General features: G+C 62.4%; 113 protein-coding genes, 1 other RNA gene and 1 pseudogene (1 of these 115 only partly in view). 67 read left to right on the forward strand and 48 right to left on the reverse strand.

Annotation, left to right across the window (positions count from 1 at the left end; genetic code table 11):
- Window positions 1-115: 115 nt before the first annotated feature.
- Window positions 116-1,108 (reverse strand): M23 family metallopeptidase, encoded by a 993-nt coding sequence (locus FP2506_RS18190; protein ID WP_148227609.1) that lies wholly within the window; start codon window positions 1,106-1,108, stop codon window positions 116-118.
- A gap of 174 nt (window positions 1,109-1,282) precedes the next feature.
- Here FP2506_RS18190 and leuB point away from each other — a divergent pair, with 174 nt between their 5' ends.
- Entirely contained in the window at window positions 1,283-2,395 is a 1,113-nt protein-coding gene (gene leuB / locus FP2506_RS16510; protein WP_007068736.1) for a 3-isopropylmalate dehydrogenase, read from the forward strand.
- Window positions 2,396-2,408: 13 nt separating this feature from the next.
- Here leuB and FP2506_RS16515 read toward each other — a convergent pair whose 3' ends face one another.
- The 3 genes from FP2506_RS16515 to FP2506_RS16525 are packed head-to-tail and all read right to left on the reverse strand — an operon-like array spanning window position 2,409 to window position 5,263.
- Window positions 2,409-3,749: a FliI/YscN family ATPase gene (locus FP2506_RS16515; RefSeq protein ID WP_007068737.1), complete on the reverse strand. Its 1,341-nt coding sequence runs from the start codon at window positions 3,747-3,749 to the stop codon at window positions 2,409-2,411.
- On the reverse strand, window positions 3,749-4,471 hold the full coding sequence (flgF, locus tag FP2506_RS16520) for a flagellar basal-body rod protein FlgF (RefSeq protein ID WP_007068738.1): 723 nt from the start codon (window positions 4,469-4,471) through the stop codon (window positions 3,749-3,751). Before flgF ends, FP2506_RS16515 begins: the two co-directional genes overlap by 1 nt.
- 9 nt (window positions 4,472-4,480) lie before the next feature.
- Window positions 4,481-5,263, reverse strand: coding sequence for a DUF1217 domain-containing protein (locus FP2506_RS16525; RefSeq protein WP_007068739.1), 783 nt, complete (start codon window positions 5,261-5,263; stop codon window positions 4,481-4,483).
- Between the two features lie 198 nt (window positions 5,264-5,461).
- Here FP2506_RS16525 and motA point away from each other — a divergent pair, with 198 nt between their 5' ends.
- The 16 genes from motA to flgH all read left to right on the forward strand — a co-directional run bounded on the left by motA (window position 5,462) and on the right by flgH (window position 16,820).
- A complete protein-coding gene (gene motA / locus FP2506_RS16530; RefSeq protein ID WP_007068740.1) occupies window positions 5,462-6,325 on the forward strand; it encodes a flagellar motor stator protein MotA in 864 nt (287 codons plus the stop codon).
- A 52-nt stretch (window positions 6,326-6,377) separates the two neighbouring features.
- On the forward strand, window positions 6,378-7,343 hold the full coding sequence (locus tag FP2506_RS16535) for a FliM/FliN family flagellar motor switch protein (RefSeq protein ID WP_007068741.1): 966 nt from the start codon (window positions 6,378-6,380) through the stop codon (window positions 7,341-7,343).
- Window positions 7,324-7,659, forward strand: coding sequence for a hypothetical protein (locus FP2506_RS16540; protein WP_007068742.1), 336 nt, complete (start codon window positions 7,324-7,326; stop codon window positions 7,657-7,659). The genes FP2506_RS16535 and FP2506_RS16540 overlap by 20 nt, the downstream gene beginning before the upstream one ends.
- 168 nt (window positions 7,660-7,827) lie before the next feature.
- Window positions 7,828-8,166, forward strand: a complete 339-nt coding sequence (gene fliN / locus FP2506_RS16545; protein WP_050765174.1) for a flagellar motor switch protein FliN — start codon at window positions 7,828-7,830, stop codon at window positions 8,164-8,166.
- A gap of 7 nt (window positions 8,167-8,173) precedes the next feature.
- On the forward strand, window positions 8,174-9,220 hold the full coding sequence (locus FP2506_RS16550) for a FliG C-terminal domain-containing protein (protein ID WP_007068744.1): 1,047 nt from the start codon (window positions 8,174-8,176) through the stop codon (window positions 9,218-9,220).
- A 79-nt stretch (window positions 9,221-9,299) separates the two neighbouring features.
- Window positions 9,300-10,388, forward strand: a complete 1,089-nt coding sequence (gene flhB / locus FP2506_RS16555) for a flagellar biosynthesis protein FlhB (protein WP_007068745.1) — start codon at window positions 9,300-9,302, stop codon at window positions 10,386-10,388.
- Between the two features lie 149 nt (window positions 10,389-10,537).
- Window positions 10,538-10,975, forward strand: coding sequence for a hypothetical protein (locus FP2506_RS16560; RefSeq protein WP_040490176.1), 438 nt, complete (start codon window positions 10,538-10,540; stop codon window positions 10,973-10,975).
- Between the two features lie 111 nt (window positions 10,976-11,086).
- Entirely contained in the window at window positions 11,087-11,692 is a 606-nt protein-coding gene (locus FP2506_RS16565; protein WP_007068747.1) for a glutathione S-transferase N-terminal domain-containing protein, read from the forward strand.
- Window positions 11,693-11,797: 105 nt separating this feature from the next.
- Complete coding sequence (gene flgB / locus FP2506_RS16570) at window positions 11,798-12,181, forward strand: flagellar basal body rod protein FlgB (RefSeq protein WP_341871892.1); 384 nt, start codon at window positions 11,798-11,800, stop codon at window positions 12,179-12,181.
- A 5-nt stretch (window positions 12,182-12,186) separates the two neighbouring features.
- On the forward strand, window positions 12,187-12,603 hold the full coding sequence (gene flgC, locus FP2506_RS16575) for a flagellar basal body rod protein FlgC (protein ID WP_007068749.1): 417 nt from the start codon (window positions 12,187-12,189) through the stop codon (window positions 12,601-12,603).
- A 5-nt stretch (window positions 12,604-12,608) separates the two neighbouring features.
- Window positions 12,609-12,935: a flagellar hook-basal body complex protein FliE gene (gene fliE / locus FP2506_RS16580; RefSeq protein WP_007068750.1), complete on the forward strand. Its 327-nt coding sequence runs from the start codon at window positions 12,609-12,611 to the stop codon at window positions 12,933-12,935.
- A gap of 122 nt (window positions 12,936-13,057) precedes the next feature.
- Window positions 13,058-13,840: a flagellar basal-body rod protein FlgG gene (flgG, locus tag FP2506_RS16585; protein WP_007068751.1), complete on the forward strand. Its 783-nt coding sequence runs from the start codon at window positions 13,058-13,060 to the stop codon at window positions 13,838-13,840.
- A 1-nt stretch (window position 13,841) separates the two neighbouring features.
- The gene (gene flgA / locus FP2506_RS16590) at window positions 13,842-14,303 is read left to right on the forward strand and encodes a flagellar basal body P-ring formation chaperone FlgA (RefSeq protein ID WP_007068752.1); all 462 of its coding nucleotides are present in this window, start codon (window positions 13,842-13,844) and stop codon (window positions 14,301-14,303) included.
- Complete coding sequence (gene flgI / locus FP2506_RS16595) at window positions 14,300-15,499, forward strand: flagellar basal body P-ring protein FlgI (RefSeq protein ID WP_007068753.1); 1,200 nt, start codon at window positions 14,300-14,302, stop codon at window positions 15,497-15,499. The genes flgA and flgI overlap by 4 nt, the downstream gene beginning before the upstream one ends.
- Entirely contained in the window at window positions 15,496-16,116 is a 621-nt protein-coding gene (locus FP2506_RS16600; protein ID WP_007068754.1) for a MotE family protein, read from the forward strand. Before flgI ends, FP2506_RS16600 begins: the two co-directional genes overlap by 4 nt.
- Complete coding sequence (gene flgH, locus FP2506_RS16605; RefSeq protein ID WP_007068755.1) at window positions 16,113-16,820, forward strand: flagellar basal body L-ring protein FlgH; 708 nt, start codon at window positions 16,113-16,115, stop codon at window positions 16,818-16,820. The genes FP2506_RS16600 and flgH overlap by 4 nt, the downstream gene beginning before the upstream one ends.
- A gap of 42 nt (window positions 16,821-16,862) precedes the next feature.
- On the opposite strand, the gene FP2506_RS16610 is transcribed toward flgH, so the two are convergent.
- Window positions 16,863-17,426 carry a TadE/TadG family type IV pilus assembly protein gene (locus FP2506_RS16610; protein WP_007068756.1) on the reverse strand — a complete coding sequence of 188 codons (564 nt, stop codon included), beginning with the start codon at window positions 17,424-17,426 and terminating at the stop codon, window positions 16,863-16,865.
- Window positions 17,426-17,962 (reverse strand): TadE/TadG family type IV pilus assembly protein, encoded by a 537-nt coding sequence (locus FP2506_RS16615; RefSeq protein ID WP_007068757.1) that lies wholly within the window; start codon window positions 17,960-17,962, stop codon window positions 17,426-17,428. The genes FP2506_RS16610 and FP2506_RS16615 overlap by 1 nt, the downstream gene beginning before the upstream one ends.
- A gap of 205 nt (window positions 17,963-18,167) precedes the next feature.
- Between FP2506_RS16615 and FP2506_RS16620 the strand changes: the two genes are divergently transcribed.
- The 13 genes and pseudogenes from FP2506_RS16620 (at window position 18,168) to FP2506_RS16680 (ending at window position 29,825) form a co-directional block, all read left to right on the forward strand.
- A complete protein-coding gene (locus FP2506_RS16620; RefSeq protein ID WP_148227719.1) occupies window positions 18,168-19,109 on the forward strand; it encodes an NUDIX hydrolase in 942 nt (313 codons plus the stop codon).
- Window positions 19,110-19,287: 178 nt separating this feature from the next.
- Window positions 19,288-20,289: a quinolinate synthase NadA gene (gene nadA, locus FP2506_RS16625; protein ID WP_007068759.1), complete on the forward strand. Its 1,002-nt coding sequence runs from the start codon at window positions 19,288-19,290 to the stop codon at window positions 20,287-20,289.
- A gap of 74 nt (window positions 20,290-20,363) precedes the next feature.
- On the forward strand, window positions 20,364-21,980 hold the full coding sequence (locus FP2506_RS16630) for an L-aspartate oxidase (protein WP_081448382.1): 1,617 nt from the start codon (window positions 20,364-20,366) through the stop codon (window positions 21,978-21,980).
- 30 nt (window positions 21,981-22,010) lie between these two features.
- Window positions 22,011-22,883: a carboxylating nicotinate-nucleotide diphosphorylase gene (gene nadC / locus FP2506_RS16635; RefSeq protein ID WP_007068761.1), complete on the forward strand. Its 873-nt coding sequence runs from the start codon at window positions 22,011-22,013 to the stop codon at window positions 22,881-22,883.
- Between the two features lie 219 nt (window positions 22,884-23,102).
- Window positions 23,103-23,393: pseudogene (rplU, locus tag FP2506_RS16640) on the forward strand (50S ribosomal protein L21); the annotation flags it as partial.
- Window positions 23,394-23,518: 125 nt separating this feature from the next.
- Window positions 23,519-23,788 (forward strand): 50S ribosomal protein L27, encoded by a 270-nt coding sequence (gene rpmA, locus FP2506_RS16645; RefSeq protein WP_007068763.1) that lies wholly within the window; start codon window positions 23,519-23,521, stop codon window positions 23,786-23,788.
- 133 nt (window positions 23,789-23,921) lie between these two features.
- On the forward strand, window positions 23,922-24,494 hold the full coding sequence (locus FP2506_RS16650) for a GNAT family N-acetyltransferase (protein WP_007068764.1): 573 nt from the start codon (window positions 23,922-23,924) through the stop codon (window positions 24,492-24,494).
- Window positions 24,464-25,054 carry a DUF3833 family protein gene (locus FP2506_RS16655; RefSeq protein WP_007068765.1) on the forward strand — a complete coding sequence of 197 codons (591 nt, stop codon included), beginning with the start codon at window positions 24,464-24,466 and terminating at the stop codon, window positions 25,052-25,054. The genes FP2506_RS16650 and FP2506_RS16655 overlap by 31 nt, the downstream gene beginning before the upstream one ends.
- Window positions 25,055-25,098: 44 nt before the next feature.
- On the forward strand, window positions 25,099-26,154 hold the full coding sequence (gene obgE / locus FP2506_RS16660; RefSeq protein WP_007068766.1) for a GTPase ObgE: 1,056 nt from the start codon (window positions 25,099-25,101) through the stop codon (window positions 26,152-26,154).
- Window positions 26,151-27,305: a glutamate 5-kinase gene (gene proB / locus FP2506_RS16665; protein WP_007068767.1), complete on the forward strand. Its 1,155-nt coding sequence runs from the start codon at window positions 26,151-26,153 to the stop codon at window positions 27,303-27,305. The genes obgE and proB overlap by 4 nt, the downstream gene beginning before the upstream one ends.
- A complete protein-coding gene (locus tag FP2506_RS16670; RefSeq protein ID WP_007068768.1) occupies window positions 27,305-27,811 on the forward strand; it encodes a DUF6653 family protein in 507 nt (168 codons plus the stop codon). The genes proB and FP2506_RS16670 overlap by 1 nt, the downstream gene beginning before the upstream one ends.
- Before the next feature lie 68 nt (window positions 27,812-27,879).
- The gene (locus tag FP2506_RS16675) at window positions 27,880-29,172 is read left to right on the forward strand and encodes a glutamate-5-semialdehyde dehydrogenase (RefSeq protein WP_007068769.1); all 1,293 of its coding nucleotides are present in this window, start codon (window positions 27,880-27,882) and stop codon (window positions 29,170-29,172) included.
- Window positions 29,173-29,249: 77 nt separating this feature from the next.
- Entirely contained in the window at window positions 29,250-29,825 is a 576-nt protein-coding gene (locus FP2506_RS16680) for a nicotinate-nucleotide adenylyltransferase (protein WP_007068770.1), read from the forward strand.
- Window positions 29,826-29,831: 6 nt separating this feature from the next.
- Here FP2506_RS16680 and FP2506_RS16685 read toward each other — a convergent pair whose 3' ends face one another.
- From FP2506_RS16685 to tolQ, 11 genes are all read right to left on the reverse strand, one after another.
- Window positions 29,832-31,376, reverse strand: coding sequence for a tripartite tricarboxylate transporter permease (locus FP2506_RS16685; protein WP_007068771.1), 1,545 nt, complete (start codon window positions 31,374-31,376; stop codon window positions 29,832-29,834).
- A gap of 12 nt (window positions 31,377-31,388) precedes the next feature.
- Window positions 31,389-31,820: a tripartite tricarboxylate transporter TctB family protein gene (locus FP2506_RS16690; protein WP_007068772.1), complete on the reverse strand. Its 432-nt coding sequence runs from the start codon at window positions 31,818-31,820 to the stop codon at window positions 31,389-31,391.
- A gap of 61 nt (window positions 31,821-31,881) precedes the next feature.
- Window positions 31,882-32,871 carry a Bug family tripartite tricarboxylate transporter substrate binding protein gene (locus tag FP2506_RS16695; protein WP_007068773.1) on the reverse strand — a complete coding sequence of 330 codons (990 nt, stop codon included), beginning with the start codon at window positions 32,869-32,871 and terminating at the stop codon, window positions 31,882-31,884.
- Window positions 32,872-32,962: 91 nt separating this feature from the next.
- Window positions 32,963-34,339 (reverse strand): tRNA lysidine(34) synthetase TilS, encoded by a 1,377-nt coding sequence (tilS, locus tag FP2506_RS16700; protein ID WP_007068774.1) that lies wholly within the window; start codon window positions 34,337-34,339, stop codon window positions 32,963-32,965.
- Between the two features lie 13 nt (window positions 34,340-34,352).
- Window positions 34,353-35,267: a tol-pal system protein YbgF gene (gene ybgF, locus FP2506_RS16705; protein WP_007068775.1), complete on the reverse strand. Its 915-nt coding sequence runs from the start codon at window positions 35,265-35,267 to the stop codon at window positions 34,353-34,355.
- Window positions 35,268-35,644: 377 nt separating this feature from the next.
- The gene (locus FP2506_RS19030; protein WP_156414008.1) at window positions 35,645-36,112 is read right to left on the reverse strand and encodes a hypothetical protein; all 468 of its coding nucleotides are present in this window, start codon (window positions 36,110-36,112) and stop codon (window positions 35,645-35,647) included.
- A 527-nt stretch (window positions 36,113-36,639) separates the two neighbouring features.
- Window positions 36,640-37,170, reverse strand: a complete 531-nt coding sequence (gene pal, locus FP2506_RS16715) for a peptidoglycan-associated lipoprotein Pal (protein WP_007068777.1) — start codon at window positions 37,168-37,170, stop codon at window positions 36,640-36,642.
- Window positions 37,171-37,503: 333 nt separating this feature from the next.
- Entirely contained in the window at window positions 37,504-38,769 is a 1,266-nt protein-coding gene (tolB, locus tag FP2506_RS16720) for a Tol-Pal system beta propeller repeat protein TolB (protein WP_425277094.1), read from the reverse strand.
- 116 nt (window positions 38,770-38,885) lie between these two features.
- A complete protein-coding gene (locus FP2506_RS19035) occupies window positions 38,886-39,971 on the reverse strand; it encodes a hypothetical protein (protein ID WP_007068779.1) in 1,086 nt (361 codons plus the stop codon).
- A 70-nt stretch (window positions 39,972-40,041) separates the two neighbouring features.
- On the reverse strand, window positions 40,042-40,497 hold the full coding sequence (gene tolR, locus FP2506_RS16730) for a protein TolR (protein ID WP_007068780.1): 456 nt from the start codon (window positions 40,495-40,497) through the stop codon (window positions 40,042-40,044).
- A 36-nt stretch (window positions 40,498-40,533) separates the two neighbouring features.
- The gene (gene tolQ / locus FP2506_RS16735; RefSeq protein ID WP_007068781.1) at window positions 40,534-41,259 is read right to left on the reverse strand and encodes a protein TolQ; all 726 of its coding nucleotides are present in this window, start codon (window positions 41,257-41,259) and stop codon (window positions 40,534-40,536) included.
- A 587-nt stretch (window positions 41,260-41,846) separates the two neighbouring features.
- On the opposite strand from tolQ, the gene FP2506_RS16740 reads away from it, so the two are divergent.
- From FP2506_RS16740 to FP2506_RS16785, 9 genes are all read left to right on the forward strand, one after another.
- Window positions 41,847-44,099: a PBP1A family penicillin-binding protein gene (locus FP2506_RS16740; protein ID WP_081448384.1), complete on the forward strand. Its 2,253-nt coding sequence runs from the start codon at window positions 41,847-41,849 to the stop codon at window positions 44,097-44,099.
- A gap of 600 nt (window positions 44,100-44,699) precedes the next feature.
- Complete coding sequence (locus FP2506_RS16750; protein WP_148227613.1) at window positions 44,700-44,954, forward strand: hypothetical protein; 255 nt, start codon at window positions 44,700-44,702, stop codon at window positions 44,952-44,954.
- A 296-nt stretch (window positions 44,955-45,250) separates the two neighbouring features.
- Window positions 45,251-47,185 (forward strand): ATP-dependent zinc metalloprotease FtsH, encoded by a 1,935-nt coding sequence (ftsH, locus tag FP2506_RS16755; RefSeq protein ID WP_007068785.1) that lies wholly within the window; start codon window positions 45,251-45,253, stop codon window positions 47,183-47,185.
- Window positions 47,186-47,303: 118 nt separating this feature from the next.
- Complete coding sequence (locus FP2506_RS16760) at window positions 47,304-48,230, forward strand: histone deacetylase family protein (RefSeq protein WP_007068786.1); 927 nt, start codon at window positions 47,304-47,306, stop codon at window positions 48,228-48,230.
- Between the two features lie 34 nt (window positions 48,231-48,264).
- Window positions 48,265-48,537 (forward strand): exodeoxyribonuclease VII small subunit, encoded by a 273-nt coding sequence (locus tag FP2506_RS16765; protein WP_007068787.1) that lies wholly within the window; start codon window positions 48,265-48,267, stop codon window positions 48,535-48,537.
- 197 nt (window positions 48,538-48,734) lie between these two features.
- Complete coding sequence (gene dxs / locus FP2506_RS16770; protein ID WP_007068788.1) at window positions 48,735-50,642, forward strand: 1-deoxy-D-xylulose-5-phosphate synthase; 1,908 nt, start codon at window positions 48,735-48,737, stop codon at window positions 50,640-50,642.
- A 95-nt stretch (window positions 50,643-50,737) separates the two neighbouring features.
- Complete coding sequence (locus FP2506_RS16775; protein WP_007068789.1) at window positions 50,738-51,538, forward strand: TlyA family RNA methyltransferase; 801 nt, start codon at window positions 50,738-50,740, stop codon at window positions 51,536-51,538.
- Window positions 51,535-52,773 carry a class I SAM-dependent RNA methyltransferase gene (locus tag FP2506_RS16780; protein ID WP_007068790.1) on the forward strand — a complete coding sequence of 413 codons (1,239 nt, stop codon included), beginning with the start codon at window positions 51,535-51,537 and terminating at the stop codon, window positions 52,771-52,773. The genes FP2506_RS16775 and FP2506_RS16780 overlap by 4 nt, the downstream gene beginning before the upstream one ends.
- Window positions 52,770-53,411, forward strand: coding sequence for a DedA family protein (locus FP2506_RS16785; protein ID WP_007068791.1), 642 nt, complete (start codon window positions 52,770-52,772; stop codon window positions 53,409-53,411). Before FP2506_RS16780 ends, FP2506_RS16785 begins: the two co-directional genes overlap by 4 nt.
- Before the next feature lie 8 nt (window positions 53,412-53,419).
- Here FP2506_RS16785 and trmD read toward each other — a convergent pair whose 3' ends face one another.
- Window positions 53,420-54,115 (reverse strand): tRNA (guanosine(37)-N1)-methyltransferase TrmD, encoded by a 696-nt coding sequence (trmD, locus tag FP2506_RS16790; protein WP_007068792.1) that lies wholly within the window; start codon window positions 54,113-54,115, stop codon window positions 53,420-53,422.
- Between the two features lie 268 nt (window positions 54,116-54,383).
- On the opposite strand from trmD, the gene FP2506_RS16795 reads away from it, so the two are divergent.
- A complete protein-coding gene (locus FP2506_RS16795) occupies window positions 54,384-55,973 on the forward strand; it encodes a solute:sodium symporter family transporter (RefSeq protein ID WP_007068793.1) in 1,590 nt (529 codons plus the stop codon).
- Between the two features lie 94 nt (window positions 55,974-56,067).
- On the opposite strand, the gene FP2506_RS19400 is transcribed toward FP2506_RS16795, so the two are convergent.
- A complete protein-coding gene (locus FP2506_RS19400; protein WP_007068794.1) occupies window positions 56,068-56,202 on the reverse strand; it encodes a hypothetical protein in 135 nt (44 codons plus the stop codon).
- A 672-nt stretch (window positions 56,203-56,874) separates the two neighbouring features.
- Window positions 56,875-57,816, reverse strand: a complete 942-nt coding sequence (locus FP2506_RS16800) for an aldo/keto reductase (RefSeq protein ID WP_007068796.1) — start codon at window positions 57,814-57,816, stop codon at window positions 56,875-56,877.
- 282 nt (window positions 57,817-58,098) lie between these two features.
- Between FP2506_RS16800 and FP2506_RS16805 the strand changes: the two genes are divergently transcribed.
- From FP2506_RS16805 to FP2506_RS16820, 4 genes are all read left to right on the forward strand, one after another.
- Window positions 58,099-59,226, forward strand: a complete 1,128-nt coding sequence (locus tag FP2506_RS16805) for an iron-containing alcohol dehydrogenase (RefSeq protein WP_007068797.1) — start codon at window positions 58,099-58,101, stop codon at window positions 59,224-59,226.
- Complete coding sequence (locus tag FP2506_RS16810; RefSeq protein ID WP_007068798.1) at window positions 59,226-60,365, forward strand: fumarylacetoacetate hydrolase family protein; 1,140 nt, start codon at window positions 59,226-59,228, stop codon at window positions 60,363-60,365. The genes FP2506_RS16805 and FP2506_RS16810 overlap by 1 nt, the downstream gene beginning before the upstream one ends.
- A 320-nt stretch (window positions 60,366-60,685) precedes the next feature.
- On the forward strand, window positions 60,686-61,597 hold the full coding sequence (locus tag FP2506_RS16815) for an aldo/keto reductase (protein ID WP_007068800.1): 912 nt from the start codon (window positions 60,686-60,688) through the stop codon (window positions 61,595-61,597).
- 3 nt (window positions 61,598-61,600) lie between these two features.
- Window positions 61,601-62,278: a DUF6064 family protein gene (locus tag FP2506_RS16820; protein ID WP_007068801.1), complete on the forward strand. Its 678-nt coding sequence runs from the start codon at window positions 61,601-61,603 to the stop codon at window positions 62,276-62,278.
- Here the strand turns inward: FP2506_RS16820 and truA are convergent.
- Window positions 62,275-63,060 (reverse strand): tRNA pseudouridine(38-40) synthase TruA, encoded by a 786-nt coding sequence (gene truA, locus FP2506_RS16825; protein ID WP_007068802.1) that lies wholly within the window; start codon window positions 63,058-63,060, stop codon window positions 62,275-62,277. The two genes, FP2506_RS16820 and truA, sit on opposite strands and share 4 nt — an antisense overlap.
- 18 nt (window positions 63,061-63,078) lie before the next feature.
- Here truA and FP2506_RS19100 point away from each other — a divergent pair, with 18 nt between their 5' ends.
- Window positions 63,079-63,309: a hypothetical protein gene (locus FP2506_RS19100; protein ID WP_040489210.1), complete on the forward strand. Its 231-nt coding sequence runs from the start codon at window positions 63,079-63,081 to the stop codon at window positions 63,307-63,309.
- Here the strand turns inward: FP2506_RS19100 and fmt are convergent.
- The 6 genes from fmt to rpmH all read right to left on the reverse strand — a co-directional run bounded on the left by fmt (window position 63,306) and on the right by rpmH (window position 68,387).
- Window positions 63,306-64,259, reverse strand: a complete 954-nt coding sequence (gene fmt, locus FP2506_RS16835) for a methionyl-tRNA formyltransferase (protein ID WP_007068804.1) — start codon at window positions 64,257-64,259, stop codon at window positions 63,306-63,308. The genes FP2506_RS19100 and fmt overlap by 4 nt on opposite strands.
- 188 nt (window positions 64,260-64,447) lie before the next feature.
- On the reverse strand, window positions 64,448-65,101 hold the full coding sequence (gene yihA, locus FP2506_RS16840) for a ribosome biogenesis GTP-binding protein YihA/YsxC (protein WP_007068805.1): 654 nt from the start codon (window positions 65,099-65,101) through the stop codon (window positions 64,448-64,450).
- Window positions 65,098-65,757 carry a CatB-related O-acetyltransferase gene (locus tag FP2506_RS16845; protein WP_007068806.1) on the reverse strand — a complete coding sequence of 220 codons (660 nt, stop codon included), beginning with the start codon at window positions 65,755-65,757 and terminating at the stop codon, window positions 65,098-65,100. The genes yihA and FP2506_RS16845 overlap by 4 nt, the downstream gene beginning before the upstream one ends.
- Before the next feature lie 221 nt (window positions 65,758-65,978).
- Window positions 65,979-67,790 (reverse strand): membrane protein insertase YidC, encoded by a 1,812-nt coding sequence (gene yidC / locus FP2506_RS16850; RefSeq protein ID WP_007068807.1) that lies wholly within the window; start codon window positions 67,788-67,790, stop codon window positions 65,979-65,981.
- A 4-nt stretch (window positions 67,791-67,794) separates the two neighbouring features.
- Window positions 67,795-68,181: a ribonuclease P protein component gene (rnpA, locus tag FP2506_RS16855; RefSeq protein WP_007068808.1), complete on the reverse strand. Its 387-nt coding sequence runs from the start codon at window positions 68,179-68,181 to the stop codon at window positions 67,795-67,797.
- 71 nt (window positions 68,182-68,252) lie between these two features.
- Entirely contained in the window at window positions 68,253-68,387 is a 135-nt protein-coding gene (gene rpmH, locus FP2506_RS16860; RefSeq protein WP_007068809.1) for a 50S ribosomal protein L34, read from the reverse strand.
- A gap of 267 nt (window positions 68,388-68,654) precedes the next feature.
- Between rpmH and FP2506_RS16865 the strand changes: the two genes are divergently transcribed.
- The 3 genes from FP2506_RS16865 (at window position 68,655) to FP2506_RS16875 (ending at window position 72,496) form a co-directional block, all read left to right on the forward strand.
- On the forward strand, window positions 68,655-69,419 hold the full coding sequence (locus FP2506_RS16865) for a TVP38/TMEM64 family protein (protein ID WP_040489211.1): 765 nt from the start codon (window positions 68,655-68,657) through the stop codon (window positions 69,417-69,419).
- A gap of 14 nt (window positions 69,420-69,433) precedes the next feature.
- Window positions 69,434-70,861: a dihydrolipoyl dehydrogenase family protein gene (locus FP2506_RS16870; protein WP_007068812.1), complete on the forward strand. Its 1,428-nt coding sequence runs from the start codon at window positions 69,434-69,436 to the stop codon at window positions 70,859-70,861.
- Between the two features lie 90 nt (window positions 70,862-70,951).
- Window positions 70,952-72,496 (forward strand): sensor histidine kinase, encoded by a 1,545-nt coding sequence (locus tag FP2506_RS16875; protein WP_050765102.1) that lies wholly within the window; start codon window positions 70,952-70,954, stop codon window positions 72,494-72,496.
- Between the two features lie 23 nt (window positions 72,497-72,519).
- Here the strand turns inward: FP2506_RS16875 and hemH are convergent, their stop codons facing one another.
- The 7 genes from hemH to FP2506_RS16910 all read right to left on the reverse strand — a co-directional run bounded on the left by hemH (window position 72,520) and on the right by FP2506_RS16910 (window position 80,272).
- Window positions 72,520-73,581 carry a ferrochelatase gene (gene hemH / locus FP2506_RS16880; protein WP_007068814.1) on the reverse strand — a complete coding sequence of 354 codons (1,062 nt, stop codon included), beginning with the start codon at window positions 73,579-73,581 and terminating at the stop codon, window positions 72,520-72,522.
- A gap of 281 nt (window positions 73,582-73,862) precedes the next feature.
- Window positions 73,863-74,228, reverse strand: a complete 366-nt coding sequence (locus FP2506_RS16885; RefSeq protein WP_007068815.1) for an Omp10 family outer membrane lipoprotein — start codon at window positions 74,226-74,228, stop codon at window positions 73,863-73,865.
- Window positions 74,229-74,390: 162 nt separating this feature from the next.
- A complete protein-coding gene (locus tag FP2506_RS16890; protein WP_007068816.1) occupies window positions 74,391-74,843 on the reverse strand; it encodes a nuclear transport factor 2 family protein in 453 nt (150 codons plus the stop codon).
- 108 nt (window positions 74,844-74,951) lie between these two features.
- Window positions 74,952-76,397: a homospermidine synthase gene (locus FP2506_RS16895; RefSeq protein ID WP_007068817.1), complete on the reverse strand. Its 1,446-nt coding sequence runs from the start codon at window positions 76,395-76,397 to the stop codon at window positions 74,952-74,954.
- A gap of 404 nt (window positions 76,398-76,801) precedes the next feature.
- Window positions 76,802-77,011 (reverse strand): hypothetical protein, encoded by a 210-nt coding sequence (locus tag FP2506_RS16900; protein ID WP_007068818.1) that lies wholly within the window; start codon window positions 77,009-77,011, stop codon window positions 76,802-76,804.
- Window positions 77,012-77,025: 14 nt separating this feature from the next.
- The gene (locus FP2506_RS16905; RefSeq protein WP_210160429.1) at window positions 77,026-78,228 is read right to left on the reverse strand and encodes a S8 family peptidase; all 1,203 of its coding nucleotides are present in this window, start codon (window positions 78,226-78,228) and stop codon (window positions 77,026-77,028) included.
- 214 nt (window positions 78,229-78,442) lie between these two features.
- A complete protein-coding gene (locus FP2506_RS16910; RefSeq protein ID WP_007068820.1) occupies window positions 78,443-80,272 on the reverse strand; it encodes a M3 family oligoendopeptidase in 1,830 nt (609 codons plus the stop codon).
- Between the two features lie 231 nt (window positions 80,273-80,503).
- On the opposite strand from FP2506_RS16910, the gene FP2506_RS16915 reads away from it, so the two are divergent.
- Window positions 80,504-81,934, forward strand: a complete 1,431-nt coding sequence (locus tag FP2506_RS16915; RefSeq protein ID WP_007068821.1) for a sigma-54-dependent transcriptional regulator — start codon at window positions 80,504-80,506, stop codon at window positions 81,932-81,934.
- Between the two features lie 417 nt (window positions 81,935-82,351).
- Window positions 82,352-83,902, forward strand: coding sequence for a peptidoglycan L,D-endopeptidase MepK (locus FP2506_RS16920; protein WP_050765103.1), 1,551 nt, complete (start codon window positions 82,352-82,354; stop codon window positions 83,900-83,902).
- 122 nt (window positions 83,903-84,024) lie between these two features.
- Here FP2506_RS16920 and FP2506_RS16925 read toward each other — a convergent pair whose 3' ends face one another.
- From FP2506_RS16925 to ssrA, 4 genes are all read right to left on the reverse strand, one after another.
- Window positions 84,025-84,273, reverse strand: coding sequence for a ribbon-helix-helix domain-containing protein (locus tag FP2506_RS16925; RefSeq protein ID WP_007068824.1), 249 nt, complete (start codon window positions 84,271-84,273; stop codon window positions 84,025-84,027).
- A complete protein-coding gene (locus FP2506_RS16930) occupies window positions 84,270-84,494 on the reverse strand; it encodes a DUF4169 family protein (RefSeq protein WP_007068825.1) in 225 nt (74 codons plus the stop codon). The genes FP2506_RS16925 and FP2506_RS16930 overlap by 4 nt, the downstream gene beginning before the upstream one ends.
- 20 nt (window positions 84,495-84,514) lie before the next feature.
- Window positions 84,515-85,087 carry an SspB family protein gene (locus FP2506_RS16935; RefSeq protein WP_007068826.1) on the reverse strand — a complete coding sequence of 191 codons (573 nt, stop codon included), beginning with the start codon at window positions 85,085-85,087 and terminating at the stop codon, window positions 84,515-84,517.
- A 56-nt stretch (window positions 85,088-85,143) separates the two neighbouring features.
- Window positions 85,144-85,514, reverse strand: a transfer-messenger RNA (tmRNA) gene (ssrA, locus tag FP2506_RS18575).
- A gap of 282 nt (window positions 85,515-85,796) precedes the next feature.
- Here ssrA and FP2506_RS16940 point away from each other — a divergent pair.
- From FP2506_RS16940 to FP2506_RS16970, 7 genes are all read left to right on the forward strand, one after another.
- Window positions 85,797-86,591: a thymidylate synthase gene (locus tag FP2506_RS16940; RefSeq protein ID WP_007068827.1), complete on the forward strand. Its 795-nt coding sequence runs from the start codon at window positions 85,797-85,799 to the stop codon at window positions 86,589-86,591.
- The gene (locus FP2506_RS16945; RefSeq protein WP_007068828.1) at window positions 86,588-87,124 is read left to right on the forward strand and encodes a dihydrofolate reductase; all 537 of its coding nucleotides are present in this window, start codon (window positions 86,588-86,590) and stop codon (window positions 87,122-87,124) included. Before FP2506_RS16940 ends, FP2506_RS16945 begins: the two co-directional genes overlap by 4 nt.
- A gap of 223 nt (window positions 87,125-87,347) precedes the next feature.
- Complete coding sequence (gene hflK, locus FP2506_RS16950) at window positions 87,348-88,544, forward strand: FtsH protease activity modulator HflK (RefSeq protein WP_007068830.1); 1,197 nt, start codon at window positions 87,348-87,350, stop codon at window positions 88,542-88,544.
- Entirely contained in the window at window positions 88,544-89,722 is a 1,179-nt protein-coding gene (locus FP2506_RS16955; protein ID WP_007068831.1) for an SPFH domain-containing protein, read from the forward strand. Before hflK ends, FP2506_RS16955 begins: the two co-directional genes overlap by 1 nt.
- A complete protein-coding gene (locus FP2506_RS16960; RefSeq protein WP_007068832.1) occupies window positions 89,719-89,904 on the forward strand; it encodes a DUF2065 domain-containing protein in 186 nt (61 codons plus the stop codon). The genes FP2506_RS16955 and FP2506_RS16960 overlap by 4 nt, the downstream gene beginning before the upstream one ends.
- Window positions 89,905-90,112: 208 nt before the next feature.
- A complete protein-coding gene (locus FP2506_RS16965; RefSeq protein WP_007068833.1) occupies window positions 90,113-91,984 on the forward strand; it encodes a Do family serine endopeptidase in 1,872 nt (623 codons plus the stop codon).
- A 482-nt stretch (window positions 91,985-92,466) separates the two neighbouring features.
- The gene (locus FP2506_RS16970; RefSeq protein ID WP_007068837.1) at window positions 92,467-93,351 is read left to right on the forward strand and encodes an SMP-30/gluconolactonase/LRE family protein; all 885 of its coding nucleotides are present in this window, start codon (window positions 92,467-92,469) and stop codon (window positions 93,349-93,351) included.
- Between the two features lie 51 nt (window positions 93,352-93,402).
- On the opposite strand, the gene FP2506_RS16975 is transcribed toward FP2506_RS16970, so the two are convergent.
- Together FP2506_RS16975 and FP2506_RS16980 are read right to left on the reverse strand one after the other, a co-directional pair.
- Entirely contained in the window at window positions 93,403-93,867 is a 465-nt protein-coding gene (locus FP2506_RS16975) for a rhodanese-like domain-containing protein (RefSeq protein WP_007068838.1), read from the reverse strand.
- Window positions 93,868-93,994: 127 nt separating this feature from the next.
- A complete protein-coding gene (locus tag FP2506_RS16980; protein WP_007068839.1) occupies window positions 93,995-94,852 on the reverse strand; it encodes an MBL fold metallo-hydrolase in 858 nt (285 codons plus the stop codon).
- Between the two features lie 251 nt (window positions 94,853-95,103).
- On the opposite strand from FP2506_RS16980, the gene FP2506_RS18195 reads away from it, so the two are divergent.
- Complete coding sequence (locus FP2506_RS18195) at window positions 95,104-95,541, forward strand: BLUF domain-containing protein (protein WP_007068840.1); 438 nt, start codon at window positions 95,104-95,106, stop codon at window positions 95,539-95,541.
- Window positions 95,542-95,687: 146 nt separating this feature from the next.
- On the opposite strand, the gene FP2506_RS16995 is transcribed toward FP2506_RS18195, so the two are convergent.
- On the reverse strand, window positions 95,688-96,158 hold the full coding sequence (locus tag FP2506_RS16995; protein ID WP_040489213.1) for a GFA family protein: 471 nt from the start codon (window positions 96,156-96,158) through the stop codon (window positions 95,688-95,690).
- A 155-nt stretch (window positions 96,159-96,313) separates the two neighbouring features.
- Here FP2506_RS16995 and FP2506_RS17000 point away from each other — a divergent pair, with 155 nt between their 5' ends.
- On the forward strand, window positions 96,314-97,063 hold the full coding sequence (locus FP2506_RS17000) for a YebC/PmpR family DNA-binding transcriptional regulator (RefSeq protein WP_007068843.1): 750 nt from the start codon (window positions 96,314-96,316) through the stop codon (window positions 97,061-97,063).
- Between the two features lie 125 nt (window positions 97,064-97,188).
- Window positions 97,189-97,731 carry a cell wall hydrolase gene (locus tag FP2506_RS17005; RefSeq protein ID WP_007068844.1) on the forward strand — a complete coding sequence of 181 codons (543 nt, stop codon included), beginning with the start codon at window positions 97,189-97,191 and terminating at the stop codon, window positions 97,729-97,731.
- Between the two features lie 109 nt (window positions 97,732-97,840).
- Here the strand turns inward: FP2506_RS17005 and FP2506_RS17010 are convergent, their stop codons facing one another.
- Complete coding sequence (locus FP2506_RS17010) at window positions 97,841-98,173, reverse strand: response regulator (RefSeq protein ID WP_040490211.1); 333 nt, start codon at window positions 98,171-98,173, stop codon at window positions 97,841-97,843.
- Between the two features lie 160 nt (window positions 98,174-98,333).
- Window positions 98,334-98,675, reverse strand: a complete 342-nt coding sequence (locus FP2506_RS17015) for a hypothetical protein (RefSeq protein ID WP_007068846.1) — start codon at window positions 98,673-98,675, stop codon at window positions 98,334-98,336.
- Between the two features lie 174 nt (window positions 98,676-98,849).
- Here FP2506_RS17015 and FP2506_RS17020 point away from each other — a divergent pair, with 174 nt between their 5' ends.
- A complete protein-coding gene (locus tag FP2506_RS17020) occupies window positions 98,850-99,347 on the forward strand; it encodes a hypothetical protein (RefSeq protein ID WP_007068847.1) in 498 nt (165 codons plus the stop codon).
- Window positions 99,348-99,375: 28 nt separating this feature from the next.
- On the opposite strand, the gene FP2506_RS17025 is transcribed toward FP2506_RS17020, so the two are convergent.
- The 4 genes from FP2506_RS17025 to FP2506_RS17040 form a co-directional block, all read right to left on the reverse strand.
- On the reverse strand, window positions 99,376-99,687 hold the full coding sequence (locus FP2506_RS17025) for a polyhydroxyalkanoic acid system family protein (protein WP_007068848.1): 312 nt from the start codon (window positions 99,685-99,687) through the stop codon (window positions 99,376-99,378).
- Between the two features lie 157 nt (window positions 99,688-99,844).
- Window positions 99,845-101,218 carry a DEAD/DEAH box helicase gene (locus tag FP2506_RS17030; protein WP_007068849.1) on the reverse strand — a complete coding sequence of 458 codons (1,374 nt, stop codon included), beginning with the start codon at window positions 101,216-101,218 and terminating at the stop codon, window positions 99,845-99,847.
- Window positions 101,219-101,463: 245 nt separating this feature from the next.
- Window positions 101,464-102,627, reverse strand: a complete 1,164-nt coding sequence (locus FP2506_RS17035; RefSeq protein WP_007068850.1) for a D-alanyl-D-alanine carboxypeptidase family protein — start codon at window positions 102,625-102,627, stop codon at window positions 101,464-101,466.
- 183 nt (window positions 102,628-102,810) lie between these two features.
- A complete protein-coding gene (locus FP2506_RS17040; protein ID WP_007068851.1) occupies window positions 102,811-103,908 on the reverse strand; it encodes a TraB/GumN family protein in 1,098 nt (365 codons plus the stop codon).
- A 350-nt stretch (window positions 103,909-104,258) separates the two neighbouring features.
- Between FP2506_RS17040 and FP2506_RS17045 the strand changes: the two genes are divergently transcribed.
- The 4 genes from FP2506_RS17045 to FP2506_RS17060 all read left to right on the forward strand — a co-directional run bounded on the left by FP2506_RS17045 (window position 104,259) and on the right by FP2506_RS17060 (window position 111,311).
- Window positions 104,259-105,782 (forward strand): Do family serine endopeptidase, encoded by a 1,524-nt coding sequence (locus FP2506_RS17045; protein WP_007068852.1) that lies wholly within the window; start codon window positions 104,259-104,261, stop codon window positions 105,780-105,782.
- A gap of 424 nt (window positions 105,783-106,206) precedes the next feature.
- Window positions 106,207-106,884, forward strand: coding sequence for a response regulator transcription factor (locus FP2506_RS17050; RefSeq protein ID WP_007068853.1), 678 nt, complete (start codon window positions 106,207-106,209; stop codon window positions 106,882-106,884).
- Window positions 106,885-106,891: 7 nt separating this feature from the next.
- A complete protein-coding gene (locus FP2506_RS17055; protein ID WP_007068854.1) occupies window positions 106,892-108,307 on the forward strand; it encodes a sensor histidine kinase in 1,416 nt (471 codons plus the stop codon).
- Window positions 108,288-111,311, forward strand: coding sequence for a bifunctional [glutamine synthetase] adenylyltransferase/[glutamine synthetase]-adenylyl-L-tyrosine phosphorylase (locus FP2506_RS17060; RefSeq protein WP_007068855.1), 3,024 nt, complete (start codon window positions 108,288-108,290; stop codon window positions 111,309-111,311). The genes FP2506_RS17055 and FP2506_RS17060 overlap by 20 nt, the downstream gene beginning before the upstream one ends.
- A gap of 9 nt (window positions 111,312-111,320) precedes the next feature.
- On the opposite strand, the gene FP2506_RS17065 is transcribed toward FP2506_RS17060, so the two are convergent.
- Complete coding sequence (locus FP2506_RS17065; RefSeq protein WP_007068856.1) at window positions 111,321-111,743, reverse strand: NUDIX hydrolase; 423 nt, start codon at window positions 111,741-111,743, stop codon at window positions 111,321-111,323.
- 244 nt (window positions 111,744-111,987) lie between these two features.
- Between FP2506_RS17065 and FP2506_RS17070 the strand changes: the two genes are divergently transcribed.
- Window positions 111,988-112,605, forward strand: coding sequence for a LysE/ArgO family amino acid transporter (locus FP2506_RS17070; protein WP_007068857.1), 618 nt, complete (start codon window positions 111,988-111,990; stop codon window positions 112,603-112,605).
- Between the two features lie 18 nt (window positions 112,606-112,623).
- A protein-coding gene (locus FP2506_RS17075) for an aldose 1-epimerase family protein (RefSeq protein WP_040489215.1) crosses the window boundary here: on the forward strand, window positions 112,624-112,874 show its beginning. 634 nt of this gene lie beyond the right edge of the window; 251 of the gene's 885 nt are visible here — the first part of the coding sequence; its start codon is at window positions 112,624-112,626; its stop codon lies beyond the right edge, outside the window.

The raw sequence follows: 112,874 nt of genomic DNA on the forward strand, positions 1-112,874 counted from the left end.
CGACCTCCAACCGATACGTGCGGGCAGATCGCCCTTCGGATCGTAGCAGCGAAAGGTCGTGGTAGCGCGAGCGTCTACTTCATGGCGGATATGCACATGATCCGAAGGTCTCGAACTAACGAACGGCGACCATTCTGGATTTCGTCTCGACAACCTCGCCGTCCCGCTTAAGCCCAACCTCGAGCGTCCAGTCTCCCGGTTCCGGCGAACGCCCTCGGCCAACGAACTGCATATAGGCCGCCTTGCGGTGCCCGAGCGGCTTCGTTTCGGTCTCGATGTAGGTCGATCCATCCGGCGCGGTGATCTTGAACTGCAGGCGGTCACCCTTGCGAAGGTTGAGGAACCAGCCCCAGCCGATGGTCGCCCGGTCGCGGGCCGTCAGATTGGGCGGAGGTCCGTCGGTCATCAGGCTTTTGTAGTCCGGCGGTCGGCCGGCCATCCCGAAAGCCATCACGTGGACGTCCGCCTGCTGGAAAAAGTCCTGCGCAGAGGCGGACCAGAGTGAGTCCCGAACGACCCCATTGCAGCCGGTACCGACGGGTTTCCCGCTGAACGGATCGATATCCTGGTCACCGCGCCGGATCGTGAGATGCAGATGGGGGAAGGCGGCCATACCCGATGCGCCGACCGCGCCGATCACCGCTCCCCGCGCCGCCTTGTCTCCGCGGGCGACCCGCACCGAGCCTTTGCGTAGATGGCAATATTGAGATTTCAGGCCGTCGCGATGATCGACGATGGCGCCATTGCCGCATTCCTTGCCCTTGTGAAGCGGCCATTCGGACTCGTCGCGCACCGGCGCGTCGGGCTCACGATCTCGCGTCGCCACGACCGTCCCTTCTGCGACCGCGAGCACCGGAACGAAGGCTTCGACGTCGAGCATGGAAGACACCCGTACATCTGTGCCGCCGTGCCCGTCATAGGCTACGTCGCCGCAGAACGGATCTGCGATACCCTGTCCGCCATCCATGTCGGCATATTGCTGAAGGAAGCAGGTTTCGCCCGGAATGCAGTCCAGCGGAACGCCGAGGCCTTTCTCTTCTGCGGCACCCGGGCTCGCCGCCTCGACGAGCGCGAGGATACCAGCGACCATTGCCTTGCGGCGAAGCAAATTCTAATCCTCCCGGCTGAACGACACGAACGGTCGCGCTTCAGGTCGACAGGGTTTCGGCTGCAAAGGAAGTCCTTTGCATGCCGGGTCCTCTACGCGTCGAAGTGAAGCATTTCGGACATCGAGATTCCAGCCCGGCGAACGACCGGGGCGGAACGAAAACGGGTAAATTCAATGGCCTCTCGCAAGCTTCTTCTACTACCGGGAGACGGTATCGGCCCAGAAATCGCAACGGAAGCGCAAAAGCTCATCACGGTTCTGAATGAGGCTACGGAGGGGGGTTTCGAGATCGAGAGCGGCCTTGTGGGCGGCGCAGCTTACGATGACTGCGGCGAGGCGATCAGCGATACCACCATGGAACTCGCGCAGGCATCTGACGCGGTCCTGTTCGGTTCGGTCGGCGGACCCCGTTGGGACGGTGTGCCATACGAAAAGCGCCCGGAGGCCGGGCTCCTGCGCCTGCGCAAGGAGATGGGCCTCTTCGCCAATCTGAGGCCGGCGATCTGCTATCCGGCCCTCGCCGACGCTTCGTCGCTCAAGCGGCACATCATCGAAGGGCTCGACATTCTGATCCTGCGCGAGCTCACCGGCGGCGTCTACTTCGGCGAACCGAAGGAAATCGTCGATCTTGGCAACGGCCAGAAACGCGCAGTCGATACGCAGGTCTACGAGACCTACGAGATCGAGCGAATCGCGCGGGCTGCGTTCGAGCTGGCACGCACCCGCCGCGGCAAGGTCACCTCGATGGAAAAGCGCAACGTCATGAAGACCGGCGTCTTCTGGAACGAGGTGGTCAGCCGCGTTCACCGTGAGGAGTTTTCCGATCTTACCCTAGAGCACGAACTCGCCGATGCCGGCGGCATGAAGCTGGTGCGCGAGCCCAAGCAGTTCGACGTGATCGTTACCGACAACCTCTTCGGCGATATGCTGTCCGATATCGCGGCCATGCTGACGGGGTCGCTTGGCATGCTGCCGTCCGCCTCCCTCGGCAAACCCGATGATGCGAGCGGCCGGCGGAAGGCGCTCTACGAACCGGTGCACGGCTCGGCGCCTGACATCGCAGGGCAGGGCATCGCCAATCCGATCGCCATGATCGCCTCGCTCGCGATGTGCCTGCGCTATTCCTTCGCGATGACCAGAGAGGCGGAGGCGCTGGAAGCAGCGATTGCCGACACGCTCAATGACGGCATCCGCACAGGCGACATCATGGCCGAAGGCTGCCGAAAGGTCGGCACGAGCGAGATGGGCGACGCCGTCGCCGAGCGTTTCCGAACCGGTTTGGCCTGAAGCACGACGGATCCTATTTCTTGGCAGGCTCCGGTTTCGGCGTCATCGCCTGCTTTAAGGCGGCGCTGAGGGCGTCAAAGGGCTTCTCATGCCATCCTTCGCCGGGCCGCTGGGTCAGGAAGTCGTAGATGTGCGGCACGAGATCCACGGCCTGATCCAGTGTCTGGTCCGAGCCGCGTTGATAACCACCGAGGAGGCGCAGGTCGCGGGTGTCTTCGAAACGCGAGGTCATGGCGCGCAGGCGCGTCACGAGCTCGCGCTCGCTGCCGTGCCAGGCCTTTTCGGCAAGGCGCGAGATCGACTTCAGATAGTCGACCGCAGGGAAGCGGCCCTGTTCGGCGATCTCGCGGTCGAGCACGATATGCCCGTCGAGCGTGCCCCGGATGGCATCGGCGATAGGATCGTTGTGGTCGTCGCCGTCGACGAGGACCGCGTAAATGCCGGTAATCGTGCCGGACCCTTCGATGCCTGTGCCGGCGCGCTCCAGAAGCTGTGGCAGTTCGGAGAAGATGCTCGGCGGATAGCCGCGCGAGACTGGTGGCTCGCCGGCCGAAAGCGCGACGTCGCGGGCGGCATGGGCATAACGCGTCACCGAATCGACGATGAGGAGGACGTCGTCGCCCCGGTCGCGGAAATGTTCGGCGACGGCCGTCGCCGTGCGCGGCGCGAGCCGGCGCATCATCGGGCTTTCGTCGCCGGTCGCGACGATGGTGACCACCTTGTCGAGCTGGCCGGCCATGACTTCTTCGAGGAATTCGCGAACCTCGCGGCCGCGCTCGCCGACGAGGGCGACGATGACCGTGTCGAAGCCTTTGGACTGGGAGAGCATGCCCATCAGCGTCGACTTGCCGACGCCGGACCCCGCGAAGACGCCGATGCGCTGGCCCTTGACCAGCGGCGTGAAGATATCGACGACAGAGACGCCGGTCGGAACGCCCTCGGACAGCCTCGCACGCTTCAGCGCCGAAAGCGGCTGGGCATCGACTGGGCGGATTGCTTCGCCCTGGCGCACCGGTCCTTTGTCGTCCTGTGGCCGGCAGAAGGCGTCGAGCACCCGCCCGCGCCAGCTGGCGTCCGGCGTGATGGAGAACGGACCGACCTTGATGGCGGGCGACCCGACACCGCGGTTGAAGCGCGTGGTATAGGGTTTGACAGTCAGACTGTCGGCGTCGATGCGCACGACTTCACCGAGCTCGTCGCGGTCCTCGCCCGGACAGGAAATGCAGTCACCGAGCCGCACGAAGGGGGACAGGCCCGCGACGCGGAAGGATTGCGGCCCGACATCGACGATCCGTCCGGAAATGTCGAGGCGCGGCGCCGAGAGCGTGGAGAGGGCGTCGGTCTGCTGGTGCATCAGCTCGATCCCAGCGCCTTGATGGCTTCGGAAAGCGACCGGTCATTGGTCTGGACGACGTTGGCGGCGCTCTCGAAGGCGCGCTGCAGCGCGATGAGCCGGGTCATTTCCTGGACAGGATTGACGTTGGCCTCTTCGACATAGCCCTGCACCACGTTGTCGGTGAGGAATTCGACCACCGGCGTCGCCGGAACGTCGCTGACGACGCCCGACGTATCGGCCCGCGTGACGTTTGCCCCTTGCGGAATGCGGAAGAGGCCGACGGCCGCGACCTCCTGGCCGTTCTGGTGGATCATGCCGTTCCCGCCGATGGTCAGCGGCCCACCCGCCGGATCGACCTGCAGCGCCTGGCCGCCGGCATCGAGGAGCGGGCGTCCTGTCAGCGTCTGAACCATGCCTTCGGGCGAGACCTGCATACGCCCATCGCGAGTGTAGACGATGCCGTTGTCTCCCTGGATGGCGAAGAAGGCTTCGCCACGCACGGCGAGATCAAGCGGGTTGCCGGTCTGTGTGAGGGCGCCGCTCTTGTTGGACAGATAGGTTTCGCCCTTCGACACGAAGGCCACCGGATCGGGTGCGGTATGCGAAAGCAGCTCCTCGAAGCGCACCTCCTCGGCGCGAAATCCCACCGTCCGCGCGTTCGCGATGTTGTGCGCCAGCGTTTCGAGACGCTTTTCCATGGCGATCTGGCCGGACAGGGCGACGGGAAGGGAGGTTTCCATGCGGTCTCTTTAAAATGCGGTGTTTCGATAGGTCTGAAGCGTCAGGAGAAGGTCGCCGCTGACACCACTTCCGTTTCCGAACAACTGCAGCAGCGGGCTCGTCGGCGCGGCCTGCACATTGTTGACGTCCCAGAGCGTGGTGAAGCGCTGGAGCAGTTCGCTCACCTTCTGCGGGTCCTTGAGATCTTCGATATTCGGGAGCGCCTTGCGGAAGAGGTCGGCCTGCTTGTCGATATCGAGCGTACCGGTCTCGGCGGGTATGGAGAAGGCCGTCTGCATCACCTTCAGGATCGCCGGATCGGCGAGGAGCCCGTAATAGCTGGTAACGGTCGAGGCCTTGCGCTCGAAATAGAGCGCCAGGCGTGCCCCTTCGCTCTCGGTTCCCGTGTTCTCTTCCAGAGTTTGCCGGACATATTTGTCGACGATCCCCTGCTGGGTGCGTTCGAAGGCGAGAGCGGCCTCGCCGTATCGGTTGAAGTTGAAGGTTTCGGCGAAGTCCTTGTAGCGACTGTCGGTCAGTTTGTTGGCGAAGGCTTCCCTGTCGTCGATGCCCTCTTCCATCACCTTGCGCATGAAGGCCTTCGCGTAGGTCATGTCCTCGAGCCCCATCGCCTTCATCGCGTAGCGATAGACCCGGTCGTTGGCGAGGAACTCGTCGATCGAGGAAATCTTGCCGATCTCCTCCAGATAGCGCTGACTGGCCCGCTCGACGGTCGGGTCCTGCGCGGTCCGCTCCAGCGAGGCGGGAAGATCGCGGCTGATCAGGCGATAGCTGAGGGATGCATCCAGCATGTTCGTCGGGTCCAATGAGGCTGGCCGGAGCGGCCTTTCAACCCCCACAATGCGCTGGAAACCCTTGCCTCAGCCTTTCAGGTACCGTCACATTTCTCCTTAATCGCGGATGCCGGCGGATCCGGCTCTGCCTTCAAGCTCCACACAAGCGCTTACGCCTACCGCTTTTCCCGTCGACATGATGGGGACTGAGACGCAATGGGTATTCTGCTTGGTATGGTCGTCGTGCTTGGCTGCCTCTTGGGCGGCTTTGTCGCGATGGGCGGCCATCTCGGGGTCCTCGTCCAGCCCTTCGAATACGTCATCATCTGCGGGTCGTCCTTCGGGACGTTCCTTGTCGCCAACCCGCCCAAGGTCATCAAGGACTGCGGCAAGGCGATCGGCGAAGCGTTCAAGAACGCGGTGCCCAAGCAGAAGGATTACCTGGAGATCCTCGGCCTCCTGCACGCAATGATGCGCGAGATGCGCTCGAAGTCCCGCTCCGAGGTCGAGGCGCATGTCGATGCGCCCGAGGAATCGACGATCTTCCAGGCCTATCCGACGATCCTCAAGGACAAGCAGAAGGTGAACTTCATCTGCGACTACGTCCGGCTCATCATCGTCGGGTCGGCACGCAGTCACGAGATCGAGGCGCTCATGGAAGAAGAGATCGAGACAATCACGCATGACGCGATGAAGCCCAAAGCCGCCCTGCAGGACGTTGCCGACGGATTGCCGGCACTCGGCATCGTCGCCGCCGTGCTCGGTGTCATCAAGGCGATGGGCGCGCTCGACCAGTCGCCGGAAATCCTCGGCGGCCTCATCGCCGCCGCCCTCGTCGGCACCTTCGCCGGCGTCTTCTTCTCCTATGGTGTCATGGGGCCGATCGCCTCCAAGGTGAAGAGCGTTCGCGAGAAGAAATGCCGGACCTATGTCGTCATCAAGTCGACCCTGATCGCCTACATGAACGGCGCCATGCCGCAGGTCGCCATCGAATACGGTCGCAAGACGATTTCCGCCTACGACCGCCCGACGATCGATCAGGTCGAGGCCGAGACGATCGGCGGCGGAGCGACCGCATGACCGCCGCCAGGACCCGCGCTTTCACAGGCATGAAGCCGAGGGAATTTGAGTGATGTCCGACGGACGCAACGGAACGGCTCCGAGCGATATCGGCAAACGCCTGAAGTCGGCCTCGGAGCTCGAACCCTCCAAACTTCATCGGCTGGCCGCGATAGTCGAGGAGACCGCTGAGGAACTGACGCTCGCGCTCAATCGCCTGTCGATCGACAAGGTCGCCGTGACCTTCCGCGACTTCGAGATGGGGCAGGGTGCAGACGGTATCGGCGACGCAGGTGACGACGTCCTCTTCGCCACTTTGACGTCCAAGCGTTTTGGCCGTCCGGCCTATCTCGCCGCGCCGGAAACTCTCGCTGATGTCTGCATCTCCGCCTATTTCGGCGCCAAGCCTGCCGAGAGGGCCGGTAAGCGCGCTCTGACGGATCTCGACCGCGCCCTCGTCAAAACGACCTTCAAGACTTTCGTCGAGACATTCGCATCCGCCTTCGCGCCGATCGACGAGGCCGGTCTTGCGGCCGGCGGCTTCGTCGAGTGCGAAGAGCTCGATGAATTGCTCGGTGGTCCGAATGCCGGCCGCTATGTCTCGATGACCTTCGGTCTGTCCAAGGCAGGCGACCGCTCGGCCACTGCCGAGGAGGAGCCGCTCTCGACGCTGACGCTCGCGCTCCCATCGTCGTACCTGTCTCTCCACCGCCGCGTCCTCTCAGAGCCGTTGCCGCTGCCGCAGCCCTCACCGGACGAGACCTGGTCCGAAGCGATGGTGCGGAATTTCGAGAAATCCGGGTTGCATCTCGAGGCTGTTCTTGCGCGCAAGCAGGTTCCGCTTGCCGAGGTCGCACACTTTCGCGTCGGCCAGACACTCGCCCTGGACGTCATGGTCAGCGAACTGATCACGCTCGAGTGCGAAGGTAAGCCCATCTTCAAGTCTCAGGTCGGCTTCTCGCGCGGCTCCTATGTCGCCCGGTTCGAGGAGGCGGTCGATCCGACCCAGGAATTCATCAATGGCATCCTATCTGATTGATCTCGTCCTGATGGTCGCGCTCGTCGTGACCGCGCTCAGAAGCGGGCGGATGTACAACGAATTGAAATCGCTGCGCGAGTCGGAGCGAGGGCTCGCCGCTGCGCTCGAACAGTCCGAGGCTTCTCTCAACAAAGCCGCCGAAGCCGTCATCGCACTCAAATACGAGGGCGTTTCGACCCTCAGAGCGCTCGAAGCCGAACGGCTGAAGGCGGCCGAAGCCGGTGTAAGGCTCGCCGATCTCGTTCAGCGCGCGGATTTTCACGCGGGCAAAGCAGTGTCGGCCGGAACCTCCACGGCATTCAGCCGGAAAAATTGACGTTCCGGCCCCCGCGGCAGTTTCGGATAAGTTCGCGTCATTACAGATCGGAGAACGCGCCGGAATGACGTCCGCGCAATGCCAGCCATGCCAGACGGAGAATGATACTCCATGATCGATCCGAACGACCCCCACGGCAGCGAAATCGAGCACAGCGGCCAGCCCTACATGGATGAAGAAGGCGGTGAGGAAGACGATCGCCGGCCGGACTTCCGCGGGGCGGACAAGATGGACCTCGATCTCGTCCTCGACGTTTCGGTCACCATGCAGGTGGTTCTCGGTTCGGCCCGGATGAGTGTTTCCGAACTCCTCAAGCTCAATCGGGGTTCGATCGTGAAGCTCGACACGAAGGTCGGCGATCCGATCGACGTCGTCGTCAACGGCCGGGTCATCGCCCGGGGCGAGATCGTCGTCCTCGATCAGGACGACCAGCAGTTCGGCGTGACGCTGACCGAAGTCGCGACTCCCGGATCCAAACTGACCGCGAAGAAGGCGAAGGCGGCCTGATCGCATCATGAACAGCCTGGCGAGTTATTCCGAAGAGCTGCATGCAGCTCCCCTGCGCGGAGGAGCACGGGCGGCCGTCCTGCTCCTGGCGCTGGGGCCGGAAGGCGCTTCGCGGCTCCTCAAGCATATGGCGCCGGACGAGATCGTTTCGCTCAAGGCAGCGGCGGCGAAGCTCGAGAACGTCTCGCCGGACCAGATCGACGAGGTCGTCGAAGACTTCGCCTCGACCTTCAAGCGCGGGCCGATCTTCCCCGGACCCGGCCAGCAGATGGCGGATCTCCTTCGCAACGCCCTCAGCGAAAACGAATACGAGGCGCTTTTCCCGGACGAGAAGAGCCGCGCGATCCAGACCATGCTCGCCCAGGACAAGCGCAACGTCTGGGAAGCGGTCGCCGACATCGAAGGCGAGGTCCTTGCGAAGAAACTGTCCGGAGAGCATCCGCATATCATCGCGATTCTTCTGTCCAAGGTGCCGAGCGATGCTGCCGTCCTGATCGTCCGCGCTTTCGAGCCCGACCTCAGGAACGACGTCCTGAAGCGCATGCTACAAATCAAGCCGCTTGCGGGCCCGATCCAGAGCCTCTTCGAGTCCCACGTGCGCCAGACTTATCTAGTCACAGGCGACGACCAGGCCGGTGAGGGGCGACACACGATCCTTGCCAATGTCGTGAACCGCCTTGCGAAGGACGAGAGCACCGAACTGATCGACTTCATCGAGGTCGACCAGCCGGAAGAGGCGATGGAGTTGCGCAAGCTCCTCTTCGCCTTCGAGGACATTCCCGGAATGCCGCAGAAAGCGCGGCTCACCCTTTTCGACGGCATCGGCGCCGAGACGATCATTCTCGCCCTTCAGGGCGCACCGGACGATATCCGCGAGTCGATACTCTCTGCTCAGGGAGCACGGGCGCGTCGTATGATCGAAGCGGAACTCTCACAGGAATCGAACGCCACCAAGGACGCTATCGAGGCGGCCCGACGCGACATAGCGGGCCGGGCGCTCGAACTGGCCGGTGAAGGCACGATCATCCTGCGTGAGAGCGAGGACGAGGATTAGGCGGACTGGGACGAGCGGTCAGAGCCGCTTAACCATGCCGTTTCATTTAAACGAAACGAAAATTGCGGACTAATCGGCTGTGGCGGAGAGCGAAGATCGTTCCCAAAAGACGGAACAGCCGACCGAAAAGAAGATTCGCGACACGATCGAGAAGGGCAACCTTCCCAATTCTCGCGAAGCTCCGGTCCTGGCGTCTTTTCTGGCGATATCGCTGTTCATCGCCCTGCAGGCTCGCGAGTCCGGTTACCGCCTTCTCACGACCCTGCAGACGACGTTCGACAATCCTCTCCAGTGGGAATTGGAGACAAGCCGGGACGCCCTGCATGTTCTCAGTGTGCTCAGCACGGAAGCGGCGATCTTTCTCGTACCGGTGGCGATCTTCCTGTGTATCGGCGGCATTCTCGCCTCCGTCCTGCAGAACCCACCCCAGGTCAATTTCGAACGGATCAAGCCGAAGGCATCGAACATCTCGCCGGCCTCCGGTCTCAAGCGCATTTTCGGCCCGCGCGGTCTGACGGAGTTCGCCAAGGCCGTGTTCAAGTTCCTCATGATAGGCGTCGTCGTCGGCACTCTCATCGTCTCCAATCTCGGAACGATGATCCAGACGATGCTGGCCGATCCGGTTCAGGTTCCCGAACTGGTGCTCGACCTTGCCATGAAGCTTCTGTCGGGCGTTTCGATCGCGACGATCGTCCTCGTCGCGGCCGATATCGCCATGACGCGCATTCATTGGCGCCGCGACATCATGATGTCGAAGCAGGAGATCAAGGACGAGCACAAGCAGACCGACGGCGATCCGATGGTCAAACAACGGCAGAAGCAGATTGCCCGCGAGCGCTCGAGGAAGCGCATGATCGCAGCGGTGCCCAACGCCACGCTGGTCATCGCCAACCCGACCCACTATGCCATCGCCTTGCGTTACAAGCGGGAGGAGGGCGGCGCGCCGATGGTGGTCGCGAAAGGCACCGATCTCGTCGCGCTGAAGATCCGCGAAGTCGCAGAAGAAAAAGAAATCCCGGTGATCGAGGACAAGCTCCTCGCAAGATCGATGTATGATCATGTTCACATCGATCAGATGATTCCACCTGAATTCTTCAAGGCGGTGGCGGAAATCATCTATTATCTTCACACCCGGGAGGGCTCGAAGGTCAGCGTCGCGACCGCGTGATGATGCGGCACCGGCCCCACCGACGCGCTTGACGGGCCGCCCGAGAGAGGCACCACGGATGCCGGCATTCACCTCCGATCGTCTAAGACGAGACCGGACGCCAGATCTCTGGCATGACGCCGTTCGCCCGACGGGAGCCATCCGCCACCATGCTTGACGTGAAAAAGCGGGCCTCTCTCACCCGCGAGAAGCTGCTCGCTGACGCAATCCGCGAATTCGTCGCCGAATTGCGTCTCGTCGACGTCGCCGACTACGTCGCCTATCTGCGCTTCGAGAAATACGCCAATATCGAGGACATCGTCTCGTCGAGCGCTGAACTCACACTCAAGCCTGGCGTCCTGCGCTTTGCCAATTCCGGCGACGTCGCCGTGTCCTGGGGTACCAAACCCATCGTCGCGCTTGCGCTGGAATTCCAGCACGATGGCGTAACCGCTCATTTCCGGCTGGAGCTCAGCGCCTCGACGGCTGCCGTCGACATCACTTATGTCGACCTCTCCGGCCCATCGGGCGGCGAAGCCTCCGATACGGAACGCTTTCAACGCGCGCTGAGCGACGCGCGTCTCATGAAAACGGGAGATGAGGCCTGATCATCAGGCTGATAGTCAGCCCTCGCTCCGAGCATGCGGCGCAAGCTTCCGCATTGCCTTCGACGTTGATGCCCTATCTGACCTCGCGCGCCCCAGCAAGGATCGGATGCCATGAAGCTCTTCAAGAATGCGACGTCGCCTTTCGCCCGCGTGGCTCACGCCATGCTGATGGAGGCGGGCGCGCATCCCGAGATCGACGTGGTGAACCAGTGGGAGAGCCCGGATCGACTCGTGGATCGTAATCCCGCCCAACGTATCCCGACACTCGAACTCGACGATGGGTCGATCCTCACAGAAGCGCTGATCATTGCGCGACATGCCGCCGACATCGCGCCGGACGGCTCGCATCTGAAAACCATGACGGTCACGGATTACGAAATCTCAGGGTTCGCCTTCGGCGTTTTCGACTCGGCGGTCTATACGCTGAACGGGCGCAAGATTGTGTCTGGCGAATTTGGCGATTCCGCCTTCGACGGCTCCGAGATGGGCCAGCGTCGTCGCCGTTCCATGGTGAACGGGTTGCAGAGACTTGAGGGTATGACGGACAAGCTTTCGACGAGCGATATCGGACTTGCCGAGATCAGCACCGTAACGGCCCTTCACTATGTAAAGCTGCGCTTCCCGGATGCCGACTGGATGCCCGCGACGCCGAACCTCGACGCCTTCGCCGAAAGAGTCAGCGAACGCCCATCGATCGGCAAGACGATGCCGAACTAACGGCCATCGATCCGTCCTGCTTTAACTCTTCCTTCACACCTTCAGCTTCGGACAAGCGCTTCGGCCTACACCCGGTACAACTTGAAATCCCGTTAATGGGAGGCCGTGTTGGATCAGGTCTATCTCTTTTCGCTGACATCGAAGCAGGCGGACTGGCTCTCTCATCGCCAGGCGCTGGTGGCTGAGAACGTCGCCAATGTGAACACGCCGGGCTACACCGCGAAGGACATCACCCCCTTCGAACAGGTGCTGGACAATACCGCGCTTGCCCAAACGGCATCCAATCCAAAGCATCTGGTCGGATTCGGTGGCGGAACGGCCGAGGCCGAAGCCACCGAGGCCGTGACCTGGGACGTCAAGCATTCCGGCAACTCCGTCGCCGTCGAGCAGGAAATGATGAAGGCCGGTGAGGTCAGTCGTGACTATTCGCTGAACACCTCGATCGTCAAAAGCTTCCACCGCATGTTCATGACGACGATCAGGGGGTAAGCGCCATGGCCGATCCGCTCGTCTCCTCGCTCAAGATCGCCGCTTCCGGCATGGAGGCCCAGTCGACGCGCCTGCGCGTCGTCTCCGAGAATGTCGCCAATGCCGAGACTACGGGCGATACGCCCGGCGCTGATCCTTACGTTCGTAAGACCGTCACCTTCGGCGCGACGCTCGACGAGGTCACCGGCGCCAACCTCGTGCGCGTCACCGACATTGGCACCGACAAGGCCGACTTTGAGTCCACCTACGATCCCGGCAATCCGGCGGCCGATGAGAACGGCTACGTCAAGCGCCCGAACGTCAACATGCTCACCGAGATGATGGACATGCGCGAGGCCAACCGATCCTACGAAGCCAACATACAGGTGATCAAGCAGGCGCGCGAGATCATCAACATGACCATAGACCTCCTGAGGAGCTGACCACCATGATCCCAGCGATCGGATCCTCCCTGTTCGATTCCACCGTCACACAGACCCAGGCGCCCTCAGCTTCCGAGGGCATGGCCCAGGTCTCGCGGACCCAGCCGACCCAGTTCAACGAGTTCTCCGAAGTCCTGTCGCGGGTCATGGTCGACGCCGCCGACACGGTTAAGACCGCCGAGGCAACCTCGATCCAGGGCGTCAACGGCAAGGCTTCCACCCAGGCCGTGGTCGAGGCCGTGATGAGCGCCGAGCGTACGCTCCAGACCGCCGTCGCCGTTCGGGACAAGGCGGTCGCCGCTTACATGGAACTGTCGCGCATGCAGATCTGAGGGGCGAGGAATCCCCCTTCGGTCAGCCCCACGTGATCCTCGCCTGAGAGAATTGCGGCCTGGCAGGAAGCACCACGACGAAGGACGCCCGGCGTCCGGTTCCCAACCCAAGGAGAGACGCCATGCGCGCACTTGCGATCGCGGCAACGGGCATGAACGCCCAGGAAACCAACGTCGAGGTCATCGCCAACAACATCGCCAACGTGAACACGACCGGCTTCAAGAGGGCACGGGCGGAATTCACCGACCTTCTCTACCAGGTGGAGCGCGCCAAGGGCGTCGCCGCGGCAGGCGCGGAAGGCGTTGTGCCCGAGGGAGCCCAGCTCGGCCTCGGCGTCCGGCTCGCGGCGATCCGCAACGTTCACCTTCAGGGCGCCCTGAAGGAAACCGGCAACAAGCTCGATCTCGCGCTCAACGGCGAGGGCTGGTTTCAAATCCAGGGTCCGGGCGGCGCGATCCGCTATACCCGCGACGGCGCCTTCAACACCAACGCCGAAGGCCAGATCGTGACCCTCGACGGCTATCTCGTCGATCCGGAACTGACTGTTCCTGCCAACACCTCCGAAATCGTCGTCAACGAGGCTGGGCAGGTCTATGCCCGGGTCGAGGGCGAATTGCAGGATGTCGGGCAGCTGACGCTCGCCACCTTCGCGAACAATGCCGGCCTCCACGCCGAGGGTGGAAACCTCTTTTCCGAGACCGTCGCCTCCGGTGCACCGGTCGTCGGTGTGCCCGGCGATCCCGGCTACGGCGTCGTGCATCAGGGCTATCTAGAAGACTCCAACGTCGACCCGGTGAAGGAGATCTCCGAACTGATCTCCGCCCAGCGCGCCTACGAGATGAACTCGAAGATCATCAGTGCCGCCGACGAAATGGCGAGCGTCGTCTCCAAGGGCATTCGCTGATATGGCCGGGCGCCTCCTCAAGACCGCGCTCGCGCTGAGCCTCGGCCTATCGGGCGCCACCGGATCGCTCGCCGCCGAGCTCGACATGCCGGTTCCCGGCGTCGTCATCTATCCCGGACAGGACATCGTCGCGGCGGGCCTTTCGACCCGCACCTTCATCGTCAAGGACGAGAAGGTCGGCCTCTTCGTCGTCGACAGGGAAGATCTTTACGGCCATGTCGCGCGCCGCACGCTACTGCCCGGCAAGGCGATCCGACGCGCCGACCTGACGACGCCGGACGCCGTCAAGGCGGGCACGAACGTCACGTTGATCTATGCGGAGGAGGGGCTGGTCATCACCGGCCTCGGCATGGCGCTCGAGTCGGGCCAGGAAGGCGAGACGATCCGCGTCCGCAATACCGATAGCGGCATCACCATCTCGGGCCGAATATCGCCCGACGGGACGATCGCCGTCGAAGGATGATGCCAGTGCCCCGCCGCATTCTCACAGCACTTGCAAGCCTTGCGATCTCACTCGCGCCCTCGGCAATGGCGGCCGACTATCCCGGCACCGACTATGCCGGCTACGCCCCGGCCTCGCCCGGCTACGTGACCGGCGACCCCGGCGGCGCGGCCGGAACCGTTCGCATCAAGGACATCACCAACGTGCGCGGCGTGCGCGGCAATCAGCTCGTCGGCTATGGCCTCGTCATCGGCCTTCAGGGCACCGGTGATTCCATGCGCAACTCGCCCTATACCGAGCAGTCGCTGCAATCCATGCTCGACCGCATGGGCGTCAACATCCGCTCCGACCGGGCAGGTGGCAAGAACGTCGCGGCCGTCACGGTCACCGCCGAACTGCCTGCGTTCATCGGCACCGGCTCGCGCATCGACGTCAACGTCGCCTCTCTCGGCGATGCGACCTCGCTGATGGGCGGAACGCTCGTCATGACGCCGCTGTACGGTGCCGATGGCGAGATCTACGCGGTGGCGCAGGGCCCCGTCGCCGTTTCCGGCTTCACTTCCGAGGGCGCGAGCGAGCGTCTGACGCAGGGTGTGCCCACGGCAGGCCGCGTGCCGAACGGCGCCTTCGTCGAGCGCGAGGTTCCGGGCCATTTCTACGACGACGGCCAGCTCTCGATGGAGCTCTCCAATCCCGACTTCAAGACGATGGTCCGCACCGTCGACCTGATCAACGCCTATGCGCGCAACCGCTGGGGCCGTCCGGTCGCTCGGGAAGAGGACTTCCGGACCCTCCATCTCGACCGGCCGGCCAATGTCTCAGCCGTCCGTTTTCTCGCCGAGATCGGCGATCTGCGCGTCGATCCCGATCAGGTCGCCAAGGTCGTGATCGACGAGCGAACCGGCACGATCGTCATCGGCCAGAACGTTCAGATCTCCACCGTGGCGCTCACGCATGGCAATCTCACCGTCCGCGTGTCGGAACTTCCCGCCGTCTCCCAGCCCGCGCCTTTCTCCGACGGCGAGACGGTCGTGACCTCCGAAACGATCGTCGACACCAATGAGACGGGCGGAAATTTCGCCTTCGTCGGCGGCACAGATCTCGAAACCGTGGTGCGCGGCCTTAACCGCATCGGTCTCAAACCCTCAGGGATCATCGCGATCCTGCAGGCGATCAAGACCGCCGGCGCCCTTCAAGCCGAACTGGTGGTGCAATGACAGCCCGACCGACAACACGTTTCACGCTCTTTCTCGCGCTCGTCGCGACGGCCGCGGTCAGCCTCCCTCACGCCGCCTTTGCGGCCGGCGCCGAGACACCGGCCGCGCCGCCTGAGATCCCACCCCAGGAGGTGCGTATCATCGACGAGGCGACCGGGGAGCCGAAGGCTGCCGAGGAGAAGCCGATGTCGGAGGTCGAACGCTACTGCCTCAACATCGCCGACAAGGCCCAGGACGCGCGCCACGCCCTTCAGGCAAAGCAGCTGAGGGACATTGAGTCCGAGATAACGGCCAAAATCGACGAGCTTGAAACCCGGCGTGCGGACTATCAGGAGTGGATCAAGGAGCGTAAAGCCTTCCTCGACAACGCCTCCACGATCGTCGTCGACATCTACGCCCAGATGAAGCCGGACATGGCCGCGCCGCAGCTTGCCAAGCTCGGCACGGAGAACGCGGCGATGATCCTCGTGCGCCTCAAATCGCGCCAGGCGAGCAGCGTGCTGGCCGAGATGGAGCCGGACAAGGCTGCCGAGATCGCCAGGCTCATCGTCGAGAAGACCTCGACCGACACCGGCCAAGACACCGAAAGCCAGACCGTCGCGGAGAACGCATCGTGACCCTCAGATACGCGGCTCCACTCGTCCTCGTACTCCTTGCCGGATGTTCGACCAACAGCCAAGACGCCTTTCGCGAGCCGGCGCTTTCGCCGGTCGGCGCGGGCATCTACCAGTATCCGAACCTTGTCACGCCGGCTTCCTTCCCGAAAGGCGGGACGGGCGCGAAGAACTCGCTCTGGACGGATTCGCGCGCCGACTTCTATCAGGATCCGCGCGCGCTCTCGATGGGCGACATCGTGACGGTGAAGATCAACATTTCGGACAAGGCCTCCCTCGCCAATCTCTCCGAGCGCGAGCGCGAGTCCGGTATCTCCGGCGGTGCTGATATCTCCGGCAGCTTCGGCAGCTGGGCGCTGCCGACCGTCGGCGCGACGCTCGGCCTCGACGGGGGATCGGACGCCAAAGGCAGCGGCCGGGTTAAACGCTCGGAGGACATCGAGCTCTCGGTCGCAGCGGTCGTCACCCAGGAACTGCCGAACGGCAACCTGTTCATCTCCGGCCAGCAGGAGGTGCGCGTCAACTTCGAGGTGCGCGTTCTCTCGATCGCCGGCATCATCCGCCCGCGCGACATCCTGCCGAACAATACGATCGACTACGATAAGATCGCCGAAGCCCGCATTTCCTACGGCGGACGGGGCCGGATCACCGAGGTCCAGCAGCCCGGCTGGGGGCACCAGGTCTACGACACCGTCTCGCCCTACTGACGGGACCGTGGTGCTGGTCGACCCGGTTCGGACAATGCCTGCTCAGCAGTCGCCGCACGGAATGTTTTCGGACAACCGCGGAACGGACGCGAACTGCCTGTCGATTTCGAGGCTGGACGCGATCACTGTGTTGATCAGAGGCGATTCGTACGTGTATCGCGTGTCGACGATGATCAGAAACTTGCTCGGGTTCTGCTTCAATTCGTCAGACAGCGGATAGCTGGACCCCTTGGCGAATCCCGCGCCGCTGTCCTTCTTCGACCAGGCGACCTTGCCTTTACCCTCGTCGTCGATCTCGATGGCGGAGATTGTTACAGCAAGTTTGCTGGCGTTCAGCGGGTACATGATCGCCTCTGAGATCTCGAAGATGCTGTTAATCTCACTCGACGAGATCGAGCGTGTGCGAGAGACGAGATCGCCTATGGTCTCAGCGGCCGTGTTCGCCTTGCTGGCGCCTTCGTAGATCTTGGAGCCCTCGAACATGCCGAGATAGAGAACGACGAACAACGGCAGGATCATCACGCATTCGATTGCGGCGACACCGGTATTGGCGGCGGCGAAACTGCGACGGGCGGAGCGGAATCGTCTCGAAATCGTGGCGATCATCAGAAGGGCTCGTTACGGAATGCGGCGACGGAGGCAAAGGTCAGCTTGCCGTTATCGTCCCCGGATAGGGCGTGAAGCATCGAAGTCTGCCATTCCCACTCGTAGAAGACCCGAAGCACGTTGATGTCCTCGCTGCCGCCCAGATCGTATCCGAACCCATCCGGATCGTAGCTCAGATCGATGGCGGAGTAATCGTCGAAGGTCTTGAGGTCGACCTGGATCTTGTCACAGGCGAGGAAGTAGTCGATGCGGTCGCAGACGAGCTGCTTGAACTCCTCCTTGGTCGGAGCTTCGTCGCCCGCACTCTGCAGCTGGCCGGTCAGGATCTGTCGCGCCACGCCCTGGACCCCGCTTTCGAGGACGATCCCGGCCGTGAAAAGAATGGCGGTCTCGATAATTGCAAGAAAGAGCGCGAAGAATGGGAATGCACACAGCACGAATTCAATCGCAGCGACGCCCCCGCGATCCTTCCGCAGACGCTTGAAGAGGCTACCGAGTGTCCTGGCGTTCGAGTTGTGAAAAGCGGTCTCTCGCATGGACCCCTCCTTGATCTTACTTCGTTAGACGACGGAAGAGTTCAACGAGGGGTGAATCCGGACATCAGGCCAGGCGCCAAGATGGATTCGTCGTTACCGTTAGGTGAACGAGCGAGCCTTCTAAGGCTTCCTTAAGCGGCCCGATCGTTGCTATCTGGAGGAACCGAGCAGCGCTTTAGGGATGGGCGAGCGAAATCCGATGAGCATGGCCGAGCGAGCGGACGGTGCTGTGGAGCTCCACGCCCACCAGGGGCAAACCGTCGGGGTGGGCCTCAACGCGGTCGTCGTTGCCTTCGACGATGCCGGCCCGCGGGTGCTCCTCGCCAATTCCGGTGAGGAGGGAATGCCTGCGCTGCCCTCCGGCCCGCTCGAAGCGGAGCACCGCACCCTCGAGGCCGGTGTCCGCAGCTGGGTGGAGCGTCAGACAGGCCAACCCCTCGGTTTCGTCGAACAGCTCTACACCTTCGGCGACAAAAGCCGGCCCGGCACGAGGCGCTTTGTCTCTATCGCCTATCTGGCGCTGGTGCGCGGCGCGGCCGACGAACGCCCCGCCGCCGGCTGGGCCGATCTCTATGCCCATTTCCCCTACGAGGACTGGCGCGACGGCGCACCAGGCTCGATCGCGCTTCTGCGGGAGGATTTGCAGGATTGGGCGGAAGACGCCGGCTCCGGAACGAAACGCGGCCGTCTCGCCCGGATCGCGTCCGCGTTCGGGGAGGACGGCCAGCGATGGAACGAGGAGCGCGTGCTCGAACGCTACGAGCTTCTTTACGAGGCCGGTCTTGTCGCCGAGGCGGGGCGCGATCGCGGCTGCGCGGTTCGCGCACGGGCCGATACCGGGGTGCCGCTAGCCCTCGATCATCGGCGCATGCTGGCGACGGCGATCGGCCGGCTGCGCGCCAAGATCAAGTATCGTCCGGTTCTCTTCGAGCTGATGCCGGACGAATTCACCCTGTTCGATCTCCAGCGCATCGCCGAAGCGCTGTCGGGCGTTCGCCTGCACAAGCCGAACTTCCGGCGTTTGATGGAAAGCCAGGGGCTGATCGAGGAGACCGGCCGCCTCTCGACCCAGACCGGCGGCCGGCCGGCCAAGCTTTTCCGCTATCGTCCGGAGATCACAATGGAACGTCCCGGCGAAACCGCCTGAAATCAAGCTCTTCGTCTCAGATGACGAAATCGTCACTGCGCCACTTCGCACAAGATTTGACCTCCCGACTTGCATTCCCGTACTTATGCTCATATCTAGCATAAGCCGGCTCGGGAAGGGCCGAATGACAACCCGCGTCTTCAGGCTTCGGCCCGGTCGCGGATGGAGGTGACCCGCGATGACCGAACTCGTTCTCGAACGCCCAAAACTCCGGACGACCGACGCGCTTTACGACAAGGTGAGCCGTTTCATTCCGAAGCCCGAATGGGCGACGATGGAGGATGACGTTCAGGCCATCCTCGATCTGAAGCGCGAGACGAACGCCGTCATCCTCGCCCACAACTACCAGACGCCGGAAATCTTCCACACCGTCTCCGACATCGTCGGCGACTCGCTGGCGCTTGCCCGCGAGGCCGTGACGACCGATGCCGACGTCATTGTCATGGCCGGCGTCCACTTCATGGCCGAGACGGCGAAGCTCCTCAACCCGGATAAGACCGTCCTCATCCCGGACATGCGCGCCGGCTGCTCGCTCGCCGACTCGATCACGGCTGAAGACATCGCACTGCTCCGCCAGAAATATCCCGGCGTTCCGGTGGTGACCTACGTCAACACCTCGGCCGAGGTGAAAGCGGCCTCGGACATCTGCTGCACCTCGGGCAACGCACATGCCGTCATCCGTTCGCTCGGCGTGCCGCGCGTCCTGATGCTGCCCGACGAATATCTCGCCCAGAATGTCCAGCGCGACATTCCCGAGGTCGAGATCCTCACCTGGGCCGGCCACTGCGAAGTCCACGAGCAGTTCACCCCGCAGGACATACGCGACATGCGTGAGGCCTATCCGGGTGTGACGATCCTCGCCCATCCGGAATGCCCGCCGGAGGTGGTGGCCGAAGCAGACTATGCCGGCTCGACGGCAAACATGTCGGACTTCGTGGCGAACAAGAAGCCCGCGCGCGTCGCGCTTATCACCGAATGCTCGATGAGCGACAACGTGGCGGCTGCGAACCCGGAGACGGAATTCGTCAAGCCGTGCAATCTCTGCCCGCACATGAAGCGGATCAACCTCAAGAACATCCGCTCGGCGCTGGAGAACATGGAACACGAGGTGATCGTGCCGAAGCATCTTATGGCTCCGGCGCGCCGGGCCGTTGAACGGATGCTCGAAGTCAGGAACTGAGCGAACGGCTCTCGTGGCGGCGTCCTTCAGATGCCGCCATCCCTTCCTTGTCCAGCCTCGAGAAGGCAAGCGGCATGACCTTTCATCACATCCCGGACCACTTCGACGCCGTGAGACCGTCGGTCGAAACGCCTGCTCTTGTCATCGGAGCGGGGGTCGCCGGCCTGACGACTGCGCTGAAGCTTGCCGAGCATGGGCCGGTGACACTCGTCACCGCCGCGCCGCTCGGCCTTGAGGCGGCGACCGACTGGGCGCAGGGCGGCATCGCCGCAGCGCTTGGCCCAAGCGACGGACCCGAGGCCCATGCGCGCGATACCGTCGCGGCCGGCGCCGGTCTGACCGAGCCGGAGGTCGCCCTCCTGGTCGCGACCGAGGTCCGTGATGCGGTCCGCTGGCTTGATGGTCTCGACGTTCCATTCGATCGCGAGAACGGGGGCGAACTGTCTCTCGGTTTGGAAGCGGCTCATTCGGCCCGCCGTATCGTCAAGGCCGGCGGCGACGGTACCGGCCACGCCGTTCTGAAGGCACTGGTCGGAGCCGCGCGTGCCAATCCGCGTATCACTGTCCTCGAACGCGTTGCAGCCACGGCGCTTCTGAAGGACGGGGAGGGGCGTGTGGCTGGCGCGCTCTGCCGTGCGATCGGCGGCGAGGCGTTCGCCATCGCTGCAGGCGCTACCGTCCTCGCCACAGGCGGGCTCGGCGCCCTCTACGCCCAGACGACGAACCCTTCCAGCGCAACCGGATCCGGCCTCGCGCTCGCCGCCCGCGCCGGTGCGTTCCTGCGCGACATGGAGTTCGTGCAGTTCCACCCGACCGCGATCGATATCGCCGCGATGCCCGGCGCGCCGCTGCCGCTCGCAACCGAAGCCCTGCGCGGGGAGGGTGCGATTCTCCTTAACGGCAGGGGCGAACGCTTCATGGCGGATATACCGGGCCGCGAACTCGCCCCGCGCGACGTCGTCGCCCGCGCGATCTTCGCCGAGCGGGCGAGAGGCGACGCCGTCACCCTCGACGCCACCCATCTCGGCGCGGCGATCGCGAAGCGCTTCCCAACGGTCACTGGCCTATGCCGCGCAAACGGCATCGATCCGGCGATGCAGGCAATCCCGGTCACGCCCGCCGCGCACTACCACATGGGCGGCATCGAGACCGACGCGCTCGGACGCTCCTCCGTGCCCGGCCTTTGGGCGGCCGGCGAATGCGCCTCGACAGGCCTCCACGGCGCGAACCGTCTCGCCTCGAATTCGCTCGCCGAAGCGCTCGTCTTCGGACGCCGGATCGCCGAGGACATCGCCGCCTCGGGTCCACAAGCGGGATCGGCTCGCCTGGCGCTCGCAGGCGCGCCGTTGCGGTCTCCGAAGGAGCGCGAGGCCCGCGACGCCCTGTTCGCGACCCGCGCGATCATGGCCCGCAATGTCGGGGTCTCGCGCGATGTTGAGGGTCTCGATCAGGCAATCGACGATCTCTCGCCTCTGGCGGCCCGCGGCTTTGCCGCCGCCGAAATCGGTCTCGTGATCGCGCGGGCCGCGTTGGCCCGCGAGGAAAGCCGCGGCGCGCACTTCCGGACCGATCATCCACAGGAGGACGCGCCCGTGCACAGCCGCATGCGGCTCCACGACCTCGTCGCAACCCACGATCCGCATCCCGCCGCCTTTCGGAGCGAGGCGACAAGCCCGGCGCTCGCCGGCTGACCCTTGCCCATCGAGAAGAGATCAGACCCCATGTCCGCCCTGCGTGCCGCGGCCCTCGCCGGCCCCTCCCGCTTTTTGATCGAGCCGATCGTCCGCGCCGCTCTCCACGAGGATCTCGGCCGCCGTGGCGACGTCACGTCCGAAGCCGTTGTTCCCGCGGATGCGCGGATGCGCGGTCAGATTGCCGCCCGCGAGCCTGGCACGCTCGCCGGCATCCAAGCAGCACGTCTCGCGTTCGAACTGGTCGATCCCTCGGTCAGCCTCGAAATCGTCGCGGCGGATGGGGCGTTCTTCGAGCCCGGCGATGCGGTGCTGCGGATGGAAGGTCCCGCGCGCTCGATCCTTACGGCCGAGCGTGTCGCTCTCAACCTCCTCTGCCATCTCTCCGGCATCGCGACGGCGACCGCCGATCTCGTCGCGGTCGCCAAGGCGCACGGCAAGGCCGACATCGTCTGCACCCGCAAGACGACGCCCGGCCTGCGCAACCTCGAGAAGCATGCCGTGAAGGCCGGTGGGGGCGGCAATCACCGATACGGCCTCGACGACGCGATCCTCATCAAGGACAACCACATTGCCGTCGCCGGCTCGGTCTCGGAGGCGATGAAGCGCGCGAAAGCCTATGCCGGCCATATGCTGATGATCGAGGTCGAGGTCGACACGCTCGAACAGCTCGAAGAGGCGATGGCCCACAGGCCGGGCGCGGTCCTCCTCGACAATATGAGCCCGGAGTTGCTTGCGGAGGCCGTCCGCATCGTCGACGGACGCGCGATCACCGAGGCCTCGGGCAGCATGACAAAGGAAACCATCGGCCCGGTCTCCGCTGCTGGCGTCGACCTCATTTCTGTCGGCTGGCTCACCCACTCCGCCCCGATCGTCGATCTCGGTTTGGACGAGATAGGCTAGAACAGACCGACACACGGCAACACCGGTCCGTGACCGCCCGCGTGCTTGACGACCCGGCAGTCCGCGCTTATACGAGCCCTCGAACGAAAGGCTGGAACGCATCCATGCGTGATCCAGCCTTTTGGTGTCTTAAACGTCAACCGACTGAACAAGAAGACGGCCCGGCGAACCTGCCTCCGCAGGATCAGCACGAGAGCCGATCAGACGAACGGAGATAAAATGTTCGCAGTCATCAAGACCGGAGGCAAGCAGTATCGCGTTGCCGCCGATGATCAGTTCACCATCGAACGCATTCCGGGTGAAGCCGGCGACAAGGTGGAACTGGCCGAAGTCCTCATGGTCGGCTCCAAGATCGGAACGCCGTTCGTGAATGGCGCCAAGGTCACCCTGGAAATCGTCGAGCAGACGCGCGGAAAGAAGGTCATCTCCTTCAAGAAGCGCCGTCGCCAGAATTCCAAGCGCACACGCGGGCATCGCCAGGACCTCACCCGGGTCCGCGTCGCCGACATCGCCGGCGCGTAACCGGGAATTTCGTCGAAGCGACCTAAAAAACGGGTCGCATGAACCGATCAAACGCATAGTCTGGGCTGAACACGAGCCCATCGGCCCCGCAAGCGGGGTAAGGAGAGTTCGAAATGGCACATAAGAAAGCTGGCGGTTCCTCGCGCAACGGACGCGACTCGGAATCCAAGCGCCTCGGCGTGAAGAAGTTCGGCGACGAGCAGGTCATCGCCGGCAACATTCTCGTGCGTCAGCGCGGCACGCGATGGCATCCGGGCGTGAACGTCGGAATGGGCAAAGACCATACGCTGTTCGCCAAGGCAGACGGCAAGGTCGTCTTCCAGAAGAAAGCGAACAAGCGCACGTATATTTCCGTACTCCCGGCGGCCGCCGCCGCTGAATGACCGGTGTCCTGAGTAGCGCCGGCGTCTCATAGCCCCGGCGTTTCAGGAAGCCCCGCATCGAAGGTTTCCGGCAAAGAACGAAAGGGGAGATGGGCCGCCATCTCCCCTGATTTCGTTTCTGCCGGAGGCCAAGATGAGAGACGAACTGATATGCGCAGGTGACGACGACGAAGAGTTGAGAACGCGGCGGCTCGCCTTGCGAACGCCTACGGTAGCGGACGCGCCGGTGATCGCCCGGCACCTTTCTGACTACGACGTCGTCTCAATGCTCTCGCGAGTGCCTTGGCCTTACGAGATGGAGGACGCAGAAGACTTCCTCCGCGAGATCGCAAGTCGTCCGGAGAACGCGATTTTCGCCATCACCCTCCGCGAGACCGGCGACCTCATCGGCATCTGCGGCCTGCACCGGGCTCAGAATGGCCGCGCCGAACTTGGCTACTGGCTCGCGCAGGACTTCTGGGGTGCGGGCTACGGGACGGAGGCTGTGCAGAAGCTGATCGACTACGGCTTCGAGATCCTGAAGCTCGGCCGCATCGATGTTTCCTGCCGTGTGGTCAACGATGCTTCAAGGCACCTCATCCGCAAGTGCGGCTTTGCCTTCGTCGGACCCGGCATGATCGAATCGCTCGCCTCAGGCCGTGTCGCCAGCGAGCATTACATGCTCGACAAGTGCTCATGGCGCTCGATCCGAATGTGGGGACGCTGATGCGGAACATCGCCAACACGCTTCCGATCCTCGCCGGCGCGGTGACCCTCGTGCTGCTGACGCCGGTTTCGCTTGGAGGCGCGACGGCCCGCCCGGACGTGAAGGCGACAGCACCGCTCGCCTTCTTCGACGGGGCCTCGAAGTCGCGAGGCACGATCACCACGCTTTTCATCTGGACGGAGGCGTTCACGGCCGGCTTCGAGGGCACATACGACCAAGGGGAACTCAAGCTCGACGAGCGTTTCAACTTCGCCGACGGCGAGGCCCTGCAGCGCTGGGATCTCTTCGCCCATCGCGACGGCTCGATCTCTGGTACGGTCTCGACCGAGATCGATGGAGGCACGATGACCGAACCCCAGCCGGTCTCAGGCACCTACGACGAGACGAGCCTCGACCTCGACTACGACGGCTACGCGCCCAACGGCTCGCAGACGTTGTTCCACTTCAACCACGCCATGCGTCTGCTTGGCGATGGCACGATGACCAACGACGTGACTGTCTCGAAATACTATCTGCCGCTCGCAAGTTCGAACGTCACCTTCTATAAGCCAAGCAACTGAACGACGCCGACCGAACCCGAACAACGAAACATCGAAAGGCCGCCATGAAATTTCTCGACCAGGCCAAGGTCTACGTCCGTTCGGGCGATGGCGGGGCGGGGTCCGTCTCGTTCCGGCGCGAGGCGCACGTTGAGTTCGGCGGGCCGGACGGCGGCGACGGCGGCCGCGGCGGCGATGTCTGGGTGGAGGCCGTCGAAGGCCTTAACACCCTCATCGACTATCGCTACCAGCAGCATTTCAAGGCCGAGACCGGCGTCCATGGGATGGGCCGCAACCGTCATGGCCGCAACGGCGAGGACATCACGCTGAAAGTGCCGGCTGGCACGCAGGTCTTCGCCGAGGACAACGAGACTCTGATCTGCGACCTCCAGAAGGTCGGCGAGAAGAAGAAGATCGCCGCCGGCGGCAATGGCGGCTTCGGCAACGATCGGTTCAAGTCCTCCGTAAATCAGGCGCCGCGCCACGCCAATCCCGGCCAGCCCGGCCAGGACCTGACGATCTGGCTGCGCCTGAAACTCATTGCCGATGCCGGCCTCGTCGGCCTGCCCAATGCCGGCAAGTCGACCTTCCTTTCGACCGTCACCCGAGCTCGCCCGAAGATCGCGGATTATCCCTTCACGACGCTCCACCCCGGCCTCGGCGTTGCCAAGATCAATGCCAGCGAGTTCGTCATCGCCGATATTCCGGGACTTATCGAAGGCGCCCATCGCGGCGTCGGGATCGGCGACCGTTTCCTCGGCCATGTGGAGCGCACCAGCGTCCTCCTCCATCTCGTTTCCGGCAATGAGGAAGACGTCGCACATGCCTACCGCACCGTGCGAGGCGAACTCGAAGCCTACGGCCACGGTCTGACCGACAAGCCCGAAATCCTCTGCCTCAGCCAGGTCGATACGCTCGACGCCGAAGCTCGCGCCGAAAAGCTCGCGGCCCTCAAGGAGGCTTCCGGCAAGACTGCGCTCCAGCTCTCGGCCGTCAGCCGGGAGGGGCTGACGGAGGCATTGCGCAGGCTCGCGTCCGAGATAGCCGCCGGCCGCGAGACACCTGAAGAAGAACCCGGCGAATGGCGCCCCGACCTTGCCTATGGGGACCCCGACCGATGAGTTTTCCGCTTTCCAAATATAAGCGGATCACCATCAAGATCGGCTCCGCTCTCCTCGTCGACCGCGGGCGCGGCCTGCGTCGCGTCTGGCTGGAATCCCTCTGCGAGGACATCGCCCGGCTCGCGGGCCGAGGGCACGAAATACTCGTCGTCTCCTCCGGCGCCATCGCCATGGGCCGCACGCTCCTGAAGATCGCGCCCGGACCGCTAAAACTAGAGGAAAGCCAGGCCGCGGCAGCGGTCGGCCAGATCGCGCTGTCACGCACCTATTCGGAAATGCTCGCCCGGCACAATTTCGAGGCGGGGCAGATTCTGCTCACCTTCAACGATACCGAGCACCGCCGCTCCTATCTCAACGCGCGGGCAACGATCGGCACGCTTCTGTCCATGCGCGCGATTCCGGTGATCAATGAGAACGACACGGTCGCGACCGGCGAGATCCGCTACGGCGACAACGATCGTCTCGCCGCTCGCGTCGCGACCATGGTGGACGCCGATCTCCTGATCCTCCTCTCCGATGTCGACGGCCTCTATACGGCGCCCCCCGCGAACGATCCGAGCGCAACGCATATTCCTGTCGTCGAGAAGGTGACGCCGGAGATCGACGCCATGGCTGGTGCCGCCGGTTCGGAGCTTTCGCGCGGTGGCATGAAGACCAAGATCGACGCCGCCCGCATCGCTACGGCCTCCGGCACGGACATGGTGATTACCCTCGGCAAGCGGCTCTATCCCCTGTCGGCGATCGAGGACGGTGAACGGCTCACCCACTTCAAGGCGATCGACACGCCGACGAACGCCCGCAAGCGCTGGATCGCAGGCCACCTGTCGACGAGCGGTGCGATCACCGTCGATGTCGGCGCTCTCAAGGCCGTTCGCGCCGGCAAGAGCCTCCTGCCCGCCGGCATCGTCAAGGTCACCGGCACATTCAGACGAGGCGATGCCGTCGCCATTCTCGACCAGAAGGGAAGGGCTGTTGCCTGCGGGCTGATCGCATACGATTCCGAGGACGCGCGCAAGATTGCGGGCCTTCGCTCCGACGCGATCGAGGATGCTCTCGGCCATGAGGGTCGCGGCGCGATGATTCATCGCGACGATCTGGCGATCACGGGCGCGGAGGGCGCGACCAGTGCCGAACTGGAAGAGGCCAGGTGATGGACATTTTTCGCGCGAGCGAACGGCTGATGGGCATGGACGATGCCACCTGGGCCCGGCACGCAAATCCGATCAGTGTTTGGACCCGCGTCGCCATCCTGCCGGCTCTCGCTTTCGCCATCTGGTCGCGCGTCTGGATCGGCTGGTGGGCGCTCATCCCCATCGTGCTGATCGTAGCATTCACGTTCGTCAATCCGCGGCTCTTCCCGCCGCCGGCCTCTACGGACAACTGGGCTTCCAAGGGCACGTTCGGCGAGCGCGTCTTTCTCGCGCGGCGAGCCCATCCGATCCCCCGCCATCACGAACGGATGGGGCTGATCCTCTCGGCCGCGAGCGGGCTCTTCGTAATTCTGCTCACCTATGGCCTGATCGTCCTCGACGCCTGCGCCACCGTATTCGGCACGATCGGAACCCTCGCTGCCAAGCTCTGGTTCGTCGACCGAATGGTTTGGCTCTTCGACGACATGAAGGATACAACGCCAGCCTACCGCGGCTGGCTCCGATAGCCTGAAAAATCTTGAGAAGATCGCGCCCCGACCGCCGATAGGGCGCCAGAAACAACGGATCGAAAAGCATGCTCGAAACCGTCAAACGCCAGGCCGAAGACGCCTCAATCACCGAGCTGATGCACGGCATCGGTGTCCGCGCTCGTACTGCCGCCCGTGTGCTCGCCACCGCGTCGACGGAGCAGAAGAACACGGCGCTCGAGAAGATGGCGGACGCTCTGGTCGGCTCGCTCGGAACCATTCTCGCCGAGAACGAAGTCGACGTCGCGCGTGCCCAGGAAAAGGGGTCGCCGGCCTCCTTCATCGACCGGCTGACGCTGAACGCTGCGCGGGTCATCGCCATGTCCGAGGGCCTCCGCTCGATCGCCGAGCTCCCCGACCCCGTCGGCGACGTCATGGCCTCCTGGACCCGGCCCAACGGCCTCGACATCAGCCGCGTGCGTACGCCGCTCGGCGTCGTGGGCGTCATCTACGAGAGCCGGCCGAACGTCACCGCCGATGCCGGCGCGCTGTGCCTCAAATCCGGCAATGCCGTTATCCTGCGCGGCGGCTCGGACTCGGCGAATTCTTCCGCCGCGATCCACGCGGCGCTGCGCGCCGGGCTGGTCGAGGCGGGTCTCCCCGAACACGCCATCCAGATCGTGCCCTCGACCGATCGCGCCGCCGTCGGCGAGATGCTCGCCGGGCTTTCCGGCAATATCGACGTCATCGTGCCGCGCGGCGGCAAGAGCCTCGTCGCCCGCGTCCAGGCGGAAGCCCGCGTGCCGGTCTTTGCCCATCTGGAAGGCCTCTGCCACGTCTATATCGACGGCTCGGCCGATCGCGACATGGCGGTGAACGTCGTGGTGAATTCCAAGATGCGCCGCACCGGCATCTGCGGCGCGGCCGAGACGCTACTTGTCGACCGCAAGGCGAAGGACACGCTCCTCGCCCCGGTTCTCGATGCACTCGCCGAAAAGGGTTGCGAAATCCGCGGTACCGACGAGGTGCGTGCGATCTACCAGGGGGCGAACGCGTCCACCGAAGAGGATTTCGCGACCGAATATCTCGACTCGATCATCTCTGTCGCGCTGGTCGATGGCGTTGAGGATGCCGTCGAGTTCATCGAGGCCCATTCCTCGCACCACACCGAGGCGATCGTCGCCGAGGACGAGGCGGCGGTCGAGACCTTCATGAACGGCATCGACTCGGCCATCCTCCTCCACAACGCATCGACCCAGTTCGCCGATGGCGGCGAGTTCGGCATGGGGGCCGAGATCGGCATCGCGACCGGGAAGATGCATGCGCGCGGTCCCGTCGGCCTCGAACAACTGACCAGCTTCAACTACCGAGTTCGCGGCTCCGGGCAGACGAGGCTCTGAGTACCATCGCAGGCGCTTCGATCAGTGATCCGTCGGCCACCTCGAGCGGCCTGATCCCGTACGACCTGAAGATCCCGATGGCAGGCGCCGGACAGGCGATCGGCCTTTACGGCGGCTCGTTCAACCCACCGCACGAAGGGCATCTTCTCGTCGCCGAACGGGCGATCAAGCGGCTCTCGCTCGATGCCGTCTGGTGGCTGGTCACGCCCGGCAATCCGCTGAAGGACCATGGCGAGCTTCGACCGCTCTCCGATCGCCTCGATGCCGTGCGCGATCTCGCGCGCGGACCCCAGCACCGGGCGACCGCCTTCGAGGCGGCCTATCACGTGCGCTACACCGCCGACACGATCCGTATCGCCCGACAGCGCGTCCCGCATGGCAACTTCGTCTGGATCATGGGCGCCGACAGCCTGACCAGCTTCCATCGCTGGCAGGACTGGCAGACGATTGCCGAGACCGTCCCCATCGCGGTCGTCGACCGGCCCGGCGACACGCTTTCGACGCTTTCCTCCAAATTCGCGATCCGCTACGAGCGTTTTCGTATCCCCGAGCACGAGGCCGGCACCTTGGCCTTCCGCCCCGCGCCGGCCTGGACGTTTCTTCACGGGACTCGAACGGCGATGTCCTCAACCGCGCTCAGGGACAAACGCTGAGCTCTATCAGTCCGGATCGGCCATTTCCTTCTCGGTCGCGCTGATACCCGCCGGCTTCTTCCTGATCTGACCCATGACGATCGGGAAAACGAAGCCGCCGATCGCGAGCAGCCAGAGGACGATGGAGATCGGCGAGTCGATGAGCGCCCAGAGATCGCCGTTCGAGATCGTCATCTCGCGGCGCAGGTTCACCTCCATCGCATTGCCGAGCAGGATGCCGAGAACAACAGGCACGGTCGGCACCTCGATCTTGCGCAGGAACCAGCCGAGCACGCCGAAGAGCACCACCATGGTGATGTCGAAGGTCGAGCCGGAAATGCCGTAGACGGAGACGAAGGAGATCATCGCGACCGCCGGCATCAGATAGCGCACCGGTATCAGCAGCACCCGCGCGAAGAGCGCGATCAGCGGCAGGTTCATGATGAGCAGCATCACATTGCCGATGAAGAGCGCGGCAATCAGGCCCCAGACGACGTCTGCGTTCTGGGTGAAGAGCAGCGGTCCCGGCGTGATGTTGAGGGCAAGCAGCATGGCGAGCAGCACGGCCGTCGTGCCCGAGCCAGGAACGCCGAGCGCCAGCATGGGCACGAGCGCTCCGCCGGCCGAGGCGTTGTTGCCGGCCTCCGGTGCCGCGATGCCCTTCGGATTGCCCGTCCCGAAGCTCTTGTCCTTGTCGCTCCATTTCTTCTCGAAAGCGTAAGCGAGGAAGGAGCCCAGCGAGGCCCCTGCGCCGGGCAGCACGCCGGCGACGAAGCCGATCATGGTGCCGCGTCCGGTCGCGCCTGCCGTGTCCTTGAGCATGCTGACCGGCGGCATGATCCGCCCGGTGATCTTCACCTTGTCTTCGCCGGGTCCGGAGCGCTCGCCCCGATGTTCGAGGAAGAGGAACACCTCCGACACCGCGAAGAGGCCGACGATGGCGACGAGAAAGTCGATGCCGTCGTAGAGATGGACCTCGCCGAAGGAAAAGCGCGGCACGCCCGTCTGGCCGTCGACGCCGATCATCGCAATGCCGAGGCCGATCGCCGCCGCGAGCGCGCTCTTTGCCTGGTTCTTGGCCGAAAGCCCGCCGAGCGTCGCGAAGGCCAGCACATAGAGCGCGAAATATTCCGCCGGGCCGAAGAGCAGCGCGATCGCGACCAGCACCGGCGCAAGGAAGACAAGACCCCAGGTCGCGACGAAAGAGCCGATGAAGGAGGCGATGCCGGAGATCGCCAGCGCCTCCCCGGCATGGCCCTTCATGGCCATCGGATAGCCGTCGAGCGTCGTCATCATCGCCGGTTCGTCGCCGGGAATGTTGAGGAGGATCGAGGAAATGCGCCCGCCATACATCGCGCCGTAATAGACCGAGGTCAGCAGGATGATCGCGGGCGTCGCGGGCAGGCCCAGCGTGAAGGCGAGGGGTATGAGGATCGCAACGCCGTTCGAGGGCCCGAGCCCCGGCAGTGCGCCGATGATGGTGCCGAGGAAGCAGCCGACAAATGCGAGGAAGAGGTTTTGGAGGGTGAAGGCGACGGAGAAACCGTCCGCCAGCGACGAAAGGGCTTCCATGGCGATCGCTCCCTAGAAGCCGAAGGGGCCGCGCGCGAGCGACAGGCCGAGAATGAGGTGGAAGACGACATAGATGCCGATAGAGACGGCAGCGCCTGCGATGATCGCCTCGATCAGTCCGCAGCCAAGCCGCCAGGCGAGATAGGCGCCGACGATGAAGGTGCAGATCAGAAAGCCGAGTTCCGGAAGCAGCTGGCCGTATCCGAAGAAAATCACCGCCGCCGCGAGGATTTCGACGATGCGCGAGAGCGCCGGCCAACCGGGTTCCGGATCGGGCTTGACCGCGATCACCAGTCCGCAGAGCCCGAGAACGACGCCGATGACGATCGGAAACGCACGGGGCCCGAGCGGATCGGTGATGAATGAGAGCTGGATCTGGTAGGCCGCCCAAATGAAAAAGGCGGCGAGCAGCACCATCGCTCCGCCGAAAATGCGATCGGTCATGATCCCTCCCGAACCGCGACCCGAATGAAGTGGGCGGCCCGAAGGCCGCCCGCTGGATCGATTACTGGATTAGGCCGATTTCCTTCGAAATTTCCTGGATCTCCTGGATGTTGTCGGCGACGAACTGGTTGAATTCCTCACCCGAGAGATCGAGCGGAGCGAGGCCGTTCTGGGCCATCACCTGCTTCCACTCCTCCGAGGCATAGGTCTCTTCGATCGCGCCCACCCAATACTCGTAGGCCTCCTCGCTGATTCCGCCCGGAGCGTAGAAGCCGCGCCAGTTGGCGCCGACCGCGTCGATGCCCTGTTCCTTCGCGGTCTCGAAGTCGGCGAAGTCGCCATCGAGGCGTTCCGGCGCCAGCACGGCGAGCACCTTGATGTCGCCGGAGTCGACGAAGCCCTTGGCCTCGGACGCATCGCCGGTGAAAGCCTGCAGCGAGCCACCGAGGAGCTGGGTCACCGCTTCGCCGCCGCCATCGAAGGCGACGTATTTGATCTGGCGCAAGTCTTCGATCCCGGCCTTGTCGGCCGCAATCAGCACCTTCAGATGATCCCAGCCGCCGACGGCCGAGCCGCCGCCGATCGAAATCGACGTCGGATCGGACTTGATGGCGTCCATCAGGTCGGGCAGCGTTTCCATTTCGCTGTCGGCCGCAACCGCGATCACGCCGTAATCGGCGCCGACCGACCCGAGCCAGCGCACCTGATCCATCGTGTTGCCTGGATAGGCGCCCTGGGCGAGGCGCGTGGTCGTCGCCGTCGAGGCGGCGACGAAGGTGTCATTCGAGTCATTGCGCTTGTTGACCACCTCGGCATAGGCGACACCGCCGCCGCCGCCAGCCATGTTCGTCACCTGAACGGTGCCGGGCACGAGCTCGAGGTCCTGCATGGTCTTGCCAACCTGCCGGCAGGTGAAGTCCCAGCCACCGCCCGCCGCTGCCGGCGCGATGCATTCCGGATTGGACGGCGTGAAACCGCCATCCTGAGCGAGCGCGGGAACCGCCAACAGCAGCGCAGCCGTGATTGAGGCCCGAAAAGCCAATGATGTCATGATGATCGTCCTCCCAAGATCGATACAGGCAGATTACAAGTTCCTGTGATCGAGGCAAGGGCTTAGCCGTCAATTAATCAGTAAATCAGATTTATTCGCCGAGAGGATTGATCCTGTCGACAGGAAGGTCCGCGAGAGATCGCCATTGCACCCGGCAACGGATCGACGCAAAGACCGGAGTTGCGCGATTTCGGCTCTCCCGAGCAGCGACATCTTGCGTTCCGGCAAGCACCGTTCCGTCGTCCGCAATTATGGCCGGCAGCGTGCGCGTCATGGCGTTACCGCGGCCTGTCGTACCGTAGCCGGCGAGGATCGCTCTATGAACACGCGCCGCTTCGCGCTCCACGGCACTGAGGGCGATGTCGAACCTTCCGTCGAAGACGAGGCGGTCAAGGCGCCACGGTTCCGCAATCGACGGCAGTCCGGTGCGTCCATATTCGCGGTGGATTTGAATGACATTCCCATCGTTAAGCAGCCGAGCGCCGCCGAGGGTCGTCGCGCATCCTTCCGCCCTGCCGCGTAGCTTCTGGGCCAGCCGGGCCACAGCGGAGCGCTCCGGCGGCCTCGTACTTCCGCCGGCGGCCCTGACGACGCGGGCCAGCAGATCCTCGGCCTCTACTGACGGCATCACGCGAAAAGCATCCATGCCGATGGCGACGCCCCCACCCTCTTCTGTGAAGATCAGATCGCCGTGCGCCATCATCGTGGACACCGTCCCGGCAAGCGCGATCTCCTCCCGCGCCCGTGTCGCGGCCGCCCTTCGTTGCACGTCCATGATATCGGCGATCCGCTCGTCCGACATTCCGGCGATCGCGTGCCGGTGCCGTACCCGCGTGAAGCGTCTATCGGCGTTCGAAGGATCGTCGACCGAAGCAATGCCAGCTTCGGCAAGGACCGCCCACAATTGTTCTGCGGGGATCTCCAGAAAGGGCCGGACGAGCGTTAGCCTCGGTTCGAGATCGCGTGAGGCTCGCATCCCGGCGAGCCGGTTTTCCCGGTCGCCCCGTTCCAGCGCCTGCAGTACGGTTTCGATCTGGTCGCCCCGATGATGCGCGGTGAGGATTGCACTCGCACCGATCCGACGGGCCTCTTCCGCGAGCAGCCGATAACGCGCCTCTCGCGCCGCCGCCTGCAGATTGCCGGACCCGTCCCAACCTTCCCAGGTTAGCGTCTCGTGCGGTACGCCGAGCCGTTGGCTGACTTCCGCTACATGGGCCGCTTCCATGTCCGCCTCGCGCCGCAGGCCGTGATTGACCGTCGCGGCGTGAACCGCAAACACAAGATTCGGCAAACGGCTCGCGAGGACGAGCAGAGCGAGGGAATCGGGTCCGCCTGAGACTGCAATCAGCAGGCGTTGCGGCGAAGGAGTATGGCCTGCAAGTCGGCAGTTCCACTGCAACCGGTCCTGTAGATCGTCCGGCGTCAGCGGCCGCGTCCCGGCCGGTACATGCGGAAAGTAGAGCTTCACCGACCCGGAACGGTCAGCAGCTGGCGCTCTTCTGCTCTTCGCCGAGCTTGCGGCGCACGGAATCGCTCATCTGCGGATAGCGGTCGGCGACTTCGCGGTAGGTGATGCAGGCCGTTTCTTGATTGCCGAGGGCGGCAAGCGACATGCCGAGCTTCAGCATCATGTCCGGGGCCTTGTCGGCCGCGGGATTGTCCTTCTGGGCGTTCAGGAATACCTCGGCCGCGTCGGCATAAAGCTGCTGCTGGAAGAGGCTTTCGCCAAGCCAGTACTGCGCGTCGGAAGCGTCAGCCGCGTCGGGATAGGTCTGCACATATTGCCGGAACGACTGCTCCGCGCTCGCATAATCGCCTGCGAGGAGCTGGTCGTAGGCTTGATCGTAGACCGCGCTCGATCCGCCCGAAGGCGCCGCGACCGGCTGGTTCGGGGCGGCCGGTTGCGTGCTCTCGCCGCTTGCAGCCCCGTCGGCATCGCCGATGATCGCAGCGATGTCCTGATCCGAAAAGCCTTCAGCAGGCGTCTCTGCAGTGTCCGATCCAGCCGCCTCTCCGGCCGCTGGCGCTGGGTCGCTGCCGAGATCGCCGCGTTGGTCCGGTAAGCCGTCGCCCGAGCCTGCCGAGCCAGCCCCCTGTTCCAGTTCCTGGAAGCGGAAGTCGTTGTTCTCCTGAGCACGGCGCATGTCTTCCTGGGCCTGCAAGAGCTGGAAGGAGAGCTCCTCGACCCGGCCGTTCAGCCGGCGCACTTCGTCCTCCAGGCGCTGGATGCGTGAGAGGACGTCGCTGGTCTGCGCAAGCACGACCGGTGCCTCGCCGGCCCGAGTAAGCTCGACGGACTGTGGTGCGGCGGACATCGTGAAGGCCGAGGCTGTGATGGGCGCGGTGAAAAACGCTGCCGAAGCGAGAACCGCAAAAAGGCTCGGACGGCGAAACATGGGTGGACTCCTTCAGATGGCTCGCATGAGATCTTCGCGCGGACGAAAGATCGTGCCTCGCTATTCTCTTTCTAGGACGGAGCCTTAGCAGTTCGACGGGAATCGAGCCAAATTCGGGCGAAGGAGGGTCAGGTGCCGTGCCGTGTACTGCTGCCATCCCAGTCACCGCTGGAAACAGCAGGCGACTTACCACTCAGCTAGGCAGGCTTCCGGTGAACCGACCGGCTTTGCGTGACCAGGCAATCCGCACTTCGCGTATAATCCGTAAGAGCTGCTGACCGCGATCTCGCTGATAGGGGCGGACGGAAGTCACCGGGCACCTGTTTGGCAGATCATCCCTTCAAACAGGGAGGACGTTTCGAAACCTGCCTGTAATATTATTGAGCCGTAGAGCGGCGTCCGAGATCTGCCGTAAACGGGAACTGGATGATCGTCAGCATTCGAATCAAGTCGGCTCTCTCCGACCGGCTCAGACCATTGAGCAGGGCAGAGTGGCTTTCTTGCACTGCGTGATAAAAGGCGTCGACCAGACGACCGGCGTTCGGTCCTAAGTGCAGGATCGATTTTCCTGCCATGATCTGAACCGTCAACACGTCTTCTCGTACGAACCGTTCGATCTCGAAGTTTACGGAGTCCACCCAAAGCCCCGCCATCTCCGAGATCTTTTCCGCCGAGATTCCATCGGTGCGGAATGTCTGCGCAAGCACCGTCAGTGCGACAAGGGTTAGTTCGTACCCGCGGTCCCGCATTCGGCGCTGAATGTCATGTCGGACTCTACGGGCGATATCCGATACCAAGATTCCCAAGAGAGGACTGTTCTTCCGGTATGTCTGGCCCTGTTGCATCGTGTTCGTCATGTGGGTGAATAGGTGCAAGCTTTTGTTTGCTTGCAATAACCTCGTCTTCAGCCGGTGATGAAAACACCGCGATCAGAAGATCGATGGTCTCAAAATCATGTGCCATTGCAGGGCCTTAGGGATGTCGGAGAACTTTCGGACGACACTCAAATACCTATCACGACCGTGTGACATGCAACTGTGGCGGAAATTCGCTCGGTTCGTTTCATCACCTGACGATAGCGGTCTTCCCTTGCCCAAACTTTACTAAGAGTTGTAGATCTTTAGCGATAGAAGTTGATGGATCACGGCTATGGCGGTGGGTTGACCCCGCAAAACCGCTTGGGTTCCGCGTTTTGGCTTCGCGAGAACTAGGTTCTCGTCAGCGGTGCGACCATTTGTCGTTCGATGCGTTTTTTAAATCGCGAGACACCGGCGCGGCCTGTGTTCATGAACCAAAGGTTGTAGAAATTAAAACGGGCGCCTCCCGCGGGAGACGCCCAGAAGAACAATCGGATGCTGTCGAAGAGTTGTGTCTAGCTTCCCGCGCCGCTGAGCACCGTCACCGCGCGGCGGTTCTGGCTCCAGCAAGAAATGTTGTCGCAGACCGCGACCGGACGTTCCTTGCCGTAGGAGATCGTGCGCATGCGGCCGGCATTGACGCCGAGCTGGGCAAGGTAGTCGCGGGTGGCCGCGGCCCGGCGGGCGCCGAGGGCGAGGTTGTATTCGCGCGTACCGCGTTCGTCCGAATGGCCTTCGACGGTGATCTGATATTGCGGATACTGGTTCAGCCATTGCGCCTGGCGCTGCAGCGTCTGCTGCGCGTCGGCGGTGATTGCCGAGGAATCGGTCTCGAAGAAGATGCGGTCGCCGACACTCACCGTGAATTCCTGCGAGGAGCCGGGAGGTCCGCCAGCGCCACCCACGCCGTTCATACCCGCACCGGAAAGGCCGAGCCCGGCGGCGTTGTCCGGCAGGGCGTCCTGCCTATTTGCGCAGCCGGCGACCATCAGGCCGGCAAGGGCCAGAATCGCGAGGCGGCTGCTCAGATTGCGCGAGAGGCTCATCGCCAACTCCTTCGAACGCTGTCGTTTCTCTTAACCGGAGGCTTACCGCGTTTTTGCTTAACGCCCCCTTAAAGCGGTCCGATTACGGGACCGGTTTCGCCCCTTGGTTAACGGCGACCAAACCATTGACAGGATTGGTTCTTGCCTCGCTGCCTAAGGCATCGCAACCCGTTTCGAAAGGCAAAATTCATTGGGCGATTCGCGATGCCACCCGGCAACACCCAAGAGTTTAGTGCTTCCGGCCTTGCGCGGGCCTGACATGGCTTAGCGGAGAAAAATAAGGCCGGCGCCCCTCGACGCCGGCCTTCGAATTTTCCGATCGGAATAGGAGTGTCAGCCGAGAACTGGCGACCAAGCCGGATCGGAGGCGAACCCGTTTGTCGGCACCTTCTGCTCGTTGCGGCCCGAGAGATCGATCGACCAGAGCTCAGGTCCCCCGCCGCCGCGCTGGTCGCGGAAGAACATCAGGACGCGGCCGTTCGGTGCCCAGGTCGGACCCTCGTTGTGGTAGCCGGTCGTCAGGATCCGCTCGCCGGAACCGTCCGGCCGCATCACGCCGATCTGGAACTGGCCGCCCGACTGCTTCGTGAAGGCGATCAGATCGCCGCGCGGCGACCAGACCGGTGTCGAATAGGAACCATCACCGAAGGAAATGCGCTGCTGGTTCGAGCCGTCCGCATTCATCGTGTAAAGCTGCTGGCGCCCGCCGCGATCGCTCTCAAAGACGATCCGCCCGCCGTCCGGCGAATAGGAGGGCGAAGTGTCGATCGCCGCCGTGTTCGTCAGCCGCTGCGTGGCCCGCGAGCGCAGGTCCATGGCGTAGATGTTGGCGTTGCCGTCCTGCTGCAGGCTCATCACCACTTTCTGCCCGTCCGGCGAAAAGCGGGGCGAGAAGGTCATGCCAGGGAAGTTTCCGACGATCTCGCGCTGGCCGGTCTCGAGCTGCAGGAGATAGACCCGCGGCTCGCCGTTGCCGAAGGACATATACGTGATTTCCTGCCGGTTCGGCGAGAACCTTGGCGTCAGGACGAGGTCTTGGCCTTCGGTCAGATAGCGCAGGTTCGCGCCATCCTGATCCATGATGGCGAGGCGTTTCACCCGGTTCGCCTTGTTGCCGCTCTCCGACACGAAGACGACGCGGCTGTCGAAATAGCCGTTCTCGCCAGTGATCTGCTTGTAGACCGCGTCGGCGATGATGTGGGCGATGCGACGCCAGTCGTTCGGATCGGCGTAGAACTGCTGCCCGTCCATCTGCTGGCCCGCGAAGGTGTCCCACAGGCGGAATTCAACGCGCAGCCGACCGTCCGCTTCCCGCGCGACCCGGCCGACGACGAGCGCCTGCGCGTTGATGACCGTCCAGTCCTGGAAGCTCGGCGAGGTGTCCGGCGTCAGGCCCGTCTGGATGAAGGCGGCCTTGTCGATCGGCGCGAAGAGGCCTGAGCGCTTCAGATCCGCCTCGACGACGCTCGAGATCTGGGCACCGATGCCATCTTGCGACTGGAAGTCCGTGATCGCGATCGGCAGCGGCTCCACATTGCCGCCGGAAATGTCGATCGTCACCCGCGCCTGGGCGGTCCCCATTGCCATGAAGCAGGCCATGCCGAGCGTGACCAGCGCCGCGGAAAGTGTCCGCATGATGCTCGTCCGGGAGAAGTCCATTGTCGTCCTGTCCCTAAAAGTAGGTTGTCATGTTGGGCGCCCTTGTCGGCGCTTCGTCAGTAGCTGTCGCCCGGCCGGAAATTGAAGGTCAGCTCGGACCAGGCGTCGTAGGAATCCGCGGAAAGCTGGTAGCGTCCCGTTTGGGCACAAATGCGGACGGCGCGCACCGCACTGTCTTCATAAGCGCGGCGTGTTGCAGGATCGCCACCCGAGGCAGAGGCCCGCGGCAGCGTCTGCAACGTTCCGTCGCGTTCGAGCTCGAACGAGACCTCGATCACGATGCCTTCCGAGCCGAACGAACCGGAGGGCTCGTACCAACAATCCTTGGTCGCGCGGCGCAGGGCGTCGATCTCGCTGGTGCTCAACGTCGCGCCGGTCGTCTCGCGCCCGCCGAGAGCGGCCGTCTGCTGCTGGCGCTTGGCGCCGCCGCCGGCCGATTTCTCCTTGTTGAGGAGCGCGGCGATCTGGTCGGCGTCGAAGGCATTTTCCTCGGACTTTGTCTCGGCCGGCTTTTCCGGCTCCGGCGTTTCCTTGGGCTCCGGCCGCTTCGGCGGTTCCGGCTTGGCTTCCGCGACCTCAACCGGCTTCGGGCGCTCGGGCTTGTTTTGCGGGACCGGAACGTTCTGCGGCGGTGCAGGCGTCGGATCGGGTTCCTCGGCCGCCTGCTCGATCGCCTCGCTCACCGGATCGGGCGCGGGCGCCTCGGGCTCGCTTTCCGCTTCCTGCGGCTCGGGTTCCGGCTCAGGCTCCGGCATCGGCGCAGGCTCGGGGACCGCTTCCGGCTCTGGCACCGGATCAGGCAGGGCGGGTTCCGGCTGAGCTTCGGCAGCCGCCGTCTGGATCGTCTCGCGCGGCGCTGCACGCGGCGCCGGCGCGGAATCGAGATCGACAGTGTTCTCGCCGATGTTTTCCGCTTCCGGCACAGGCTGCGAAACGTCTTCCGTCGGCTCCGGCGCGCTCTCTTCGGCCATCGGCGCGTCCTCGGCGCCCTGAACCATCTGCGAAAACTCTTCCACCGAGACGATGTCGACCGGCAGGCTATCGTCCGCGATCGACATGGGTTCGGGTGCTGACAGGGCCCAGAGGCCCCAGGTCAGCACGACCCCGTGTACGAGTGCGGATGCGGTGAGCCCGGTCTTCATCGGTCCTTCTTCGTTTTGGAACCCATGGCGCGAGCGGGAAACCGGTTCCCGCCTGACCTCGCCATTTTCGTTAAGCGTTTCTCTCTTGATCGGTGACGAGACCGATATTGCGGAAGCCGGCGGCGGATATCCGCGCCATCACTTTCATGACCGTGCCGTAGTCGGCGGACTGATCGCCGCGCACAAAGATGCGCTCCTCGTAGCCCGCGCGCGCGATCGCCTGCAGCTTGGCCACGACCTCGTCGACCGGGATCTCGTTGTCGTTCAGGAAGACCGTCCCGCCCTGGTTCACCGAAATGGTGATCGGCTGTGTTTCCGAATTGATTGCCTTGGCCTGCGTCTCCGGCAGCTTGATCGGTACGCCGACGGTCAGCATCGGCGCCGCCACCATGAAGATGATCAGGAGCACCAGCATCACGTCGACCATCGGCGTCACGTTGATTTCGCTCATCGGCGCACGGCGGCGTCCGCCCCGTCCGCGCCGGCGCGAACCGCCCGCACCCTGAGAACCTGTCGACATGCCCATGGAGGATCGCCTCTCGAAACCGAGAAATGAAGGAGGTTAGGCCGCGTTGCGCACGCTCTGCCGCTCGTCGATCTGTCGCGACAGGATCGAGGAGAACTCGTCGGCGAAGGATTCCATCCGCATGCCGATCTTGCCCGCGTCCGCTGTCAGCTTGTTGTAGGCGATGACAGCCGGAATCGCGGCGACGAGGCCGATGGCCGTTGCCAGGAGCGCCTCGGCGATACCCGGCGCGACGACTGCGAGCGAGGTTTGCTGCGAGCCGGCGATCGCCTGGAACGAGGTCATGATGCCGATGACGGTGCCGAAGAGGCCGACGAAGGGCGCGGCCGAACCGATGGTTGCGAGAAAGCCGAGCCGCGATTCGAGATGGTCCATCTCACGGGCCAGCGTCACGTCCATCGCTTTTTCGATGCGCTGCTGCAGCCCGATCGGCGAGCGCGCCCCTTTCTCGAAGCTCTTTTTCCACTCCCGCATGGCAGCGACAAAAACCGCACCCATGCCGGTAGGCTTTCGATCGACCAGCGTCTGATAGAGTTCCTCCAGCGAGCGGCCGGACCAGAACTGGTTCTCAAAATTGTTGAGCTGGCGGCGCATCGCCGCATAGCGCATCACCTTGTCGATGATGATCGCCCACGTCCAGACGGAGGCCACGACGAGCCCGATCATGACGAGCTTGACGATCAATCCGGCCTGCCAGAAGAGGTCCCACATCGAGACCCCGCCCGCGTGGTTCAACCCTTCGGTGACGATACCTTCGCCCATAGTCCCCAATCACCCCTTGCCGGCGGCGCGTTTTCGCGTGTTGCGGGTGCCGTGTCCCGATCGGTCTGCGAGACCGTTCGCTCCTTCGGGATTATCCATGCTCTTTGTCAGAGCCGGACCGTTCTATCTTTCCCGCGAAATCATCCGGCCGGTTCCACCCCGATCCGACGCGAAAATGACCGCTTGTCTCAAATGCCGTTCATCCACCCTGTCATTCCCTTATCGAAACGAATCCGGTGAAAGAATGGCGGTCGGCGCGATGCCGGCCGTTCCGGCATTATGAAAGGCTTATGGTTAATGACCGGTTAGCGTCTGTCCATTGGACACAGATCAACTCTTCTGAATAACCTTTCTGTCGAGTGCCGCACTCTCTTCCAGGCGCCGGCCGTGCATCGCGAGGATGAAGCAGAATTGATCTGTGTCGGGGTCCCCCGCCGCCGGGCGCGTGGCTTCACATATTCCCACACCTTTGCGGCCGCCTAGTTGCGCGGACGATGACTGGGCAGCATTCCAAAGACGATAAGGGCAGTTCGGAGGATCGACACCGATCGAGGCGTCGGTATCGCTCCGGATCGGTGGAAACCGAGATGCCGCGATCAAGAGCGCGCGACGAGAGCCGGGCGGCGCCGTCGACGCGTGAGGCGTTCGGTACGCTCTATCGCGCGCTTGCCGCCGATGCCGCTCGTGGAGGACGTGCTTTCGCCGGCTGGGCGCGTCGCACGACGGTTATATTAGGCAAGAAGAGCGCAACATGGGCGAAGCTCTTTGCGCAGAAACTCCGTTCATCGTCCGCACGCATCCCCCGCGGCCGACCTGGTACCGGTTCCGCATTCCGGTGGCCCGCCCTCCGAATGCCGAAACTGTCGCGGTCCTCTTGGACGAAGGCGCGTGCGTTCAAATATGCCGCGATCGGGCTCGTTTCCGCCGTGATCATAGTCGCGGCATTCGCAGCCTATGTCCTCAGAGGTGTTCCTTACACCGAAATTCTCGCCGGCTCGAGCCAGCCGATCATCACCCTGACGACTGCCGACGGCGAGCCGCTGATCCAGCGCGGCGCGTATCAGGGCGCCTACACGCCGCTGGAGGCCTTCCCCGAGCACTTGACCGACGCCGTCGTCAGCATCGAGGACCGGCGCTTCTTCAGCCATGGCGGACTCGATTATCGCGGTATCGGCCGCGCATTGGTTGCCAATGTTTCTGAAGGTGAGGTTGTCGAGGGCGGCAGCACGATCACCCAACAGCTGCTCAAGATCCTCTACCTTGAGCGCGAGCGCACCTTCATGCGCAAAGCACAGGAGTTCTTTCTCGCTTACTGGTTGGAGAGCAACCTCTCGAAAGAAGAGATCCTTACCCGCTATCTCAACAACATCTATCTGGGCGCCGGTGCGACGGGCGTGCCAGCCGCCGCGAGGATCTATTTCAACAAGGAGGTCGGCGAACTCGACGTCGCTGAAAGCGCGCTACTCGCCGGGCTCATCCATTCGCCCTCGCAGCTCAATCCCTTCGTCAATCTCGATGGGGCGAAGGCTCGTGCGAAACTTGTTCTTGCGGCAATGCGCGATACCGGTCGCCTCGACGATACGCAGGCCGGCGTCGCGATGCTCGATGCGACACGGCTTGATCCTCAGCGACCCGAGGCCGATGGCGGCTCTTGGTTCGCCGATTGGGTCATGGAGGACGCGCGCGAGGTCGCCGGACCGTTCCGGGGAGGGGTTTCGTTCCGTACCACGTTGGATCCTCGCCTTCAGGAGATCGCGCAGACGATCGTCGCGCGCGAACTCGACGAAAATGGCGAGGAAAGCGGCGTGTCCCAGGCCTCGATGGTCGCGCTCAGGCCGGATGGCGCGGTCGTTGCGATGATTGGCGGGCGCGATTACGAGGCCTCGCAGTTCAATCGTGCCTTTCAGGCGAAGCGCCAGCCGGGCTCCACCTTCAAGCTCTTCGTCTATTTCGCTGCGCTGAAAGCCGGCATGTCGCCGCGTGACCGTATCGAAGATGCGCCGATCGAAGTCTCGGGATGGTCGCCGGAAAATTACTCGGGTGGATACTCGGGTCGTGTCCGAATGGCCGATGCCTTCGCGCGGTCACTCAATGCCGCGACCGCGCGCCTCGCCATGGAAGTGGGGATCGAAAACGTCGTCGGGGCGGCCCGCGAGCTCGGCATCGACGCGCCGCTGGAGGCGGTGCCGAGTCTTGCTCTCGGCACATCGGAAGTGTCTCTCGTCGACCTGACCGGAGCCTACGCTTCGGTCAGGGCTGGAGTTGCGCCGGTCGAACCGTGGGGCATCGCTTCGTTCGGAATCGAGGACAGCGATCGCACCTTCCGCATCGGGCCCGGCAAGCAGCCGACCAGCGATCTCTCGCCCTACCAGGAACCTCTCGTCGGCATGCTCCGGCGCGTCGTCGAGCGGGGGACAGGAGAGGCAGCTCAGCTCGACGGCTTTGCGGCGGGCAAGACGGGTACGAGCCAGGAGTCGCGTGATGCGTGGTTCGTCGGCTTCAACGAAGAGCTGACCGTTGGCGTCTGGGTCGGCAACGATGATGGCACGCCGATGAACGAAGTCACCGGGGGTGGCTTGCCCGCAAGGATCTGGCGCGCCTTCATGGAGGAAGCGAGTGGAGAGAGCGCAGCGGCGCAAACGCAGGAGGACGATGGCGAAAAGGAGCCACGCAGCGGTCGTTCCGCACCTGAAAGTATCACTGAGCTTGTGCGCGGCAGCGCGGAGCCCGAACCGCAGCAATGCAATGTCCGCGCCTGTTCACGGGCCTACCGCTCGTTCCGCGTCTCGGACTGCACCTTTCAGCCATATCGCGGTCCGCGCAAACTCTGTGACAGGTGATGGGACCGCTGACCGCCGGTAAAGCCGCGTGACGGGCTGCCTTTCCCGCTTTATCCCGGCCCCCGAGCGCTCTTTGCGCTCATTCCTTAGGCCTCTCGTCCTTGGTGAGGCGACTAATGGACACCTCCATCTCCTCATTCGTCATCCCGGACTTGATCCGGGATCCATGCCTGAAACCTGTCCTCCCTGATGCGGGTCGCGACGAAACCCCCATTCTCTCCTCGTCATCCCGGGCTTGACCCGGGATCCATTCCTGAGACCTTTCATCCTTGACGAGGGTGGCTTTGGCACCACCGAACGTGCCGAAAGCCAAGAGGAATGGGCGCCATGCGCGATCAAGTCCGTGGTGACAATCCTCTCTAAGTCCTCAGCAAAATTCTTATCCCCGCCCCAACCCACACCCCCATAATGCCCTCGCCACGCATCTTGAGGGCACGGGTGATCGCCGGGATCGCTTCGGGATGCATGGCCTGCGGGTCTGCGGCGCGGCTTCTTCCGGAGAGGTCACGTCCCGGACGCCTCGCGGCTCCGTTGGTCCCTCGCGTACTATGGCGCGGGTGCGGATCGGTCCGCTTGAACGGGAGGCCGGCAAGGCATCCCGTGAAGCACCAACAGCCGCCGATGGTTTGGGCCGAGCCCAATGCCAAGCCTCATGCCCGGCATCCCCGCCTCTTCCAAACGAGGCCGGCGTGCCGGCGGGGCGAGGCATCGGGCAAGGCGGGAACCGTCGGCGAAGCGAGTGCGAAAATCCCGCGCGGAGCGCCGGAGGTGAGCCGCATACAAACTGAGTTCGGAGGGCTCGCCTCCGGCGCTTCGCCGCCCTTCTTCACGCGGCGCGACGACGAAACTATCTAGAATTGGCCGACCTCCAGTCCTTGCGGGTATGGAGCTAAGACGCATGTCTGCTAAAAGACACGGAGACATATATACGGCCTCCTCAGCGACCGCCTCGGGAGGCGGTAACCGCGTTGGCGAAAATGCCGCGACTGACGCCGCCGCCATGCTATGCCTCGGATCCGCCGCCGGCGCGTGGGCACGCACCGGCCATTTCGCCGCAAAACCGCCGCTTGCCATTGGCAAGAAGCCGGGGAATACTTATTTCCCGAGTACGTTGCGCGGGCGGTACTCGCGCCGCCAGGCCAGGATGACTGATGAATCAGAACTTCCGTAACTTCGCGCTGTGGGCGATCATCGCCCTCCTGCTTATCGCACTGTTCCAGCTGTTTTCCAACGGCTCGCAGACCGCCAACGCGCGGGAAATCCCCTATTCGCAGTTCCTTTCCGACGTCGACTCGGGGCGCGTCACCTCGGTTACGATCCAAGGCCAGAAGATTACCGGCAGCTACAACGATGGCAGCCAGAACTTCCAGACTTATGCTCCAGACGATGCCAATCTCGTAGAACGGCTGGAGTCCGGTCAGGTGCGCATCTCTGCGGCGCCTCCCGGTGACGATACCAATCCGATTTGGTCGATGCTCCTGTCCTTCGGCCCGATCCTTCTGATACTCGCCGTCTGGATCTTCCTCATGCGCCAGATGCAGGGCGGCGCGGGCGGCAAGGCGATGGGCTTCGGCAAGTCGAAGGCCAAGCTTCTGACCGAGGCTCATGGGCGCGTCACCTTTGCCGACGTTGCGGGTGTCGACGAAGCCAAGGCTGACCTTGAGGAGATTGTCGAATTCCTGCGCGAGCCGCAGAAGTTCCAGCGCCTCGGCGGCAAGATTCCGCGCGGCGTGCTGCTCGTCGGCCCTCCCGGCACCGGTAAGACGCTGACTGCTCGCGCCGTCGCTGGCGAAGCCGGGGTGCCGTTCTTTACGATCTCGGGTTCGGACTTCGTCGAAATGTTCGTCGGCGTCGGCGCGAGCCGCGTCCGCGACATGTTCGAGCAGGCAAAGAAGAATTCGCCTTGCATCATCTTCATCGACGAGATCGACGCCGTCGGACGTCATCGTGGCGCGGGTCTGGGCGGCGGCAACGATGAACGCGAGCAGACGCTGAACCAGCTGCTCGTCGAGATGGACGGCTTCGAGTCGAACGAGGGCATTATCCTCATTGCCGCGACCAACCGCCCGGACGTCCTCGACCCGGCGCTGCTGCGTCCCGGCCGTTTCGACCGGCAGGTCGTCGTCCCGAATCCGGACGTTACCGGCCGCGAGAAGATTCTTAAGGTCCATACACGCAACACGCCGCTCGCCCCGAACGTCGACCTGCGCACGATTGCGCGCGGCACTCCGGGCTTCTCGGGCGCCGATCTTGCGAACCTCGTCAACGAAGCTGCTTTGATGGCTGCCCGGCGGTCCAAGCGGCTCGTCACGATGCTCGAGCTAGAGGATGCCAAGGACAAGGTCATGATGGGCGCCGAACGCCGATCGATGGCCATGACCGAGGATGAGAAGAAGTTGACTGCCTACCATGAGGCCGGTCACGCGCTCGTCGGTATTCACGTGCCGGGCAACGATCCCCTTCATAAGGTCACGATCATACCGCGTGGCCGCGCCCTCGGCGTCACCATGAACCTGCCGGAGCGGGACCGTTACGGCATGCGCAAGAACGAGATGGAAGCTCGTCTTGCCATGATCTTCGGCGGCCGTGCTGCCGAGGAGATCATCTACGGTGCGGAAAACGTGACGACCGGTGCGTCCAATGACATCCAGCAGGCCACCAATATGGCCCGCGCGATGGTCATGGAATACGGCATGTCCGACAAACTTGGCCGGCTGCGCTACAAGCAGAACCAGGACGAGGTCTTCCTCGGCCATTCGGTCGCCCAGCAGCAGAACATGTCCGAAGACACCGCGCGCCTCATCGATTCCGAAGTGCGTGGTATCGTCGAGGTCGCCGAGAACAAGGCGCGGCAGATCCTCAACGACAACATCGAGCAACTGCACCTCTTGGCCAAGGCGCTTCTCGAATACGAGACGCTCTCCGGCAAGGAAGTCGATGACCTGCTGAACGGCCGTCCGCTGACGCGCGATATGGGCGATGACACGCCTCCGAGCCGCGGCTCCTCGATACCGAAGGCCGGCACCTCCCGGCCGAGTCACGGCGGCGAGACCGGCGAGGGTGGCATGGAGCCACAGCCAACCTGATCGCTGGCCTGGACGATTACCCATCGATTTGCGCGATGCCGGGATATCCGGCATCGCGTTTTCGCGTAAGCCTGTGGAATAATTGCCAATGGCGCGCCTGCGGGCTAGGTCTCATGACATGCTGACGCGCTACTACCATCATCCGATCTTCGTCGAGCATCTCACCGGCCCGGGTCATCCCGAACGGCCCGAGCGACTCGTTGCCATCGAACAGATCCTGGAAGACGAGTGCTTCCAACTTCTCGACCGTGAGCTTGCCCCCGAGGGCGCCCTCGAGTCGATCACCCGGTGCCATCCGCACAAGTATGCCGAAGCGGTGGCGAAGGCGATTCCGGAAGAGGGTCTGGCGCGGATCGACGGCGACACGATCATCAGCCCGAAGAGTTTCACTGCCGCGCTGCATGCAGTCGGTGCAGCGACCGCTGCGGTAGACGGCGTCGTTGCCGGCGATTGCCGGAACGCGTTCGTCGCGGCTCGTCCGCCGGGCCACCATGCCGAGAAGACGACGGCGATGGGTTTCTGCCTCTTCAATACCGCTGCAATCGCAGCTCGCCACGCTCAGTCGGTTCACGGCCTCGGGCGTGTCGCGATTATGGATTGGGACGTCCATCACGGGAACGGCACCCAGGACATCTTCTGGTCCGATCCCAGCGTTCTGTACTGTTCGACCCACCAGATGCCGCTCTATCCCGGCACCGGCGCGAAATCGGAGAGAGGCGAGGGGAACATCGTCAATGCGCCGCTGGTCGCGGGCGACGGTAGCGAGAAATTCCGTGAAGCCTTCGAGACGCGTATCTTGCCTGCGATAGACGAATTCGAACCGGACCTGATCATTATCTCAGCCGGCTTCGATGCTCATTTTCGCGATCCGCTCGCGAATCTGCAGCTTTCCGATTCCGATTTCGACTGGGCCACCGGAAAGCTTATGGACGCCGCCGCAACTCACTGTGACGACCGGCTGGTGAGTGTGCTGGAAGGCGGCTACGATCTGCAAGGGCTCGCTGTCTCGGTGAAGGCCCACGTGAAACGGCTGCTCGAAGGCTGAACCCATCGTCACGACGAACCTGCAAAGAGACTTCATGGCCGACGAACAGATCGACGACATCCCGGCAGATGATTCTGACATCAAGCGCATGTCTTTCGAACAGGCGATGGCCTCGCTGGAGCGCATCGTGACCGATCTCGAACGGGGCGACGTGCCGCTCGATCGATCGATTCGGATCTACGAACGGGGCGAGAAGCTGAAGAACCACTGCGATCGGCTGCTCTCGGCAGCCGAGGACAAAGTGGAGAAGATCAAGCTCAACCGCGCTGGCAAACCGGTAGGCGTCGAGCCGCTCGATCCCGAATGAGGGCGAGCGTTTCGCAGTTTCACCGCGAACACCAGGCGACCTTCAGGCCTGCGGAAACGATTTGACGCAAGGGACCGGCCTGCGAAAGGCTTGATCGAAGCCCCTCAAACGCGATTTAAATGTTGAACGGTTCCAGAGAGCCAGACCCCCTGGCCGACCGGTACGAGTAAAGAGGTTCTCGCGAAGTGCCCCAATCCTTGAAGACGCCGCTCCTCGACCAGATCGACACGCCCGCTGATCTGCGACGGTTCAAGGAAAAGGACCTGAGGCAGATAGCCGATGAACTGCGCTCGGATCTGATTGATGCCGTTTCGCAGACCGGCGGACATCTCGGTGCGGGGCTCGGCGTCGTCGAACTGACCGTCGCGTTGCATTACGTCTTCAACACGCCGGACGACCGTCTGATCTGGGACGTCAGCCACCAGGCCTATCCGCACAAGATCCTCACCCAGCGCCGCGAGCGCATGCGCACCGTGCGCCAGGAAGGCGGTTTGTCTGGCTTCGCCAAGCGTACCGAGAGCGAATACGATCCATTCGGCGCGGGCCATTCGTCGACGTCGATCTCGGCCGGTCTCGGTATGGCGGTGGCGCGCGATCTCGCAGGGGCCAAGAATAATGTCGTCTCGGTGATCGGCGACGGCGCGATGAGTGCGGGCATGGCCTATGAGGCGATGAACAATGCCGGCGCTCTGGACGCCCGCCTCATCGTCATCCTCAACGACAACGACATGTCGATAGCCCCGCCGACGGGCGCGATGAGCCATTATCTCGCGCGGCTGGTCTCGGGCAAGACTTACCGAACCCTCAGAAATCGCGCCCGCGATTTCACCCAGCGTCTGCCGGATTTCTTCCGCGAAGGGGCGCGCAAGACTGAGGAATATACCCGCGGCTTCTTCACCGGCGGTACGCTCTTCGAAGAGCTTGGCTTTTACTATATCGGCCCGATCGACGGCCACGATCTCGATGCGCTGGTACCGGTCCTGAAGAACGTGCGCGATGCCGAAACCGGCCCGATCCTCGTCCACGTCGTCACTAAGAAAGGTAAAGGCTACGAGCCGGCCGAGAGCTCCGCCGACAAGTACCATGGCGTCTCCAAGTTCGACGTCATTACCGGCGCTCAGTCGAAGTCGAAGGGCAATGCGCCGAGCTATACCAACGTGTTCGCCTCGAGCCTCATCGAAGAGGCACGGCACGACGACAAGATCGTTGCCGTCAACGCCGCGATGCCGGCGGGCACGGGGCTCGACAAATTCGGCGAAGCCTATCCTACTCGGACTTTCGACGTAGGCATTGCGGAACAGCACGCCGTCACCTTCTGCGCGGGGCTTGCGACCGAGGGATACAAGCCGTTCGCCGCGATCTATTCGACCTTCCTCCAGCGCGCCTATGATCAGGTCGTGCACGACGTCGCGATCCAGCATCTGCCGGTCCGCTTCGCGATCGATCGGGCTGGCTTCGTAGGCGCCGATGGTGCGACACATGCCGGTTCTTTCGATACCGCCTATCTCTGTCCGCTGCCAGGCTTCGTCGTCATGGCTTCGAGTGACGAGGCGGAGCTGCGCCATATGGTTCGAACGGCTGCGGCCTACGACGAAGGGCCGATCTCGTTTCGCTATCCGCGTGGCAACGGCACCGGGGTCGACATGCCGGAGCGCGGCGAGGTGCTCGAAATCGGCAAGGGCCGGCTGATCAAGGAAGGCTCGAAGGTCGCGATCCTTGCCTTCGGCACGCGTCTGACGGACTCGCTCGCCGCCGCCGAGGAACTCGACGGTTACGGACTTTCGACGACGGTCGCCGATGCCCGCTTCGCAAAGCCCCTCGATACGGATCTGGTCGAGCGTCTCGCGAGAAACCACGAGGTCTTGATCACGGTGGAAGAGGGCTCCAGCGGCGGCTTCGCGGCGCAGGTGCTGCAGCACCTTGCAAGTGTCGGGCTGCTCGACATGGGGCTCAAGATCCGCCCGATCGTTATGCCAGACGCCTTCGTTGACCATGGCGTGCCGGCCAAGATGAATGCCGAGGCCGGGCTCGATAAAGCAGGCATTGTCTCGACTGTGTTCCGTGCCCTCGGCCGTGAGGAGAGCGAGGCCGCGAGACGAGCGTGATTGCTGGAGGGGACTGCGACGGAACGAATGCCGGCCGATAGGGCTTCGACCGAGCAAGCTTGCACCGCGGGCTCCACCGGCTCACATTCGCATCGATGACCATGCCCTATTCATCTACCGCCGACTTGCCGGATGCCGCGCCCGGCACATGCCTTCGCCTCGATCAGGCGCTTGTCGCACGGGGGCTGATGCCGACGCGTTCGAGGGCGCTCGACGCAATCAAGCGGGGCGGGGTGACGGTTGATGGCCGCCCGGCTCGGAAGGCGTCTCTCATGATTGCAGCCAAAGCCGAGATCGCCGTCGACGATCCGGCTGCCGGCTATGTCTCGCGGGCTGCGCTGAAGCTGATTGCAGGGCTTGACGCCTTCGCCATCGAGCCGGCTGGGCTCGATTGCCTCGACATCGGCGCATCGACCGGTGGATTCAGCCAAGTGCTTCTGCAGCGCGGTGCTGCCCATGTTACAGCGGTGGATGTCGGTCACGACCAGATGCATGAGAGCCTGCGCAACAAGCCGCGCCTGACGGCGATCGAAGGCTTGAACGCTCGCGATCTGACGGCGGACGATCTGAATGGGCACATGCCGAACCTGCTTGTTGTCGATGTCAGCTTCATCTCGCTCACGCTTGCTTTGCCGCCGGCTCTGGAACTGGCCGAAAGCGGCGCATTGGGCCTGTTTCTCGTCAAACCGCAATTCGAGGCGGGGCGGGAGGCGATCGGGAAGGGCGGCCTGTTGAAAGAGCCGGAGACGGCTCAGGCAGTTGCGCAGGGTGTTGCCGATTGGCTCGACGCTCAGCCCGGATGGAACACCGACGGGCTCGTCGCCTCGCCGATCGCGGGCGGCGACGGCAACCGCGAATTCCTGCTGGCTGCGACGAAGCTTGGTGGCGCGGCATGAGCCGAGAAGTCACTATCGCCCGGCTTGGCGCTCAGGGCGACGGTATTGCCGAGACCGGGAATGGTCCGCTTTTCGTCCCCTTCACGCTGCCCGGAGAGGTGGTGCGCGCCGATCTGTTCGAGGGCGAGAAGCGTGGAACGCCGCTGGAGATCCTGAAGGCTTCGGATGAGCGCGCGAAGCCGCCCTGTCCGCACTTCGGAGCTTGCGGCGGCTGCGAACTGCAGCATGCTTCGCCGGCCTTCTATGCCGAATACAAGCGCGGGATCGTCATCGACGCGCTTTCGCGTCATGGGATCGAAGCTGACGTTGCGCCGCTGGTGCCTTGCGCACCTGGCACCCGCCGCCGCGTGACCCTGACGGCGGTGCGGGCCGGGCCGAAGGCGCTGCTCGGTTTTCACGAGGCCCATTCGGATCGAGTCGTGCCAATCGGCCCGTGCCCCGTCGCCATGCCGGGGATCGTTGACGCGCTGCCCGCGCTGGAAAAGCTCGCGACCATCCTGATTGATCGCAAGGCGCCGCTGAAACTGACGGTAACGCAGACCGATGCCGGGCTCGATATCGCTGCGAGCGACGCGGCGAAGCTGTCTGAGGAGCGCCACCGGCAGGCGGTGTCCCACGCGCTCGCCTCGAAGTTCGCTCGGCTGTCGTCGAACGGCGAGATCCTGATGAAGGCCCGCCTGCCGCAGGTCTTCTTCGGCGGGATCGCCGTCGAACCGCCACCCGGCGGGTTCCTGCAGGCGGTTGCGGCCGCCGAAGATGCGATGGCCGAACGGGTTCTGAAGCATCTCGCCAAGGCTAAGCGCGTCGCCGACCTCTTTGCTGGCTCTGGCGCGTTCACACTTCGGCTCGCAAAGGGCGCGAAAGTCCATGCGGTAGAGTCCGAAGCCGGGGCGCTTGCAGCCCTAGACGCGGCCGCGCGGCAGGCGTCCGGCCTGAAGCCGATCACGCATGAGCGGCGCGATCTTTATCGCCGGCCGCTGACTGTGAAGGATCTGAAGCCCTATGACGGCGTCGTGTTCGACCCGCCGCGTGCGGGAGCCGAGGGTGTAGCCCAGGCGCTGGCGGCTTCCACCGTGAAGCGCATTGCAGCCGTATCCTGCAATCCGCAGACGCTCGGCCGCGATTTGCGGATCCTGATCGATGGCGGCTTTCAGCTCAAATCGGTCACGCCGATCGACCAGTTTCTCTGGTCGCATCATGTGGAAGCGGTCGCTCTCCTGGAGCGGGGGCGTTGACCGATTTCCTGACCCAGTACGGCTATAGCTTGATTGTCGTGGTCGTGCTGCTGGAGTCCGTCGCAATGCCCTTGCCCGGCGAGAGTCTCGTCGTCGCGGCAGGGATGCTGGCAAGCAGCGGCAAGATGAACATCCTCCTCGTGCTCGGGGCGTCCTTCCTCGGCTCGATCCTCGGCGACAATATCGGCTATTTCGTAGGACGACGCTATGGACGGGCGGCGATCGTCAGATGGGGCGACAGGGTCGGCTTCGACGAAGACAAGCTGACCATGGTCGAGGAGAAGTTCAACTCCTACGGCTTCGTCATCGTGCTGATAGCCCGCTTCATCTTCATCCTGCGCCAGCTCAACGGCTTCGTCGCCGGCATGATGCGTATGCGCTGGCCGCAATTTCTCCTCTACAACGCGATTTCCGCCGCGCTCTGGACGGCCGTCTACGGGCTGACGGCCTATTATTTCGGGAAGGCGCTCACGCATTTCCTGGAGGAACAGTCGACCTGGGCCATCCTCGCGATCTCCGGCACGATCTGCGCCATCGGAATGTTCGGCACCTACAAGGTGCTGTTCGACGCCAAAAAGGAGAAAAAGGCGAAGGCGGACGGAAAGACAGTGCGAGACAAGAGCGAGGAGACGGCCTGATCCGCACTTCAGCGTCGTTCTCGGTCCTTCAGAAGATCGGGCCGCCTCTCTTTGGTGATATGCTCCGCTTCGTCGCGTCGCCAGCGTACGATGGCGCCGTGATCGCCGGATGTCAGGACGGGCGGGATGGAACGGCCTTCCCATTCGGCGGGGCGCGTATAGTGAGGATGCTCCAAAAGACCGCCCTCGAAGCTCTCGTGGGTGCCGGACTGCTGATTACCCATGACGCCGGGCAAGAGGCGAACGACCGCGTCGAGAAGGGTAAGGGCCGCCATCTCGCCGCCTGAAAGAACGTAGTCGCCGATCGAGACTTCCATCAGGCTCCGCGCTTCGATCACACGCTCGTCGACGCCCTCGAAGCGGCCGCAGAGGATGAGGGCTCCGTCGCCGACCGCGAGGTCGCGCACGAAGTCCTGCGTCAACGGCCGCCCGCGCGGACTCATCATCAGGCGGGGCCGCGTATCGGTGTCGCTGATCGCCGCGTCGATGGCGTCGGCGACAACATCGGCGCGCATCACCATACCCGCGCCGCCCCCGGCCGGGGTGTCGTCGACGGCGCGATGCCGTCCACGGCCGAACTCGCGGATCTGACGCGCCTCCAATGTCCAGTCGCCACGCTCCAGCGCCCTGCCCGCAAGCGAATGGGCGAGGGGACCAGGGAACATCTCCGGATAAAGCGTGAGAATCGTCGCGTGGAAGGTCATGGAACGCCGAATAGTCGGTTGCCGGCCATCTGGAAACATCCCAATCGAGCTTGCGGGGATGCGCCGAGAGGAGAGGCAGACAGGAATACACCCGAGATCGCCCTAACAGAGAATTGGGGCTGTGCAGACGGTCGTATGATCACACCATGGATTTTAGTGTCGGTTCCAATATCTACCCGGCGGTAAAGGGCCGAAGGACACGGGAGCGATCCGGGAAGAGATCGGGAGCGGCGGACGAACTGGCCTAGATTTTGCGCTGGGAGGAAAGATGGGCGCGCTCAATTTATTGGTCTTCTTGGGTTGCACCGCGCTTGTCGGTGTCTTGTCCTATATCTGGACACGCGGAACTGACGAAGAGCATTCCGACGGCTACTTTCTCGGGGGACGATCCCTGACCGCGCCGGTGATCTGTGGATCGCTTCTCCTCACCAACCTCTCGACCGAGCAGATCGTCGGGCTGAACGGCCAGGCCTTCACCGATGGAATTCTGGTGATGGCCTGGGAGACTCTCGCCGCGATCGCGATGGTCGTGACCGCCCTCGTTCTCCTGCCGCGATACCTTTACGGCGGCGTCGCGACGATCCCGTCCTTCCTCGAGGAGCGCTATGACAGCCAGACGAAAACCATCGTATCGGCGCTCTTCCTGTCCGGCTATGCGATCGTCTTATTGCCGATTGTTCTCTATTCCGGCGCGCTGGCGCTTTCGACCATGTTCGATGTTCCCCAACTGCTCGGCGTCGGCGACACGGCGGCGCTCTGGATAACCGTTTGGGCCATCGGGATCGTCGGTTCGATCTATGCGATTTTCGGCGGCCTCAAAGCGGTCGCGGTGTCCGATACGATCAACGCCGTCGGCCTTTTCACCGGCGGCCTGTTGGTTCCGATCTTCGGTCTGTTGGTGGTCGGCAATGGCTCGATCACCGAAGGTCTCGCGACGCTCTGGAACGAGCATCCCGAAAAGTTCGAGGCGATAGGCGGGCCGGATTCCTCGATCCCCTTCGCAACGATCTTTACCGGCATGATGTTGGTGCAGTTGTTCTACTGGGGCACCAATCAGGCGATCATTCAGCGTGCGCTGGGTGCCAAGAACCTAAGGGAGGGCCAGAAGGGCCTGCTCTATGCCGCTTTCCTGAAAATCCTCGGTCCGGTCATCGTTGTCCTGCCGGGGATCATCGCCTTCCATCTCTTTCCCGATCTCGAAACCGCCGATGAGGCCTATCCTACGCTGGTGACGGGAGTCCTGCCCTTTTACCTCGTCGGCTTCTTCGCGGCGGTGCTGTTCGGGGCAATCCTCTCCTCGTTCAACTCGGCGCTGAACTCGTCCGTGACCCTGTTCGGCATCGACATCTACCGGCAGTACATCAAGCAGGACGCGACGGATCGGCAGGTGGTCAAGGCCGGCAAGTATTTCGGGGTCGTGCTCGCCATCGCTTCGATGACGATCGCACCGTTTATCGCCAATGCACCGCAGGGCCTGTTCGGTTACCTGCAGGAGGTGAACGGCTGCTATTCGATTCCGATTCTGACCATCATCCTCGTCGGCATCTTCACCAAGCGCGTCCCGCCTTTGGCAGCGAAGATCGCGCTTGCCTCGGGCGTTATTCTCTACATGCTCAGTCAGTTCGGTCTGAAGTTCATCGTTGGCGAGGACAGCTATCCTCATTACCTTCACGTGATGGCGATTCTCTTTGCGCTCAACGTTGCGATCATGCTGGTCATCGGACAGATGCGGCCGCGAACGAGCGATTTCGTCGCGCGGGAAAGCGGTGCTGTCGAGATGACACAATGGAATCTCGCTTGGCCGATCGGCCTCGTCGTCGTGGCGATCGTCGCCTCGACTTACGTCATCTTCACCTGATGCGTCGGGCCCAAATGAAAAAAACCGCGGATCGCATGACGCTCTCCGCGGTTCTCCGGAAAATCAAAGGGCACATTTCGCCCAATGTTGCGGCTCACTTGCCGCTGCGGGCGCGCTCTTCCCGAAGCATATGTTCGATGCGGGGTGCGCGATTGTGCGAGTCGCGTACGAGATCGAGAAAGAACCCGCGGACGCGGCTGCGGAAGGTGTTGTTACGATGGTCTGTCATGATTGCTCCTGATCTGTCGTCTGTGATTGGGTAGGTTGGCAGGCTTACTTGCCGTGACGCTGGCGAGCGTCGTGCAGCGCATGCTCAAGGCGTTGGGTCCGATCGCCGGATGCCCGGACAAGTTCGCCGAAAAAGCCACGGATACGGGTGGTGACTGATAGCCTGCGCATTACGCTACCCCTCTGCTCTAAATTTCTCATCTTTGTCGACTTTGATATGTGCGTTGCTCGACCTCGGGAGAAGGTGCGCAATTCGAAAGCTTGTATGCACTAAGCGTGACCCTCGAGGACGGCCGGCTTGTCGGCTTAACCTCTCAATGCCATCCGCATCGAACTAGCGATCACCATTATCTGGAAGGGCTGATCGATGAAGTCCCTTGTCCTCGAACGCAAAGACGAGCTTTCACTCCGCGATCTTCCGATCGAGAGGGAGAGGAGAAAGTGCTCGGGCCACGCGACGTCCCCGCCGTCGACTTTCGTAAATATGCAGATTGAACCAACGCAAGGAGCGACTTGAGAACATTCGCATTACGCTCCTGATGCGACGACATAAACCGACGGCATTTGGGACGAAGCAAACAAATCGGTCCGGTTTCCCGTCCCGTTGCGGCAGAGATTCACGGGTCAGATATTTTCACCGCAAGCGCTTCCTGCTGGCTTCGAAGGCGTCCATTCAGCCCTCCTCCAGCCGGTCTGTGGCCGGGGGCGGCGTCGGCGTGAGATCGGAGAGCTCCGCGTTCAGTTCGGGCGTCATCTCGAACGAAAGCCCGGCGAGCGATGGTTCGAGTTGTTCGATGGAACGTCCGGAGACGATCGGCGCCGGTCGGTAGCGATGGTGCATGACCCAGGCGACCGCAAGGGTCGCTGGATGGACGCCTTCCCGATCGGCGATCGCCTTCAGCCCGCTCGCAGCGTCGTGCATCCATTGCGGTGCATAGCGCTGCGCGTATTTGGGCTCGCTGAGCAGGCGTCCTGATTCTTTCGCAGCGTATTTCCCGGTCAACAGGCCCCCGCCAAGCGGGGAATACGTACAGGCTAGAACGCCCTCGCCGATGCACATTGGGAGAAGTTCCACTTCCGCCTGACGTTTGACTAGGCTGAACATCGGCTGGATGACGTCGATCGTGAAGTCCAGCCTTTGGGCGACGGCAATCATCTTCATCACCTGCCAGGCCGCGAAGTTAGACAGTCCGACATAGCGTATGAGGCCGCGCTGCTTCGCGGACGCGAAAAACTCCGCTGTCTCTTCGAGCGGTGTCTCTGGATCGAAACGGTGAAGATAGAGGAGGTCGACCTGATCGGCGCCGAGGCGTGCGCGCGACCTATCGAACTGGGCGGTAAGGTTTTTTCGGCCCGCGCCGCCCGTCAAACCCACCTTCGTCGCGACGAAGAGCTCGTCGCGGATCGGCGCGGCGAAGCGTCCGACGATCTTCTCGGACTCGCCATCCGTATAGGCGTAAGCCGTATCGAGATGGACGATTCCCTCGTCCCGGCACCGCTCGAGCATGGCTCGGCTCTGTGCCTCGTCCGCATTGCCGCCGCACTGCATCGCTCCGAACACGGCAGGCCTGACCTCGTGTCCGGAGACCGTTCGGAGGATTGGATTCGTCGGCATCGCTGATTTCCCTCTTCTTTTCATAGCCGTCGTAGCAGCCTCTACCTGTGCCGGCTATCACTCTACCCAGTGCGCAGGATATGTCCTGCCGACCGAGGCCCGGCGATCGTCGCTCGGAGGCAAGACTCGAGACACGTCTTCCGGCGGTGAGAAGTAGCGGTTACTGGTCACCGCAGGACCGGAGTTAAATCTCGGGACGGGCACCGCGTGCGATGCTTCGGCCGATGTCCGATCGGGATTTGACGCAAAACCAACGCGTGCGGGCTTAAGAGCGGAGAGTCCATGAGTCTCATTCAATATCTCACCCCCATTCAATTCGGGCCAGGGGCGATCAACGACCTGACTGCCAGTCTCGAAGGGCTCGGGGTCACCCGTCCGCTGATCATCAGCGACAAGGGCGTCAGCGACGCTGGTATCACAGACCGGATCGCCGAACTTAGTCCCGGTTCGCCAGCGCGGTTCCTCGATGTTCCGCCGAATCCGACAGAAGAAGCGGTACTTGCAGCACTCGAGGTCTGCCGTTCGAATGCATGCGACGGCATCATCGCGGTCGGCGGCGGCTCGCCGATCGATCTCGCCAAGGGCGTCGCGCTGCTCGCAACCCATGAGGGCGATCTCGAGCAGTACGCGGCGATCTATGGCGGCATCGGCCGGATCACGCCGAAGGTCCTGCCGCTGATTGCGATCCCGACGACGGCCGGCACCGGCTCGGAGGTCGGCCGCGCGGCGCTGATCACGCTGAAGGACGGACGCAAGCTCGGCTTCATCAGCGGCCATCTCATCCCGAAGACGGCGATCTGCGACCCGGAACTCACGCTCGGTCTGCCGGCAGGACTGACTGCCGCGACAGGTCTTGATGCGCTGTCGCACTGCATCGAAACGCTCTTCTCGCCGCGATACAATCCACCAGCCGAGGCGATCGCGCTCGATGGGGCGGGGCGGATCTGGCGCAATCTCGAAAAGGCGGTGGGGAACGGAAGCGATCTTGCCGCACGCTCCGAGATGATGATGGGCGCACTCGAAGGCGGGCTGACCTTCCAGAAGGGGCTCGGCGCGATCCATGCTCTCAGCCACGCGCTCGGGGGCCTCAAATCGCCCTCGCTCCATCACGGTACGCTGAACGCGATTCTGCTCCCGCCGGTGGTGCGTGTGAACGCGCCCCATGTTGGCGACAAGCTTGCGCGTCTGAAAACCGCGATGGGGCTTGCCGAAAGTGCCGATCTCGAACGCGAGCTCGCCGATCTCAACACCCGCCTTGGCATCGCCAAAGGACTGCGGACCCTCGGTGTCTCGGAAGAGAGTCTGCCATGGGTCGTCGAGCGGGCGCTGGCCGATCACTCCCATGCCACGAACCCGGTAGAACTGACGGGCGAGCAATATCGCTCGCTTCTGGACGAGGTGATGCTCTGATGGCGATCGAACGGTTTTCTCTGCCCGCTGATGCGGGGAAAGCCACCTTCATCGGACGGGTCATGCGAGAGGGACTTGGTCCATCGCTCATCACACTTCGCGGCGACCGGGTGATAGACATCACCAGCCGCGAGGCACCGACCGTTTCGGCCCTTCTCGAAGCCGATGATCCGGTAGCGGTCGTACGACAGACGGAGGGCGAAGACCTTTGTGCCGTCGAAGCGCTGGCCGATGGCAAGATCTCGCTCCTCGCACCCTGCGATCTTCAGGTCATCAAGGCCTGCGGTGTTACCTTCGCGCAATCGATGGTCGAGCGGGTCATCGAGGAGCAGAGCAAGGGGAACCCGGCTCTGGCTGACGCAATTCGCGGACAAGTCCATGCGATCCTCGGCGACAGCCTGCGCGATCTCGAAGCGGGCTCTGAGAAAGCCGCGCAGGTGAAGGCTGCCCTCATCGAGAAAGGCCTCTGGTCACAGTATCTGGAGGTCGGCATCGGTCCCGATGCGGAGGTCTTCACCAAGGCACCCGTGTTGTCTTCGGTCGGCTCCGGCGCGAAAATCGGGCTTCATCCGATCTCGACTTGGAACAATCCCGAACCGGAAATCGTGCTTGCGGTGGATTCGCGCGGCCGGATCAAGGGCGCGAGCCTCGGAAACGACGTCAATCTGCGCGATGTCGAGGGGCGTTCCGCTCTGCTCCTTGGCAAAGCGAAGGACAACAACGCATCGTCGGCCATCGGTCCCTTCATTCGTTTCTTCGATGCCGGGTACACCCTCGATGACGTTCGCGCCGCAGAACTGGAACTGGTGGTCGAGGGTACCGACGGTTACCGCCTCGACGGATCAAGTTCGATGCGCGAAATCTCGCGCGATCCCGAAATGCTGGTCGCACAGACCTGCGGCCCGCACCATCAGTATCCCGACGGGTTCATGCTTTATCTCGGCACGCTATTCGCGCCGGTTCAGGATCGCGACGTTCCGGGCGAAGGCTTCACCCACAAGCTCGGCGACATCGTCCGCATTTCCAACGACCGGTTGGGAACCCTGATCAACGAAGTGCAGTATTCGACCGAGATCGACCCCTGGACGTTCGGGATTGCCGACCTGATGACCGCACTCTGCCGGCGTGGGTTGCTTTGACAAGACAGCGGTATGCGATGACACGACCGAATATTCGCGCTCAGCCTTTCGAATAGACCCGCAGCATCGGTCGAGCGAATCTGCCGCTCGTTAGACCTCAGGAAAGTCAACTTTAGCCAACAGGAAGCCGGAACGCCTCGTGGGAGGCTGCGGCGAGATCGCGCGCCACGGCGTCTTCTTCGAGATCGCCGGAACGGCTCGCCGCGTGCCGGATTAGCTTTGTGCGCGGAGCAATTTAGCTCGAACATTCAGAGATCCGAAAGTTCGAGCGTATCGAGCTCCACCGCATTGTTCGAAATGCTTTAGCGACAGAGCACTGAATGACCAGACTCAATCGCCGCCTCTTTCTTGCCGGAACCGCGGCCGCCTCGGTCATGCCGATCCTGCCCGCCGGCGCACAGACGGCTGGGATGGTCACTCGTACCGTCTCCGGGTCGGGCGCGACTCTGCCCGCGGTCGGGCTTGGCAGCTGGATCACTTTCAATGTCGGCAACGATCCAGTGCTTCTCGACGAGTGTGCCGCCGTGATGGAGGCATTCTTTCAGGCCGGCGGGCGGGTGATCGACTCTTCGCCCATGTATGGATCCTCACAAGGCACAATCGGCTATGGCCTCGAAAAGCTCGGGCGTTCTGACGTCTTCTCCGCCGACAAGGTCTGGACGCCGCTGGGGGCCGAAGGGCGCGAGCAGGTTGCCGAGAGTCGATCGCTGTGGGGCGTGCCGAACTTTTCGCTGCTCCAGGTCCACAATCTGGTGTCCTGGGAAGACCATCTGCCGATGCTCTTCCAAATGAAGGAGGAAGGCGCGTTAAGCCATGTCGGGATCACCACCTCGCATGGCCGGCGACATGAGGATTTCGCACGGATCATGGAGAGGCATCCGCTCGACTTCGTGCAGTTCACCTACAACCCGGTCGATCGCGAGGCCGAGAGCCGTCTGCTGCCGCTGGCCGCGGAGCGCGGTATGGTCGCCGTCATCAATCGGCCGTTCCAGCAAGGCCAACTGACCCGCCGGCTGGAGGGCGAGCCGCTGCCGGGGTTCGCGGCTGAACTCGAGGCGGAGACCTGGGCGCAGCTGATCCTGAAGTTCATACTTTCCCATCCCGCGGCGACGCTGCCGATCCCGGCGACGACGATCCCGGAGCATGCGGCCGAGAACATCGCGGCCGCCTCCGGCCCGATGCCGGACGACGCTATGCGCGAGGAGATCGCGGCGGCGATCGCGAACATCTAAGCTGTGGAGACCTGGACGACCTACCGGCTGCAGGATTTCCTGCTCTTTTCCGAGCGCGTCTATCGCCGCTTGTTCGAGGCGCAGAACGAGGCGTGGTGGCCGCTGCCGATCATCATGACGATCATCGGCCTCGCCATCCTCGCGGTCTGGTTGATCCGCTCAAGCAAAACGATCGACACGGCCCGTCAGATGTCGTGGGGGCTGATGATCGCGACGATCGTCTTCGTTGCGGTTACCTTTCTCAGATCGCGCTACGCGCCGATAAGCCCCATCGCTTCGGTTGGCTACTGGGCGTTTCTCGGCGAAGCTGTTCTGCTTGCTTTCGTGGGTGCGACCGCCGAACCGGTTAATCACCGTTCGCGCGCCCGACTGATGGTGGGTGGAAGCCTCGCTGCGATCGGATTATTGGCCTATCCCGCCATCGGATATTCCCGCAGCCGGGCACTGACGGGTGCCGAATGGTTTGCATTCGCCCCGGACCCCACCATGGTGGCGCTGCTCGGTTTGTTTTTGATGGCCGGCGCCTGCCGCCTTCGGCTTGCGATCCTGATGATAGTCCCAATCGTCTGGTTGATCTTCTCGGCACTCACCTTACGCGTCTTCGGCGATCCGGTGTCGTGGCTTCTCTTTGGTGCGATCGCGCTCGCGGTCCTCGGATGTCTCCTTCCGGCTCAGCGTTAATCCTTGGCTGGATAGGGTGGAAGGGTGCGCTTCGGCTCGTTGGTGTATTCTATGGCCGTAAGATAGAGCCCATAAGGTGGCGCGACCGGGCCGCAGGCAGTGCGGTCCTTCGCTTTCAGCGCTTCGCTCACATCTGTCGCCGTCCAGCGGCCCTCGCCGACGAGCTTTAGCGTGCCGGCGAAGGAGCGGATCTGGTTGTGCAGGAAGGACTGGGCCATCGCGACGATATGGATTTCCTCGCCGTTCGCCCTCACGACTTCCAGCTTTTCCAGCGTGCGGATGGGGTTTTTCGCCTGACAGTGGGTGGAGCGGAAAGTCGTAAAATCATGGGTGCCAGCGAGTACCTGCGCCGCCTCGTGCATCGCCTCGGTGTCGAGCAATTTGGAGACCCACCATACTTTCCCACGGAGAATCGCCGCAGGAGCCCGGCGATTGAAGATGCGGTAGCGATACCAGCGCTTGCGGGCCGAGAAGCGCGCGTCGAAATCCGCACCCACCTCCTCGGCGCTTAAAATCACCACCGGCTCGTCGCGCATATGAGCGTTGAGGGCATCGCGCACAGTGCCGCCGGCATAGGCTTTTGGCAGATCGATATGGGCGACCTGACCCGTCGCGTGGACGCCGGAATCGGTGCGGCCCGCCCCAAACAGTACCGGGTTCGTGCCGCAAAGCCGGTGGGCGGCCTCCTCGATCACCGCCTGCACCGAGGGCTCGTCCGCCTGCCGCTGCCAGCCGGCATAGGGGGTTCCGTCATATTCTACTGTGAGTTTATACCTAGGCATGTAAAGTCGGAGGACACGATGGCTCTAATTCGCAATCTCGAAGAACGTCGCATGGAGAGAAACTCGCTCCATGAGGAGATTTCAGCCTCTTATACGGTCTTTGAGCGAGACGGCAGAACCTTCATTCAAATCAATTCTTACGGCCGCAAAACGAGAGAGTTTCAGGGTAAAACAAGTCAAAGCATCCAGCTTGATCGCGTCGGGGCTGAGCAACTTCATAAGATACTTTCTGACGCTTTCGGATTTTAGCCCAGCATCGTGCCTGCCGGGATTGCGACGCCGCGCAGGAGATCGCTCGCGGCCATCGGCTTGCCGCCGGCCCGCTGCACTTCGAGAAGCCGCACTGCGTCTGACTTACAGGCGATCCTCAGCCCGTCGTCGAGCGTCATGCCGGGTTCGCCGTCGCCGGGCTCGGCGCGAGCCCGCAATATCTTGATCCGCTCCTGCCGCTGCCCGACGGGCAGTATGGTCCACGCCCCCGGAAAGGGCGAAAAAGCGTTGATCTGCCGGGCAACGTCCGAACCGCGTAGCTTGAAGTTGATCCGCGCTTCCGCCTTGTCGATCTTGCGGGCATAGCAGGCATCGCGTCCGGTGCGCGCGGCGATGGCGTCCTGGTCCTCGAAGTGGAGAACCCCGGCCTGAAGCTTGGAAAGCGCGTCGACCATCAAGTCGGCGCACATGAAGGCCATGCGGTCGTGGAGTTCGCCTGCGGTCTCGGTTTCGCCGATGGTGGTTTCCATGGTGCGGGCGACGGGACCGGTGTCAAGGCCGGTCTCCATGCGCATGATCATCATTCCGGTGGTCGTGTCGCCGGCCTGGATCGCCCGCTGGATCGGCGCGGCTCCGCGCCAGCGGGGCAGCAGCGAGCCGTGTCCGTTGAGGCAGCCATGCTTCGGCGCGCCAAGCACGGCCTCGGGCAGGAGAAGTCCGTAGGCGACGACCACAGCGACATCGAACTCGTAGGCCGCGAATGCCCAGCGCTCCGCCTCGTCGCGGAAATTCGAAGGGGTATGGACTTTCAGCCCGAGCAAATCAGCCGTTTGGTGAACGGGGGAGGGCGTCACCTCCAACCCCCGCCGCCCCGCCTTGCGCGGCGGCTGGGTGTAGACGCAGGCGACCTCGTGGCCGGCCCGATGCACGGCCTTGAGCGTCGGGACTGCGAATTCTGGCGTTCCCATGAATGCGAGCTTGAGCGACATGGTACGGTGTTAGCCGTGATGGATGGGGGTGGCAATCGGAAAGGTCCGCTCTCGCGGGGAGTCACCCTCGGGCGCTTCCTTAAGGGTTCAGCGCGGAAAATGCGCCTACCGCCGCAGCTCCATGTCGCTACCCTGGCGCCGTATACCCGGGGCAGAGCCCGTATATGACGGGAGTTGATGCGGTCGGTCTATTCCGCCAGCATACCAAGCGCTGCCTGCAACTCGTCCAGTCCCGACCGCTTCTCTGAGGACGTCGCCAGGATCCCCGGATAGGCCGCCGGCCTTTTGCGGATCGCCTCTTCCGTCGCTGCGATCAGCTTCGGGACGCCGGTCGGTTTGATCTTGTCGATCTTGGTCAGCACGATCTGGTAGGACATCGCCGCCTTGTCGAGGAGCTTCAGCACTTCCTCGTCGTTCGCCTTGATGCCGTGGCGGGCGTCTATGAGCACGAAGACGCGCTTCAGGGTGGGGCGGCCACGCAGATAGTCGAAGACGAGCTCGGTCCAGGCATCGACCTTTTCCTTCGGGGCCTGGGCGTAGCCGTAGCCCGGCATGTCGACGATGGCGATCGGCGGCAATTCGGTGGTCTCGCCGCCGAAGCCGTCGGGCACGAAGAAATTGAGCTCCTGCGTGCGCCCTGGCGTGTTGGAGGTGCGCGCAAGCCCCTTCTGGCCGAGGAGGGCGTTGATCAGCGAGGACTTGCCGACGTTGGAGCGGCCCGCGAAAGCGACCTCCGGCGGGCCTTCCGGTGGCAGGAACTTCATTGCCGGTACGCCGCGCACGAAGACCCAAGGCTGGCCGAAGAGTTTCGGGTTACTTCCTCTACCATTCTGATCCGTCATGCCATCGATTTCCGTTGCTTTGCGACCTGTTCGAGCGCGTCGAGATCGTCGCCGCGGATCAGATCGAGATTGCTGCTGATCTCTTCCGCGCTCCAGGTCCACCAGGCGATCGCAAGGAGCCGTGCAATGGTTTCCTCGTTGTAGCGCATCCTGATCACCCGCGCCGGATTTCCTCCGACGACCGCATAGGCGGGCACGTTCGAGACCAACGTCGAATTCGTTGCGACGATCGCGCCCGCGCCGATGGTGACGCCGGGCATGACGGTGCAGTCCATACCGAACCAGACGTCGTCTTCGATTTTCGTATCGCCCCGGCTTTGACCGGTCCAGGACGCCATGTCGAAGCCTTTTTCCCACCCTTCCCCGAAGATGTTGAACGGGTAGGTCGAAAAACCGCCCATGGCGTGGTTGGCACCGTTCATCACGAAACGCGTACCCGATCCGATCGCAACGAACCGGCCGATGACCAAACGGTCGCCGTAGAAATCGAAGTGGTGGAGCACGTTGCGCTCCTCGAAGCGCTCGGCGCCGTCAGGGTCGTCGTAATAGCTGAAATTCCCGACTTCGATATTCGGCTTGGTAATGAAGTTCTTCAGGAATACTACGCGAGGAAAGCCGGCAAGCGGATAGAGCGCGTCTGGGTTGGGGCCGTGCATGATGGGATCCTGACGTTCCGAGGATAAAACAAGCGCGCCGCCGGCTCAAATGGCCGGTCTTGTCCGGAAGAATGGAGTTCCGGCTGATTTGCGCCTGAGCGAAAGGTCAGGTGTTCATCGGACGTAACGCCTCCCTGGTTCTTTCGGGACCGTATACGGGAAAAGGCGGATCGGATCGACCCGCCTTTTCGTGGATGTGCGCATCGAAGAAACGTCCGGCGTCAACTCTCGGACGGCTTCTCCTTCCGTTTGAACATGCCGCGCAGGTTGTCGAAAAGCTCGATCTTCGCCCCGTTGCGCTTCATGATCACGCTCTGCTGGATGATCGACAGGAAGTTGTTCCAGGTCCAGTAGATCACAAGGCCGGCCGGGAAGGTCGCGAGCATGAAGGTGAAGACAACGGGCATCCAGGTGAAGATCATCGCCTGGGTCGGGTCCGGCGGTGTCGGGTTGAGCCGCATCTGGATGAACATGGTAAGGCCCATGAGCAGCGGCCAGACGCCGATCAACAGAATGCCAGGAACGTCGTAGGGCAGAAGCCCAAAGAGGTTGAAGATGCTCGTAGGGTCCGGCGCGGCCAGATCCTGAATCCAGCCAAAGAACGGCGCGTGACGCATTTCGATCGTCACGTAGAGCACCTTGTAGAGCGCAAAGAAGACCGGGATCTGGATAAGGATAGGCCAACAGCCCGCCGCCGGATTGATCTTCTCCGATCGGTAGAGCTGCATCATCTCCTGTTGCTGCTTCTGCCGGTCGTCCTTGAAGCGCTCGCGCAGTTCCATGACCTTTGGCTGGATGGTCTTCATCCGTGCCATGGACTTGTAGGATTTGTTGGCGAGCGGGAAGAAGATGAGCTTCAGGATCACCGTGACCGCAAGGATCGCAATACCGAAATTGCCGACGAGACGGTAGATGTAGTCAAGCGCCGTAAACATCGGCCGCGTGATGAAATAGAACCAGCCCCAGTCGATGAGCTGGCCGAACTGGCGGATATTCAGCTGCTCTTCATAGGCGTTGATCTTGTCCACTTCCTTCGCGCCGGCGAAGGTGCGGTTGACCATACTCGCAGCGGCGCCAGGCGCGATCGAGACCGGATCGGAAACGAATTCGGTCTGATAATGGCTGCGGCCATTGGTGCGATAAAGAAACTGGGATTCGAAGTCGCGGCCCACTTCGGGAACGAGGGCGGTCGCCCAGTATTTGTCGGTGATGCCAAGCCAGCCGCCGCCGGAGGATGCCGGCTGGCGCAGCCGGGTGTCGTCTTCGATGTCGGAATAGGAGACCTCGTCGAGGCCCTCTTCGCCGAAGACGCCGAGCAGACCTTCAAAGAGCACGAAAGCGGCTGCAACTTCCGGTTTGGAATAGCGGGCGATCCGGCCGTAAGGCGAAACCTGCACTGCAGCATCGCCGGTGTTCTCGACCGTGTCCTCGTAGGTGAACATGAAATTGTCGTCCACCGAGATACGGCGGGTCACGGTGAGCCCGCTTTCGGTGGTCGCAGTGAGTGTCACCGGTGTGTCCGGAGTGAGTTCAGCGCCGTCCTCGGCTTGCCATTCGGTATTCGCACCGACGAGTTGGCCCGTTCCGGGTTGGATGAGGCCGTATTCGGCGAAATAGCCGTTCGGCAGTTCTTCGGGCGAGAGAAGAACGATGGTCGGTGAGCTGTCGTCTACCGTCTCGTGATAGTGTTTCAGGCGCAGATCGTCGAGGCGGGCGCCGGTGAGATTGATCGATCCCGTCAGTTCCGGCGTGTCGATGGTCACGCGGTTGCCGCCTGCAATGACTTGCTCGCGGCTCTGGTTCTGCGGCAGATTCGGGCTCGGCACCATGCTTTCGCGCCCGGACGGCGCGGTCAGACTGTCCTGATCGGAGCCGGCCGGCGTCTGAGGCGTCTGCAGCGAGCCTTCGTTCTGGGCGATCTCGTTCTGGCGCTGCTGCTCGTCCATGCGCGGCCCGATGACGAGGAACTGCCATCCGACCAGAACCATGATCGACAGAGCCATCGCAATCAAGAAGTTGCGGTTCATTTCCATCGGGCTAAACCTCTGACGCCGACGCGTCTTGACGCTGATTTTTGGATGGCCCGGATTTGGCTGGATCGAAACGGCTGAACCGCCGGGACAACTCGTCTTTCAGGGTTACGAACGCGACGTTAAGCACATCGCGGCGTGCGACGATCACGTAGTCCACACCGTTCCTCATCTCAGAACCAGCAGCGGTGCGAATAGCCTCGCGCAGTCGCCGTCTGATCCGGTTTCTGGCAACGGCATTGCCAACCTTCTTCGTCACCGTCAACCCAAAGCGGGGCGGCTCGTCGTCGCCTCGAACAAGGGTTTCGATAAAGAAATAAGGGCCGTTCAAACGACGGCCCCGGCGCGCGGCTAGAAATTCGGAGCGCTTGGTGAGCCGACCCGCCTTCGTCAAACCGTCCCTTTCTGGCGCCGGGACGGATGCTCACTCCTGAGCGGGCCGATCCCGTTCAGCGGCTTCCGACCTCAGGCCGAGAGACGCTTGCGGCCCTTGGAACGACGCGAAGCGATGACCTTGCGGCCGCCGACTGTCGCCATGCGCGAACGGAAACCGTGACGGCGTTTGCGGACGAGTTTGGATGGCTGGTAAGTGCGCTTCATGGATTTTTCCCGCAGTTGCGAAACATGCGGGCCCTTCGTGTCGAATAGTCTCTTGAACCGGTGCGGATCGGGGGCTCGCTGCGCGCAACAAAACCGCGCACGTAACGCCGTCCGCTCGTGGGGCGCTTATAAGAGCGATCCATCGCGAAAGTCAACGAACCGATCGCTGTCGTTCCGACGTAGCTTTCGAGAGAAACATCAATTGGACGTCGCGCCGCAAGGTGGACGCGGCAACAGAACGTGACCTCGGAAAAGGAATGATCAACGATGACGGTGAGCGAAGAAGCAGACGGAACTGCGGAAAAGTCGTGGGTGCAGCGGCTGTGGCCGATCGCGATCATTTGCGTCGTGCTGGGCCTCGCTTTTGCCTTCGATCTTCACCGCTACCTGTCGCTTCAGGCCTTTCTCGAAAGCCGCGAGGCCCTGAAGGCATTCGTGGCGGACAACATGCTCCTGGCGGGGCTCGGATACATCCTCATCTATGCCGTCCTCGTCGCGATCGCCTTCCCCGCCGCTTCGATCATCACCATTGCGGCGGGTTTCGTGTTCGGCTGGCTCGTCGGCGGGATCCTGACGGTGGTCGGTGCGACGATTGGGGCTGCCGCGATCTTCCTTGCTGCAAAGCACGCCTTCGGGGACGTTCTGCGCAGAAAGGCCGGCGGAGCGATCAAGCGATTCGCGGAGGGCTTCCAGAACGACGCCTTCTCCTACCTCTTCGTTCTGAGATTGACGCCCGTTCTGCCGTTCTTCGCAGTCAATATCGCGCCGGCTTTCGTCAACATATCTCTTCGAACCTACGTCCTCGCGACCTTTTTCGGCATCATGCCCGGGTCCTTCGTTTACACCTTCCTCGGCAGCGGCATTGATCAGGCGGTCGCCAACGTCTCCCATGACGGTGCGGTGACGGTCGGCGATCTCGTGACCACCGAAATGACGATCGCTCTTTTCGGCCTTTGCGGCCTCGCGATTCTTGGCCTTATCCTCAAGAAGACATTCCTCAAGGGCCGCGGCCCGGTCGAGAGCAAGGCATAGGAAGGGCGAAATTCATGGCCTCCGATACAGACAAGCCCGACATCTGCGTGATCGGGGCGGGCTCCGGCGGCCTGACTGTGGCCGCAGCATCAGCGGCGTTCGGCGTCTCGGTGATGCTAATCGAGCGCGACAAGATGGGCGGCGACTGCCTCAATTACGGCTGCGTGCCGTCCAAGGCGCTGATCGCCGCCGGCAAAACGGCGCAGACCTTCCGAAAGGCCGAGCGCTTCGGCGTGACGTCGACCGAGCCGCAGATCGACTTCGCCGCAGTCAATCGCCATGTCCGTGACGTCATCGGCGCGATCGCACCGAACGACTCGGTGGAGCGCTTCGAAGGGCTCGGTGTCGACGTCGTCAAGGGCGATGCCCGGTTCCTAGACGGCGAGACCTTGGAGGTGAACGGTCGGCGCATCAAAGCGCGGCGCTTCGTCGTGGCGACAGGCTCCAGACCCTTCGTCCCTCCGATTACCGGGCTGAAAGAGACGCCCCATCTTACCAACGAAACGCTGTTCGACCTCACGGATTGCCCGAAGCACCTCATTGTCATCGGCGGTGGACCGATCGGCATGGAGATGGCGCAGGCTCACCGGCGCCTCGGCGCAGATGTGACCGTCATCGAAGGGGCGAAGCCACTTGGCAAAGACGATCCAGAGCTCGCCGAAGTCGTCTTGAAGCGGTTGGCGGAGGAGGGCATCCGGATCGAGGTCGAAGCGAAGGTCGTCGACGTCGGCGGTTCGCCGGGTGCGATCAATGTCACGGCCGAACGCGGCGGCGAGAGGTTTACCGTGAGCGGCAGCCATCTCCTCGTCGCAGTCGGTCGCCAGCCCAATGTGGAGGGCCTCGGCCTCGAGGCTGCGGGCATCGATTTCGCCCGGTCGGGCATAACGGTCGGCAAAGATCTGAGAACGACGAACAAACGCGTCTACGCCGTGGGTGATGTCGCAGGCGGACCGCAGTTCACCCATGTCGCAGGCTATCACGGAGGCCTCGTGCTGCGCCCGCTGCTCTTTCGTCTGCCGATCAAGACGAAGCACGAGCAGATTCCACACGTCACTTATACCGATCCCGAGCTCGGGCAGGTGGGGCCGACCGAAGTGGAAGCCCGGGACGCCGGTCAGGACGTCACGACTGTCTCCTGGCCCTATGCCGAGAACGACCGCGCCCAGACTGAGCGGGAAACCGAAGGTCTGATCAAGATCGTCGTCGGCAAGCGCGGCAAGATCGTCGGAGCAGGGGTTGCCGGTGCAAAGGCCGGCGAGATGACGAACCTTCTCGCTCTGGCCGTTGCGCAGGGCATGAAGCTCTCCGACCTCCAGGGCTTCGTCTCGCCCTATCCAACGCTCTCGGAGATCGCGAAACGGGCCGCCACGTCCTATTATTCCTCCTACACGACGAAGCCGATCGTTCGCAGCGCCATCGCTTTTCTTCGCCGCTTCGGGTAAAAAGCCGACACAGTCTCTGGGGAAGACTGATTTGGGTCGGATCTCGGTCTGAAATGGCGGTCGACCCTGGAGGGGAAGGCCGTAGGCGATTTGAGCGATCCTCAAACCAGCGAGCGCTTGGAGCTTGAGCGAACGGTGCCGACGCGCGGCGGTTTCTTCGCGCGCTCCCTCTCGGCCCAACTCCTGCTCTTGACGGTCGTCGCTGTGATGGCCGCCGAAGTCGTCATCTTCGTGCCCCTGCTTGCCGGATTCAGAGAGAGTTACCTGCGTGAAAAGCTGCAAAGTGCTGCCGTCGCAGCGCTTGCGACCGCCGGACCGGGCCAGCCCGGTTCGAGCGGCGCTGGAGCGATGCCGGACAGCCAGCAGGCCGCCTTGCTCGATGCGCTCGGCCTACGACTTGTCGCGATCTCCGACGGTCGGAGCAATCGGCTGATTGCCCGGGATACTTCGATAGCCCAAGTCGACCGGACGATATCGCTCGATGACGAGACTTTCATTCAGAGCGCCTCGGAGGCCTTCAGCGAATTCGCATTCGGCGGCGACCGCACACTCCGGGTTCTCGGATCCACGGGTGACGAGGGCTTCCGAACGGAAGTCGTCCTGACGGACGGTGATCTGCGAAGCGCCCTGTTTGCTTATGCCGGCCGGGTGCTTTTCTACTCCTCGGTCCTAGCGGCGACGACCGCGCTTCTGCTGTGGGCCGTGATCAACAAGATGATGATCGCTCCCATTCGCAGGATCACCAGTGCGATGATCGCTTTCGGCGACAAGCCGTCAGACCCCAACCGAATTATCGTTCCCGAAGACCGCGCCGACGAGCTCGGCATCGCCTCCCGCGAACTTGCCGCCATGCAGGCCAAGCTCTCCGAGACGCTGAAGGAGCAGCGCCGCCTCGCAAATCTCGGGCTCGCCGTCTCAAAGATCAATCATGACATGCGCAATATCCTTGCGTCATCGCAGATGATTTCCGACCGTCTTGTCACTCTGCCGGACCCAAAGGTTCAGCGTATGGCACCGATGCTTATCAAGAGTCTCGATCGCGCGTTGCACTATACCCAGTCCGTCCTCGCCTACGGCCGTGCAGTCGAAAGAACGCCGGAATGGCGCCAGGTCGATCTCCAGGCGACGGTCTCCGACATCCGCGATCTCCTGGCGCTCGGACAGGACGAGAGCGAGATTGAGTTCGTCAACGCGGTCCCGGAGCATTTCGAGGTGACTGCCGACCCCGAGCAGATCCACCGCCTTCTCACCAATCTCTGCCGCAACGCGGTGCAGGCGCTAACCTCCGATGACATGGCGGGGATTGGTGTCGTGCGCCGCTTGACGGTTGGAGCAGAGAGACTTGTGTCGGGCCGTACCCTCGTTTTCGTCGAAGATTCCGGGCCGGGTCTGCCCCAGAAGGCCAAGGATAATCTCTTTCAGGCGTTCAGGGGATCGGCGCGCTCTGGCGGAACTGGCCTCGGCCTCGCGATCGCCATGGAGATCGTCGAGGCGCATAACGGCGAGCTCAGGCTGGCCCAGACGGACACGACAGGCACACGCTTCGAGATCGAACTCCCACGTGGTGCCCCGTCCGATCCGAAGGGCAGCAATGGGAAAAACGACGGCTTGGGTAAATCAGCCCTCGAAAGCTGATCGAGGCCGAGCACGGATCCTGCTTAGTCCACCCAACCCCTCAATTCGCGGCGGACCAACGACTCGATGACATCCATGCCGGGCTCAGTGTCATTCAGACAGGGAATGTGCGTGAAGTTCTCGCCGCCCGCCTCATGGAAGATTTCGCCGGCCTCGCCCGCGATCTCCTCCAGCGTTTCCAGGCAGTCCGAAACGAAGCCCGGATTGAAGACGGCGATGTTCTTGATGCCTTCTTTAGGCAGCGCTTCCACCGTCTTGTCCGTATAAGGTTGCAGCCACTCCTCAGGTCCGAAACGCGACTGGAAACAGGTCATGAGCCGGCCGGGCTCCCATCCAAGCCGTTCTTCCAAAAGGCGCGAGGTCTTCTGGCAATGGCAATGGTACGGATCGCCCTTGCGGAAATAGCTCTGCGGAATGCCGTGATAGGATGCGACGACACGCTCGGGCGTGAAATCCAACGTCGAAAGATGGCTCTCGATCGATTTGGCGAGCGCGTCGATGTAGACCGGCTCGTCGTGATAGGCCGGCACGGTCCGCACCGCCGGCATCCAGCGCTGACGCATCATATGCTCGAAGAACTTGTCGTTGACCGTAGCCGTGGTCGAGGCGGAATATTGCGGATAGAGCGGGAAGACCAGAACCCTTTCGCAGCCTGCTTCCATCAAGGCGTCGGTGCGTTCGGCGATTGAAGGCTGGCCGTATCGCATCGCCCAGTCGACGACGACATTTGCGTGCATGGCCATGCGGGTCTTCAGCTTCTCGCCCTGCGAACGCGTGAAGGTACGCAGCGGCGACTCGTTCATCTCGTTGTTCCAGATCTCGGCGTAGGCGGCGCCGGACTTCTTGGGACGCGTGTTCAGAACGATGCCATAAAGGATTGGGTACCAGGCGATCTTCGGCCACTCGATGACCCGGCTGTCGGAAAGAAATTCCTTCAGATACCGACGCATCGGCTTGAATTCTGTGCCGTCCGGCGTTCCGAGATTGACGAGAAGGACCCCTACCTTGGGCGTGCGAACTACCGGATGGTTGGCGGGGAGAGGACCTATGGCCCGGTCGGCCATGGTTTTCGTCAATGCGTTCATCACATCAGCCTTTGCGCATGGCGGTCGAGGACTTCAACGTGCTGTCCCACTTGGACGGCGCGGAGCCTGGAACGATCTGGAATGGTTCCAGATCAGGAGACCAGCCCGATATAGTCAATTCGCCGGTGGATGAAACGTGGCGAAGGCGCGCAAAGGGTGAAAAGTCCGTCTGATGCCCGGGATCCGAATTCGGTTTGGACCGGTGCGCAAGAATTATAGCGTTCCGACATGCGCCGGTCCAAAGGACCCGGTATGGCAAAAAAGGACCGAACTGCCAGGACTTATGCCCGCTGCAGCTGGAACCGGTTGCCTGACGAAGTCGCGCAGGAGAGCGTATTGACGGCGGTTTGGTTACAGTTGGCGGCGACCTGCGTATCGCGCGTCGTGGGGGAGTAGACGATGCTGATTTGGCCGGGCCCTAGATTGGAGTAGGTGCCTTGGGCGAGAACAGCACCAGTGCCTTGCTCGGTCGACGTGAATCGTCCGCTGTTGAAGCTTGCGGTGTAGTTGACCGAGCCGCCGACCGAATTCCAGAGACCTTCGATTCCCTGCGGCCCTCTCGGCCCCAGGTCTTCCTGGCCGCCAAGTTGGCAAGCCGTGACGAAAAGCGTCGAAACGAGCGCTGCGGAGAGTGCGATACGGCGCATGAACCTTGAACCCCTGATGTCAGACTGGCGGGGCGTCCGAAACGCTGCTCCGCGATTGTTCGATCGAGACAATCTTAACCAATTCCGTCCGAACGCGTGAAGAGCAAATGCCCCGTGTCCATAATCATGGTTAATTGCAAGCCGATCAACGTCGGTCTGGGGTTACGAAGCGGTTCGCTCTGACACTTTTCGACGTGGCAGTACCGAGTGGATCGCCCCGACCGTCTCCAGCGACTTGATCCGGTCGTCGCTCGAAAAGCCGAACCAGTACATCGTGGTGCCGGTGACTATGGTTCCGGTATTCTCGTCCCGTCGCGACCAGTCGCAACGGCTTGCCGCTTCGTCGTCCTCGCAGACGAGTCCGCGGATCTCGTAGGACATGTAGCTCGCCCGCTTCAGTAGTTCTTGCAAGAAGGCCGTGGTCTGCTCTTCCCCGGCGAGATGGAATTCGCCCTCCATACGTTCAAACCAAGGTGCGTCGATCACGCCGGCATTGCTGCGCTGGAGGAATACGGCGCCGGGATAGAAGAGATTGGCGATCGAGCCGATTTCGCCGGTCATCACCGCGCGCATCACGTCTTCGACGGCGCGTCTGCGTTTATTCTGGTCAGCCATCAACTCCACGCCCCAACGGCACCTGATCCTCCGGCCTGCCGTTGTTTCAATTCATTGAACGCTGACCGAACACCACGCGGAAAGAACGCCGAGTATTCTCTGCGGTTCCTAACGCACCAGCACGTTCCGAAACTGCCAAGGATCCTGATCGTCGATATCCTCCGGGAAAAGTCCCGGCCGATCGGTGAGCGGCGTCCAGTCGCTATAGTAACCTTTAACAGGACCAAGATAGGGAGTCTGCACTTCGAGGCAGCGCTTGTAGTCCATTTCGTCGGCTTCCACGATACCGGCTTCCGGATTCTCCAGAGCCCAGACCATGCCGGCGAGAACCGCCGAGGTCACCTGCAATCCGGTCGCGTTCTGGTAAGGCGCGATCCGCCTAGTCTCCTCGACTGAGAGTTGCGAACCGTACCAGTATGCATTCCGCTCGTGGCCGTAAAGGAGAACGCCGAGCTCGTCGATGCCGTCGACGATCTCGTTCTCGTCGAGGACGTGCAGCTTGGCCTGGGTCTTGCCGGCCGCGCCGAACAGTTCGTGCAACGAAAGCACCGCGTCGTTCGCCGGGTGGTAGGCGTAGTGGCAGGTCGGACGGAAGGTGACCTCGTCCTTCTTGTTGCGATGGGTGAAGAAGTCGGCGATCGATATCGACTCGTTGTGCGTCACCAGGAAGCCGTATTGAGCGCCCGGCGTCGGACACCACGTCCGCACTCGGGTATTGGCGCCCGGCTGCTCCAGATAGATAGCGGCCTGACACCCCTTTTTATGGCTCTTGGCATTTTTCGGCTTCCACTTCTCGTGGGTGCCCCAGCCGAGTTCGGCTGGCTGCATGCCCTCCGACAGGAAACCTTCCACTGACCATGTGTTCCAGAAGACATCCATCGGTTTCGGCTTACGCGCGCGCTGGGTGTCGCGCTCGGCGATGTGCACGCCCTTGACGCCCGCTTTCTTCATCAGCTTGGCCCAGCCATTACGATCGTCGGGAGACGGTTCGTCGAATTCAAGGCCAACGGCTTTCGCGACGTCGACGAGGCCCTGCTTGACGAACCAGGAAACCATCCCGGGATTGGCGCCGCAGCAAGAAACGGCCGTCGTGCCGCCGGGTTTGTTCTTCTTTTCCTTTCGCACCGTCTCGCGAAGGGCATAGTTGGTGCGCTCCGCGTTCGACATGGTCTTGTCGAAGTAAAAGCCGAGCCAGGGCTCGACGACGGTATCGATGTAGAGGACGCCGAGCTCCCGGCAGAGTTTCATCAGGTCAAGCGAAGACGTGTCGACCGAGAGATTGACGCAGAAGCCCTGGCCGTCTCCCTCGGTGAGCAGCGGCGTGAGCAGGTCGCGATAGTTCTGCTTGGTGACCGCCTGATGGACGAAACGGATTCCACGTTCATCGAGGAGATGCTTGTCGGCGTCATTCGGATCGACGACGACAAAGCGCGAAGGGTCGTACTCGAAGTGGCGCTCGATCAGCGGGAGGGTTCCCTTGCCGATCGAACCGAAGCCGATCATCACGATGGGGCCGGAGATTCTGCCGTGTACCGGGTAACCTTCAAGCGCCATCAGTTCATACCTTTCATCGCCTATTGCGTCACATGGCCATAGGAGGAGCCATGTTGCGTCGCGGTGGCGCTAGACGGTTTTTGTGGCGATGGGAAGGGGGATGGCGACTTTGTCCGGATTTCAATCAGACCTCAGTCTTTTGACGCCGGTGTGCGATGTATTCACGATCTTGGATGCGCACCCCGCACAACGACTAGGGCGACAAACAGAGGGCCGATCGATGCGCCAAGAGCAAGAGGAGTGTTTCGAGAAACGTCGCCGTCCGAATTTTCGACGTGACCGGTATGTTCCCGTCGCTATCGCTTGTTTACCTGGACGCCGCTCCTTCCGAGATCTTTGTCGAGAGCAATGACTTCAATCCACGGCCGTCGGCGGGAGTGGCGCTTAGATCATGCCCAGCGGTGTCATTCCAGATCGTATGTGAAATCGTCCTGGATCTTTGCGTGAAGGGCGCGCAGCTTGTCGGCCGTGCGATCGGTCAATCCCGTCACGGCAACCGTGTTGCGACGCGGATTGGTCAGAACGACCCGGGCTTCGATCTCGAGGATTCGCTCGACGGCCTTAAACGCCTTTTCGTCGGGTGATTTCACCTTGTAACGTCGCGTCGCATCCATCGACTAATTCTCCGTCAGGAGGTCAGAACCTTACGAATATAATCGACGCTCGCTTTACAGTCGATCATTCCGGCACCCTGACATTCCCGCGCAAGACCGAGATCCGTGGCGTTGTCGCGTATGGCGTCGAAAAGCGCATCCCGCGACAGTTCAGGATCGAGGCTCAACAGGAGTGCGGCGAGACCTGCGACCTGTGGACAGGCACCGCTCGTGCCCCACCCATCTGGCAAAACCTTTTCGCCGCCGCCGTAAAGAATTTTGCCGTTCGCCGGCGTGGGAGCCGTCGCGTCCGGCTTGTCGGACATCCCGGTTTGCCCAGCGAATTGCCCTGGTCCGCGACTGGAATAGAACCACATCGATTTCTGGAGATCACAGGTTGCGACAGGAAAGACATCTTCACGGCTCTTGTGGAGCCAGATGGAGTTGGGATTGCAGTCGCTTTGATGGCCGCCAGCAAGCTGATGATTGTTACCGGCGCTGAAGAAGATAAAAATTCCAGCTGCGATCGCATCGTCGAGGGCATCGAGAAAATCCGATTGGACCGGAGGGGTCGGCGGATGTCCCGTCTTCCGCCCGAAGCTGTTGCTCGCGACGATCGGTCCCTCCATCTCGGCAGCTACAGCGGCAAGGTAATCGTAAATGGCGGCAAGTTCGGAGTCGTAGAACCGCGTCTTGCAAGCAATGATCCTCGCATCCGGCGCGACACCGCGATAACGGCTCCCTGGCTCGGCGTCGACAGCGGCACTGATGGTGGCGCACATCGTGCCGTGACCGTCCCAGTCAGTCCACGGCGTATCACCATAAGGCTCCCAATGCCCGGCCCGTTTCGAAGCAGGAAATTCCGGTTGGGTGCCATCGATTCCCGTGTCAACGATCGCAATCGTGACATCTTTGCCAGTCGTATCGGCCCATGCCTCGTTGGCGTGTATCAGCTGCGTGACGTCCGCGAGCGACGCGGCTGCCGGCTCATCGCTACCCTCGAACGTGAAGGCATCGGACCGGCTTTCTAATTCGTACTGATAGTCTTCGACAATTTCGGCACCGTATTCGCGGGCGATCCGCTCCAATTCTGGGGCGGCATCCATCGCCAGGGAGCCATCCTCGTCAAAATCTGCCGTGGTCTGAACATTCGGTACCTCGATGGCGAGATAGGCGCGTTTCTCGTTTTCTACGACGACTGAGGTGTTCGGACTCTCCACGGCCCGAGAGGCAGCCATGGTCTCCTTTGAAGGAAATCGCACCTTGTATCGCTTCGACATCGACGCCCTCCCGGGTTTCGTAGCAGTTTGGATTTGAAGCGGACTAAAGGGAAGTGGTCATTGCCTTTTATCTTTGAGTGCAATGCGCACCACCTTTATGGAGGGATGCGGGTCTATCGGGCCGGCGTTGCCGATGATCATGTTGCGCCTTGGGGATTGCGATCCCGTTGCCTCAGTCCATCTTCTCCAATTCGTCGATGAAGCCTGAGATCATCTGGAGACCGCGCGACCAGAAGGCGGGGTCCGACGCATCCAGTCCGAAAGGCGCGAGCAGCTCGGAGTGATGCTTGGTGCCGCCGGCCTTCAGCATCTCGAAATACTTGTCCTGAAAACCGGCCTGGGCGTTCTCGTAGACCGAATAGAGGGAGTTCACGAGACAATCGCCGAAGGCATAGGCGTAGACGTAGAACGGCGAGTGGATGAAGTGCGGCACGTAGGTCCAGTAGGTCTCGTAGCCGTCGCCAAGGCGGACGGCTGGGCCGAGGCTCCGGCTCTGGACAGAAAGCCAGATCTCGCCGATCCGCTCCGAGGTCAGTTCGCCGGAGCGTCGCTCTTCGTGCAAAGCGCGCTCGAACTGGTAGAACGCGATCTGGCGCACCACCGTGTTGATCATGTCCTCGACCTTCGAGGCGAGCAGCGTCTTGCGCTCCTCCGGCGTCTTCGCCTGGGCGAGCAGAGAACGGAAGGTCAGCATCTCGCCGAACACCGAAGCGGTCTCGGCGAGCGTCAGCGGGGTCGCAGCCATGAGCGCGCCCTGATCGCCTGCCAGCACCTGGTGGACGCCGTGGCCGAGTTCGTGCGCGAGCGTCATCACGTCGCGCGGCTTACCCATATAGTTGAGCAGCACGTAGGGGTGGACGCTCGGCACCGTCGGATGGGCGAAGGCCCCAGGCGATTTGCCAGGCCTGAGTGACGCGTCGATCCAGCTTCTATCGAAGAAGCGCTTGGCGATCTCGGCCATGTCGGGGGAGAAGCCTGAATAGGCCGACAGTACCGTTTCCCGCGCATCGTCCCAAGAGATGTCGCGTCGCTTGGCGTTCGGCAGCGGCGCATTGCGATCCCAGAACTCGAGCGCGTCGAGTCCCAGCCACTTTGCTTTCATGGCGTAGTAGCGGTGTGAAATCGAAGGATAGGCCTGGATCACCGCCGTATTGAGGGCGTCGACAACCTCGCGCTCCACACGGTTCGCCAGATGGCGCGAATCGGCAACGTCTTCGAAGCCGCGCCAGCGGTCGGAGATTTCCTTGTCCTTGGCGAGTGTGTTGGTGATCAGCGTGAAGGTTCTGAGGTTGCGCGAAAAGACGTTGGCGAGGGCAGCTGCAGCCTTGCGGCGCTTGTCCCGGTCGTCGTCCTGCAGAAGATTGAGCGTTGCTTCGAGTGCGAGGTCGTCGCCGTCGACGGTGAAGCGCAGGCTCGTCAGCGTTTCGTCGAAGAGCCGGTTCCAGGCGCCGGCACCGGTGATGCCCTTCTCGTGGAAGAGTTCCTCGACCCTATCCTCCAGCTGGAATGGCTTGTCTTTCCTGAGATCGACTAGCCACGGGCGGAAATGGGCGAGCGCCGGCTCGGCCTCCATCGCGCTATCCATTACAGCGTCTTCGATCCGGTTGAGCTCGAGGGTGAAGAACAGGAGGTTCGTCGCGATGTCGGTCACCGAGCCCTGGATATCGCCGTAGAACTTGGCGCGCACAGGATCGGAGGTGTCGCCCGCATAAACGAGGCCGGCATATGAGATGATCCGGCCGAGCAGTTCTTCGAGCTTTTCGTATTCGCTGACCGACCGGGCAAGTCCTGCCGGATCGGCATTTGCGAGATCGGCAAGTTTGCCCTTCCAATTCTCCTTGAAACGCGTTGCATCCTGCCGAGCCTTGTCGAGATCGCTCTGGAGCTCGGGCGAGTCCATCGATGGGTAGAGATCGTCGAGGCTCCATTCGGGAAGTTCGGAAATTCCTGCGGATACGGATTCGGCAGCGGATCGAGCGGGCGTGGAAAAGCGGTTCGTCATAAGTGAAGCCTGATCGTTGCGGATGAAATTTCGGCGATGAGGCGGCACCGACCGCCAGCGTCGCCCTTAGATAAAGGCTCGCTCGTTTTTCGCTAGTTCCGATTTTCCTTCAATTTGATCGAATTTTCTCAGCCAAAGTTTGCCGCGTTTCTTGAGACAGCTTTCAGGGCTTGCGTGCCAGTTTGGGTCAACCCCGCACCAGAAGGGGACATTCAAACAGGGACATCCATTATGGCACGACAGGTCTTGGTGGTCGACGACGACCCCATACAGCGCCGGCTTCTTGACGCCCAGATTTCTCGGATAGGGCTCCAGCCGATCCATTGCGATGGCGGGCGCGCGGCGCTCGATGTGCTGACGGGCCCGAAGGCACGCGACGTCGCGGTCGTCGTCCTCGACCTGCTCATGCCCGACAAGAGCGGTACCGAAGTCATGGCCGAGATGCGCAGGCGGTCCATCGAGATTCCGGTTGTCGTTCAAACGGCGAAGGATTCCGTCGAGACCGTCGTCGCCGCCATGCGCTCGGGCGCGTTCGACTTCATCGTGAAACCAGTGTCGCCCGATCGCCTGCGAACCGTGCTGACAAACGCGATTCGAATGCTCGAAACGCGGCCGAACCCGATGCGGGTCCCTGATAATCTTCGCCAGACGAACCTGCCCGAACCGATGGCCTCCGTGATCGCCAGCGCCGCGAAGGCTGCGAAATCCGCGATCCCGGTGCTGATCAGCGGGGAGACCGGCGTCGGCAAGGAATGCATCGCTCGCGCGATCCAGACCTGGGGCCCGCGGGCGGGCAAGCCGTTCGTGACGATCAATTGCGGTGCATTGCCGTCGGATCTCGTCGAGAGCATCCTGTTCGGTCATGTGAAGGGCGCCTTCACCGACGCTGCGAAGGAACATGTCGGCAAGTTCCGCGAAGCCGATACAGGGACTCTCTTTCTCGACGAAGTCGGCGAACTCAGTCCCTCTGCACAGGTAAAGCTTTTGCGGGTCATCCAGGAAGGACTTGTCGATCCGGTCGGAGCCGACAGTCCGGTCAAGGTCGATGTCCGGATCCTGTCGGCGACCAACCAGTCGCTGCTCGCGGCGGTCTCGCAGGGACGGTTTCGCAAAGACCTCTACTACAGACTGAATGCCTTCGAACTCAGTGTTCCGCCGCTGCGCCAACGCCGCGCCGAGATCGCCAGCTTGGCCAAGGAATTCCTCCAACGCTTCACGGAGAGCGAGTCCCAGTCGCCGGCGCGGCGTTTCTCGTCCGCCACGGTGGATCTGCTCGAACGCTTCGACTGGCCCGGTAATATCCGCCAGCTCGAAAATGTGGTCCACCGTGCGGTGGTGTTGGCCGAGACCGAAACGCTTCAGCCAAGTGATTTCGGTGCCCTCGTCCTCGCCAATGAGGCGCGACAGGTCGCCGAACTGCGTTCGCCGGCCGATCAACAGTTGGCGGAACCGTCGCGGCAGTTCTCGGGGCAGGGGAGCACGAGCGACCTCATCCGGGATGGACGCGGTGAGCTTCGCAAGCTGGACGAGATCGAGGCCGACATCATTCGGATCGCTCTGGACCAGTATAATGGGCATATGAGCGAGGTGGCCAGAAGACTCGGGATCGGCCGCTCGACGCTCTATCGCAAACTGCGCGAGTACGAGATAACAGGTCCTTGAAGTGCATGGTGCCTGCGACCGGGAGCTCCGCGGGATCGCAATGCGCGTGGGTGATGCCGTCGCACGGTCTCGGCGACCTGACCGGCGCTTCGCAGTCGGCCTGACACGGGGAATGGACGCGGAGCTTCTCGCGCCTTTCCAAGAGTCAGTTAGCCAACGACTTCATGCGGCTCTGCGGAAGACCTTTGATTCCAGCCAGTTTCGTGCACGCCGCGATGAAACCGCGGTGTTCGGAATGTTTTAACCTTTACCCAAACTTAACTCTTTCCCAATAGATTCGAAAAATGCGGCCAAGGTGTCATTCTTATGCCGCAGTTCGCAGAGAACTGTGTTCGTAAGGATCGCGGCAATCCGCTGACGTGACGGTGCTTTGGGGGATACGAGGCGCCGGAACGCTCGATCGGAAGGGGATGGGCTTTGAAATTTAAATCCACCGCCGTGCGCGTGCGCCATTGGGCTCTTGCCCTCGTGGCCTGCGCCTTCGCACTTGGTGCGTTCGGAACCGCATCGGCATTCGCAGAGACGCGAACGCTCAAATTCTACAATCTGCACACCAAGGAGCGCGGCAGCTTCGCCTACAAGCGCAACGGCCGCTACGTGCAGAGCGAAGTCAAAAAGATCAATTGGTTCTTGCGTGACTGGCGACAGGGCAAGGCCACGACGATGGACCCGCAGCTTCTCGATCTTCTTTGGGAGGCCTACCGTCAGGCGGGCGCGAGAGATTACATCAACGTCGTGAGCGCCTATCGATCACCGGCCACGAACGGCATGCTGCGTCGGACACGGGGCGGTCAAGCCAAGAAGAGCCAGCACATGGTCGGCCGTGCGCTCGACTTCTTCATTCCGGGCGTGAAGCTATCGACGCTTCGAGCGATCGGCTTGAAGATGCAGGTCGGCGGCGTCGGCTACTACCCGAAGTCGGGGTCGCCTTTCGTTCATTTCGATACCGGCAACGCACGTCATTGGCCTCGTATGAGCCGCCGCGAGCTGGCCTCGGTGTTCCCGAACGGGGGAACGGTCCACGTTCCGTCTGACGGCAAGCCGCTTCCGGGCTATCAGCAGGCACTCGCCTCCTACAAGCAGCGGCGGGCAGCGGGTGATCTTCAGGTCGCCAACGCGTCCTCTTCGTCAGGTGGCGGCAGAACCCTCCTTTCCATGCTGTTCGGCGGCGGCGCCGACGAGGAAGAGGACAATGCGGAAGCGATGCAGGCTCCGACCCAGGTGGCGCGCGCCCGACCGCAGCCTCAGGCTCCAGTGGTCGCGGATGTCGTTCCCACCTCGCGTCCGAACCGCCCGGCTCCGCAGCCTGCCGCAGTCGCCATGCTCGACGCCGGCTTCGACACCGGCCGCGACCGGCGCAACGATCCTGCAGCAGCCGTGAACGGCGGCCTCGAAGAGAGCCAGGTCGCGTCGATCGATCCAAGTCGGATCCCATCGCCACGCTGGGCTCCGGCGCGCGCCGTCCCGGCCAATCTAGAAAATAGCACCCCTGAGCGGGTCGTACCGTCGGCCGATGCGACGGCGGCGATGATCGCCGCTCTCGAAACCCAGGCCGAGGAAGAAAAGCGTATCGGCTCCGAACTTGCCTATACGGTGCCGACGCCAAGCGGGCGGCCAGCTTTCAATTCCGTCCTGAAGGAACAGGTTGCGGCTGTCATCCCGCCGGATGCGCCGAAGGCTCCGCCGGCAATGCGGCAAGTCTCGCTGCCTCAGCCGAGCGTGCGTCCGACGCCTGATGTTTCGGCGGGCGTCGCAAAGGCGGCATCCCCGGCTTCGGTCGACCGGAAGCCTGTTAGCGCCGTCACGGCCGCGCTCGAAAAGAAGCAGCCGATTGCGGACAAGGGTGGATGGCCGCTTCGCTCGTTGCGTGCCGGGTCGGACCGCACGAATAGCCGCGCACCTTTCGTTCCGCTTGAAAGCGAGGACGACATCAATGCTCGCATCCAGGCCGCTGTCTCCTTCCAGTAGTGAGGCGATGCGCTGCAGAAGCAGGCGATGGGGAGATCGAAAACGGCGTTGTGCAAGGAGCGTCGTTTTTTCGTTCGGTCCAAGGATGCAAAAATCCTCTAGGTCGGGAGGACCTGACAAAGCTACAGCGGGTCTCGGTCGCGAGAGCCGCTTTCGTCCTTCTGTCGTTCCAATGCTTCTTCTAGAAGGTGGACGCGGAGTGCCGAGGACAGGTTGACTTTCGCATCGCGAGCTCCGTCGATCTCGGCGACAAGTTCGGCCGTGGTGATGCTCCGCTCCCGTGCGAGTGCGTTCAATCTCCGCCAGAATGCTTCCTCGAGCGTGATCGATGTGCGGTGGCCACGGATGGAAAGGGAGCGCTTGACCGTCACGAGGTTTCGTCGGGGAGCGTCGGCTTTTTTTCCAGATCGTTTTTGCCGTGGTCGCGCTTGTGGCCGTCGTGCGTCTTCGCCGCTTCGGCTCGTCGCTTCTCGGCTAGCTTTCTCAACGCCGTGGGAGTGCCGAACCTGACGCGATTCTCCGCGGCTGCCGCTTCGCGATCGACCTGCGCCTTCGCCTTTCGGGCACGCCTCAGATTGACGATCTCACCCATAGGAGGCTCGCGGGGTTGGCTCAGGTCTTCTTCCGGAAGGCGTCGAGAGAGACGACTTGGGCATCCGGTCGCTCTTCTTCGCTCTCGTCGTCGTTTTCACTGTCGGCGCTCGAAGAAGCCGAGGCTTCTGCCTTTTCCCGGACCGGCAGCGGTGTCGCCGAGAGCGCTCCGCCGGATGGTTTGGCGTCGTCCGCGGACACAGTCTCCTCAGCCTCGTCTGAATTCGCCGCTTCCGCACCCCGGACATCGAACTCCAGCTCGAAATTCACGGACGGATCGTAGAAGCCGCGCACGGCGGAGAAGGGCACCAGCAGCTTTTCCGGGATGTCGGAGAAGGACAGGCCGATCTCGAAGGAATTTTCGGTCACGCTCAGATCCCAATACTGATGCTGTACCACGATGGTCATCAGGTCGGGATATTTTTCGCGCAGCCGCGAGGAAATGCGCACGCCGGGCGCAGAGGTGAGAAAGGTGATGAAGAAATGATGCTCGCCCGGTAGACCGGTCTTCGCCACCTCGCCGAGCACCTTACGGATCACACCGCGGAGGGCGTCCTGCGCAAGCACGTCGTATCGGATGAGGTCTTGGCTCATGCCACGGTCCCGGTCTGAAACATCGTCACCGACGCATTAGCAGGCGCCGAAAGAAAAGTGGAGGCTTCTGTTGCCAGGCGCCTCCGAGCCCCGCCTAGAAGTGCGAACCCCCAGGGCTTAATTCGAAGCTATCGCACCGCTTACGCGGCGAGACGTGCTTCCGCATAGTTGTCGTTTGCAACTATTGATACGGCCCGATAACGGCGGAACCATTCCGAGCAAAAATCCGATCTTTACGCCCTCGTCGATCCTATTTCGCCCCCGCCATGTCCCATCGGATCCGAAAAGCGGACTTCATGAGACATGGTGGAGGCGCCGGGTACCGCCCCCGGGTCCGAAAGGTTTATTGCATCGAACGTTTATCGCCATAGCCGGAGTTGGTCCGGCATCTGCAAATATAAGAGGGATCGCCGGACGTGAAAAGAGGAAAACCCCGGTGTGGGTGCGATGCCTCTTTCTAAGAGGAAATCGTTCGCGAAGAGTTCTCGGAACGAGGCTGATGCGCTGTCGGTATTGGGAAGACTAGGCTTCGCGCGCGGCGAGACCCATGCGTCCACAATCATGTGCCGGATGACGAGGCGAATTTTTACCAGCTCCGATGTCGATCGATGTATCTGACCGGCTGGACTCTCTTCGCGACAGGCGGCAAAAGCACCACATCGATCGAGGACCCCAACCCTTCCATTTCTGGACGAGAGTGAGTGTCGACGTGCGGCAATATCTGGATCTTCTGGCCCGGGTTCTCGGCGAGGGAACCGACCGCCCTGACCGCACGGGTACCGGAACGCGTTCGGTGTTCGGCCATCAGATGCGTTTCGACCTCGGCGAGGGCTTCCCGCTTCTGACGACCAAGAGACTGCATATCCGCTCTATCGTTCACGAGCTTCTGTGGTTCCTCAAGGGCGATACCAACATCGCCTACCTCAAAGCGAATGGTGTCCGGATCTGGGATGAATGGGCGGACGAGAATGGCGATCTCGGTCCGGTCTACGGTGCGCAGTGGCGCTCCTGGCCCGACTATGATGGCGGTACGATCGACCAGATTTCAGGGGTTCTCGACACTCTCAGGACCAACCCGCATTCCCGCCGTCTCATCGTTTCGGCCTGGAATCCGGCACTTGTCGACACAATGGCGCTCCCGCCTTGCCATTGTCTTTTTCAATTTTACGTCGCGAACGGCAAACTTTCCTGTCAACTTTACCAGCGGTCGGCGGACGTCTTCCTTGGCGTGCCTTTCAATATCGCCTCTTATGCGCTGCTCACGCACATGATTGCACAGGCATCGGGTCTCGATGTCGGCGACTTCGTGCACACGCTGGGGGATGCTCATCTCTATGCGGATCATCTCGAACAGGCGCGCCTGCAGCTTGACCGTACCCCGGGGCCGCTGCCGGTGCTGAAGCTCAACCCTGACGTCCGCGACCTCTTCGCGTTCACCTTCGCGGATGTCGCAATCGAGAACTACGAGGCACAGCCGCATATCGCCGCTCCGATTTCCGTATGAGCGAAAGCCGAACTGAATTCGTCGCTGTCGTCGCGGCAGCAAAGAACGGCGTGATCGGTGCGGACGGCGGCATGCCCTGGTCAATCCCGAGCGATCTGAAACGCTACCGCAGCCTCACCATGGGCAAGCCGATGATCATGGGCCGCAAGACTCTCGAGGCGATCGGGAAGGCGCTGGACGGACGAGACTCGATTGTGCTGACACGCGAGAACAGGCTCGCAGTCGATGGAGCGATGCTGGCGAGCGGGCCTGCGGAAGCGATCGCGAAGGCGATCGAGTGTGCCAGCGCCCGCCGTGCCAGCGAGATTGCCGTCGTGGGCGGTGCTGAGATTTACCGCCTGCTCTGGGATCATATCGATCGGATCGCGTTGACCGAGGTCGACGCCGAGCCGGAGGGCGATGCGGTGTTCCCAGCGATCGATGAAAGCGAATTTGAGCTCCTGTCAGAAGAGCCGTGGATACGCGGCGAGCGTGATTCGGCGGCAACGCGCTTCAAGTCCTACCAACGAAGATTTCGTTTCGATCAAGATTAACGCTTCGCAACCAAGTCTAAAATTGATCCGATTCAAGACAATTTGGCGATCTTGAAGCACAATCTTGCGTTTATCGTCTTTAAAATGCCAGCGAGGCCAACGCGCAAAACGGTCGCGGGCGCGTTGAAAGCAGAATATGCAACTCTTATAAGAACCAATAGGCGATTTAGAGCGAGCGGCGCTTCCAGCCCCTTCGCGCTTTTCATCAATTGAAAGGACTTCGATGCCTTGGAGCAATCAGACCGGTAGCGGCGGTTGGAAGGGTGGCGGCGGCAACGGCGGAGGTCCCTGGGGCCAGCGTCCGCAAGGTCCGCGGCCCGGCGGCGGCGGCGGCGGCCCGAACAACAGCCCCGATCTTGAAGACATCCTGCGACGGGGCGGCGACAGGCTGAAGCGGGCGTTTCCCGGTGGTGGCGGCTCCAGCGGCGGTGCCGCAGCAATCGTGCTTCTGGTCGTCGTGCTCCTCGGCATCGGTTGGCTGTTCAAGGCCGTCTACACGGTCCAGCCCGACGAGGTCGGCGTCGAGATGCTGTTCGGCAAGCCCAAGCAGGAACTCGCCCAACCAGGCCTGCACTTCATCATGTGGCCATTCGAGACCGTAGACACCGTACCCGTCGTCGAAAGCCAGATCACCCTCGGCTCCAGCCAGCGCGGCGAGAATTCTGGCCTGATGTTATCGGGCGACCAGAACATCGTGGATGTCCAGTTCGCCGTTCTCTATCAGGTCGACAACCCGCAGAACTTCCTCTTCAACGTGCAGGACCCCACCGCGATGGTGCAGCAGGTCTCCGAGAGCGCGATGCGCGAGGTTGTCGGACGCCGTCCCGTGCAGGACGTCTTCCGCGACGATCGTGCGGGGATCGCCGAGGAAGTTCGCGAGATCACCCAGACCACCCTCAATGATTACGGTACCGGTATCCGCATTAACGGCATCTCGATCGAGGACGCCGCGCCGCCGCCACAGGTCGCCGACGCCTTCGACGAGGTTCAGCGCGCCGAGCAGGACGAGGACCGCTTCATCGAGGAGGCGAACCGATACCGAAACCAGCAGCTCGGCCAAGCCCGTGGTGAGGCAGCGCAGATCCGCGAGGATGCGGCTGCCTACAAGAGCCGCGTCGTTCAGGAGGCAGAAGGTGAAGCACAGCGCTTCTCGTCGATTCTCGAAGAATACGCCAAGGCTCCGGAAGTGACGCGAAAGCGCCTTTTCCTCGAGACCATGGAGGGCGTTCTGCGCGACTCCAACAAGATTATCCTCGAGAGCAATGCCGCCGGCGGACAGGGCGTGGTCCCCTATCTTCCGCTTAACGAATTGCAGCGCCAAAACTCCAATTCGTCCGGCAATGGCCAGAACAACAACGGCACCAACGACTCGTCCTCGCGCACAAGCGCAAACCGTGCGGTGTCGGGAGGTGCCAACTGATGAACCGACTTTACGCTTTGGTCGCCGTTGTCGCGGTCGTCGTTCTCCTCGTATGGAACTCAATCTTCGTCGTTAACGAAAAGGAACAGGCGATCGTTCTGCGCTTTGGTGAGATCCAGCGCGTAGCCGAGGAGCCGGGTCTGTACTTCAAACTGCCCTTCGGCTTCGCCGGCGCCGACACTGTACAGATGCTGCCTGATCGTCTCTTGCGCTTCGACCTCGACGACATCCGCGTTCAGGTCTCAGGCGGCCGCTTCTACGTCGTCGACGCCTTCCTGGTGTACAACATCGCCGACGCCGCTCGCTTCCGGCAGGCGGTCTCGGGTTCGATCCCGCAGGCCGAACAGCGTCTGCGTACCCGTCTCGATGCATCGCTGCGCCGGGTCTACGGCCTGCGCGGCTTCGAGGCAGCGCTCTCCAACGAGCGTGGTGAGATGATGAGACAGGTGCGCGACGAGATCGTTGCCGACGCACAGACTCTTGGCGTCGAAGTCACTGACGTACGTATTCGCCGAACCGACCTCACAGATGAGGTGTCCGAGCAGACATACGAGCGGATGCAGGCCGAACGTCTCGCGGAGGCAGAGAGACTGCGTGCTCGCGGTCAGGTCGCCGCTCGCGAAATTCGCGCCGGCTCGGATCGCGAGGTGGTGGAGACCGTCGCTGTCGCCCGGCGTGACGCTGAGATCCTGCAGGGTCAGGGTGATGCCGAACGCAACCGTGTCTTCGGCGAAGCTTTCGGAGCTGATCCGGAATTCTTCGACTTCTATCGTTCCATGAGCGCTTATCGTCAAGCTCTCGAAAATTCGGGAACGACCTTGGTCCTCTCGCCGGACTCGGAGTTCTTCAGATATTTCCAGAACGACAGCGCGCGGCCGTCGGGCTCCGGTGGCTCGTCGATCGATCCGAGCGATCTACCCCAACTCCCGGACATCGAGCAGCGGTCGTCGAATGCCGGCGATGCTTCGGAAGGTGACGACAGTCAGCAGGCTGCTGCCGGCGCCGAAGTGCCGGCAGTATCCGCCGGGGGCGACCAGACCGGTGCCATCGCCGCACCGACGGCGGGCACCGCGTCCAGCGGCGATGCGGCGGCCAGCGCTGCGTCGGAGCCGAGTATCGATGGTGCAGCCAATAGTGCCGAAAGTGCACCGGCACCGCAGGACAACGCTGCCCAGTGACGGATTTCCTGACAGCCCTCGGTCTCCTTCTGGTGATCGAGGGCGTTGTCTATGCGGCATTCCCGTCCCTGGTGAAACGGCTTGCGGCCGAGGCTTCACAATCGCACGAACAAAGCCTGCGTATCGGCGGCCTCGTTGCGGCCGTCATCGGCTTCGGCATCATCTGGCTCCTGCGTCATTAGTCGCCTGCCGAACGGCCCGCGCGACATGCTGACACGTATCCGCCGCACATTAGTTTGATCGAGCAGCCGCAGCCTCGGGGGACACATTCGCTATACTTGCTCGAGGGGGGTCTGCCGTGAAAGCTTGGCTTCGCAGGAAACACGCGCCAAGCGTTTCCGGCTCATCACCTGAACCGGGTGTCCGAAAAAACGGAAGAAGATCCAGCCTATGATTTCTCTGCTGCCGCGCCTCCTTCTCACGACGGCTCTCATCGTGTCTCTCGCGGGTGGGTCCGCCCGCGCGCAGGCGACCGGCGATTATGGCGGCATGAGTCAGAGCCAACCGGCAGACGGCGGCGTCGGTGCACCGGAACCTCAACTGGACGCAATACCGGAAATTCCGGAAACAGGAGAACAGGAAGGGTCCCCTGTCGAACCGGCGGACGAGGGACCAGCCGTGACGCCGGAAAGCGGAGAGCCCGAGGCAGAGCAGGGCTCGGAGCCATCAGCCGAAGCCGAAGAAAATGCCGAAGAGGCGCCGACGAGCGATCCCGAAAGCGAAGCGGAGGCAGCCGTACCGGCTCTGCCCGCCCCTCCTGTCGAGGAAGACGAGACGACGACCGGTCGAGAAGATGAGGCTGCCAGTGAGGCGACTGTCACGCCGCCTGCCTCCCGACAGGGCCCCGAGTCGGTGTCCGAACTCGCCGAAAGTCTCCTCGACGCTGTGGTGAATATCTCCACGGCCCAACGCGTTGAGCGGCCCGGCGGCGGCATTCCGCCCCTCGAGGCGCCGGAGGGCTCGCCGCTTCAGGACTTTTTCGACGATCTCCTGCGTGGGGACGGCAATCCGAGCGGCCGGAGGGTTCAATCCCTCGGTTCTGGCTTCGTCATTGATCCGTCCGGCGTCGTCATCACGAACAACCACGTTATTCAGGATGCCGACGAGATCACCGTCAACTTCGCCGATGGATCCCAGCTCGAAGCCGAACTGCTGGGCCGAGACCCGAAGACCGATCTCGCCGTTCTCAAGGTCCAGTCCGACGAGCCGCTCGTTTCCGTCGCGTTCGGCGACTCCGAAACGATCAAGATCGGCGACTGGGTCATGGCGATCGGCAATCCCTTCGGGCTCGGCGGTTCGGTCTCCCTGGGCATCGTTTCAGCGCGCGGGCGCAACATCAATGCGGGCCCCTACGACAACTTCATTCAGACTGACGCGGCTATCAACCGAGGCAATTCGGGCGGTCCGCTATTCGACATGAACGGCAATGTCGTTGGCATCAACACCGCGATCATCTCTCCGACAGGCGGGTCGATCGGCATCGGGTTCTCGATCCCCGCGAACCTTGCGGTCAACGTCGTCAACCAGTTGCGTGAATTTGGCGAAACCCGGCGCGGTTGGCTTGGCATTCGCCTCTCTGCGGTCACAGACGATATCGCGAGTGGCCTCGGAATCGGCGAAGCCCGTGGCGCGGTGGTCGTCGGAACGATCGACGGCGGGCCTTCGCAGGATGTCCTCAAGGCCGGCGATGTCATCACCGCTTTCGATGGGAAGACCGTCGAATCCTCCCGCGATCTGCCGCGCATCGTAGCGGAGACCCCGGTCGGCAAAGATGTCGAGGTTGAGATCCTGCGCAAGACATCGCGCGAGGCCGACGCCGAACCGATGACGGTCACGGTGACGCTTGGTCGGCTCGAAGACGGCGAGCGCCTTATGGCCGAAGGGCCGAACGGCGAAGAAGAGGAAGCCGATGGTGATACCTCAGACGACGAGGCGGTCGAAGGCGAGGCTCAAACCGGTGCAACCGACCCCGTCCTCGGTCTGACCCTTGGCGCGATCGACGATGATACACGATCTGAATTCAATCTTCCCGAGGACGCGGAGGGTGTTCTGATCACAGCTGTCGCGGCCGGCTCGAACGCTGCCGAGAAAGGCATCGAAGCAGGCATGCTCATTCAGGAGATCGCGCAAGAGAGCGTGTCGTCGGTCTCCGATGTCGAAGAGAAACTCGCCGAACTGAGGAGCGAGGGACGGCGCAACGCTTTGATGCTCGTTGCGGAACAGGACGGGGATCTCCGCTTCGTCGTGCTCCCGCTCGACTGACGCCAAACGCTCTTGATGATGCCGGCTGCTGCCAAAATCGGCGGCTACGCATCTTGGAAGATCGAAAAGCCTATCGCATCCGCATAACACTGGTTTGCGACGTTTCGCGTTTGCTGTCGAAGTCTTCGACGTCGCAGTCTTGAGAGACAGCCGGGACGCAGCATTCATCGCTTCGAAGATCGCGTGAATCGAGATGCAATGCAGCTCAAGTGAAACCTCTCTCCCTCATTGCCTTTGTCGCCTTTAAACCGCCGCCGTCGCTCAACGCTGACGCCCGGTAGCGAAGCCCGTCAGGGCAAGGCCGTTGGGGGGCGCGTCGATCAAAACGACAGCGCCGGCTTTCTTGCCGTTTCGGTGCTTTGGCCGATCCCACGGTTCGCTGCCGTACGAAAGCGGCATTGGAAAGCGCCGATTTCTTGGTGCGCCAGTCGATTCGTGCCTCTATCGTCGTCAGCATCTGACGAGGAGGAGGAGGAAAGCCGATGACGACAGAAGGCGCGGTTCATGTCATCGACGATCGCACTCTGGAGCTTGGCGAAGGGCCGAGTTACGACCCGCTGACCGACAAGGCCTATTGGTTCGATATCCTGGGTATGACGCTCTACGAGATGGACTGCCAGACGGATGCAGTGACGCCTCATCCGCTGCCACGAATGGCAAGCGAGATTGCGGGCATCGACCAGGAACGCCAGATCATAGCGATGGAGGACGGGTTCTATTTCCGCGATCGAGAAAGCGGTGACCTGAAGCCCCACGTCCCGCTCGAGGCGGACGATCCGAACACGCGATCGAACGATGGCGGCGTCCATCCCTCTGGCGCGCTCTGGATCGGCACGATGAGCAAGCATGGCGCTCGAGAAGCGGGCGCGATCTATCACTACCGTGCAGGCGTCGTCACTCAGCTTTACGATAAGATCTCGATCCCGAACGGCATCTGCTTTTCTTCCGACGGCGTGACCGGCTATTTCTGCGATACGGTGGTGAACAAGCTGATGCGTGTGGCACTGGACCCGCAAACCGGGATGCCAACCAGCGAGCCTGAGCTCTTCTTCGACCAGACAGGTGGGAAGGGTGTTCTCGACGGTGCGGTCCTGGCCGAAGACGGCAATCTGTGGATTGCTTGCTGGGGTGGAGCGAACGTTCTCGTCCTCTCGCCGGACGGAACGGTGGTGCGGGAACTGGCGGTGCCGACGCGGCAACCGACATGTCCTGCTTTCATCGGTCGAAATGCCGAACGGCTCCTGGTGACAACCGCGTGGGAACACATGTCTCCGGAGCGCCGATCGATTGACGCGAAGGCCGGGATGACTTTCGTGCTGGACCCGGGTGTCCGGGGTCGCCATCCGGCGCCGGTTCTAGTGGCCTAACCCTTTTTCGAAGAAGGATCGGCCGAACTTTCGGCAGGCGGCATCTCACCGTCAAAGGACGTTCGATGATGCGCTTTCGGTTTCCAGAACAGAAGAGGGCTCGGTACCTGTGGCTAGGAGAAAGCCTTCGTCGATCCATCCGGTGATCCCGCCGATCATCTCCTTGACTGGCCGACCGAGGCGAGCAAGGCGGATCGCCGCCTTGTTTGCGCCATTGCAGTGTGGACCGGCGCAGTAGACCACGAACAGCGTGTTTTCGGTCCATTCGCTCATGCGGCGCTCGGTAATCTTGCCATGCGGCAGGTTGATCGCGCCCGGCACATGGCCCTCTTCGTAGAGATCCGGACCCCGCACATCGAGAATGACAAAGTCGTTTGCCTGCATGCGAAGGCTCTCGTGGATGTCCCAGCAATCGGTTTCGACGCCGAGCCGCTTAGTGAAATGTTCGAGCGCTTCACTGGACGGGAGAGCAGGCACGGCTGCTACAAGGCTCGGCGCATTCGCGGTATCAGGCATAGGCGATCCCCTTCATTCATTGATCACGATGTCCAAGCGATCCAGTTTCGACTCCGGCGAATCTGACGATATTGCGAGTTTTCAGTCAGCCTCCGTCGAGTGGTTGAACCGCCTGCGTTGCAGCCGATCAAACGCCTTGAAGTACGATCACCGTAGGCTGACGCGGCAGTGTCGAGGGAGATACCGTGATGCTTCGCTCATCGTTTCGGCGCTCCACCACGAACTCCGGCATCTCATCGAGAAACCGCTCGATCGGTCCGCGGAACCGATGCATCGGGAGCACGATCGAGGAGCGCAGCCTGTCGGCAATTTCCCCCATGCCGCGCTGGCTCATAGTGAGCCCCCCGTCGACCGGAACCATGAGGATATCGAGCCGACCAATCGCGGAGAAGTCCTCGTCGGTCAGTTGATGGTGCAGATGGCCGAGGTGACCGATGCAAAGACCTCCGGTCTCGAAGATGAAGATCGAATTGCCGTCTGCCTCCATACCGCCGAAGGCTCGGATATCGGTTGGGACGTTGCGGACATAGACATCGCCTTCGACGAGCCGATGTCGCGCTGGTCCACCGTCCGGGTTCCAGCCGGGCAGGACGTTGGGGATTGCCGGATCGGGGAAGTTGGTGAAATGGCTGCCGTGAGCCTTGTTCATCGTGACGATGTCGGGAAAAAACTCGCCCGAATAGCCGGCATAGTCGGTCGCGATCGTCACCCCGCCCGGCGACTCGATCACATAGGTGGCATGCGTGACGTAGGTGATCGTCGTCTCGCCGGTCGGCGGGCGGCTGTCGAACAGACCCCGGCTCTGGCCCTCGATCTGAGCGAAGGTCGCGTGCGGCACAAGCCCTGCGATGGCGCGGCACTGGCTGGGCGGTTCTTCGAGCGATTGCGTCTCGGCCCCTTCCTGCGCGGCCGAGGGCAGCGCGTGCATGCCCGCAAGAAAGAGAAACGCGAAGCTGGCTGCGATGCGGAAGGGGCTGGACTTCATGGGGCGCCTGGGTTTCCGCGATGGTTGAAGCGGCTTTCGCCGGCGATGTGGCGTCGACGACTGACGACGCTTCGACAAGCTTGACGAAATCGGAGGCGATTGAAACCTTTGCGCGCTTCAAACTCGTGTTATTCTTAGGTGTACGAAGGCCGGGCGGCGTTCTTCGAAACCTTCACGCACAAGGGCTTGCCGCGCGTGTTTGGCCGATTGCCGCATCCGCGCCCTCTTGCCTGAGATGAAGGGAGTGCGGCATGGGCATCTACCGAATAGCCTATTATTCCACCCCGCATCCGACGCTGACGAGCGATGATATAGAGGCGATCCTCAAAGTCGCGCGGTCTCGCAACGCCGACTTGAAGCTTTCCGGCGTTCTGCTTCACGTCTTTGGACAATTCATCCAGCTTCTCGAGGGGCCGGTCGCCTCGATCGAAACCGTCATGAACTCGATTGTCCGCGACACTCGTCATTCCGACATCCACATCTTCCTGAAGCAATCGGGATCGACCCGCAGCTTCGAGCGATGGGCAATGTGGTCGGACTATCTCGGAGGCGATCTGACAGAAGCGGAAGCGCGAGAGCGGGACATTCTGCAGCAATCGGCACTGAAGGCGCTCGCGGAGCTGGACCGGCAGGCCGCAATCCGTGACGTTGCAGCGCCCGCTGAGGCTGTGCCGCTAAAGTATCACTGAGATTGTGAGATTGCATGCGGTGAACGAACCGCGACCTGGAAGAGCAGACTTCCACGACCGGCAATCTGGAGGAGCGCATCTCGAGCGGTTCGATGCCTGTCTCGGACGCAAGCGTCGAGTACGCCGGAGATCGTGCCTCAACCGACCTACGCGTCTCCCGCATCTAGCATCATACGCCAACGCTCCTTGATCGCCGCCGTCTTGTCCTCCGGCTGCTGCGGATAAGCGAGCTCTTCCTCGCCGATCACAACGTAAGGCTGCTTCGAGGAGATCCAGATATGGCCGGCAGGAACCAGCCACGACGTGTCATCCAGCGTTCCCGCCTTGATGTTGAGCCGGCTCGGATCGTTTTCGGAGCGATGCTGGATGCGTACCCCGCATTCAGGGCAGAAGTCGCCGAACCGCCTCGTTCCGCTTTCGGACATGCGAGAGATCGTCTTCATCGCGCCGGTCACTGTCACGGTCGCCGGATCGCATCTCAGACTCATGCCGAAGGCACTCGAAGTATGACGCTGGCACTCCGTGCAATGACAGAGATAGAAGGCCTGCGGCTCGGCGCCGATTTCGTAGCGCACTGCACCGCATGAGCAGCCTCCTGTCAGGGGCAGAGCGGGCATGGTTACAGGCTTGATCGGGGTTCCCAAAGGTGGGTCCACTTCATGATCGGTTGTCCGGCAGCGCTGCCAACGGCCGTGCCGGTTATGGACGTGTCGCGTGAGATTTTTTATATGACGGGCAATTTCAGACATTCCAGCCTTACGACGGGGTCCCGATGGCCGGCCATTCACAGTTCAAGAACATCATGCACCGCAAGGGCCGGCAGGATGCCGCCCGCTCGAAGATGTTTTCCAAACTCGCCCGCGAAATCACCGTCGCTGCAAAGTCCGGGCTGCCCGATCCGGAGATGAATCCGCGCCTACGCCTTGCCGTCAACAATGCCAAGGCCCAGTCGATGCCGAAAGACAATATCGAACGGGCGATCAAGAAAGCGTCTGGCGGCGACTCGGAGAACTACGAAGAGGTGCGCTACGAGGGCTACGGCCCGGCCGGGGTCGCCGTCATCGTTGAAGCGCTGACTGACAACCGCAACCGCACCGCGTCCAATATCCGCTCCTATTTCACCAAATCCGGCGGCTCGCTCGGTGAAACCGGTTCCGTCGGTTTCATGTTCGACCATGTCGGCGAGATCGTCTATCCGGCCTCCGCTGGCGAACCGGATGCCGTCCTGGAAGCTGCGATCCTCGCAGGCGGAGACGATGTGATCTCCGACGAGGAGAATCACGTCATCATCACCGCCTTCGAGGACATCAACGAAGTCTCGACGGCACTCGAGGAATCCCTCGGTGAACCGCAGAGCGTGAAGGCCATCTGGCGTCCACAGACGAATACGCCGGTCGACGAGGAGAAGGCTCAGAGCGTCATGCGCCTCCTCGACAATCTCGATGACGACGACGACGTCCAGAACGTCTATGCGAATTACGAAGTCGACGAAGAGACCATGGCGAAGCTCTCGGCAGCTTGAGGCTCCCTGGGCTACGGACGGCAAAAACCCGCCCGGGCGGTCGGTTAACCATTCCTTTCAACGGATGATTCATTGCGACCTGTCACTTTGAACGGATGTTGTTTTTCCGTTCGAGGAGCGCCGCAATGCGCATCCCATTCAAGACTTCCGCTGCTCTCCTGACGCTCCTCGCACTATCGGGCTGTGCGTCCTTCGCTCCGCGTATGAGCGCTCAGGAATGCATGGCGCGGGCGATGTATTTCGAATCGAACCGGTCGAGCGAGGAGGGCATGGTGGCGGTCGGCACCGTCGTCATGAACCGCGTCGAATCTCGCGAATTCCCGGACACGGTCTGCGGCGTCGTCGGTCAGAAAAACCAGTTTGCACCGGGTGTCCTCACCAAGCGCATGGACAAGGGCCGCGATCTCGCCTTCGCAACGGCAGACAAAGTCTTGAACGGGACCCGGCATGGCTGGGTCGGCGATCGGGCGATGTTCTTCCACACGGCCGGCTACAGCTTCCCCTACAAGAACATGCATTATGTCGCGATACTCGGCGGCAACTCATTTTACGAGAAGCGCCGGGATGCATGGATGACACAGGATATGGTCGCCGAGCGGCAGCGCGAGGCGGCCAACCGGTCACAAGACGGCTTTTTCAGCTTCCTCGACCCGTTCGACGTTTTCTGATCCGGCCCCGCGCGCATTGGGACCCGTTTGAAGGGCCGCCACGATCCAGCTCATAAAAAAGCCGCCTGCTCGCGACAGGCGGCTTCGAGATGCTGAAGAGGCTCATATCTCAGGGTAGGATTGCCTGAATTTGCGAGAGTTCAAACGGCTTCCTGACGTGCGGCACCTTTTCGTAGCGCGCTGGCAGTCGGTCTACGGCACTCGACACGAAGCAGAAGGGTACGTCTGCCCGCGCCAACCTGCGCGCGATCGGCAACGACGTCTCGCCCCGACCCTCAAGACGGACGTCTAGAAGAGCGAAGTCGACATCGCCTTCGCCGAGATATTCTTCCGCCTCAGCCACAGTATGGGCGAGGCATACATCGGCGCCGCATTCTTCGCGCACTGTATCCTCAAGGTCGAGGGCGATCAGCGGCTCGTCTTCCAAGATCAGAATACGCATCGGGTCCGTCTCCCTTCTTTTGAACATAATGGTTGGCCGGCGAACAAGTTGCGTTCGAACCCGATAATTTTAGCGAGTTTCAATCGACAAAATTTACGCTGAACATTTTGATTTCTGTTCGCGCTCTTGGGAAACGACGCAACGTCAGAGAACAACCGGATTAAAGGGCTGCGTAATAGCGACCGGCGAGATGCGCGCGATCTGTTGCGTCTATCGGATAGGCTTTACCGGTGAACCGCAAACCTACTTCGTTGCGAACCCGCCAGACGACCGCTGCCGGGCGAAGAGTTTCCTCGCTTTCGTCGAAGTAGAGCAATGTCGGAGGGACGAGAGCGTTCCCAAAACGCCGGACACGCACGCCATCTTCGGACAGATCGATCGCGGAGCCGTCTTCGATGAAGCGTTTCTCGCGCGTGACGAGCTTGATCGGCCTCAGCCGGGTGCGCCGGCGGAACAGACTTCTCTTCTCGACTGAAGGGCGGACTGGTGATGGGACTGCCATGGCGTTCAAGATAAGCCGGACAGGGTGAAGCAAGCGTTAAGTGACGGCTCGCACCGCTTCGGCGAAGCTTGCGCAAACCATTCCTTAAAACGCCTGTGGCAGTCTTCGCGCGGTCCCGAGGCTACCAAAAACGATCGGCCTCGCCCGAATGCGGCAACAAACCCCGAGTGAAGAATGACCGTGATCGACCGCGATCTTTCGGTGAAGGCCGATCAGTACGCCTTGCGCAAGGGGTCCGAGGAAAGCGGATCCGACGGAATTGTTCGGGTGATTTCCCTCAGTGTATTCTCGCTGTCTGTCGCTTTCTTCTCGGTGGTCTCGACGATTTCCTATATCGATCCCGACTTCTTCGAACGTATGCTGATTGCCGATATAGAGGGGGTGTCGATCGATCCGTTGATGGTCGGATCCACCTCGAAGGCGTCGAAAAGCATCGAAGTCGAGCCGATGCCGGCCCAAAGGGTTGTCCGGCGGCATGAACTGCAGCCGCAGGACTTCGCCATCGTCATGGTCTTCGGCGAGGAGGCTCATCTCGCTTCACCAGGCGAACTCTGGCGCATTCGGCCCGGCATGATCGTGCCCGGCCTCGGCAAAGTCCTTTCCATCGAGGAAACCGAGGACGGCGGCACAATCAAAACAGAGAACGCCGTTCTCACCGGGATACCGCAATAGTCGCCGCCGAGAAGCCGGACCCGGGCCGTTACTTCTTTTCCAGGAGGACCTGACCTTCCTTGCGAAGGCGTCCTTTCAGCTTTTCGGCAATCGAGGCGAGGAACATCGGCAGATCGACCTCGACATGGACGTGTTCTTCGAGGATGTCGAGGCGTCCGGTCACTGTCTGACCCATGACCCTTGCCCGGAAGTCGAGATGGTCGCCGGTCCAAGTGTCCTCGAACTTCACCATGCCGCCGAGCATGTCCTGGCGCAGTTTCGCGAACCCTTCGTCAATTCGCTGACGGGCACCAGGGCGCCCGAGTTTGTGAGGGATGTCGACCTTGATCGTCTCGGCCATTGATGTCTCCGTTTGGTGTCGTCGCAGGGGGATATGGCAATCGACGGCCGCTGCCGCAATCGATGCGCCGAAGCCGAGAAGGCAGCACCGAGACGTATAAGAGCCGGACCCTGCAGGCCCGGCTCTCTATTCAGCTAAAATCTTCGGAACACGTAGATCAGGCGTTCGCGGCCGACCGGTCGCCGGAGCGGCGGCTGCGCCGCGGCTTGCCGGACGGGCGTTGCGACGACCGGTTCGCGGTCTCGCCGCCGGCGTTTTGCCGCTTGGCGCCGCCATTCGGCCTGCCGCCATTGCCGTTCTTGCCGCGATTGCGCGGGCGGCCGTTGCGCGGCTGCTGGTTGCGCGGTCCCCGGCGTTTGCCGTCGTCCGCGTCGAGTTCTCCCGCCAGAACGTTCACGGTGTAATCTGTCGCCTGCGGCGTCAGATCGATGCCGGTCAGCTTGATGATCTGCTTCAGCTTCGCCCGTTCGCTCGGATCGACAAGCGCGATCGCCTGGCCGGAGCGGCCGGCACGCGCGGTGCGGCCGATGCGGTGGACGTAGCTTTCGGGCTCCTCCGGCAGATCGAAGTTCACCACGTGGCTGATATCGTCCACATGGATGCCGCGTGCGACGATGTCGGTTGCGACAAGAACGTCGATCTCGCCGTCCTGAAAGGCGCCAAGCGCCTTCTGGCGGGCTGTCTGGCTCTTGTTGCCGTGGATCGCGAGTGCCTGGATGCCGGCCTTATCGAGGTCCGACGTCAAACGGTTGGCCCCATGCTTGGTGCGCGTGAAGACCACGATCCGGCCCGTATCGTTCTTCGAGACGAAATCGATCAGCCAGTGCTTCTTGGCCCTCTGAGGCACGGAAAAGACGCTCTGGGCGATCTTTTCCACCGTCACCACCGCGGGCGTCACCGAGACCTTCTGCGGATTCGTAAGGATCTTCTTCGACAAATCCTCGATGGGCTTCGGCATGGTCGCCGAAAACATCATGGACTGCCGGTCATCCGGGCACTTGCCGACGATCTTCATGACGTCACGCACGAAGCCCATGTCGAGCATCCGGTCTGCTTCGTCGAGAATGAGGTGCCTCGTCTCGCGCAGGTCGATCGCGCGCTGCTCCATCAGGTCGAGGAGACGGCCAGGCGTCGCGACGAGGATGTCGACACCTCGGGCGAGCGCCTGGATCTGCGGGCGCACGGAAACGCCGCCGAAGACGACGCAGTGCGAGATCGGCGTGCCTTCCGAAAGGTCGGCGATGGACTCGGCGATCTGAACCGCCAGTTCGCGTGTCGGCGACAAGATGAGCGCCTTCGTCGTTCGGGTCGTCGGCTTGCCGCCCACCGTCATCAGATGATGGAGGAGCGGCAGCGCGAAGGCTGCCGTCTTGCCGGTGCCGGTCTGGGCGATGCCCAGCATATCCCGCCCGGCAAGTGCATGGGGAATGGCCCGCTCCTGGATCGGAGTCGGGGTCGTGAGTTCGAGGCGCGCCAAGGCGCGCGTCAGCGGCTCGGCGAGGCCGAACCCGTCAAATGTCGTGGAGGTCAATGAGATGCCTTGAAGTCGTGCGGCCACTTGGTCGGGCCGCTATAAGCCCGGTTCGCCTTCGCGCAGAGAAGGGAAACGGAGGGCCGTGCCGAAAGCCTTAAGCCGCCTTGTGAGGAGGAGGGGACTTCCGAGGCGCGAGCCGATTCGTGTCGAACGAAGATGTTCGGTGGTCGGCGGGCGCTGCGCTTTCACGGCGCGATGGGCCTCATATCTGCTCTTCCAGGTGCCCGGTCAAGCCCGCCCGGTCATTGCGATTCCGAAGATTGCCAGGTCAGGTGCTCGGTAATGGAGCCGACCACACGCGAGAAGAAACCTACCTGTTCGACGGCCCCTGCGGCCTGAAGCGGGATCTCGCGGATCGTCACGTCGCCGCGCTTGATCTGAAGCCAGCCGAGCCGTTGGCCCTCGGTGACCGGCGCTTCGACTGGGCCGTTGTCGACAATGACGCGCCGGGCATCGCTGAGACTGCCGGTTGGTACGAGGAGAGCCACTCGCTCGGGCGAACGCAGCGCGACCTCATCAAGCACTCCTCCGCGGACTGGGACGGTCGCTACGGTCTCGCCTTCTTCGGCAAGCGTCACCTCTTCGAAATCTTGGAGGCCGAACTCCATCATGCGTTGCGATTCGCGCGCCCGTTCGTTCGAAGATGCCATGCGCGACAGCGCGAAGACGACGCGCCGTCCGTCCGCCTCGGCCGATGCCACGAGACCGTAGCCTGCCGCCTGGGTATGACCGGTCTTCAGTCCGTCTGCGCCGAGCGACAGAAGCGGGTTCCGGTTGTTCTGGGTAATGCCGTTGTAGCGATACGACTCTTCGGCGAAAGCCGGGTATTCCTCGGGATATTCGCGGATGAGGTGCTCGGCGAGCGTTACCAGATCGCGCATCGTCACATGGCTGTCCGGATGCGGCAGGCCCGATGAATTGCCGAAGCGCGAATGGGTGAGGCCAATCGCCTGCGCCCGCTTGTTCATCATGTCGGCGAAGGCATCGACCGAGCCCGCGATGCCCTCGGCGATGACGATGGTCGCATCGTTGCCCGACTGGATGATGATGCCCTTGAGAAGGTCGTCGACGCTCACCTCGCCGCCGAGCGGTAGGAACATGGTGGAGCCGCCCGAATTGGCGCCGCCCGTCCGCCAGGCATCCTCGGAGACCGTGAAGGTCTGGTCACGGGAGATCGTGCCCTTTTCCAGTTCGTCGAAGACGACGGCGATGGTCATGAGTTTGGCCAGCGAAGCCGGCTCGACTTCCATGTCTGCGTTCTTCTCGAAGAGAACCCGGCCGGTGGCGAAATCCTTCATGAACGCTGTCGGAGCTGAGGTCTCAAAGGCCGCCGCGAAAGGCACTGCGACGACGACAACCATTGCGGCCGCGAGAACAAGGCGGATCTGGCGCCAGAAGAAAATCATTCTCGGTGTCTCAACTTGAACGAAGGGTCCGCAACGAAGGTTATTTCGAGAATTGGGGCCGCGCCTCCTCGAAAGTGACGCCAATTCCCAGCGTTGCCGAAATGATAAATCTTTTTCCTTCCCTTGCGAAGCATAGGGTTTGGAATAGCGGTCAGGACAAGCGCTTGCCGGGACGGGTGTGGCCTATTCGCCGCGGTCGAGGCGCGTGACGGTCCAGCCCTCTTCACGCAGGCTGTTGACGATGCCGGTTTCGCCGATGAGATGGAGGGCGCCTACGGCGACGAAGCTGTTGCCCTCTTCAAGCATCGGGATCATTCGCTCCGTCATCGAGAGGTTGCGCTTGTCGAGGATCGCCTCCTCGAAGGCAGCGAATGCCGCATTGCCGCCGACGAGCGCCTCAGCATCCGGGAACAAGGCCTGCAGGGTGGGCATGATCGCGCCGATCTCTTCGTCCTCGTAAAGACCGATCATCGTTTCCATCATGTCGTTGACGGCGTCGACATATTCCATCGCCGAGACCAGTTGCGCGATCTGAGTCTCGAGCGGCAGAGACGCGAGCACCGAAAGTTGCTCCTCGACGGTCTCCAAGCCGATGACCGCCTGTCCAGCCGCCACCGCACGTTTCGCAAGAGTTGGATCGAGCGCTGCCGACGGATCGTTCTTGGGCAGCGCTGCGCAGTCCGGCATCGCCATGCTGACGCTGATGAACCAGGGCTGCATCTTGTTCATCGTCGCGATCGGGATCGATTTCTTGGCGAGACCCTTCGAAACGGTCTCGTACTGATCGTCCGAAAGGAGGCTCGACAGCGTCTTGTCGCCTGAAAGCATCATGATGTCGGGCATCGAGAACATGATTTTGGCCATTGCTGACGGATCGGCAATCTCCGCGATCTCGAGAATGGTCCGGTCTGCGTTGTCGATGGCGTTCGCGACCTTGCCTGGCAGTGCGACGACGCGCGGATCGGGCAGGTGTATTGTTCCGAGCAGGTGGGACGGTTCGAGACCTTCCTTTTCGATCCGCCAGAACAGCCCTTCGCCTGCAATCGTCTTGTTCTTCACCTCGTTGATTGTCGCCTTCTCATCTGCCGTCAGCGTCGTTCTCAGATCCTTACCGCAGGAGGCGAGCGTCGTCTCCGGCGGGAAGGTCCGCTCAAGCGCTGCGGCAGACCCGATGAACAAGCCCGCCAGCATGAGGGCGACGATGAGGAGGGGCAAACTGAGAGCAGCAGCATAAATCCGGTCGCAGATGGCCTCGATCCGGGCGATGGCCGCGTTGCGCATGGCAATCTCGTTTCTTTCGCAAATTTCGTTTCGAACTGCGTTCTAAGACAAAGGTTTAAAGCAATCTTTGACTGATCCATGGCGCATGACATCAGCGGTGCCGACCGATTGGCAACCTTTCGAAAACGCTGAAGATTCGCGTTTCTGGTTCGAGCGGCATTGGCCTCGGAGCGTTCGACCTTGGCGTGCCTCAGAACACGGCGCGAACCTCGCTTCGCCGGTCATCTTACGAAAGTTTCACCCCCTCGAAAACGCACAGTAATCTTGCCGCTGCCATGTTGCGAGGCATCGACGGGGAACGAGCACGATGCACCCCCGCCAAATTTTTCAGATCGATCATTGGAGTTCCGATGCGCACCGAGACATCCTCCCAGCCCAAGCGCAACAAGTTTCTCGCAGCCATTCTCGCGGCCGGCGTCGCCGGCGGAGCACTTTCCGCCGGCGTCCTGTCGAATGCGCCCGCCGTCTACGCCGAACCGGTACAGGTCGAAGCTCCGCAGCAGAGCTTCGGCTTTGCCGATGTCGTTTCGAAAGTGTCCCCGGCGGTGGTTTCGGTGCGCGTTTCCCAGTCGGCCGAGCCAGCTGCCGACTTCGGCGGCATGGCGAGCCCCTTCGAAAATCTACCGGAAGACCATCCGCTGCGTCGCTTCTTCGGCACGCCGGACGGCAACCAGATGCCGCGCGGGCTCAACCCACGTTCGCCGCGTGACCGGCCCTCGATCGGTCAGGGATCTGGCTTCTTCATCTCCGAAGACGGCTACGTGGTGACCAACAATCACGTGGTCGACAACGGCGCGAAATACACGGTCGTGATGGACGACGGGTCGGAGTATGAGGCCAAGCTGATCGGTACCGACGAGCGCACCGATCTTGCCCTTCTCAAGGTCGACGCGAAGAATACGAAGTTCACTTATGTCGAGTTCGGCGACGACGATGCCGTGCGGGTCGGCGACTGGGTCGTTGCAGTCGGCAATCCGTTCGGTCTCGGCGGATCGGTGACGGCCGGCATCATCTCGGCGCGCGGCCGCGACATTGGTGCGGGTCCTTACGACGATTTTCTTCAGATCGACGCAGCGGTCAATCGCGGCAATTCCGGCGGCCCAGCCTTCGGCCTCGACGGCAAGGTCATCGGTGTGAACACCGCCATCTTCTCGCCCTCCGGCGGCAATGTCGGCATCGCCTTCGCGATCCCCGCGAGCGTCGCACAGGACGTGGTCCGCTCGCTGCGTGAGAACGGCTCCGTCGAGCGCGGTTGGCTCGGCGTACAGATCGGCGAGGTCTCCGACGACATCGCTGAGGCGCTTGGGTTGTCTAATGCGCAGGGCGCCATCGTGACGCTTCCTGACAACGAAACCCCGGCTTCGCGCGCCGGCATCGAGACGGGCGACGTCATCACGGGCGTCAACGGCGAGGCGGTCGAGAGCCCGCGGGAACTCGCGCGGATGATTGCGGACTACAGCCCGGGCACGGATGTAGAGATCACCGTATTCCGGGACGGAGATAGTGAAACCATCGACGTCACTCTCGGCAACCTCAATTCGCTCGACGAGGCCGCTTCGCTTGACGAGCCCCGCGGACAGGGCTCGCCGGTCGATCCGTCGACGTTGTCGGGCTATGGCATGACCGTGACCCCGTCCGAGGACGGGGAGGGTGTTGTGGTCACCGATGTCGATCCGGACTCTTCGGCCGCCGAGAAGGGCTTCGAAGCGGGCGACACGATCGTCGCAGTCAACGGCTCGAACGTCGCCTCACAGAGCGACGTCCGTGCAGCAATCGACGCCGCATCGAAGAACGGCCGCCGCGCGGCGCTTTTCCAACTGCGCAATGCCGATGGTCAGAACCGCTTTGTCGCCCTTCCGATCGAGAAGAGCTGACGACGTCGAGAACGCCGGAGGGCCTTCGAGCCCCAGGCACGTCACGCGCACGTTCCGCTAGGCGCGAAGGGCGAACGCCGGCGAAACTCGGCGTTCGCTTACCGATCGGTTCGATCGCCTCATCCCCCAGGCCCGGCTCGGCCTGACGATGCTCGAACCGTTAGCGCTTCGAAGGGGCTGGGAGATTGCGTATCCTGTCTCCCGTTTTCGAAGCGCGGGCGGCGGCGCGTGACGCCTCCAGGCTTTGCGTAGCCGCGCCGCCGCCGACTTTGCAATCGCAAAACGAACTTCAAGGGCTCCGGTCGGTCCCCGGGGTGGAAATCGTATGCACGCACATCATCCTATAGAAAGCGACGAAGGGCATTGCGAGGGCGGAGAGCGAACAGCTTCACTCCCGCGCGAATCAGGACGAAGCGAAGGCGCAATGCGCATTTTGATCATCGAAGACGATCGAGAGACCGCCTCCTATCTTACGAAGGCGTTGAAAGAGGCCGGGCACGTGGCCGATCACGCAGGCGACGGCGAGACGGGCCTTAACATGGCCGAGGGGCGCGACTACGACCTGCTCATCGTCGATCGAATGCTGCCCAAACGCGACGGCCTTTCCGTCATCGCCGACCTCAGAAAGAGCGGCACCCACACGCCGGCGCTCATCCTCTCCGCTCTCGGTCAAGTCGACGACCGCGTGGAAGGCCTCAAGGCCGGCGGCGACGACTATCTGACCAAGCCCTATGCGATGTCGGAACTCTTGGCGCGCGCAGAAGTCCTCGGCCGGCGCCGCGCGACCGGGGAAGTCGAAACCAGCTATCAGGTCGGTGATCTCGAACTTGACCGGCTCTCCCACGAGGTGCGCCGGGCGGGCAAGCCGATCATCCTCCAGCCGCGCGAGTTTCGCCTGCTCGAATATCTGATGAAGCACGCCGGGCAGGTCGTGACCCGCACGATGCTTCTGGAAAATGTCTGGGACTATCATTTCGATCCGCAGACCAACGTGATCGACGTTCACATCTCTCGGCTGCGCTCGAAGATAGAACGGGAGTTCGACGGGCCGCTGCTCCATACCGTCCGCGGCTCCGGCTATATCATGCGCGCCGGCGGCTGACGGGGTCGTGCACCGCCTCAAGGCCCTCTTGAAGATGACGGCGGTGCGTCTCTCCGCCGTCTATTTCCTCATCTTCGCCTTCGGCGCCGCCGGCCTCGTCTTCTACGTCACCAACACCGCCAGCGACATCATCGAGACCCAGGCCCGCAGCGGCATCGAGGAAGAAAAGGCCGAACTTGCCCAGATCTACCGGGTGACGGGCATCGTTGGCCTCGTTCGCTCGATTGACCGGCGGGCACGCCAGCCGGGCGCAGGTCTCTATCTCGCGACCGACGCGACAGGCCGGATCATCGCCGGCAATGTCGAAAGCATTCAGGCCGGCGTCCTTGACGAAGCCGGCTCGACGCCGGACGCCTTCGGCTATTCACGCTATGGCGAGGCGGGTGTCTATCACAAGGCCATCGCCGACGTCGTCTCGCTTCCCAATGGCATGCGCGTCCTCGTCGGCCGAGACCAGAGCGACGCATTGCGGTTCCGCGAGGTCGTGCGTTCGGCCCTGACTCTCGCGCTTGCCGGCATGGGGGCGCTGGCGCTGATCGCCTGGTTCATCATCGGCCGCCGGGCCCTGCGCCGGCTGGACCGCATGTCGGCCGCTTCCAGTCGCATTCTCGCCGGCGATCTCGGCGAGCGGCTGCCCGTGGTCGGGGCTGGAGACGAGTTCGATCGGCTGTCTGAAAACCTCAACACGCTGCTTGCCCGCATCTCGCTGCTTCAAGAAGGTTTGCGGCAGGTCTCCGACAACATCGCCCATGATTTGAAGACGCCGCTTGCGCGACTGCGTTCCAAGGCCGAAGCGGCGCAGGCGGCGGCAAAATCGGAGGAGACGAAGGACAATCTCGACAGTATCATCGGCGATGCCGATCAGATGATCCGGACCTTCGATGCTCTGCTGATGATCTCGCGGGTGGAGGCCGGCTCGCATCCGATCCAGAAGGCGAAGGTCGATCTCTACGCCATTGCGAGAGATGTCACCGAACTTTACGAGCCGCTCGCCGAGGAGGCCGGCGCGGAAATCCAGCTGAGGTCGGGAGGGCCTGTCGATATCGAGGCGAGCCGCGAGCTCGTCGCCCAGGGAATGTCCAACCTCGTCGATAACGCGCTCAAATACGGGCGGTCGCCGGATGGCGCGACGAAGGTGACGATCGCGATCGAGGAAACGCCGAACGCCGCCCGCATCTGCGTGTCGGACAACGGCGCCGGCATCCCCGCGGATAAGCGAAGCCGCGTGCTCGAGCGCTTCTATCGTCTGGACGAGAGCCGGACCATGCCGGGCTCTGGTCTCGGGCTTTCCCTCGTTCAGGCGATCGCCGGCGTCCATGGTGGCCGCCTCAAGCTTGAGGATGCGGCGCCGGGTCTTAAAGTCGTTCTGGAATTGCCGAAACAGGCCAAGGACGGCGCGGGAAATGACGACAGCGGCACATGAGACGGCGGACGTTCCGGGTTTGAAGATCGGGGGTGATCGGCGACCGCGAATTCTTCAATCGGAAGAAGGCGATCGCGACTGGCTGGCGGAACTCGGCGAAGCGGCAAAAAGCGCCGAACTCTCCCGTCTGGCCGAACTCTGTGGTTGGGGCTCGGCCGACGCGGAGGGAATTTGCGCCGTGATGGCGCTCTCCCCCTACCTCCGCGCCTCGATCCTCTGGCGCCCGGCGATCCTCGATCGCCTGATGTCCGATGATGCGATTTCGTGCTTCGATGCCCTGATCGCTGAACTCGAAGCGCTCCCCGAACCCGACATGGCCGAAAGCGCCATCATGAAGCGGCTGCGTGAGATCAAGCGTGAGGCCTCTCTGCTTGTTGCTCTCCGCGATCTCTTTGGCGCCGCATCGCCGGCCGAGACCACCGAAGCACTCTCGAGACTGGCCGAAAGCGCGATCCGCGCGGCCCTTCGCTTCTGCCTGCGCGAAGCGCACAAGGCCGGCAAGTTGAAACTGCCAAATTCTGAAGAACCCGAGAACGGATCGAGCCTCTTCGTCATCGCCATGGGCAAGCTCGGCGCGCGCGAGCTCAATTATTCAAGCGATATCGATCTCATCGTCTTCTTCGACGACGATCTCGGAGTCGCCAGCGATCCGATGGAGGCGGTAGCGACCTTCTCCAAGATCGTTCGCCGCCTCGTACGTATCCTCAACGAGCGGACCGGCGATGGCTACGTCTTCCGCACCGACCTGCGCCTGCGGCCCGATCCCGGCGCGATGCCGCTCGCAATCAGCACCGATATGGGCATGAGCTATTACGAGGGATCGGGTCGCAATTGGGAACGCGCCGCGATGATCAAGGCGCGGACGATCGCCGGAGATTTGAAGGCCGGCAAGGCCTTCCTCGCCGAACTCGCTCCGTTTGTATGGCGCAAATATCTCGATTTTGCTGCGATCGCCGACATTCAGGACATGAAGACGCGCATCGACCGCCATCGCGGCTTCGGAAATATCACCATTCCCGGCCACAACGTGAAGCTCGGCCGCGGGGGCATTCGCGAGGTGGAGTTCTTCGTCCAGACCCAGCAGCTGATCGCGGGCGGCAGGAGCCCTGCGCTGCGAACCCGGCGCACCGATGAGGCACTCGGCCTTCTCGAAAAGTACGAATGGCTGACGGAAAAGGAGAAGACGAGGCTCCTCGAGGCTTACTGGTTTCTCCGCCGGGTCGAGCATGTGGTCCAGATGGTCGACGACGAGCAGACCCACGAACTGCCGGAAGACGAGAAGGGCCTTGCGGCGATTGCCGGCCTCCTCGGTTTCGAGAGCCGCGATGCCTTCGAAACCGAACTTCTCGATACGCTCCGCTTCGTCGATCGCGAGTTCAACGCACTCTTCAACGAGGGGCGATCGCGCGAAAAGGGGGACGGCGGCGAGCCGGAAGCGGTTCTGCGCCTGCTCGTCAATGAGGCGGATCCCGAGGGCCTCGCCGCGATCGAGGTCATGGGCTTCGAGCGGCCGGAAGACGTTGCGAGGGTGATCCGGTCCTGGAACTACGGGCGCTACCGCGCAACCCGCACGGCCAAGGCCCGCGAACGCCTCTCCGACGTCCTGCCACCGCTGCTGCAGGCTTTTGCGGACGCACCTGATCCGGACGGCACGGTCGCCGCCTTCGACAGCTTCCTCGCAGGGCTCCCCTCGGGCATCCAGTTCTTCTCGCTGATCGCTTCGAACCCGAAGACTCTCGATCTCCTGCTCCTTATTTTGACGGCTGCACCGGCAATGCGGGCAACGCTGGCCCAGCGTCCCCATGTCTTCGACGCGCTGCTCGATCCGGCCTTCTTCGACGAGGTGCCGGATCGCGATTTGATGAAGGCTCGGCTCGACGCCTTTCTCGAAGACGCCGACGGCTACGAGGATATCCTCGCCCGCCTGCGCATCTTCGCATCCGAACAGCGCTTTCTCGTCGGCGCCCGCATGCTCTCAGGCGTCGTCGATCTGGCCGAAGCTGGACCGGCCTTCTCCAACATAGCCGATGTGGTCCTCAACGCGCTCCTGATTGCGGTGGTCGAGGAATTCTCTCGCAGCCATGGCCGCGTACCGGGCATGCGGCTTGCGCTGCTCGGCATGGGTCGGCTCGGCAGCCGCGAACTGACGGCCTCCTCCGACCTTGATCTCATCCTTCTCTACGATCACGACGAAGACGCCGAGACATCCGAGGGTGGGCGGCCGCTTGCGATCCAGGTCTATTTCACCCGGCTCACCCAACGCCTCATCGCGGCGCTCACTTCGCCAATGCGCGAGGGCACTCTCTACGAGGTCGATTTTCGCCTGCGCCCCTCCGGCAATGCAGGCCCCCTTGCCACACGACTGGCGGCCTTCCGTAAATATCAGGAGAAAGACGCCTGGACCTGGGAGCGCATGGCCCTGACGCGGGCGCGCACACTTGCCGGCGACGGAGAAATGCAGAATTTCGTCATGGAGACGATCGCCAAACTTCTCTCGCGAGAAACCGATCCGTCATCGGTCACGCGAGACGTCGTCGCCATGCGCGGCCGGATCGGCCGCGAAAAGCCGGCACGCGGAGCCCTCGACCTGAAGCTGAGGCCCGGCGGGCTCGTCGATCTCGAATTCATCGCCCAATGGGCGCAGTTGACCCGCCGAACGGAGGCCATCCCGGGGCGTGAGACCGCCGACGTCCTGGCTGCTCTGGAATGCGAGGACCCGTCTGTCGAAGGGTCGTCGAGCGATGAATCTCTCGAAGACGCCATGCACCAACTGTCCTCCGTCATCCAGCTCGCCCGGCTCGCGCCGGCCGACACGAACGATATCGAAGCCCTGCCGTCGCGCCTTGCCGACCGGATCGCCAAGGCACTCGATGTGGACGGCGCGGACTCGATCGCGGGTGCTCTCGACCGGATCACCGCCAAGGTCAGGTCGAAGTTCGTCTCGCTCGTCGGCGATCCAAACGAAGAAGAGACGGAGTTGGACAGGGCAGCTGCGAGCGAGTGAAGCTCCCAGTTACTCCAAAACGTTGTCCAGATTGCTCAGCAACGAGCGCAGATCCTTTTCGTCGACGCTCTTCGCCGCCTCCTCGAAGGCGAACCATTCGCGGCGGCGCTGGTCGTGTTCAGGCCATTCGTCGAGGAGATCCTCGACCGGCATCGGAAAGACGTGAACGCGGCAGGGCGTGCGCTTCTTGCGGCTCTCGATCTTGTCGTAGTCGTAGGTGCCGATCGGCTTCTTCGCCGTCTTGCCCACGACGCCGGCTTCCTCGTAGGCCTCGATCTCGGCAGCCCGGCGCAGCTGCTTGCCTGGCATTGGCCAGCCCTTGGGCAGCACCCAGCGGCCGGTGTCGCGCGAGGTGACGAGCAGAACCTCGATCCGACCCTTGGACGACCGACGATAGGGCAGGGCAGCGGTCTGTCGGCGGCGTTTGGGCATGATTGGAGTCTACGGGGCTTTCGGGTGACGATCGTTGGGAGGTGCCGATGCGGAAGAAAGAACTTCGGCGCGAGGGGACCATTACAGGAACAAATAGGCTCTGGTAAGGCGGGTATGTCGTTTGCGGCCATGAATTTGTGAGCCGATTAATCCTCTTCCCCGCGACCCACCAATGGCGGATGTCAAACCATCCGGCTAGAAGCGCCGTCATCGACCTTTCTTGCATGCCAACGGATCTCAAACCTTGATTCACAGTCTGTCAGCCGCGCTTGTCGGCTTCGTGACGGCGTTCAGCCTCATCCTCGCGATCGGGGCGCAGAACGCTTTTGTCCTGCGCCAGGGTCTGCGTGGTGAGCACGTTCTACCGATCGTCTTCACCTGCGCCGTAGCGGATGCGGCGCTCATAACGCTCGGCGTCACGAGCTTCACGGCGGTCTCGGAAATCCTGCCAAGTGTCGAGATCTACATGCGCTGGTTCGGCGCGGCTTTTCTGGTTTGGTACGGGGCAACGCGCCTTTGGGCAGCTTATCGAGGCGGCGAAGCAGCCATGGAGACTGAGGGCGAGACGACATCGAGCCTTAGGACGGCGATCCTTGCCTGCCTCGCCTTCACCTTCCTCAACCCGCATGTTTATCTCGATACGGTCATTTTGCTGGGATCGATCGCGAGCCAATTCGAAGGTCGTGCGTTCTTCTTCGGTCTCGGCGCGGTGACGAGTTCCTTCGTGTTCTTTTTCTCGCTCGGATACGGCGCCCGTCTGTTGCGCCCGCTCTTCGTCAGGCCGGCCGCCTGGAAGGTGCTCGACGGCGTTATCGGACTGACCATGCTCGCGATCGCCCTGGCGCTCGTCGCGAGCCCGTAGAAGCTGTTGTTGAAGGAGATGCCGGTGAGCCGGACGTTCGAAATCGCAGGTACCGGCGTCACCGCCGTCGTAAGCCGCATCGGGGCCGAGCTTAGAAGCCTGAAGGACCGCGACGGGCGCGAACTCCTCTGGCAGGCCGGTCCCGAATGGCCGCGCCACGCGCCGATCCTTTTTCCGGTCGTCGGCCGGCTGAGCGGCGACGTGCTTAACCACGAGGGCAGATCCTATCCGCTTCAACAGCACGGATTTGCTCGCGACATGACATTCGA

The organism is Fulvimarina pelagi HTCC2506, from assembly GCF_000153705.1.
In the GTDB taxonomy this organism is placed as follows: Bacteria; Pseudomonadota; Alphaproteobacteria; order Rhizobiales; family Rhizobiaceae; genus Fulvimarina; species Fulvimarina pelagi.

Bases quoted from the DNA above. Each gene is read 5' to 3' on its own strand.
- flgF (WP_007068738.1), bottom strand. From the start codon at position 4,471: ATGGAAACCTCCCTTCCCGTCGCCCTGTCCGGCCAGATCGCCATGGAA.
- FP2506_RS16765 (WP_007068787.1), top strand. From the start codon at position 48,265: ATGGCCGACGAACAGATCGACGACATCCCGGCAGATGATTCTGACATC.
- FP2506_RS16610 (WP_007068756.1), bottom strand. From the start codon at position 17,426: ATGATCGCCACGATTTCGAGACGATTCCGCTCCGCCCGTCGCAGTTTC.
- motA (WP_007068740.1), top strand. From the start codon at position 5,462: ATGGGTATTCTGCTTGGTATGGTCGTCGTGCTTGGCTGCCTCTTGGGC.
- tolB (WP_425277094.1), bottom strand. From the start codon at position 38,769: ATGGCCTGCTTCATGGCAATGGGGACCGCCCAGGCGCGGGTGACGATC.
- rpmH (WP_007068809.1), bottom strand. From the start codon at position 68,387: ATGAAGCGCACTTACCAGCCATCCAAACTCGTCCGCAAACGCCGTCAC.
- fmt (WP_007068804.1), bottom strand. From the start codon at position 64,259: ATGTCGCTCAAGCTCGCATTCATGGGAACGCCAGAATTCGCAGTCCCG.
- FP2506_RS16935 (WP_007068826.1), bottom strand. From the start codon at position 85,087: ATGAGCCAAGACCTCATCCGATACGACGTGCTTGCGCAGGACGCCCTC.
- fliE (WP_007068750.1), top strand. From the start codon at position 12,609: ATGATCCCAGCGATCGGATCCTCCCTGTTCGATTCCACCGTCACACAG.
- FP2506_RS19030 (WP_156414008.1), bottom strand. From the start codon at position 36,112: ATGCAACAGGGCCAGACATACCGGAAGAACAGTCCTCTCTTGGGAATC.
- FP2506_RS16795 (WP_007068793.1), top strand. From the start codon at position 54,384: ATGGGCGCGCTCAATTTATTGGTCTTCTTGGGTTGCACCGCGCTTGTC.
- FP2506_RS16945 (WP_007068828.1), top strand. From the start codon at position 86,588: ATGAGCGAAAGCCGAACTGAATTCGTCGCTGTCGTCGCGGCAGCAAAG.
- flgG (WP_007068751.1), top strand. From the start codon at position 13,058: ATGCGCGCACTTGCGATCGCGGCAACGGGCATGAACGCCCAGGAAACC.
- FP2506_RS16670 (WP_007068768.1), top strand. From the start codon at position 27,305: ATGGACATTTTTCGCGCGAGCGAACGGCTGATGGGCATGGACGATGCC.
- FP2506_RS16810 (WP_007068798.1), top strand. From the start codon at position 59,226: ATGGCGATCGAACGGTTTTCTCTGCCCGCTGATGCGGGGAAAGCCACC.
- FP2506_RS16955 (WP_007068831.1), top strand. From the start codon at position 88,544: ATGAACCGACTTTACGCTTTGGTCGCCGTTGTCGCGGTCGTCGTTCTC.
- ftsH (WP_007068785.1), top strand. From the start codon at position 45,251: ATGAATCAGAACTTCCGTAACTTCGCGCTGTGGGCGATCATCGCCCTC.
- pal (WP_007068777.1), bottom strand. From the start codon at position 37,170: ATGAGCCTCTCGCGCAATCTGAGCAGCCGCCTCGCGATTCTGGCCCTT.
- FP2506_RS16915 (WP_007068821.1), top strand. From the start codon at position 80,504: ATGGCACGACAGGTCTTGGTGGTCGACGACGACCCCATACAGCGCCGG.
- FP2506_RS16845 (WP_007068806.1), bottom strand. From the start codon at position 65,757: ATGCACGGCCCCAACCCAGACGCGCTCTATCCGCTTGCCGGCTTTCCT.
- hemH (WP_007068814.1), bottom strand. From the start codon at position 73,581: ATGAACGCATTGACGAAAACCATGGCCGACCGGGCCATAGGTCCTCTC.
- FP2506_RS16780 (WP_007068790.1), top strand. From the start codon at position 51,535: ATGAGCCGAGAAGTCACTATCGCCCGGCTTGGCGCTCAGGGCGACGGT.
- nadA (WP_007068759.1), top strand. From the start codon at position 19,288: ATGACCGAACTCGTTCTCGAACGCCCAAAACTCCGGACGACCGACGCG.
- FP2506_RS16695 (WP_007068773.1), bottom strand. From the start codon at position 32,871: ATGACATCATTGGCTTTTCGGGCCTCAATCACGGCTGCGCTGCTGTTG.
- FP2506_RS16910 (WP_007068820.1), bottom strand. From the start codon at position 80,272: ATGACGAACCGCTTTTCCACGCCCGCTCGATCCGCTGCCGAATCCGTA.
- FP2506_RS17050 (WP_007068853.1), top strand. From the start codon at position 106,207: ATGCGCATTTTGATCATCGAAGACGATCGAGAGACCGCCTCCTATCTT.
- leuB (WP_007068736.1), top strand. From the start codon at position 1,283: ATGGCCTCTCGCAAGCTTCTTCTACTACCGGGAGACGGTATCGGCCCA.
- FP2506_RS19100 (WP_040489210.1), top strand. From the start codon at position 63,079: ATGGCTCTAATTCGCAATCTCGAAGAACGTCGCATGGAGAGAAACTCG.
- FP2506_RS17005 (WP_007068844.1), top strand. From the start codon at position 97,189: ATGCGCATCCCATTCAAGACTTCCGCTGCTCTCCTGACGCTCCTCGCA.
- yidC (WP_007068807.1), bottom strand. From the start codon at position 67,790: ATGGAAATGAACCGCAACTTCTTGATTGCGATGGCTCTGTCGATCATG.
- FP2506_RS16740 (WP_081448384.1), top strand. From the start codon at position 41,847: ATGCCGCGATCAAGAGCGCGCGACGAGAGCCGGGCGGCGCCGTCGACG.
- FP2506_RS17000 (WP_007068843.1), top strand. From the start codon at position 96,314: ATGGCCGGCCATTCACAGTTCAAGAACATCATGCACCGCAAGGGCCGG.
- ybgF (WP_007068775.1), bottom strand. From the start codon at position 35,267: ATGTTTCGCCGTCCGAGCCTTTTTGCGGTTCTCGCTTCGGCAGCGTTT.
- FP2506_RS17045 (WP_007068852.1), top strand. From the start codon at position 104,259: ATGCGCACCGAGACATCCTCCCAGCCCAAGCGCAACAAGTTTCTCGCA.
- FP2506_RS18195 (WP_007068840.1), top strand. From the start codon at position 95,104: ATGGGCATCTACCGAATAGCCTATTATTCCACCCCGCATCCGACGCTG.
- tolQ (WP_007068781.1), bottom strand. From the start codon at position 41,259: ATGGGCGAAGGTATCGTCACCGAAGGGTTGAACCACGCGGGCGGGGTC.
- fliN (WP_050765174.1), top strand. From the start codon at position 7,828: ATGGATGAAGAAGGCGGTGAGGAAGACGATCGCCGGCCGGACTTCCGC.
- FP2506_RS16515 (WP_007068737.1), bottom strand. From the start codon at position 3,749: ATGCACCAGCAGACCGACGCCCTCTCCACGCTCTCGGCGCCGCGCCTC.
- FP2506_RS17060 (WP_007068855.1), top strand. From the start codon at position 108,288: ATGACGACAGCGGCACATGAGACGGCGGACGTTCCGGGTTTGAAGATC.
- FP2506_RS19035 (WP_007068779.1), bottom strand. From the start codon at position 39,971: ATGAAGACCGGGCTCACCGCATCCGCACTCGTACACGGGGTCGTGCTG.
- hflK (WP_007068830.1), top strand. From the start codon at position 87,348: ATGCCTTGGAGCAATCAGACCGGTAGCGGCGGTTGGAAGGGTGGCGGC.
- FP2506_RS16675 (WP_007068769.1), top strand. From the start codon at position 27,880: ATGCTCGAAACCGTCAAACGCCAGGCCGAAGACGCCTCAATCACCGAG.
- FP2506_RS17035 (WP_007068850.1), bottom strand. From the start codon at position 102,627: ATGATTTTCTTCTGGCGCCAGATCCGCCTTGTTCTCGCGGCCGCAATG.
- FP2506_RS16680 (WP_007068770.1), top strand. From the start codon at position 29,250: ATGGCAGGCGCCGGACAGGCGATCGGCCTTTACGGCGGCTCGTTCAAC.
- FP2506_RS17015 (WP_007068846.1), bottom strand. From the start codon at position 98,675: ATGGCAGTCCCATCACCAGTCCGCCCTTCAGTCGAGAAGAGAAGTCTG.
- FP2506_RS16655 (WP_007068765.1), top strand. From the start codon at position 24,464: ATGGCGCTCGATCCGAATGTGGGGACGCTGATGCGGAACATCGCCAAC.
- FP2506_RS16885 (WP_007068815.1), bottom strand. From the start codon at position 74,228: ATGCGCCGTATCGCACTCTCCGCAGCGCTCGTTTCGACGCTTTTCGTC.
- FP2506_RS16870 (WP_007068812.1), top strand. From the start codon at position 69,434: ATGGCCTCCGATACAGACAAGCCCGACATCTGCGTGATCGGGGCGGGC.
- yihA (WP_007068805.1), bottom strand. From the start codon at position 65,101: ATGACGGATCAGAATGGTAGAGGAAGTAACCCGAAACTCTTCGGCCAG.
- FP2506_RS16965 (WP_007068833.1), top strand. From the start codon at position 90,113: ATGATTTCTCTGCTGCCGCGCCTCCTTCTCACGACGGCTCTCATCGTG.
- FP2506_RS16630 (WP_081448382.1), top strand. From the start codon at position 20,364: ATGACCTTTCATCACATCCCGGACCACTTCGACGCCGTGAGACCGTCG.
- obgE (WP_007068766.1), top strand. From the start codon at position 25,099: ATGAAATTTCTCGACCAGGCCAAGGTCTACGTCCGTTCGGGCGATGGC.
- flgC (WP_007068749.1), top strand. From the start codon at position 12,187: ATGGCCGATCCGCTCGTCTCCTCGCTCAAGATCGCCGCTTCCGGCATG.
- FP2506_RS16890 (WP_007068816.1), bottom strand. From the start codon at position 74,843: ATGGCTGACCAGAATAAACGCAGACGCGCCGTCGAAGACGTGATGCGC.
- FP2506_RS16540 (WP_007068742.1), top strand. From the start codon at position 7,324: ATGGCATCCTATCTGATTGATCTCGTCCTGATGGTCGCGCTCGTCGTG.
- FP2506_RS16865 (WP_040489211.1), top strand. From the start codon at position 68,655: ATGACGGTGAGCGAAGAAGCAGACGGAACTGCGGAAAAGTCGTGGGTG.
- FP2506_RS16615 (WP_007068757.1), bottom strand. From the start codon at position 17,962: ATGCGAGAGACCGCTTTTCACAACTCGAACGCCAGGACACTCGGTAGC.
- FP2506_RS16650 (WP_007068764.1), top strand. From the start codon at position 23,922: ATGAGAGACGAACTGATATGCGCAGGTGACGACGACGAAGAGTTGAGA.
- nadC (WP_007068761.1), top strand. From the start codon at position 22,011: ATGTCCGCCCTGCGTGCCGCGGCCCTCGCCGGCCCCTCCCGCTTTTTG.
- FP2506_RS16980 (WP_007068839.1), bottom strand. From the start codon at position 94,852: ATGAAGTCCAGCCCCTTCCGCATCGCAGCCAGCTTCGCGTTTCTCTTT.
- FP2506_RS16975 (WP_007068838.1), bottom strand. From the start codon at position 93,867: ATGCCTGATACCGCGAATGCGCCGAGCCTTGTAGCAGCCGTGCCTGCT.
- FP2506_RS16970 (WP_007068837.1), top strand. From the start codon at position 92,467: ATGACGACAGAAGGCGCGGTTCATGTCATCGACGATCGCACTCTGGAG.
- FP2506_RS16905 (WP_210160429.1), bottom strand. From the start codon at position 78,228: ATGGCTGCCTCTCGGGCCGTGGAGAGTCCGAACACCTCAGTCGTCGTA.
- FP2506_RS17020 (WP_007068847.1), top strand. From the start codon at position 98,850: ATGACCGTGATCGACCGCGATCTTTCGGTGAAGGCCGATCAGTACGCC.
- FP2506_RS16550 (WP_007068744.1), top strand. From the start codon at position 8,174: ATGAACAGCCTGGCGAGTTATTCCGAAGAGCTGCATGCAGCTCCCCTG.
- FP2506_RS17065 (WP_007068856.1), bottom strand. From the start codon at position 111,743: ATGCCCAAACGCCGCCGACAGACCGCTGCCCTGCCCTATCGTCGGTCG.
- FP2506_RS16900 (WP_007068818.1), bottom strand. From the start codon at position 77,011: ATGGATGCGACGCGACGTTACAAGGTGAAATCACCCGACGAAAAGGCG.
- FP2506_RS16805 (WP_007068797.1), top strand. From the start codon at position 58,099: ATGAGTCTCATTCAATATCTCACCCCCATTCAATTCGGGCCAGGGGCG.
- FP2506_RS16560 (WP_040490176.1), top strand. From the start codon at position 10,538: ATGCTTGACGTGAAAAAGCGGGCCTCTCTCACCCGCGAGAAGCTGCTC.
- flgI (WP_007068753.1), top strand. From the start codon at position 14,300: ATGATGCCAGTGCCCCGCCGCATTCTCACAGCACTTGCAAGCCTTGCG.
- trmD (WP_007068792.1), bottom strand. From the start codon at position 54,115: ATGACCTTCCACGCGACGATTCTCACGCTTTATCCGGAGATGTTCCCT.
- FP2506_RS17010 (WP_040490211.1), bottom strand. From the start codon at position 98,173: ATGCGTATTCTGATCTTGGAAGACGAGCCGCTGATCGCCCTCGACCTT.
- FP2506_RS16895 (WP_007068817.1), bottom strand. From the start codon at position 76,397: ATGGCGCTTGAAGGTTACCCGGTACACGGCAGAATCTCCGGCCCCATC.
- proB (WP_007068767.1), top strand. From the start codon at position 26,151: ATGAGTTTTCCGCTTTCCAAATATAAGCGGATCACCATCAAGATCGGC.
- FP2506_RS16535 (WP_007068741.1), top strand. From the start codon at position 6,378: ATGTCCGACGGACGCAACGGAACGGCTCCGAGCGATATCGGCAAACGC.
- truA (WP_007068802.1), bottom strand. From the start codon at position 63,060: ATGCCTAGGTATAAACTCACAGTAGAATATGACGGAACCCCCTATGCC.
- FP2506_RS16685 (WP_007068771.1), bottom strand. From the start codon at position 31,376: ATGGAAGCCCTTTCGTCGCTGGCGGACGGTTTCTCCGTCGCCTTCACC.
- FP2506_RS16775 (WP_007068789.1), top strand. From the start codon at position 50,738: ATGACCATGCCCTATTCATCTACCGCCGACTTGCCGGATGCCGCGCCC.
- FP2506_RS16800 (WP_007068796.1), bottom strand. From the start codon at position 57,816: ATGCCGACGAATCCAATCCTCCGAACGGTCTCCGGACACGAGGTCAGG.
- FP2506_RS16760 (WP_007068786.1), top strand. From the start codon at position 47,304: ATGCTGACGCGCTACTACCATCATCCGATCTTCGTCGAGCATCTCACC.
- FP2506_RS16600 (WP_007068754.1), top strand. From the start codon at position 15,496: ATGACAGCCCGACCGACAACACGTTTCACGCTCTTTCTCGCGCTCGTC.
- flgA (WP_007068752.1), top strand. From the start codon at position 13,842: ATGGCCGGGCGCCTCCTCAAGACCGCGCTCGCGCTGAGCCTCGGCCTA.
- FP2506_RS17025 (WP_007068848.1), bottom strand. From the start codon at position 99,687: ATGGCCGAGACGATCAAGGTCGACATCCCTCACAAACTCGGGCGCCCT.
- FP2506_RS19400 (WP_007068794.1), bottom strand. From the start codon at position 56,202: ATGACAGACCATCGTAACAACACCTTCCGCAGCCGCGTCCGCGGGTTC.
- FP2506_RS16690 (WP_007068772.1), bottom strand. From the start codon at position 31,820: ATGACCGATCGCATTTTCGGCGGAGCGATGGTGCTGCTCGCCGCCTTT.
- rpmA (WP_007068763.1), top strand. From the start codon at position 23,519: ATGGCACATAAGAAAGCTGGCGGTTCCTCGCGCAACGGACGCGACTCG.
- FP2506_RS16930 (WP_007068825.1), bottom strand. From the start codon at position 84,494: ATGGGTGAGATCGTCAATCTGAGGCGTGCCCGAAAGGCGAAGGCGCAG.
- tolR (WP_007068780.1), bottom strand. From the start codon at position 40,497: ATGGGCATGTCGACAGGTTCTCAGGGTGCGGGCGGTTCGCGCCGGCGC.
- FP2506_RS17040 (WP_007068851.1), bottom strand. From the start codon at position 103,908: ATGCGCAACGCGGCCATCGCCCGGATCGAGGCCATCTGCGACCGGATT.
- FP2506_RS16620 (WP_148227719.1), top strand. From the start codon at position 18,168: ATGGCCGAGCGAGCGGACGGTGCTGTGGAGCTCCACGCCCACCAGGGG.
- FP2506_RS16815 (WP_007068800.1), top strand. From the start codon at position 60,686: ATGACCAGACTCAATCGCCGCCTCTTTCTTGCCGGAACCGCGGCCGCC.
- FP2506_RS16995 (WP_040489213.1), bottom strand. From the start codon at position 96,158: ATGCCCGCTCTGCCCCTGACAGGAGGCTGCTCATGCGGTGCAGTGCGC.
- FP2506_RS16525 (WP_007068739.1), bottom strand. From the start codon at position 5,263: ATGCTGGATGCATCCCTCAGCTATCGCCTGATCAGCCGCGATCTTCCC.
- FP2506_RS16565 (WP_007068747.1), top strand. From the start codon at position 11,087: ATGAAGCTCTTCAAGAATGCGACGTCGCCTTTCGCCCGCGTGGCTCAC.